Annotated in this window: 105 protein-coding genes and 5 pseudogenes (2 of these 110 cut by a window edge); 45 read left to right on the top strand and 65 right to left on the bottom strand. The window is 61.1% G+C overall.

The annotated features are described in order from the left end of the window. The 6 genes in view from V6093_RS26560 to V6093_RS26535 are tightly spaced (each overlapping or abutting the next) and all read left to right on the top strand, a layout consistent with a single transcriptional unit that may run on beyond the window. A protein-coding gene (locus V6093_RS26560; RefSeq protein WP_003250131.1) for a monovalent cation/H+ antiporter subunit A crosses the window boundary here: on the top strand, positions 1 to 2,655 show its 3' portion. It extends 261 nt beyond the left edge of the window; the window shows 2,655 of its 2,916 coding nt (coding positions 262–2,916); the start codon falls outside the window, past its left edge; the stop codon is at positions 2,653 to 2,655. After that, positions 2,655 to 2,999 carry a Na+/H+ antiporter subunit C gene (locus V6093_RS26555; RefSeq protein ID WP_003250128.1) on the top strand — a complete coding sequence of 115 codons (345 nt, stop codon included), beginning with the start codon at positions 2,655 to 2,657 and terminating at the stop codon, positions 2,997 to 2,999. Before V6093_RS26560 ends, V6093_RS26555 begins: the two co-directional genes overlap by 1 nt. Then, on the top strand, positions 2,996 to 4,675 hold the full coding sequence (locus V6093_RS26550; RefSeq protein WP_004577151.1) for a monovalent cation/H+ antiporter subunit D: 1,680 nt from the start codon (positions 2,996 to 2,998) through the stop codon (positions 4,673 to 4,675). Before V6093_RS26555 ends, V6093_RS26550 begins: the two co-directional genes overlap by 4 nt. Further along, the gene (locus tag V6093_RS26545) at positions 4,672 to 5,160 is read left to right on the top strand and encodes a Na+/H+ antiporter subunit E (protein WP_003250117.1); all 489 of its coding nucleotides are present in this window, start codon (positions 4,672 to 4,674) and stop codon (positions 5,158 to 5,160) included. Before V6093_RS26550 ends, V6093_RS26545 begins: the two co-directional genes overlap by 4 nt. Further along, on the top strand, positions 5,157 to 5,435 hold the full coding sequence (locus tag V6093_RS26540) for a K+/H+ antiporter subunit F (RefSeq protein ID WP_003250109.1): 279 nt from the start codon (positions 5,157 to 5,159) through the stop codon (positions 5,433 to 5,435). The genes V6093_RS26545 and V6093_RS26540 overlap by 4 nt, the downstream gene beginning before the upstream one ends. Then, positions 5,432 to 5,797: a Na+/H+ antiporter subunit G gene (locus V6093_RS26535; RefSeq protein WP_003250107.1), complete on the top strand. Its 366-nt coding sequence runs from the start codon at positions 5,432 to 5,434 to the stop codon at positions 5,795 to 5,797. The genes V6093_RS26540 and V6093_RS26535 overlap by 4 nt, the downstream gene beginning before the upstream one ends. 12 nt (positions 5,798 to 5,809) lie before the next feature. On the opposite strand, the gene V6093_RS26530 is transcribed toward V6093_RS26535, so the two are convergent. The 4 genes from V6093_RS26530 to V6093_RS26515 form a co-directional block, all read right to left on the bottom strand. After that, positions 5,810 to 6,022 carry a hypothetical protein gene (locus tag V6093_RS26530; protein ID WP_003250102.1) on the bottom strand — a complete coding sequence of 71 codons (213 nt, stop codon included), beginning with the start codon at positions 6,020 to 6,022 and terminating at the stop codon, positions 5,810 to 5,812. Beyond that, on the bottom strand, positions 6,019 to 6,489 hold the full coding sequence (locus V6093_RS26525) for a hypothetical protein (RefSeq protein ID WP_014591718.1): 471 nt from the start codon (positions 6,487 to 6,489) through the stop codon (positions 6,019 to 6,021). The genes V6093_RS26530 and V6093_RS26525 overlap by 4 nt, the downstream gene beginning before the upstream one ends. Before the next feature lie 345 nt (positions 6,490 to 6,834). Further along, a complete protein-coding gene (locus tag V6093_RS26520; RefSeq protein ID WP_003250100.1) occupies positions 6,835 to 7,029 on the bottom strand; it encodes a hypothetical protein in 195 nt (64 codons plus the stop codon). 176 nt (positions 7,030 to 7,205) lie between these two features. Beyond that, on the bottom strand, positions 7,206 to 7,610 hold the full coding sequence (locus V6093_RS26515; RefSeq protein ID WP_003250099.1) for a TraR/DksA family transcriptional regulator: 405 nt from the start codon (positions 7,608 to 7,610) through the stop codon (positions 7,206 to 7,208). A 235-nt stretch (positions 7,611 to 7,845) separates the two neighbouring features. Here V6093_RS26515 and V6093_RS26510 point away from each other — a divergent pair, with 235 nt between their 5' ends. Next, positions 7,846 to 8,109, top strand: coding sequence for a hypothetical protein (locus V6093_RS26510; protein ID WP_406669663.1), 264 nt, complete (start codon positions 7,846 to 7,848; stop codon positions 8,107 to 8,109). 587 nt (positions 8,110 to 8,696) lie between these two features. Here the strand turns inward: V6093_RS26510 and V6093_RS26505 are convergent. The 8 genes from V6093_RS26505 to V6093_RS26470 form a co-directional block, all read right to left on the bottom strand. After that, positions 8,697 to 9,470, bottom strand: coding sequence for an enoyl-CoA hydratase (locus tag V6093_RS26505; RefSeq protein WP_003250095.1), 774 nt, complete (start codon positions 9,468 to 9,470; stop codon positions 8,697 to 8,699). A 13-nt stretch (positions 9,471 to 9,483) separates the two neighbouring features. Next, complete coding sequence (locus V6093_RS26500; RefSeq protein WP_014859317.1) at positions 9,484 to 10,611, bottom strand: acyl-CoA dehydrogenase; 1,128 nt, start codon at positions 10,609 to 10,611, stop codon at positions 9,484 to 9,486. An 8-nt stretch (positions 10,612 to 10,619) separates the two neighbouring features. Continuing rightward, positions 10,620 to 11,813: an acetyl-CoA C-acyltransferase gene (locus V6093_RS26495; protein WP_143999831.1), complete on the bottom strand. Its 1,194-nt coding sequence runs from the start codon at positions 11,811 to 11,813 to the stop codon at positions 10,620 to 10,622. 11 nt (positions 11,814 to 11,824) lie between these two features. Further along, positions 11,825 to 12,592 carry an SDR family NAD(P)-dependent oxidoreductase gene (locus V6093_RS26490; RefSeq protein WP_003250091.1) on the bottom strand — a complete coding sequence of 256 codons (768 nt, stop codon included), beginning with the start codon at positions 12,590 to 12,592 and terminating at the stop codon, positions 11,825 to 11,827. 13 nt (positions 12,593 to 12,605) lie between these two features. Beyond that, complete coding sequence (locus V6093_RS26485) at positions 12,606 to 14,252, bottom strand: acyl-CoA synthetase (protein WP_003250089.1); 1,647 nt, start codon at positions 14,250 to 14,252, stop codon at positions 12,606 to 12,608. Between the two features lie 122 nt (positions 14,253 to 14,374). Next, entirely contained in the window at positions 14,375 to 18,820 is a 4,446-nt protein-coding gene (locus tag V6093_RS26480; protein ID WP_179052286.1) for an NEL-type E3 ubiquitin ligase domain-containing protein, read from the bottom strand. Between the two features lie 145 nt (positions 18,821 to 18,965). After that, positions 18,966 to 19,988: an AraC family transcriptional regulator gene (locus tag V6093_RS26475; RefSeq protein WP_003250084.1), complete on the bottom strand. Its 1,023-nt coding sequence runs from the start codon at positions 19,986 to 19,988 to the stop codon at positions 18,966 to 18,968. A gap of 200 nt (positions 19,989 to 20,188) precedes the next feature. After that, positions 20,189 to 21,052 (bottom strand): LysR substrate-binding domain-containing protein, encoded by an 864-nt coding sequence (locus V6093_RS26470; protein WP_003250081.1) that lies wholly within the window; start codon positions 21,050 to 21,052, stop codon positions 20,189 to 20,191. A 112-nt stretch (positions 21,053 to 21,164) separates the two neighbouring features. On the opposite strand from V6093_RS26470, the gene V6093_RS26465 reads away from it, so the two are divergent. Further along, positions 21,165 to 22,271, top strand: a complete 1,107-nt coding sequence (locus tag V6093_RS26465; protein WP_003250079.1) for a 2-aminoethylphosphonate--pyruvate transaminase — start codon at positions 21,165 to 21,167, stop codon at positions 22,269 to 22,271. Between the two features lie 34 nt (positions 22,272 to 22,305). Next, positions 22,306 to 23,133: a phosphonoacetaldehyde hydrolase gene (phnX, locus tag V6093_RS26460; RefSeq protein ID WP_003250077.1), complete on the top strand. Its 828-nt coding sequence runs from the start codon at positions 22,306 to 22,308 to the stop codon at positions 23,131 to 23,133. 681 nt (positions 23,134 to 23,814) lie between these two features. Here the strand turns inward: phnX and V6093_RS26455 are convergent. Further along, the gene (locus V6093_RS26455) at positions 23,815 to 24,879 is read right to left on the bottom strand and encodes an AI-2E family transporter (protein WP_004576775.1); all 1,065 of its coding nucleotides are present in this window, start codon (positions 24,877 to 24,879) and stop codon (positions 23,815 to 23,817) included. Between the two features lie 133 nt (positions 24,880 to 25,012). Between V6093_RS26455 and yegQ the strand changes: the two genes are divergently transcribed. From yegQ to V6093_RS26430, 5 genes and pseudogenes are all read left to right on the top strand, one after another. After that, a complete protein-coding gene (gene yegQ / locus V6093_RS26450) occupies positions 25,013 to 26,347 on the top strand; it encodes a tRNA 5-hydroxyuridine modification protein YegQ (protein ID WP_047604607.1) in 1,335 nt (444 codons plus the stop codon). Positions 26,348 to 26,478: 131 nt separating this feature from the next. Next, a pseudogene (locus V6093_RS26445) lies at positions 26,479 to 26,829 on the top strand (copper resistance protein B); the annotation flags it as partial. Beyond that, a complete protein-coding gene (locus tag V6093_RS26440; RefSeq protein ID WP_003248913.1) occupies positions 26,808 to 27,236 on the top strand; it encodes a DUF411 domain-containing protein in 429 nt (142 codons plus the stop codon). The pseudogene V6093_RS26445 and the gene V6093_RS26440, both read left to right, overlap by 22 nt. After that, positions 27,236 to 27,673, top strand: a complete 438-nt coding sequence (locus tag V6093_RS26435; RefSeq protein WP_003248912.1) for a YqaA family protein — start codon at positions 27,236 to 27,238, stop codon at positions 27,671 to 27,673. Before V6093_RS26440 ends, V6093_RS26435 begins: the two co-directional genes overlap by 1 nt. Before the next feature lie 75 nt (positions 27,674 to 27,748). Continuing rightward, entirely contained in the window at positions 27,749 to 28,747 is a 999-nt protein-coding gene (locus tag V6093_RS26430; RefSeq protein WP_012053114.1) for an alpha/beta fold hydrolase, read from the top strand. Positions 28,748 to 28,819: 72 nt separating this feature from the next. On the opposite strand, the gene V6093_RS26425 is transcribed toward V6093_RS26430, so the two are convergent. From V6093_RS26425 to V6093_RS26400, 6 genes are all read right to left on the bottom strand, one after another. Beyond that, positions 28,820 to 29,401 carry a DinB family protein gene (locus V6093_RS26425; RefSeq protein ID WP_047604606.1) on the bottom strand — a complete coding sequence of 194 codons (582 nt, stop codon included), beginning with the start codon at positions 29,399 to 29,401 and terminating at the stop codon, positions 28,820 to 28,822. A 13-nt stretch (positions 29,402 to 29,414) separates the two neighbouring features. Then, positions 29,415 to 30,521 carry a cell division protein ZapE gene (zapE, locus tag V6093_RS26420; protein WP_265980188.1) on the bottom strand — a complete coding sequence of 369 codons (1,107 nt, stop codon included), beginning with the start codon at positions 30,519 to 30,521 and terminating at the stop codon, positions 29,415 to 29,417. Between the two features lie 42 nt (positions 30,522 to 30,563). Beyond that, positions 30,564 to 31,709, bottom strand: a complete 1,146-nt coding sequence (locus V6093_RS26415) for a PQQ-dependent sugar dehydrogenase (protein ID WP_047604604.1) — start codon at positions 31,707 to 31,709, stop codon at positions 30,564 to 30,566. Between the two features lie 22 nt (positions 31,710 to 31,731). Further along, positions 31,732 to 32,049: a hypothetical protein gene (locus tag V6093_RS26410; RefSeq protein ID WP_014861516.1), complete on the bottom strand. Its 318-nt coding sequence runs from the start codon at positions 32,047 to 32,049 to the stop codon at positions 31,732 to 31,734. Between the two features lie 155 nt (positions 32,050 to 32,204). Then, the gene (gene speB / locus V6093_RS26405; RefSeq protein WP_004576768.1) at positions 32,205 to 33,170 is read right to left on the bottom strand and encodes an agmatinase; all 966 of its coding nucleotides are present in this window, start codon (positions 33,168 to 33,170) and stop codon (positions 32,205 to 32,207) included. Between the two features lie 25 nt (positions 33,171 to 33,195). Beyond that, positions 33,196 to 34,275 (bottom strand): extracellular solute-binding protein, encoded by a 1,080-nt coding sequence (locus V6093_RS26400; RefSeq protein ID WP_004576767.1) that lies wholly within the window; start codon positions 34,273 to 34,275, stop codon positions 33,196 to 33,198. 102 nt (positions 34,276 to 34,377) lie between these two features. On the opposite strand from V6093_RS26400, the gene V6093_RS26395 reads away from it, so the two are divergent. Next, on the top strand, positions 34,378 to 35,268 hold the full coding sequence (locus tag V6093_RS26395; protein WP_019752083.1) for a LysR family transcriptional regulator: 891 nt from the start codon (positions 34,378 to 34,380) through the stop codon (positions 35,266 to 35,268). 206 nt (positions 35,269 to 35,474) lie between these two features. Here the strand turns inward: V6093_RS26395 and V6093_RS26390 are convergent, their stop codons facing one another. After that, a complete protein-coding gene (locus V6093_RS26390) occupies positions 35,475 to 37,901 on the bottom strand; it encodes a TonB-dependent receptor (RefSeq protein ID WP_019752084.1) in 2,427 nt (808 codons plus the stop codon). 227 nt (positions 37,902 to 38,128) lie between these two features. After that, positions 38,129 to 39,253 (bottom strand): sigma-70 family RNA polymerase sigma factor, encoded by a 1,125-nt coding sequence (locus tag V6093_RS26385; RefSeq protein WP_014753891.1) that lies wholly within the window; start codon positions 39,251 to 39,253, stop codon positions 38,129 to 38,131. Between the two features lie 131 nt (positions 39,254 to 39,384). On the opposite strand from V6093_RS26385, the gene V6093_RS26380 reads away from it, so the two are divergent. After that, the gene (locus V6093_RS26380; protein ID WP_047604602.1) at positions 39,385 to 39,864 is read left to right on the top strand and encodes an LEA type 2 family protein; all 480 of its coding nucleotides are present in this window, start codon (positions 39,385 to 39,387) and stop codon (positions 39,862 to 39,864) included. Positions 39,865 to 39,884: 20 nt separating this feature from the next. On the opposite strand, the gene V6093_RS26375 is transcribed toward V6093_RS26380, so the two are convergent. Continuing rightward, complete coding sequence (locus tag V6093_RS26375) at positions 39,885 to 40,148, bottom strand: hypothetical protein (protein WP_003248880.1); 264 nt, start codon at positions 40,146 to 40,148, stop codon at positions 39,885 to 39,887. Positions 40,149 to 40,278: 130 nt separating this feature from the next. Between V6093_RS26375 and V6093_RS26370 the strand changes: the two genes are divergently transcribed. After that, entirely contained in the window at positions 40,279 to 40,599 is a 321-nt protein-coding gene (locus V6093_RS26370) for a YqjD family protein (protein WP_003248878.1), read from the top strand. Positions 40,600 to 40,621: 22 nt separating this feature from the next. Here V6093_RS26370 and V6093_RS26365 read toward each other — a convergent pair whose 3' ends face one another. Then, positions 40,622 to 41,239, bottom strand: coding sequence for a tRNA-(ms[2]io[6]A)-hydroxylase (locus V6093_RS26365; protein WP_003248869.1), 618 nt, complete (start codon positions 41,237 to 41,239; stop codon positions 40,622 to 40,624). 154 nt (positions 41,240 to 41,393) lie between these two features. Here V6093_RS26365 and V6093_RS26360 point away from each other — a divergent pair, with 154 nt between their 5' ends. Continuing rightward, a complete protein-coding gene (locus tag V6093_RS26360; RefSeq protein WP_012053126.1) occupies positions 41,394 to 42,257 on the top strand; it encodes a universal stress protein in 864 nt (287 codons plus the stop codon). A gap of 113 nt (positions 42,258 to 42,370) precedes the next feature. Here V6093_RS26360 and V6093_RS26355 read toward each other — a convergent pair whose 3' ends face one another. The 10 genes from V6093_RS26355 to V6093_RS26310 form a co-directional block, all read right to left on the bottom strand. After that, positions 42,371 to 42,574, bottom strand: a complete 204-nt coding sequence (locus tag V6093_RS26355) for a formate dehydrogenase subunit delta (protein WP_012053127.1) — start codon at positions 42,572 to 42,574, stop codon at positions 42,371 to 42,373. After that, entirely contained in the window at positions 42,571 to 45,453 is a 2,883-nt protein-coding gene (gene fdhF, locus V6093_RS26350; RefSeq protein ID WP_047604600.1) for a formate dehydrogenase subunit alpha, read from the bottom strand. Before fdhF ends, V6093_RS26355 begins: the two co-directional genes overlap by 4 nt. Further along, positions 45,450 to 47,009, bottom strand: a complete 1,560-nt coding sequence (locus V6093_RS26345) for an NADH-quinone oxidoreductase subunit NuoF (protein ID WP_014753897.1) — start codon at positions 47,007 to 47,009, stop codon at positions 45,450 to 45,452. Before V6093_RS26345 ends, fdhF begins: the two co-directional genes overlap by 4 nt. Next, positions 47,003 to 47,485 carry a formate dehydrogenase subunit gamma gene (locus V6093_RS26340; protein WP_003248859.1) on the bottom strand — a complete coding sequence of 161 codons (483 nt, stop codon included), beginning with the start codon at positions 47,483 to 47,485 and terminating at the stop codon, positions 47,003 to 47,005. Before V6093_RS26340 ends, V6093_RS26345 begins: the two co-directional genes overlap by 7 nt. A gap of 402 nt (positions 47,486 to 47,887) precedes the next feature. Continuing rightward, positions 47,888 to 48,409 carry a ProQ/FinO family protein gene (locus V6093_RS26335; RefSeq protein ID WP_108079308.1) on the bottom strand — a complete coding sequence of 174 codons (522 nt, stop codon included), beginning with the start codon at positions 48,407 to 48,409 and terminating at the stop codon, positions 47,888 to 47,890. 122 nt (positions 48,410 to 48,531) lie between these two features. Then, positions 48,532 to 49,086, bottom strand: a complete 555-nt coding sequence (locus V6093_RS26330) for a helix-turn-helix domain-containing protein (RefSeq protein ID WP_003248854.1) — start codon at positions 49,084 to 49,086, stop codon at positions 48,532 to 48,534. 183 nt (positions 49,087 to 49,269) lie between these two features. Further along, complete coding sequence (locus V6093_RS26325) at positions 49,270 to 50,628, bottom strand: aspartate aminotransferase family protein (RefSeq protein WP_014859680.1); 1,359 nt, start codon at positions 50,626 to 50,628, stop codon at positions 49,270 to 49,272. 69 nt (positions 50,629 to 50,697) lie between these two features. Next, complete coding sequence (locus tag V6093_RS26320) at positions 50,698 to 51,471, bottom strand: gamma-glutamyl-gamma-aminobutyrate hydrolase family protein (protein ID WP_265980201.1); 774 nt, start codon at positions 51,469 to 51,471, stop codon at positions 50,698 to 50,700. 84 nt (positions 51,472 to 51,555) lie between these two features. Continuing rightward, entirely contained in the window at positions 51,556 to 52,902 is a 1,347-nt protein-coding gene (locus tag V6093_RS26315; protein ID WP_054889143.1) for a glutamine synthetase family protein, read from the bottom strand. Positions 52,903 to 52,929: 27 nt separating this feature from the next. Then, positions 52,930 to 53,484, bottom strand: a complete 555-nt coding sequence (locus V6093_RS26310) for a helix-turn-helix domain-containing protein (protein ID WP_003248847.1) — start codon at positions 53,482 to 53,484, stop codon at positions 52,930 to 52,932. A gap of 213 nt (positions 53,485 to 53,697) precedes the next feature. Here V6093_RS26310 and V6093_RS26305 point away from each other — a divergent pair, with 213 nt between their 5' ends. Both V6093_RS26305 and V6093_RS26300 read left to right on the top strand, forming a co-directional pair. Next, positions 53,698 to 54,591: a LysR substrate-binding domain-containing protein gene (locus V6093_RS26305; protein ID WP_003248845.1), complete on the top strand. Its 894-nt coding sequence runs from the start codon at positions 53,698 to 53,700 to the stop codon at positions 54,589 to 54,591. A 99-nt stretch (positions 54,592 to 54,690) separates the two neighbouring features. Further along, positions 54,691 to 55,395, top strand: coding sequence for an SDR family oxidoreductase (locus V6093_RS26300; RefSeq protein WP_014859677.1), 705 nt, complete (start codon positions 54,691 to 54,693; stop codon positions 55,393 to 55,395). Between the two features lie 94 nt (positions 55,396 to 55,489). Here the strand turns inward: V6093_RS26300 and V6093_RS26295 are convergent, their stop codons facing one another. Then, complete coding sequence (locus tag V6093_RS26295) at positions 55,490 to 55,975, bottom strand: hypothetical protein (protein ID WP_014859676.1); 486 nt, start codon at positions 55,973 to 55,975, stop codon at positions 55,490 to 55,492. 376 nt (positions 55,976 to 56,351) lie between these two features. After that, complete coding sequence (locus V6093_RS26290) at positions 56,352 to 57,278, bottom strand: LysR substrate-binding domain-containing protein (protein ID WP_004576754.1); 927 nt, start codon at positions 57,276 to 57,278, stop codon at positions 56,352 to 56,354. A gap of 186 nt (positions 57,279 to 57,464) precedes the next feature. On the opposite strand from V6093_RS26290, the gene V6093_RS26285 reads away from it, so the two are divergent. The 4 genes from V6093_RS26285 to V6093_RS26270 all read left to right on the top strand — a co-directional run bounded on the left by V6093_RS26285 (position 57,465) and on the right by V6093_RS26270 (position 61,334). Then, positions 57,465 to 58,811 (top strand): dicarboxylate/amino acid:cation symporter, encoded by a 1,347-nt coding sequence (locus V6093_RS26285; RefSeq protein ID WP_143999825.1) that lies wholly within the window; start codon positions 57,465 to 57,467, stop codon positions 58,809 to 58,811. Between the two features lie 10 nt (positions 58,812 to 58,821). Then, positions 58,822 to 59,730 carry a L(+)-tartrate dehydratase subunit alpha gene (gene ttdA / locus V6093_RS26280; RefSeq protein ID WP_004576752.1) on the top strand — a complete coding sequence of 303 codons (909 nt, stop codon included), beginning with the start codon at positions 58,822 to 58,824 and terminating at the stop codon, positions 59,728 to 59,730. Next, the gene (gene ttdB, locus V6093_RS26275; RefSeq protein WP_004576751.1) at positions 59,727 to 60,335 is read left to right on the top strand and encodes a L(+)-tartrate dehydratase subunit beta; all 609 of its coding nucleotides are present in this window, start codon (positions 59,727 to 59,729) and stop codon (positions 60,333 to 60,335) included. The genes ttdA and ttdB overlap by 4 nt, the downstream gene beginning before the upstream one ends. 132 nt (positions 60,336 to 60,467) lie before the next feature. Next, on the top strand, positions 60,468 to 61,334 hold the full coding sequence (locus tag V6093_RS26270; RefSeq protein WP_108079311.1) for an oxaloacetate decarboxylase: 867 nt from the start codon (positions 60,468 to 60,470) through the stop codon (positions 61,332 to 61,334). A gap of 75 nt (positions 61,335 to 61,409) precedes the next feature. Here V6093_RS26270 and V6093_RS26265 read toward each other — a convergent pair whose 3' ends face one another. The 4 genes and pseudogenes from V6093_RS26265 to V6093_RS26250 form a co-directional block, all read right to left on the bottom strand. Next, positions 61,410 to 62,387: a DMT family transporter gene (locus V6093_RS26265; protein WP_108079312.1), complete on the bottom strand. Its 978-nt coding sequence runs from the start codon at positions 62,385 to 62,387 to the stop codon at positions 61,410 to 61,412. Next, positions 62,384 to 62,947 (bottom strand): TetR/AcrR family transcriptional regulator, encoded by a 564-nt coding sequence (locus V6093_RS26260; protein ID WP_003248835.1) that lies wholly within the window; start codon positions 62,945 to 62,947, stop codon positions 62,384 to 62,386. The genes V6093_RS26265 and V6093_RS26260 overlap by 4 nt, the downstream gene beginning before the upstream one ends. Before the next feature lie 438 nt (positions 62,948 to 63,385). Beyond that, positions 63,386 to 63,844: a hypothetical protein gene (locus V6093_RS26255; protein ID WP_265980210.1), complete on the bottom strand. Its 459-nt coding sequence runs from the start codon at positions 63,842 to 63,844 to the stop codon at positions 63,386 to 63,388. Between the two features lie 185 nt (positions 63,845 to 64,029). Next, positions 64,030 to 64,146, bottom strand: a pseudogene (locus tag V6093_RS26250) (IS5/IS1182 family transposase); the annotation flags it as partial. Positions 64,147 to 64,320: 174 nt separating this feature from the next. Between V6093_RS26250 and V6093_RS26245 the strand changes: the two are divergent. After that, positions 64,321 to 64,938 carry a LysE family translocator gene (locus tag V6093_RS26245; RefSeq protein ID WP_406669831.1) on the top strand — a complete coding sequence of 206 codons (618 nt, stop codon included), beginning with the start codon at positions 64,321 to 64,323 and terminating at the stop codon, positions 64,936 to 64,938. 45 nt (positions 64,939 to 64,983) lie between these two features. Here the strand turns inward: V6093_RS26245 and V6093_RS26240 are convergent, their stop codons facing one another. Beyond that, the gene (locus V6093_RS26240) at positions 64,984 to 65,292 is read right to left on the bottom strand and encodes a chorismate mutase (RefSeq protein WP_012053142.1); all 309 of its coding nucleotides are present in this window, start codon (positions 65,290 to 65,292) and stop codon (positions 64,984 to 64,986) included. 83 nt (positions 65,293 to 65,375) lie between these two features. Then, a pseudogene (locus V6093_RS26235) lies at positions 65,376 to 65,529 on the bottom strand (site-specific integrase); the annotation flags it as partial. A 424-nt stretch (positions 65,530 to 65,953) separates the two neighbouring features. Between V6093_RS26235 and V6093_RS26230 the strand changes: the two are divergent. Together V6093_RS26230 and V6093_RS26225 are read left to right on the top strand one after the other, a co-directional pair. After that, positions 65,954 to 66,810, top strand: a pseudogene (locus V6093_RS26230) (DNA-processing protein DprA). Positions 66,811 to 67,800: 990 nt separating this feature from the next. Then, positions 67,801 to 68,115, top strand: a complete 315-nt coding sequence (locus V6093_RS26225) for a hypothetical protein (protein WP_406669662.1) — start codon at positions 67,801 to 67,803, stop codon at positions 68,113 to 68,115. Positions 68,116 to 68,264: 149 nt separating this feature from the next. Here the strand turns inward: V6093_RS26225 and V6093_RS26220 are convergent, their stop codons facing one another. The 4 genes and pseudogenes from V6093_RS26220 to V6093_RS26205 all read right to left on the bottom strand — a co-directional run. Next, complete coding sequence (locus V6093_RS26220) at positions 68,265 to 69,158, bottom strand: hypothetical protein (RefSeq protein WP_265980344.1); 894 nt, start codon at positions 69,156 to 69,158, stop codon at positions 68,265 to 68,267. A gap of 751 nt (positions 69,159 to 69,909) precedes the next feature. Then, positions 69,910 to 70,857, bottom strand: a complete 948-nt coding sequence (locus tag V6093_RS26215) for a collagen-like protein (RefSeq protein ID WP_265980346.1) — start codon at positions 70,855 to 70,857, stop codon at positions 69,910 to 69,912. A gap of 73 nt (positions 70,858 to 70,930) precedes the next feature. Continuing rightward, a complete protein-coding gene (locus V6093_RS26210) occupies positions 70,931 to 71,596 on the bottom strand; it encodes a hypothetical protein (RefSeq protein ID WP_265980348.1) in 666 nt (221 codons plus the stop codon). Positions 71,597 to 71,962: 366 nt separating this feature from the next. Then, a pseudogene (locus V6093_RS26205) lies at positions 71,963 to 72,211 on the bottom strand (lysis protein); the annotation flags it as partial. 517 nt (positions 72,212 to 72,728) lie between these two features. On the opposite strand from V6093_RS26205, the gene V6093_RS26200 reads away from it, so the two are divergent. The 3 genes from V6093_RS26200 to V6093_RS26190 are packed head-to-tail and all read left to right on the top strand — an operon-like array spanning position 72,729 to position 73,767. Then, a complete protein-coding gene (locus V6093_RS26200) occupies positions 72,729 to 72,914 on the top strand; it encodes a hypothetical protein (protein WP_265980352.1) in 186 nt (61 codons plus the stop codon). Further along, a complete protein-coding gene (locus V6093_RS26195) occupies positions 72,911 to 73,495 on the top strand; it encodes a hypothetical protein (RefSeq protein WP_406669661.1) in 585 nt (194 codons plus the stop codon). The genes V6093_RS26200 and V6093_RS26195 overlap by 4 nt, the downstream gene beginning before the upstream one ends. After that, entirely contained in the window at positions 73,492 to 73,767 is a 276-nt protein-coding gene (locus V6093_RS26190; RefSeq protein ID WP_265980355.1) for a pyocin activator PrtN family protein, read from the top strand. The genes V6093_RS26195 and V6093_RS26190 overlap by 4 nt, the downstream gene beginning before the upstream one ends. A gap of 187 nt (positions 73,768 to 73,954) precedes the next feature. Here V6093_RS26190 and V6093_RS26185 read toward each other — a convergent pair whose 3' ends face one another. Together V6093_RS26185 and V6093_RS26180 are read right to left on the bottom strand one after the other, a co-directional pair. Beyond that, positions 73,955 to 74,713: a DUF6602 domain-containing protein gene (locus V6093_RS26185; protein ID WP_265980357.1), complete on the bottom strand. Its 759-nt coding sequence runs from the start codon at positions 74,711 to 74,713 to the stop codon at positions 73,955 to 73,957. A 1,129-nt stretch (positions 74,714 to 75,842) separates the two neighbouring features. After that, the gene (locus tag V6093_RS26180; RefSeq protein WP_265980360.1) at positions 75,843 to 76,964 is read right to left on the bottom strand and encodes a site-specific integrase; all 1,122 of its coding nucleotides are present in this window, start codon (positions 76,962 to 76,964) and stop codon (positions 75,843 to 75,845) included. 134 nt (positions 76,965 to 77,098) lie between these two features. Between V6093_RS26180 and dusA the strand changes: the two genes are divergently transcribed. The 3 genes from dusA (at position 77,099) to V6093_RS26165 (ending at position 81,189) form a co-directional block, all read left to right on the top strand. Then, positions 77,099 to 78,076 carry a tRNA dihydrouridine(20/20a) synthase DusA gene (dusA, locus tag V6093_RS26175; RefSeq protein WP_265980362.1) on the top strand — a complete coding sequence of 326 codons (978 nt, stop codon included), beginning with the start codon at positions 77,099 to 77,101 and terminating at the stop codon, positions 78,074 to 78,076. Between the two features lie 156 nt (positions 78,077 to 78,232). Further along, positions 78,233 to 79,159: a transaldolase gene (tal, locus tag V6093_RS26170; RefSeq protein ID WP_088513656.1), complete on the top strand. Its 927-nt coding sequence runs from the start codon at positions 78,233 to 78,235 to the stop codon at positions 79,157 to 79,159. Positions 79,160 to 79,338: 179 nt separating this feature from the next. After that, on the top strand, positions 79,339 to 81,189 hold the full coding sequence (locus tag V6093_RS26165; RefSeq protein ID WP_406669660.1) for an alkaline phosphatase D family protein: 1,851 nt from the start codon (positions 79,339 to 79,341) through the stop codon (positions 81,187 to 81,189). Positions 81,190 to 81,337: 148 nt separating this feature from the next. Here V6093_RS26165 and rssC read toward each other — a convergent pair whose 3' ends face one another. Both rssC and rssB read right to left on the bottom strand, forming a co-directional pair. Then, complete coding sequence (gene rssC, locus V6093_RS26160) at positions 81,338 to 81,820, bottom strand: anti-sigma factor antagonist RssC (RefSeq protein ID WP_003248823.1); 483 nt, start codon at positions 81,818 to 81,820, stop codon at positions 81,338 to 81,340. Then, complete coding sequence (rssB, locus tag V6093_RS26155) at positions 81,817 to 82,998, bottom strand: two-component system response regulator RssB (protein ID WP_108079321.1); 1,182 nt, start codon at positions 82,996 to 82,998, stop codon at positions 81,817 to 81,819. The genes rssC and rssB overlap by 4 nt, the downstream gene beginning before the upstream one ends. A 270-nt stretch (positions 82,999 to 83,268) precedes the next feature. Here rssB and V6093_RS26150 point away from each other — a divergent pair, with 270 nt between their 5' ends. Further along, the gene (locus tag V6093_RS26150; protein WP_014859666.1) at positions 83,269 to 83,568 is read left to right on the top strand and encodes a PilZ domain-containing protein; all 300 of its coding nucleotides are present in this window, start codon (positions 83,269 to 83,271) and stop codon (positions 83,566 to 83,568) included. A 34-nt stretch (positions 83,569 to 83,602) separates the two neighbouring features. Here V6093_RS26150 and V6093_RS26145 read toward each other — a convergent pair whose 3' ends face one another. Beyond that, positions 83,603 to 84,310, bottom strand: coding sequence for a VacJ family lipoprotein (locus tag V6093_RS26145; RefSeq protein ID WP_012053148.1), 708 nt, complete (start codon positions 84,308 to 84,310; stop codon positions 83,603 to 83,605). 201 nt (positions 84,311 to 84,511) lie between these two features. Here V6093_RS26145 and V6093_RS26140 point away from each other — a divergent pair, with 201 nt between their 5' ends. Both V6093_RS26140 and V6093_RS26135 read left to right on the top strand, forming a co-directional pair. Then, complete coding sequence (locus V6093_RS26140) at positions 84,512 to 85,075, top strand: hypothetical protein (protein ID WP_014859665.1); 564 nt, start codon at positions 84,512 to 84,514, stop codon at positions 85,073 to 85,075. Between the two features lie 122 nt (positions 85,076 to 85,197). Then, positions 85,198 to 85,461 (top strand): DUF4404 family protein, encoded by a 264-nt coding sequence (locus tag V6093_RS26135; protein WP_003248815.1) that lies wholly within the window; start codon positions 85,198 to 85,200, stop codon positions 85,459 to 85,461. Between the two features lie 33 nt (positions 85,462 to 85,494). Here the strand turns inward: V6093_RS26135 and queF are convergent, their stop codons facing one another. Together queF and V6093_RS26125 are read right to left on the bottom strand one after the other, a co-directional pair. Next, on the bottom strand, positions 85,495 to 86,325 hold the full coding sequence (gene queF, locus V6093_RS26130; RefSeq protein ID WP_012053150.1) for an NADPH-dependent 7-cyano-7-deazaguanine reductase QueF: 831 nt from the start codon (positions 86,323 to 86,325) through the stop codon (positions 85,495 to 85,497). A 68-nt stretch (positions 86,326 to 86,393) separates the two neighbouring features. Beyond that, on the bottom strand, positions 86,394 to 86,921 hold the full coding sequence (locus V6093_RS26125) for a plastocyanin/azurin family copper-binding protein (RefSeq protein WP_014859663.1): 528 nt from the start codon (positions 86,919 to 86,921) through the stop codon (positions 86,394 to 86,396). A gap of 199 nt (positions 86,922 to 87,120) precedes the next feature. Between V6093_RS26125 and cinR the strand changes: the two genes are divergently transcribed. Together cinR and cinS are read left to right on the top strand one after the other, a co-directional pair. Next, positions 87,121 to 87,801 carry a two-component system response regulator CinR gene (gene cinR, locus V6093_RS26120; RefSeq protein ID WP_014753919.1) on the top strand — a complete coding sequence of 227 codons (681 nt, stop codon included), beginning with the start codon at positions 87,121 to 87,123 and terminating at the stop codon, positions 87,799 to 87,801. Next, positions 87,798 to 89,150 carry a two-component system sensor histidine kinase CinS gene (cinS, locus tag V6093_RS26115; protein ID WP_143999820.1) on the top strand — a complete coding sequence of 451 codons (1,353 nt, stop codon included), beginning with the start codon at positions 87,798 to 87,800 and terminating at the stop codon, positions 89,148 to 89,150. The genes cinR and cinS overlap by 4 nt, the downstream gene beginning before the upstream one ends. Before the next feature lie 39 nt (positions 89,151 to 89,189). Here the strand turns inward: cinS and V6093_RS26110 are convergent, their stop codons facing one another. The 3 genes from V6093_RS26110 to V6093_RS26100 are packed head-to-tail and all read right to left on the bottom strand — an operon-like array spanning position 89,190 to position 92,433. Then, a complete protein-coding gene (locus tag V6093_RS26110; protein WP_012053153.1) occupies positions 89,190 to 90,431 on the bottom strand; it encodes a lipoprotein-releasing ABC transporter permease subunit in 1,242 nt (413 codons plus the stop codon). A 60-nt stretch (positions 90,432 to 90,491) separates the two neighbouring features. After that, the gene (gene lolD, locus V6093_RS26105; protein WP_014753922.1) at positions 90,492 to 91,175 is read right to left on the bottom strand and encodes a lipoprotein-releasing ABC transporter ATP-binding protein LolD; all 684 of its coding nucleotides are present in this window, start codon (positions 91,173 to 91,175) and stop codon (positions 90,492 to 90,494) included. A 7-nt stretch (positions 91,176 to 91,182) separates the two neighbouring features. Then, positions 91,183 to 92,433, bottom strand: a complete 1,251-nt coding sequence (locus tag V6093_RS26100; RefSeq protein WP_003248802.1) for a lipoprotein-releasing ABC transporter permease subunit — start codon at positions 92,431 to 92,433, stop codon at positions 91,183 to 91,185. A gap of 93 nt (positions 92,434 to 92,526) precedes the next feature. Here V6093_RS26100 and V6093_RS26095 point away from each other — a divergent pair, with 93 nt between their 5' ends. Next, positions 92,527 to 93,111 carry a PilZ domain-containing protein gene (locus tag V6093_RS26095; protein ID WP_003248801.1) on the top strand — a complete coding sequence of 195 codons (585 nt, stop codon included), beginning with the start codon at positions 92,527 to 92,529 and terminating at the stop codon, positions 93,109 to 93,111. A 31-nt stretch (positions 93,112 to 93,142) separates the two neighbouring features. Next, entirely contained in the window at positions 93,143 to 93,859 is a 717-nt protein-coding gene (locus V6093_RS26090) for a glycerophosphodiester phosphodiesterase (protein ID WP_004576988.1), read from the top strand. Between the two features lie 48 nt (positions 93,860 to 93,907). On the opposite strand, the gene sthA is transcribed toward V6093_RS26090, so the two are convergent. From sthA to V6093_RS26075, 3 genes are all read right to left on the bottom strand, one after another. Continuing rightward, positions 93,908 to 95,302, bottom strand: coding sequence for a Si-specific NAD(P)(+) transhydrogenase (sthA, locus tag V6093_RS26085; protein WP_003248797.1), 1,395 nt, complete (start codon positions 95,300 to 95,302; stop codon positions 93,908 to 93,910). Positions 95,303 to 95,506: 204 nt separating this feature from the next. Further along, positions 95,507 to 96,505 carry an FAD:protein FMN transferase gene (locus tag V6093_RS26080; protein WP_143999819.1) on the bottom strand — a complete coding sequence of 333 codons (999 nt, stop codon included), beginning with the start codon at positions 96,503 to 96,505 and terminating at the stop codon, positions 95,507 to 95,509. Positions 96,506 to 96,685: 180 nt separating this feature from the next. Then, positions 96,686 to 98,149, bottom strand: coding sequence for a glyceraldehyde-3-phosphate dehydrogenase (locus V6093_RS26075; protein ID WP_010953137.1), 1,464 nt, complete (start codon positions 98,147 to 98,149; stop codon positions 96,686 to 96,688). A 167-nt stretch (positions 98,150 to 98,316) separates the two neighbouring features. Here V6093_RS26075 and mfd point away from each other — a divergent pair, with 167 nt between their 5' ends. From mfd to V6093_RS26060, 3 genes are read left to right on the top strand one after another with little or no spacing between them, the layout of a single operon-like run. Further along, positions 98,317 to 101,766 (top strand): transcription-repair coupling factor, encoded by a 3,450-nt coding sequence (gene mfd, locus V6093_RS26070; RefSeq protein WP_265980378.1) that lies wholly within the window; start codon positions 98,317 to 98,319, stop codon positions 101,764 to 101,766. A gap of 9 nt (positions 101,767 to 101,775) precedes the next feature. Next, complete coding sequence (locus V6093_RS26065) at positions 101,776 to 102,348, top strand: CsiV family protein (protein WP_003248789.1); 573 nt, start codon at positions 101,776 to 101,778, stop codon at positions 102,346 to 102,348. A 4-nt stretch (positions 102,349 to 102,352) separates the two neighbouring features. Continuing rightward, positions 102,353 to 105,670 (top strand): DEAD/DEAH box helicase, encoded by a 3,318-nt coding sequence (locus V6093_RS26060; protein ID WP_019752113.1) that lies wholly within the window; start codon positions 102,353 to 102,355, stop codon positions 105,668 to 105,670. Between the two features lie 368 nt (positions 105,671 to 106,038). On the opposite strand, the gene nagZ is transcribed toward V6093_RS26060, so the two are convergent. Together nagZ and V6093_RS26050 are read right to left on the bottom strand one after the other, a co-directional pair. Next, positions 106,039 to 107,037, bottom strand: coding sequence for a beta-N-acetylhexosaminidase (gene nagZ / locus V6093_RS26055; protein WP_172402813.1), 999 nt, complete (start codon positions 107,035 to 107,037; stop codon positions 106,039 to 106,041). A 189-nt stretch (positions 107,038 to 107,226) separates the two neighbouring features. After that, positions 107,227 to 107,934, bottom strand: coding sequence for a TetR/AcrR family transcriptional regulator (locus V6093_RS26050; RefSeq protein ID WP_003248784.1), 708 nt, complete (start codon positions 107,932 to 107,934; stop codon positions 107,227 to 107,229). A 215-nt stretch (positions 107,935 to 108,149) separates the two neighbouring features. Here V6093_RS26050 and lexA point away from each other — a divergent pair, with 215 nt between their 5' ends. Further along, positions 108,150 to 108,758 (top strand): transcriptional repressor LexA, encoded by a 609-nt coding sequence (lexA, locus tag V6093_RS26045; RefSeq protein WP_003248781.1) that lies wholly within the window; start codon positions 108,150 to 108,152, stop codon positions 108,756 to 108,758. A 13-nt stretch (positions 108,759 to 108,771) separates the two neighbouring features. Beyond that, positions 108,772 to 109,248, top strand: a complete 477-nt coding sequence (gene sulA, locus V6093_RS26040; RefSeq protein WP_003248779.1) for an SOS-induced cell division inhibitor SulA — start codon at positions 108,772 to 108,774, stop codon at positions 109,246 to 109,248. A gap of 50 nt (positions 109,249 to 109,298) precedes the next feature. Here sulA and V6093_RS26035 read toward each other — a convergent pair whose 3' ends face one another. The 5 genes from V6093_RS26035 to fadA all read right to left on the bottom strand — a co-directional run. After that, positions 109,299 to 109,532 carry a hypothetical protein gene (locus V6093_RS26035; RefSeq protein WP_003248777.1) on the bottom strand — a complete coding sequence of 78 codons (234 nt, stop codon included), beginning with the start codon at positions 109,530 to 109,532 and terminating at the stop codon, positions 109,299 to 109,301. 50 nt (positions 109,533 to 109,582) lie between these two features. Then, on the bottom strand, positions 109,583 to 110,098 hold the full coding sequence (locus V6093_RS26030) for a DUF6586 family protein (RefSeq protein ID WP_003248773.1): 516 nt from the start codon (positions 110,096 to 110,098) through the stop codon (positions 109,583 to 109,585). Between the two features lie 189 nt (positions 110,099 to 110,287). Further along, complete coding sequence (gene topA, locus V6093_RS26025; RefSeq protein WP_003248770.1) at positions 110,288 to 112,897, bottom strand: type I DNA topoisomerase; 2,610 nt, start codon at positions 112,895 to 112,897, stop codon at positions 110,288 to 110,290. 100 nt (positions 112,898 to 112,997) lie between these two features. After that, positions 112,998 to 113,249 (bottom strand): DUF1653 domain-containing protein, encoded by a 252-nt coding sequence (locus tag V6093_RS26020; RefSeq protein WP_003248769.1) that lies wholly within the window; start codon positions 113,247 to 113,249, stop codon positions 112,998 to 113,000. 75 nt (positions 113,250 to 113,324) lie between these two features. After that, positions 113,325 to 113,728: the final stretch of an acetyl-CoA C-acyltransferase FadA gene (gene fadA, locus V6093_RS26015; RefSeq protein ID WP_003248768.1), read on the bottom strand. 772 nt of this gene lie beyond the right edge of the window; the window shows 404 of its 1,176 coding nt (coding positions 773–1,176); the start codon falls outside the window, past its right edge; the stop codon is at positions 113,325 to 113,327.

Genomic DNA, 113,728 nt, shown 5'->3' with positions numbered 1-113,728 from the left:
ATTGGCACGCTGGTATCGCTGTATGCGCGCTACTACATGTCACCGCAAGACCCGGTCCCACGCTTCTTCGCGTTCTTCCTGGCCTTCATGGGCGCCATGCTCGGCCTGGTCATCTCCGGCAACCTGATCCAACTGGTGTTCTTCTGGGAACTGACCAGCCTGTTCTCCTTCCTGCTGATCGGCTACTGGCACCACCGCGCCGACGCCCGTCGCGGCGCCTACATGGCGCTGATGGTAACCGGTGCAGGCGGCTTGTGCCTGTTGGTAGGGGCCCTGCTGCTCGGCCATGTGGTCGGCAGCTATGACCTGGACAAGGTCCTGGCTGCCGGGCATACCATCCGCCAGCATGCGCTTTACCCGGTGCTGCTGCCCCTGATACTCATCGGCGCCCTGACCAAGAGCGCACAGTTTCCCTTCCAGTTCTGGCTGCCCCACGCCATGGCAGCGCCCACACCGGTGTCGGCCTATTTGCACTCGGCCACCATGGTCAAGGCCGGGGTGTTCCTGCTGGCACGCCTGTGGCCGGTACTCTCCGGTAGCGAGGAGTGGTTCTGGATCGTCGGCGGTGCCGGCGCCCTCACCCTGCTGCTTGGCGCTTTCGCCGCCATGTTCCAAAATGACCTCAAGGGCCTGCTGGCCTATTCGACCATCAGCCACCTGGGCCTGATTACCCTGCTGCTGGGCCTTAACAGCCCGCTGGCTGCCGTCGCCGCGGTATTCCACATTCTCAACCATGCCACCTTCAAGGCCTCGCTGTTCATGGCCGCCGGCATCATCGACCACGAGAGCGGCACCCGCGACATTCGCCGCCTCAGCGGCCTGATCCGCCTGGTGCCCTACACCGCGACACTGGCCATGGTCGCCAGCGCCTCGATGGCCGGCGTGCCGCTGATGAACGGCTTCCTGTCGAAGGAAATGTTCTTTGCCGAAACGGTATTCATCAGTTCCACCGCCTGGGTCGAGGCCACGCTGCCGGTGATCGCCACCCTGGCCGGCACCTTCAGCGTGGCGTACGCCCTGCGTTTTACCGTCGATGTGTTCTTCGGGCCGACGGCCCAGGACCTGCCCCATACCCCGCACGAGCCGCCACGCTGGATGCGTGCTCCGGTTGAGCTGCTGGTGCTCACGTGCCTGGTCGTGGGCATCTTCCCCACCCAGTCGGTCGGCCCCCTGTTGGCCGCTGCGGCCCTGCCGGTGGTTGGCGGCACCCTGCCAGAATACAGCCTGGCCATCTGGCATGGCTGGAACGCGCCGATGATCATGAGCCTGGTCGCCATGAGCGGCGGCATCGTTCTGTACCTGTTGCTGCGCAAACAACTGCGCCTGGGTCGCTTCCCCTACCCGCCCGTGATCGAGCGCTTCAATGGCAAGCGGTTGTTCGAGCACGGCCAGGTTCACCTGATGTTGCTGGCGCGTCGCATCGAACGCCTGTTCACCACCCGGCGGCTGCAGTCGCAGCTGTTCATGCTGGTATTCGCCGCGTTCCTCGCGGGCCTCACGCCGATGCTCCATAGCGGCCTGAGCTGGGGTGATCGCCCGAAGATTCCGGGTTCCGGGGTATTCGTCGCCCTGTGGCTGATCGCCATTGCCTGCGCCATCGGCGCCGCCTATCAGGCCAAGTACCACCGCCTGGCGGCACTGATCATGGTCAGCGTCTGCGGCCTGATGACCTGCATCACCTTCGTCTGGTTCTCTGCGCCCGACCTGGCACTGACCCAGTTGGTGGTGGAAGTGGTCACCACCGTGCTGATCCTGCTCGGCCTGCGCTGGCTGCCACGGCGTATCGAAGGCGTGTCACCGCTGCCGGGTAGCCTGGAGCGCGCGCGCATGCGCCGCCTGCGCGACTTGCTGCTGGCCGTGCTGGTGGGTGGCGGCATGGCCGTGCTGTCGTACGCCATGCTGACCCGACCCACGCCCAACGACATTTCCTCGTTCTATCTGAGCCGTGCGTTGCCTCAGGGCGGCGGCACCAATGTGGTCAATGTCATGCTGGTCGACTTCCGCGGCTTCGATACCCTCGGTGAAATCACCGTGTTGGTGGCTGTGGCACTGACGGTGTTCGCCCTGCTACGGCGCTTCCGTCCTCCAAAAGAGAGCATGCAGCTGCCGGCGCAACAACGCCAATTGGCGCCGGACGTAGTCACCGACCTGATCAACCCGCGGCATGCCACCGATACCGCGCTGGGCTTCATGATGGTGCCGGCAGCGCTGGTGCGCCTGCTGCTGCCGATCGCCTTGCTGGTGTCGATGTACCTGTTCATGCGCGGGCACAACCAGCCCGGTGGCGGCTTTGTCGCTGGCTTGGTCATGTCGGTGGCGTTCATCCTCCAGTACATGGTGGCCGGCACCCAGTGGGTCGAAGCGCAGATGAGCCTACGGCCGCTGCGCTGGATGGGTACCGGGCTGCTGTGCGCGACCCTGACCGGGGTCGGCGCCATGCTGCTGGGTTACCCGTTCCTCACCACCCATACCGCCCACTTGCACCTGCCATTGCTGGGTGATGTGCACGTGGCCAGCGCGCTGTTCTTCGATATTGGTGTATTCACCGTCGTGGTCGGCTCGACCCTGCTGATCCTCACAGCCCTGGCGCACCAGTCGGTGCGCGCCTACCGCCCGGGCAACCCGGCAAAAACCAGCCAAGCAGGAGCCGCCTGATGGAAGAAGTGATTGCAGTCGCCATCGGCGTACTGGCTGCCTCCGGAGTGTGGCTGATCCTGCGCCCGCGTACCTACCAGGTGATCATGGGCCTGTGCCTGCTTTCTTACGGGGTCAACCTGTTCATCTTCAGCATGGGCAGCCTGTTCATCGGCAAGGAGCCAATCATCAAGGATGGCGTTACCCAGGACCTGTTGCATTACACCGACCCGCTGCCACAGGCACTGGTGCTCACCGCCATCGTCATCAGTTTCGCCATGACCGCGCTGTTCCTGGTAGTGCTGCTGGCCTCGCGAGGGCTGACCGGTACCGACCACGTGGATGGCCGGGAGCGTGACGAATGAGTGATATCAGTCAACTGATTGTCGCCCCCATCCTGCTGCCGCTGATCACGGCGGCGATGATGTTGCTGCTGGGTGAAAAGCACAGGCACATCAAAGCCAGGCTGAACCTGCTGTCCACCTTCTCCGGCCTGGTGATCGCGGTCTGTCTGCTGCTGTGGGTGCGCACCCAGGGCCAGGCAGCGTCGATCGGCGTGTACCTGCCGGGCAACTGGCCGGCGCCATTCGGCATCGTGCTGGTGGTGGACCACCTGTCCGCGCTCTTGTTGACCCTGACCGGGGTCATCGGTTTCAGCGCGCTGCTATTTGCCCGTGCCCGCTGGGACGGTGCAGGGGCCAGCTTCCATGCGCTGTTCCAGATCCAGCTGATGGGGCTGTACGGCGCCTTCCTCACCGCCGACCTGTTCAACCTGTTCGTCTTCTTCGAAGTGCTGCTGGCCGCCTCCTATGGCCTGCTGCTGCATGGTTCGGGGCGTGCGCGGGTGCGCGCCGGCCTGCACTACATCGCTATCAACCTGTTCGCCTCGTCGCTGTTCCTGATCGGCGCAGCGATGCTGTATGGCGTGACCGGTACCCTGAACATGGCGGACCTGGCGCTGAAGATTCCACTGGTACCTGAGGCCGACCGTGGCCTGCTGCATGCCGGCGCGGCAATCCTGGCCATGGCCTTCCTGGTCAAGGCCGGTATCTGGCCGCTGAACTTCTGGCTGGTGCCAGCTTACGCGTCTGCCAGCGCGCCGGTGGCTGCACTGTTCGCCATCATGACCAAAGTCGGCCTGTACGCCGTGCTGCGCCTTTGGACATTACTGTTCTCCGGGCAGGCCGGGGCCTCGGCGCATTTCGGCGGCGAATGGCTGGTTTACGGCGGCCTGGTTACCCTGGCGGTGGCAGCGGTATCAATCCTGGCGGCACAGCGCCTGGAGCGTATGGCGGCACTCAGTATCCTGGTCTCGGCCGGCACGCTGCTGGGTGCGGTGGGTTTTGCCCAGGCGGCTCTGACCGGCGCGGCGCTGTTCTATCTGGTCAACTCGACCCTTGCGCTGTGCGCACTGTTCCTGCTCGCCGAACTGGTCGAACGCTCGCGCTCGGCCAATGAAGCGCCGCTGGACGACGAAGAAGACGCCATGCCGCCGCCACTGGAATCGCTGCACCCGCCCAAGGGCATCAACCTCGACGATGAACAGCAGGTGGTAATCGGCCAGATCATCCCGTGGACCATGGCCTTCCTCGGCCTCAGCTTCATCGCCTGTGCGCTACTGATCATCGGCATGCCGCCGCTGTCGGGCTTTGTCGGCAAGCTCAACCTGATCAGTGCGCTGTTCAATCCACTGGGCCTCGGCGTACCGGTCGAGCAGCCCCTGAGTGCCGCCGGCTGGGGCCTGGTGGCGTTGCTGATCCTGTCCGGCATGGCCTCGCTGATCGCCTTCGGCCGCGTCGGCATCCAGCGTTTCTGGAAGCCCGAAGAGCGTCCGTCCCCGGTCCTGCGGCGCTATGAATGCCTGCCCATTGTCATCTTGCTCGGCCTGTGCCTCATCCTCAGCTTCAAGGCCGAGCCGTTGCTGCGCTACACCCAGGACACTGCCGCCAGCCTGCAGGCCCCCGATGCCTATATCGACGCCGTGATGGCCGCCCGGCCGATTCCTGGCCCCACCTCGCGCGACGTACAGGTGCAGCCATGAACCGACTGTTCCCCGCCCCACTGCTATCGGTCTCGCTGTTCGGCCTGTGGCTGCTGCTGAACCTCTCGGTCAGCCCTGGCAACCTGCTGCTGGGCGCCGCACTTGGCATACTGGCGCCACTGTTGATGGCGCCCCTGCGTCCGCAGCATGCACACGTACGGCGCCCCCTGGTCATCGCCCGCCTGATCGTCCGGGTCGGCATCGATGTGATCGCCTCCAACCTGCTGGTAGCCCGTGGTGTGCTGCGGGCCGGCAAGCAGCCGCCACGCTCTGCGTTCGTTCACATACCACTGGCATTGCGTGACCCCCACGGCCTGGCAGCGCTGTCGATGATCACCACGGTGGTGCCTGGCACAGTCTGGTCCGAACTGGCACTGGACCGCAGTGTGCTGTTGCTGCATGTGTTTGAGCTGGACGATGAAGCGGCCTTCATACAGCACTTCAAGGACACTTACGAACGCCCGCTTATGGAGATTTTCCAATGACAGGCCTGCTCGCCAATGCCGTCCTCGCCAGCCTGTTCATCTTCGCCCTGGCCATGGGCCTGGCGCTGATCCGGCTGTTCCGTGGCCCGTCCGCCCAAGACCGCGTGCTGGCCCTGGACTACCTGTACATCCTGGCCATGCTCACCATGTTGGTGCTGGGTATCCGTTATGCCAGTGACACCTACTTCGAAGGGGCCCTGCTGATTGCACTGTTTGGTTTCGTCGGCTCGTTTGCCTTGGCCAAGTTTCTGCTGCGCGGTGAGGTGATCGAATGACTGAAGCCCTGGTACTGCCATTCTGGCTGGAGCTGGTCACCGCCGCGCTACTACTTACCGGCAGCCTGTTCGCCCTGGTCGGTGCTATAGGCCTGGTACGCCTGAAAGACTACTTCCAGCGCATGCACCCGCCAGCGCTGGCCTCGACCCTTGGTGCCTGGTGCGTTGCACTGGCCTCGATCATCTACTTTTCGTGGCTCAAGGGCACCCCTGTGCTACACGCGTGGCTGATTCCGATCCTGCTGTCGATCACCGTGCCGATTACCACGCTGTTGCTGGCGCGGGCGGCGCTGTTTCGCAAACGCATGTCCAAAGAGCCGGTGCCTGAAGAGGTCAGCAGCGGCCGCGACCGTGGCAATTGAAGGTTTGCCGTCTCAACCTTGGCTGAGGCGCTGCAACTCGCGCCGGACCATGGCGGCATATGGCGGCGGGCTGAGGCGATAGAGCTCAGCCGCCACCCAAGTCAACCAGGCGCCTTGCAGCTTTTCACGTCCGGCCAGCAAACGTTCTGCCTCAGCCACGGCATCTGCCTGGTGCTGCCGATGAAACTCGGCCCGCGAGGCTGGTGCGTCGTCACTGTCGGTCATTCACTGGCCTTGAAGGTGGTCAGTTCACCCTTGCGCCATTTGGCGACCTTGCCAGTCACTGCTTTAAGCAACTTGCCCAGGCCTTCCTGCACTTGCTGCTGCGCGGCGAATACCAGCATCACGCCATGGCCTTCACGAAATACGATGCCCTCGCCTTCCGGCACAGAAACGAAGGCGTAATCACCCACGCCATACACATTCAACTTGATGTCGCGAAAGCGCATTTCCAGCTTGCCACCTTCGCGGCTGGGCAATACGGCAGCACGAAAGTGGTCGCCGACTTTCAGTTCAAGGCGCTGCTTGTCATCGACCACCAGTGCACTCTCGGTGTCGATTTCGGCCATGTACAGGCCTTCGGGACTCTGTTCGGTGACATAGATGAAGCGGCCCTGAAACAGTTGGGCCAATTTACCGCGCAAGTCGCCCAGAGCGAACAACGCATGTGTATCAAGTGTGCTGACTGCCAATGAAGTAATCCTCAACCGGTTACAACCCGCCCTCACCCAAGCTCGGGGAGGCACGGCCATTTCTTATCGATAGGCAAAAAGAGTAATAAAGCGATATGCGAAATGTCTGTGCTCGCTGACGATGCAGCGCGCAGGAATCTTTACTCTGGTTTGCCAGAATCGCCCTCAACCGAAGGCGTTTGGCTCATTCCCGGCTTGGGAAGCGTGATGCCTGAAATCACTCGCCAGAAAACGCAACCAATGGCGTGAGCCTGCAAGAAGACAAGCCCTGGCATCCATGTGCGCATTACTGTAGGACAAATATGCCCGAAAACACCGAAACCCGTCGAGAGGCAATAAACATTTTCAGGCAGCCAGCCCTTTCTTCAGTTGCAGTTGCCAGGCAGCCTGACACTCAAGCGCTTCTTCGCGCGTGGCGAAGGCGGTGCCGCGGCGCTCGCCATTGACCAGCACGACCCAGCAAATGCGCTTGCCCAGCGCCTGCAAGGTGGCCGGCACACCCGACCCTATCATCACAGCCACATCGACTCGGCTATTCATCATTCCCTCCGGAATTTAATTAGCACCCTAACGATAAAGCCATGATACGCCTGACAGTGACGCGGAAACAGTGCATCCCGGTACATCAGTGTTTCGTAAGGCGTAACAAAAACGGATCGACGAGAAACGCAAAAAGCCCCAGGAATTGCTTCGAGGGGCTTGCACCACGCGCGGGTTTATACCTGACGCTGGTGGCGGTCGAGCTGCTCGTGGCGCTCCTGGGCTTCGATGCAGTACTTGGTGGTCGGGCTGATCAGCAAGCGCTTCAGGCCGATAGGCTCACCACTGTCATCGCACCAGCCGAAGCTTTCGTCGGCAATACGGTCCAGGGCCATTTCCAGCTGTGGCAGCAGGCGCTGGTCGCGGTCGATGGCATTTACCAGCCAGCTACGTTCTTCTTCGACCGAAGCCACGTCGGCGGGGTCTGACGGGGTGTCCAGGCCTTCGATGGTGGTGCGGCTGAGTTCGATGCGTTCATGGGTTTCGACTTTCATCGCCTGCAGCAGCTCAGTAAAGAAGGCAAGCTGGTCGGCGTTCATGTAGTCATCGGCCGACATGGCCAGCAACTGTTCCTTGGTCATCGATTTCTCTATGAAAAAATGTGCATTTGGGCGATTCATGTGCCGTCGATGCCTATGCATCGCCAGCGGAATTCTTCAAGCGCCAACCGGCACTCTTTTACAGGGGGCGGCAGTCTAAGGCGCCACGCCGCGTGGAGCAACTGCAAATGGGTGCGAATTTGCTTCCACTGCTCACAATCCGCCGGTCGGCACCCCAGCTCAGCTGCTGGGCCAGCAGTAAACTGAGATTCTGGCAGTGCCCATCCGCCTGCTGTTGCTGTTGCTGTTGCTGTTGCTGTTGCTGTTGCTGTTGCTGTTGCTGTTGCCGTTGATCTTGATCTTGATCTTGATCTTGATCTTGATCTTGATCTTGATCTTGATCTTGATTTTGATCTTCGCGACTTCAGGAGGCCGAACGCAGGCCTTGCGGAGGCAGGTGACGGGCATGGATGCCCGTCAAGCGCTGAGGCCCCAGGATGGGGCCTTCGGCGCGGTCCTGCCGGGAGCAAGGCCGGAGTGAGGGGACCCCGGAGCGCAGCGCAGGGGCCGGATGATGGGAGCGCAGCGTTTTTTGGTTACTTTTTGTCGCGTTTGACAAAAAGTGACTCGCCGTAAGGGCGAAAAGGTGAGTCAACGTCGCCATCGCGAATGGACTGTTCGCTGAGTCAAAACAGACGAATTTGCTTCTTGCTTCTTGCTTCTTGCTTCTTGCTTCTTGCTTCTTGGATGTGGGCATTCACATCGAGTAGGTATTCATTCACGCAGGTGGCGCACAGTCACCTTTCCGCCCTTACGGCGGGTCACTTTTTGTCAAACGCGACAAAAAGTAACCAAAAAACGCTGGCTCCTATCATCCGGCCCCTGCGCTACGCTCCGGGGTTCCCTCGCTACGGTCTTGCTCCCGGGAGTACGCGCTGCAGGCCCCATCCATGGGGCCTCAGCGCTTGACGGGCATCCATGCCCGTCACCTCCCTTCGCAAGCCCTACGCTCGGCCTCCTGAAGTCGCAATCTGCGTCGCCTGAACTATCGCGCACTTAGAAGCCACAGCCACAGCCACGGCAACGGCAACGGCAACGGCAACGGCAACGGCAACGAACCGAGTCTGATCAACGGTCCTTGAACTGTGCCTCACGCTTGGCGATGAATGCGGCCATGCCTTCTTTCTGGTCTTCGGTGGAGAACGCCGCATGGAAGACCCGACGCTCAAAGCGAACCCCCTCGCTGAGGGTGACTTCAAATGCTCGGTTGACGCTCTCCTTGACCATCATGCTCACCGGAATCGACTTGCTGGCAATGGTCGCCGCCACCTTAAGCGCCTCTTCCACCAGCTCTGCCTGCGGCACGATCCGCGCCACCAGGCCTGCACGCTCGGCTTCTTCCGCCCCCATCAGGCGGCCGGTCAGGCAAAGCTCCATGGCCTTCGCCTTGCCCACCGCACGCGTCAGGCGCTGGGTACCGCCCATGCCCGGCAGCACGCCCAGGTTGATTTCCGGTTGACCAAATTTGGCATTGTCCGCCGCGAGGATAAAGTCGCACATCATCGCCAACTCACAGCCGCCGCCCAGGGCAAATCCAGACACGGCAGCAATGATCGGCTTACGGCGATTGGCAATGCGGTCGGCGTCGCTGAACAGGTCGTCGACGTAGATCTGCGGGTATTGCAGCTCAGCCATTTCCTTGATGTCGGCGCCAGCGGCAAAGGCTTTGGCCGAGCCTGTCAGCACCACGCAGCCGATGTTCGGGTCGCGCTCAAGCTGGTCCAAGGCCTGGTTGATCTCACCGACAATCTGCGCGTTCAGCGCATTGAGCGCCTGCGGCCGGTTGAGGGTGATCAGGCCGACCTTGCCGTGGATGTCCAACAGGATGGTTTCGAATGCCATGCAGTCTGCTCCTTCAAAGATTGCGCGCAATGACCATGCGCTGAATGTCGCTGGTGCCTTCGTAGATCTGGCAAACCCGAACGTCGCGGTAGATCCGCTCCAGCGGGAAGTCACTCAGATAGCCATAACCACCCAGGGTCTGCAAGGCATCCGAACAGACCTTTTCGGCCATTTCCGAGGCGAACAGCTTGGCCATCGACGCTTCCACCAGTGCCGGACGCCCCGCATCACGAAGGGCAGCGGCGTGCAATACCATCTGCCGGGCAACGGAAATTTTCGTTGCCATGTCAGCCAGGCGAAACGCCACGGCCTGGTGCTCGATCAGCGGTTTGCCAAAGCTTTGGCGCTCGTTGGCATAGTCGCGCGCCACTTCGAACGCCGCGCGGGCCATACCCACCGCTTGCGAGGCGATGCCGATACGGCCGCCTTCAAGATTGGCCAGGGCGATCTTGTAGCCTTCACCCTCCGCACCCAGCCGGTTGGCCACTGGCACGTGCACATTGTCGAAAACGATCTGGCAGGTGTCGGAGGCGTGCTGGCCGAGTTTGTCCTCGACCCGCGCTACCTGGTAGCCCGGCGAATCGGTCGGCACGATGAAGGCGCTGATGCCACGCTTGCCAGCCTCCGGGTCGGTGACTGCAAACACGATCACGACGCCGGCGTTCTGCCCCGAGGTAATGAACTGCTTGCTGCCATTGAGCACGTAATGGTCGCCCTCCAGGCGTGCACGGGTCTTCAGGCTGCTGGCATCAGAGCCAGCCTGCGGCTCGGTCAGGGCGAAAGCACCGAGCATCGCACCTGTCGCCAGCGGGGTGAGGAATTGCTGTTTCTGCTGCTCGTTGCCGAAGCGCAGGATCGGCACGCAACCCACCGAGTTGTGCACGCTCATGATGGTCGAGCAGGCGCCATCACCCGCAGCGATTTCCTCCAGCGCCATGGCATAGGCCACATAACCCGTGTCGCTGCCGCCCCACTGCTCCGGCACCAGCATGCCGAACAGGCCCAGTTCGGCCATTTCGTCGATGGCCTCTTTCGGAAAGCGATGGTCCTTGTCCCATTGCTCGGCAAACGGCTTCAGGCGTTCCTGGGCGAAAGCACGTACCGCGTCGGCGATCTGTTGTTGCTCGTCATTTACCAGCATGGTTCACCTCAGTACAGGCATTCAACAGCCATGGCCGTGGCCTCGCCACCGCCGATGCAGATGGCCGCCACACCCCGACGCAGATTGTTCTGGCGCAAGGCCGACAACAGGGTGACCAGAATACGTGCGCCAGAAGCGCCGATCGGGTGACCGAGGGCGCAGGCGCCGCCGTGGATATTGACCTTGTCGTGTGGCAGGTCGAGGTGTTTCATGGCCGCCAGGGTGACCACGGCGAAGGCCTCGTTGATCTCGAACAGGTCGACTTCGGCCAGGTTCCAGCCGGTGCGTTTCATCAGTTTGTCGATCGCGCCGATCGGGGCGGTCGGGAACAGCGCCGGGGTGTCGGCAAAGGCGGCGTGGCCGTGGATGACGGCCAATGGCTTGAGGCCACGTTTGTCGGCCTCGGAGCGGCGCATCAGCACCAGCGCCGCAGCACCGTCGGAAATTGAACTGGCGTTGGCCGCCGTCACGGTGCCGCCTTCACGAAACGCCGGTTTAAGCTGCGCAATCTTGTCCAGGCGTGCCTTGGGCGGCTGCTCGTCATCCTTGATGACGCGCTTTTCCTTGCCCTCGGTGACTTCCACCGACACGATCTCGGCGGCAAAACGGCCGCTGCTGATGGCTTCCTGCGCTCGGGTCAGCGAGGCGATGGCGAACTGGTCCTGGGCCTCGCGGCTGAAAGAATTGGCCTGGGCACAGTCCTCGGCAAAGGTGCCCATCAGGCGGCCTTTGTCGTAGGCGTCTTCGAGGCCGTCCATGAACATGTGGTCGATGATCTTGCCGTGGCCCATGCGGTAGCCGCCACGGGCTTTGTCCAGCAGGTACGGCGCGTTGGTCATGCTTTCCATGCCACCCGCCACTACCACGTCTGCGGTGCCGGCCAGCAGCAGGTCATGGGCCATGATCGCGGCTTGCATACCCGAGCCGCACATCTTGTTCAGGGTGGTGCAGGTGGTGTGCTTGTCCAGCCCGGCGCCTAACGCGGCCTGGCGTGCCGGCGCCTGGCCCTGGCCGGCCGGCAGCACGCAGCCGAACAGTACCTGCTCGACACAGGCGGCATCGATGCCGGCACGTTCCACGGCACCACGAATGGCGGCGCTGCCCAGTTGCGGCGCAGTCAGGCTCTTGAGGTCGCCCTGCAACCCGCCCATGGGCGTGCGCACGGCGCTGACGATAACGATGGGGTCATTGGCGAGGGTCATGTTCGCTCTCCTTACTTGGCAGCCATGCGCAGCGCACCGTCGAGGCGGATGACCTCACCGTTGAGCATGCTGTTCTCGATGATGTGGCGGGCCAGCGCGGCGTATTCCTGCGGGCGGCCCAAGCGGGGCGGGAACGGCACGCCGGCAGCCAGTGAAGCACGCACCTCATCGCTCATGCCGGCCATCATAGGTGTTTCAAAGATGCCCGGCGCGATGGTCATCACGCGGATGCCGAAGCGTGCCAGTTCGCGCGCAGCCGGCAAGGTCAGGCTGGCAATGGCCCCCTTGGAGGCAGCGTAGGCGGCTTGGCCAATCTGGCCGTCATAGGCGGCAATGGAGGCCGTGTTGATGATGACCCCTCGCTCGCCGCTCTCATCGGCAGCCCCTTCGGCCATGGCCGCCGCCGCCAGACGCAACAGGTTGAAGCTGCCGATCAGGTTGACGTTGATGACCTTGGCGAAGCTGGCCAGGCCATGCGGGCCCTGCTTGCCCAGCACCTTCTCGGCACCGACGATGCCGGCACAATTGACCAACCCATGCAAGCTGCCAAAGGCGCTGACAGCTGCATCGACAGCCGACTGGGCCGCTTGCTCGTCACTGATATCAGCCACGGCGAAACGGGCGTTGTCGCCCAGCTCGCGGGCCTTGGCTTCGACAGCCTGGGCATTGAGGTCGACCAGCATGACCTTGGCGCCAGCCTCGACCAGCATCTGTGCAGTCGCGGCACCCAGCCCGGAAGCGGCGCCGCTGACGATGAAATGTTTATTGGCGATGTGCATGAGTACTTTCCTTTCAGACGCTGACAGGGGTGGCCTGTTGCGCTTGTTGTTTGGCGACTTCCTGGTTGCGCAGGATGAAGCGTTGCAGCTTGCCGCTCGGGGTCTTGGGCAGCTCGCTGACGAATTCGATTTCCCTGGGGTAGGCATGCGCGTAGAGGCGCTGGCGCACGTGCTGGCGCAAGGTTTCTTCCAGCTCGACGCTGCCGGCGTAGCCGCTGGCCAATACCACGAACGCCTTGATCAGCTCGGTGCGCTCCGGGTCGGGCTTGCCGATCACCGCGGCCTCGATCACCGCCGGGTGCTCGATCAACGCGCTTTCCACATCGAACGGCCCCACCCGGTAACCGGAGGTGGTGATCACGTCGTCGCTACGGCCAACGAAGCTGATGCTGCCATCCGGGTTCAGCTCGACAGTGTCGCCGCTGAGGTAGTACTTGCCGACGAAGGCTTTGGTCGGCAGGCCGTGGTAACCGCCGAACCAGCACAGCGGCGACTGCTCGCGGTCAACGGCGAGGATGCCTGGCTGGCCGGCTGGCCGCTCGTTGCCCTGCTCGTCCAGCACCACGATGCGGTGACCGGGGATGGCATAGCCGGCAGAGCCCAGGTGCACCGGGTGCTGCAGACCATGGTGATTGCACAGCACCATGCCCAGTTCGGTCTGGCCGTAGTGATCGTGAATGGTCACGCCCAGCTCGTCGGCGAACCAGCGGATCACCTCGGGGTTAAGCGGTTCGCCGGCACTGCTGACCACCCGCAGACGACCCTTGATCGGTGCCGAGAAATCTTTGCCCGCCGCAATCAGCAAGCGATACGCGGTGGGCGAGCCGGCCAGGTTGGTGATGCCCAGCTTGTCGATCACCCGGGCGCAGCTCTCGACACTGAACGGGCCATCGTAGAACGTGGTGGCATGCCCCAGCGACAATGGGCCGGTAACGGCGTAATACAAGCCGTACGCCCAACCCGGGTCGGCCAGGTTCCAGAAGTTGTCCTCGGGCAGCAGCTCGATGGCATCACGCATGTAGCCCTGAAACGCGACGATCGCACGCAGTGGCACTTCCAGGGGTTTTGCCGGGCCAGTGGTTCCAGAAGTGAACATCAGCAGGAATGGATCGTTGCCTGAGCGCATCACCGGCTCACATACGTCCGCTGCGCGCTCCAGGCATTGCTGGAAGTCCAGCTCACCACTGCGGGCCTTGACAGTGATGATGGTCGGGCAGACGTGCACATCGTCCAGCTTGGCGCGGTTGTGGCTATCGGTGACTATCACTCGGGCATGGGATTGCTCAAGCCGGTGCTCGATGGCCTTGGGGCCGAACGCGGTGAACAAGGGCTGGTAAACCGCCCCGAGGCGCCAGGTAGCGAGGATGGTCACCAACAGTTCGGGGGTGCGCGGCATCAAGCCGGCAACCCGGTCGCCTGCGCCTACCCCCTGCGCCTTTAGCACATTGGCGAACCGGGCAGCCTGCACCTGAAGCTGATCGAAGCTATAGCGCGCGCTGTTACCATCGCGGTCTTCATGAATCAGTGCCAGCTTGCCGTCACCGGCATGGCGGTCACAGCATTCGACACAGGCATTAAGGGCTTCAAGGTTGCCGTGCAATGCCGCCACAACGGCCTGGTCATGGTCAAACGTGCGAGCGGCCTCGGCGTAATCGCGCATCATCGGACTCCTGGTTTCTTGTTTTTGGAGTTGAAGCATCGGTCCGACGATGTTCGCGCCGCTCATGCGCGGCGGCAATGGCCAAAGCTGTCAATCTGGATGACTGGTTTGGCCGCCGCCAGTCACCCCTCTGCGCGCTCGGCTGCACGCAGGTAGGACTGGGTGAGCCCTGCGACCAGGCGCTCGATGTCGAGATCCTGCTGTGCCTGCAGCCGGTGTAGTTGCTGCTCGAAGGCCGCCGGCGCCAAGACAGGACGTTGAGCCTGCAGCTCAAGCGTGCGCCGCGTGTAATCCGCACTGAGGGCATCGAACATTTGGTCATGTTGCTGGCGCAGGTAACGTCGCCAGAACGCGCGCTGGCTCAGGCTATCGGTCAGGCCCTCGATGGTCTGCGCGCGCGTAACCCGCAGGAACGCATCCTCTATCTGGGCCTGTGTCAGCGCGACAGCTTCGGGATAGCGCATGGCATATGGCTGGTTGGGCAGCTGCAACCGGCTACGAAGTTGCACCCTGTAAGCCAGCCCCAATGCCAACTGGTCAATATGTTCACTGGCAGCCAGACGCTGCCGGCCATCCTGGTAGGCAATCCCTTCCAGTTGATCCAGCCGGAATAGTTGCCTGCCCAGTTCGAGCAACTCACCCCTGCTTTCAAGGTTGGCTGCGGCGGCTTCTGCCTGCGCCTGCCTCACCGATACTTGCAGTGCACTGAAGTGACTGGCAACGGCGTCCGAACATGACAGCGGCCGGCCGGCCTGCTCAAAGATCCGCCGGCACAGCACCGGGTCGCCGTCCAGCGTAGCCAGCAGTGTCCATACGCCCTCAACCAGCGCATCCCGCCCTTCACCCGCTTCGCTGTAGTCCGCTGTCATCTCCAGGCGAGCCAACAACCTGAACAACCCGCTGCTACCCGCTTGCTCCAGCAACCGCAGCCACACGCCCTCCCGCTCGGCCTGAACCGTCGCATCCGTATGGCCTACCCAACGCGTACGGGCCCTGACCAGGTCAACTGAACCCAACTGCTCAGGGGAGTGCCGGTGCTCTTCGATCACATCGAGTGCATACAACCCTCTTTGCTGCATGACCGACAAGGGGTTGTTTTCTATCAGAATGGCGCGTCGAAATGCATAAGGCATCAGCTGGATCTCGGTGGGCACTTCGCGGAGTTGATTGTTGCGCAGGTCAGCACACTCGAGTAGACCACAGAGCTCCAGGCGACGCGGCCAACTGCCCAGGCGACAATGACGCAGGTTCAGGCTAGTCAGCCGAGAAAGTTGATGAAAGCTCATGTCCAGCGCTTCCAGCCGGTTATGGCTGAGATCAAGATGCGCAAGGTTGGACAAACCATGCAAAACGCCGATCGCCTGGGCATCGAGGCGTATCTCGTTATGCGCCAACCGAAGCGATTGAAGATTCGGTAAATGGGCAATGCCTGTTGGTAGACGCATCAACGCGTTGTTGTTGAGGTTCAGGTGCGTCAGGGCAGTGAAGGGGCGAAGGAAGTCGACCGGTATGTCAGTAATCCGGGTGTCGTTCACGCTCAGCAGGGTAATGCGATGGAAATCGATGTTCGGCGGCAGTGCCGGCAGTGTGCGCAAACTCAAACCGCTCATCGACAAGCGCTGCCCTTGTGTTTGCCCCTCGCCGGCCGAACCAGGCTCGCCCTGCAGTCGCCAGGCTCGCAGGATGCTATCGGCCGTCAACCTGCGGGCGGCGCGTCGACCCTCCTGCAACTCGGCACCGACCCAGCGATTCAGGTACAGCACCAGCTGGTCATGGGCTTCCTGCAGTTCTACCAGGCGCTCGAAGACTGGCTGCGGGCCTTGTTGCACACGCGCCAGCTCCACATCGAGCGCGGCCTCGTCCAGGCCAGGATAAAGCGACCGTAGCTGGTCACGAATGATCGCCCGCTCATCCCTGGGTGCAGCGCCAGGGCGGCCACTGAGCGGGTATCCCACGCGCCCATCGTCCATGCGACGCCCTGGATTGAGCCAGGCCTGCTCCTCTGGCCAGCCGAGCATGCGCGCGATATCCCAATGGGAAGCGGGTAACCGCGCCAGAAGTTTCTCACGCAATTGGCTCGCCGCAGCACTGCCCACCAGTTGCATCGCTGCCCGCTGCTCTGATGTCAGTGCGGCAAAAAGCGCCTCGAAGATACATCCCGGCTCGTCAGCAATAAGCACGTGTGGCACACCTGACCCGTTGTAGATCAGAAACCTGCCTTCATGCCGGACCACTATTCTTCTTGCCTCGGTTCGCCCGCCGCTACCGAGGCGCCTGATAGACCGCCCATCCAGCCCGCTGTCACGCAAGTCAAGGTCAAGGTGCTCGAGTTCGAAGCTATCCAGCAACGCAAGGGCCAACTCGCCGGTGACATCACTGTACGCTGTGCTCAGATACAATCCCGCCAGCCCCCGGCTCAGGCGAGCCAGACGCAAGAGCGAACGGGCGTTCTTCGCGCACGGCAATGGCAGCCGCCGCTCGACCCGCGCCATTTGGTGCTCAAGCTCATGTGCTTGGCCGGTTACTTCATTTATGTAGGCCGAAGGCAAACCCGGGAAGTCCCGCTTGACCAACATGCTCAGCGGGTCTGCTGCAAGTGACTGCTCTGTCAGGTGGGCAAACAATTGCGGCCGCAACCCGGCCTCATGCACCCGGATCTGCTCCAGTCCGGCGCCCACGTCTGGCCTTGCTTCACACCAGGCCAGCAGTTCACTGTCCGATGGCACCAACGCCTTCAGCCGAACACGCTCGAAAAACGTTTGAATGCGTGCATGCGCCTGGAAGGCGCGCAAGGTTTGGCCAAGGCTCACCGGCGCCGGGCGATTTTCCACGAGAACGCCGCGCAACAAATCTGCATCGATACCTGCCACCCGCATGATCTGCTCGGCCTGATGCGCGTCGACAGGGGAATGCTGTGGCCATAATGCATCCAGCATGCGAGCAGGCGCCTGCCAGCTGAGTGGTTGCTCACGCATCAGTTGCCAGCCACGCTCACCATTGTGCAACACGACCGGCCCGTAGCCGCCCTCACTCGCTACATGGCGCAGGCGATAGGGGCCATCGGCGATAGGCTGATGCACTTCGAAGTTGCGCCCATCGATACGGACCCAGCGGCGGCCCACCTCGCCATAGCGTCCCTCTTCAAACAGGTCGATAGCGCCCGGCAGTGATCGATAATTCCTGGCGTTGAACTGCCACAGGCGACCGCGCCCATTCCCAAGGCTTACCGGCTCCAGGCCCGCGACAAACGCACTGCGCACAAAACTGACACCCGCCACCGTCGCAGCGGTAGCCGCCAAGGTTTCGGCAACCCCCAGCAGATGCTGCAGCGCTTCGTGTTGGTGCCCTCTCGACCAATCCCGTGTCCCTTCGAACACTTCAGCGCACGTCTGGGCAACCACCTGACCCAGCAGCACGCCGCCCACAGCCGGGATGAACAAGCCGGCGAGGTTTACCAGGTCCAGACCTGCCGCTTTCCACTCAGCGTGTCTGGCGCTTACCGCCAGGCTATCAGCGTCGGCAGTCGGTACCAGCAGCAACCGGGCATCTTCCTTGGCCCGTTGCACTTGCCGAGTCGCCAGTTGCGTGAAGATCCCTCCTTCAGGAGTTTCACCCTCAAGCTCCAGGTCCGGCAGCTTGTCTTTCAAGCGCTTGCCGAGGGTACTGACAAAACCTGCACGGTGCTCAAGGCTGATGAGCTGTGTGAAGTACTGCCAGTAACCGGGATCTGGCAACAACATCGCCACGGTACTGTTCATGGAGGCGGCATTATCGAAGAACCGCAATGCCTGCCGGGGATCACCAGGCAGGTAAAGTACGATGCCCCGTTCATTTCCCGTCTTGTCTTGCAGGTGGATCAGCAAGCCATCGACCACAGGTTTCCCTAGTGCCCTCAGCAGCATGGGTTTGCCTTCAAGCCCTTGTTGTCGCTGCTCCTGACCGTGGTCCACCAGCTCGCGCAGTGCAAGCTGCACATCGACGCTTATGTTTCCCTGCAAAGCCGCAAGCTCGGTCGCCAGCTTCAGCCCCGAACGTTTGTCTTCAGCCAGCACCGCCTGGGTAGCTGGCTGGAAGATCCTTTGCAACGCGTCCTGATAGCACTGACCAACGTCCAGATTGCGACAGGCCGTAATCAATGCTTCCAGCGATGCATTCAATGGTTTATCGCTGCCTGGCAAAACCAGCCCCGTGCCCTCGTAGTAGCGGGTATTCGCAGCAAAGTTGCGCATCAGCCGCAGTAACCCGTTTTCACGCGTCTGGCTGTACCCGTATGTCTGTTGCAAGGTACCTGGCAGTGTGCCGAAGCGCGGCGCTACCCGCAGCCATTCGAGCTGGGCAAATACCTGCCCGTCCGGCAACGGTGCATCCAGCAAAGCCGCCAGGTGCTTCTCGGCAAACTGCTGGAGCGGCAGTAACTCAAGCGTCAGGCCACTCAAGCGTGCCTGGCTGGCGTGGTGCGCGTTCAGGCTGGTGCGCAGGGTGTTGATCTGGCCCCGTGACGCGCGTTTGAGCCACTCAGGTAATCGGGCACCGATGAATGGGTCATGGTCAGTCGCATTGATAATCATGGTGGGTTCCACAGCTATTTGACGAAGCCAACCATGTTGTTCAAATGCCGGACCAGGATGCAGAGGGAACGGGTTCGATCGGCGCCTGCTCGGTAAGCCTTCTGGGCCCGCGCGGTAATGCACTACGGCAGGAAGCGTTCGCCCTTCAGTGCCCTGCCCCTCGCGCCTGGATCAATGCCCGATAATGCCCTGGGTTGCAGCCGAACCACTTGCGAAATGCCTTATAGAACGAGCTGCTGTCGGCGAACCCCAAACGCTCGGCAAGCTCGCCCATGGCCACGTCTTCCTGGCTGAGCCAGGCGATCGCCAGCTCCCGTCGTACGCTGTCCTTCAAGCCCTGGTAGTTCTGCCCCTCTTCTGCCAGGCGCCGCCGCAGGGTCGATGGCGACAGGCACAGCTGCCGGGCCAGGCGGTCAGCATCGGGCCATTGCGCAGGGGCCAGGCGCAGCAGGTCGGTGCGGATACGCCGCCCGAGGCTGGCCGGGTCACGGTATTTGACCAGGATATTGCCCGGCGCTTCGGCCAGAAAACGCTGCAGTTCCTCTTCACTGCGCCGCAGGGGCAAGTCGAGGCATTGCGAAGCGATGATCATGCGTGTGCGTGGACGCTCAAAATGCAGGTTTTCCGAAAACATGACCCGGTAGTCGTCGCAAAAGGGTGGTTCGGTACAACGCAGATCAATGCTCAGAATCGGGATACGCCGCCCGGCCAGCCAGCAGGTCACGCCATGCACGATCATCCAGAACGTGAAATAGGTGAACGCGCGGCGCGGTTCGTCACGCGGCTCATTGATGACAATTTCGGCCAGGCCTTGCTGGCGCACCAGGCTGGGCTGCATGTCTTGAAGCATCAGCGACAGAAATGCCAGCGAGGTGTCCAGGCCTGCACCCAGGGTTGGTTGGCCCATGCTGGCACGGCACATGAATGCCAGGCTGCCACTGCGCAGACCGCGCGGGTCCATCGCGAAAAATTCGTCGTTGCAGCGCCGGGCCAGCAAGCGCCACAGGCGGGCATAGGACTCGGCACTGACCCTTGCCTCTGGCAGGTGCAATTGTTCAACGGCGATGCCCGCCCTGGCCAGCAAGCCGCTGTCAGGCTCACCGGCAGGGCAGGTCTGCAACAGCGCTTCGCGCACCAGCTGCATGGAAATGGTGTCTTTGTCGCTCATCGACGGTCCTGTCGGCTGATTGCCGGCCATATTAGGGTCTGTATGAAAAGCCTTGAGACGAAGGTCAGGCAAGGCGAAAACAGCCGAGGAAGCGGAGTTTACGGGTTGTAAATGAGCATTCCGAGGCTGTTTTCAACGCAGCATCACCGAGTATCAAGGCTTTTCATACAGAGCCTAGGGTGCCCCGCAGCAAACAGCCATCATAGCCCCGCTGCCAGGCTCAGGAATGCCTGAATCAGGCGCAGTTCGCGACGGCGCTCCAGGCAGCCGATCACGTGTTGGTTGACAAGGCCCTCGCCGGCCAAGGGTCGTGCCACCACACGGGGATCATTGGCCACTTCAGTGGAAGAAACAACGCCAATACCCAGCTGCGAGGCCACTGCCTCGGTTACCGCCTCCCGGCTGTCCAGCTCCAGCAATACACGCGGTTGCACGCCCGCCTTGATGCAGGCCTTGTCGAAGGTGCGCCGGGTGGTGGAGCTGGGTTCGCGCAGCACCATGATCTGCTGGTGCAGCTCGGCCAACGGCAAGTCCTCCCGCTCGCTGGCCCAGGCGTGCCCCACGGGTAACAACGCACACAGGCGCGACTCACAGAGATTTTGCAGGTGCAGCCCTTTGCGCGGCTCGATTTCGGTCAGCACTGCCACGTCGGCATGCTCGCCGAGCAGCGCAGCCAACGTCTCCTGTGCATTGCCCAGACGCAAGTTGACGGTGACGCCAGGGTACCGCTCACGCAGCAGCGCCAGCATCGGCATGACCCGGTGCGGGCCGTCGGCGGCTACCTCCAGGCGCCCGGTCAGCAACTGGCGGTTGGCCTCGAGCATGGCCTGCGCTTCTTCAGCCAGGCCGAACATGGCGCGCGTGATGGCCGCCAGGCGCGTGCCCTCTTCGGTCAGTTCCACGCGCCGTGCAGTACGCCGCAGCAAGGTGATCTGGTAGTGCTCCTCCAGGGCCTTGACGTGCCCGGTCACCGCCGGCTGGCTGATGAACAGGCGCTCGGCAGCGCGGGTAAAGCTGCCCTCACGGGCCACGGCGTCGAAGGCGCGTAGCTGGAACAGGTTCATATTTATCGGCCTGACTTATAGCTGGGATAACAACAAACAATTTGATTGATGACAGTGCGAATTGCAACCTAGGCCCCGTAGTTTCAGCCCACCGCTTGTGAGGAATAACGGAATGAGCAACGCCCCGATTCTGCTGACCCCAGGTCCCCTGACCACATCAATCCGCACCCGCCAAGCCATGCTGGTGGACTGGGGCTCCTGGGACCGTGACTTCAACCAATTGACTGCCAGCGTCTGCGAACAACTGCTGGCCATCATCGACGGCGCCAGCAGCCACCACTGCGTACCCCTGCAAGGCAGCGGCACCTTCGCCGTGGAAGCGGCCATCGGCACCTTGGTGCCACGCGATGGCAAGGTTCTGGTACTGATCAACGGCGCGTACGGCCAGCGCCTGGCGAAGATCTGCAAAGTGCTGGGTCGCACTTACAGCACCTTCGAAACGGCAGAAGACCAGCCGACCACCGCCGCCGACGTCGACCGGCTGCTGGCCGAAGACTCGGCCATCACCCATGTGGCGCTGATCCACTGTGAAACCAGCACCGGCATCCTGAACCCGCTGCCCGAAATCGCCCAGGTGATCAAACACCATGGCAAGCGCCTGATCATCGATGCCATGAGCTCGTTCGGTGCGCTGCCGATCGATGCCCGCGAAATCCCCTTCGAAGCGCTGATCGCAGCCTCCGGCAAGTGCCTGGAAGGCGTACCCGGCATGGGCTTCGTCTTCGCCGAAAAAAACGCCCTGGTGGCCGCCGAAGGCAATGCCCACTCGCTGGCCATGGACCTGCACGACCAGCACGCCTACATGGCCAAGACCGGGCAATGGCGCTTCACCCCGCCTACCCACGTGGTCGCGGCCCTGCACGAAGCACTGCAGCAATACAACGAGGAAGGTGGCCTTCCGGCCCGCCACCAGCGCTACGCAGACAACTGCAAGACGCTGCTCGACGGCATGGCAGCCATCGGCCTGCGCAGTTTCCTGCCTGCCGAGATCCAGGCGCCAATCATCGTCACCTTCCACGCCCCCACCGATGCCCGCTACCAGTTCAAGGACTTCTACGAGCGGGTCAAGGCCAAGGGTTTCATTCTCTACCCGGGCAAGTTGACCCAGGTCGAAACCTTCCGCGTCGGCTGCATCGGCGTGGTCGGGGCGGACGGCATGCAGGCCGCCGTGAATGCCGTGGCCGAGGTGCTGCGGGAAATGGAAGTGCTGGACATCTGACGCTTTGCCCACCCGAATTCAGGAGTTAGCGCACATGAACTACAACAACCCCACCCAACTGCAAGCCGCCATCCTCGACTGGGCTGGCACCGTGGTCGATTTCGGCTCATTCGCCCCCACCCAGATCTTTGTCGAGGCCTTTGCCGAGTTCGACGTGCAGGTGTCCATCGAAGAAGCCCGAGGCCCGATGGGCATGGGCAAATGGGACCATATCCGCACCCTGTGCGACGTACCGGAAATTGCCGAGCGCTACCGCAAGGTGTTCGGCCGTACCCCGACCGATGATGACGTCACCGCCATCTACAACCGCTTCATGCCGCTGCAGATCGAGAAGATCGCCGTGCACTCGGCACTGATCCCCGGTGCGCTGGACACCCTCACCGGTCTACGCCAGGACGGCCTGAAGATCGGCTCGTGCTCGGGTTACCCGAAAGTGGTGATGGACAAGGTGGTGGAACTGGCGGCGCAGAACGGCTACGTAGCCGACCATGTCGTGGCCACCGACGAAACCCCGAACGGCCGACCATGGCCGGCCCAGGCCTTGGCCAACGTGATTGCGCTGGGGATTGACGATGTAGCGGCCTGCGTGAAGGTGGACGACACCGTGCCAGGCATTCTTGAAGGCCGCCGTGCCGGCATGTGGACCGTGGCGCTGGTCTGCTCGGGTAATGCCTTGGGCCTGACCTGGGAAGGCTTCCGGGCGTTGAGTGCCGAGAAACTGGAAAGCGAGCGCCAGCGCATCCATGCACTGTTTGCCGGCTCCCGCCCGCACTACCTGATCGACACCATCAACGACCTGCCCGAAGTGATTGCCGATATCAACCGGCGCCTGGCCAAGGGCGAGATGCCGCAAGCCTTCTGACCCTTGCGTTTTCGCAGTGGTAGCGGCCCTTGCGCGACACAAGGCCGCGCCTACGGCGGCCTGCGCCCAATCACCGACCTGTGTCCACCCTCGATCAGGCGTAGGAGCGGGTTTACCCGCGAATACGGTGGCGGCAACAACGGTGAACGCCTGGTGGAAATTGGCCAGCAGGCCCGGCCCTTTCGCGGGTGAACCCGCTCCTACACGCGGCCTGCGCCCAACCACCGACCTGTGTCCACCCCCGATCCGGTGTAGGCGCGGGTTTACCCGCGAATACGCTAGCGGCGGCAACGGTGAACGGCGGGTGGAGATTGGCCAGCAGGCCCGGCCCTTTCGCGGGTGAACCCGCTCCTACACGCGGCCTGCGCCCAACCACCGACCTGTGTCCACCCCCGATCCGGCGTAGGAGCGGGTTTACCCGCGAATACGGTAGCGGCGACAACGGTGAACGGCGGGTGGTAAATGGCCAGCAGGGCCGGCCTCTTCGCGGGTGAACCCGCTCCTACACGCGGCCTGCGCCCAACCACCGACCTGTGTCCACCCCCGATCCGGCGTAGGCGCGGGTTTACCCGCGAATACGCTAGCGGCGGCAACGGTGAACGGCGGGTGGAGATTGGCCAGCAGGCCCGGCCCTTTCGCGGGTAAACCCGCTCCTACGGCCGACAAACCTGAGCTAGAACGTTATTGTGGCAATTGCACCCGCGGTTTGGTCGCGGCAAAGATCGCCCAGCTGGAGACGAACAGCGCCGCGATCAACGGACCGATCACGAAGCCGTTTAGGCCGAACACCGCCAGCCCGCCAAGGGTCGACACCAGGATCAGGTAATCCGGCATGCGCGTATCCTTGCCCACCAGGATTGGCCGCAACACATTATCCACCAGGCCGATCACCAGCACCCCGAACGCGGTAAGCACCACCCCTGGCAGTATCGCCCCGGTCAGCAGGAAATACGCCGCTACCGGCGCCCAGATAATGCCCGCGCCCACCGCCGGCAGCAGCGACAGAAACGCCATCAGCACCGCCCACACCAACGCACTCGGGATATCCAGCACCCAGAAAATAAAGCCTCCCAACGCACCTTGGGTAATGGCCACCAGCACGTTGCCCTTCACCGTCGCCCTCACCACACGATTGAACTTCAACTGCAAACGACGCTTCTGGTGCTCGGGCAGCGGGACGGCCATCCGCACCCGGCGCGCGACTTCCGGACCATCACGCAGGAAAAAGAACAGCAAGTACATCATGATGCCAAAACTGATCAGGAACTCGAATGTGCCCTGCCCAAAGCTGAACGCCTGGCTGGCCAATACCTGGCTACCCTGGGTTGCCCACTTGGCGATCTTGTCACGCAGCCCGTCGAGGTTACCCATGCCCATGTTGTCCAGGCCACGCTGGGCGAATGCCGGGAGCATGTCCTTGCCGCGCTCGACGTAACCGGCGATGTCCAGTTGCCCGCTTTCGATGCGCTGGTACAGCGTGGCGCCCTCTTGAACCAGCAGGGCGCTGGTGATGATCACCGGCAGGATCGCCACAAGCAGGCACACCAGCGTGGACGTGGCCGCGGCAAGGTTACGCCGCCGACCGCAGCGGATCAGCAAGTGACGCTGCAGCGGGGCGAACAAAATGCCGAGAATCACCGCCCAGAAGATTGCGCCGTAATACGGCAGAAGAATCCAGAAGAAGGCAATGGTCACCAACGCCAAGAGTACTGCCAGGGCTTTGTTCTGTAGCGCGGTTTCGTTCATCGCAGTTCCTCAAATGGCTTATGAGTGATTAGTGCACCGCACCTGGACAAAAGTGCCGTGCTCACTTGACGCAAATCAATACGCGCCTTGTCCATCGCCCCTAGCATCCCGGCCTTTTTGCCCCGGTGCGCACATGAACCCTACTGCCAAGCCCGAACTGCTGGCCCCCGCCGGCACCCTCAAGACCATGCGCTACGCGTTTGCCTACGGCGCCGATGCGGTCTACGCCGGCCAGCCGCGTTACAGCTTGCGGGTGCGCAACAACGCGTTCGATCACGCCAACCTGGCGCTGGGGATCGAGGAGGCGCACGCCTTGGGCAAGCGCTTCTACGTGGTGGTCAACATCGCCCCGCACAATGCCAAGCTCAAAACCTTCCTCAAGGACCTGGCACCCGTGATCGAGATGGCGCCGGACGCGCTGATCATGTCCGACCCCGGGCTGATCATGCTGGTGCGCCAGCACTTCCCACAGATGCCGGTGCACCTGTCGGTGCAGGCCAACACTGTCAACTGGGCCAGCGTGCAGTTCTGGCAGCAACTTGGCCTGACCCGGGTGATCCTGTCACGGGAGCTGTCGCTGGACGAAATCGAGGAAATCCGCCAGCAGGTGCCGGGCATGGAACTGGAAGTGTTCGTGCACGGCGCCCTGTGCATGGCCTATTCCGGCCGTTGCCTGCTGTCGGGCTACCTCAACAAGCGTGACGCCAACCAGGGTAGCTGCACCAATGCCTGCCGCTGGAAGTACGACGCCACGCCGGCCACCGAGAACGCCACCGGTGACATCGTGCGCCAAGTGCAGCCCACCCTGGGCCTGGGTGCGCCCACCGACCAAGTGTTCCTGCTGCAGGAAAGCAACCGCCCCGGCACTGAAATGCCGGCGTTCGAGGATGAGCACGGCACCTACATCATGAACGCCAAGGACCTGCGCGCCATTCAGCACGTCGAGCGCCTGGCCTTGATGGGCGTGCATTCGCTGAAGATCGAAGGCCGCACCAAATCGCACTTCTACTGTGCCCGCGCGGTACAGTCGTATCGCCAGGCGATCGACGACGCGGTGGCCGGGCGACCATTCGACCGCGCCCTGATGGGCAACCTCGAATCCCTGGCGCAACGCGGTTACACCGAAGGTTTCCTGCGCCGCCACGTGCACGACGAGTACCAGAACTACCAGCGCGGCAACTCGGTGTCCGAGCGCCAACAATTCGTTGGCGAGCTGACCGGCGTGCGCGTCGACGGCCTGGCCGAGGTCAAGGTGAAGAACCGCTTCGCCGTGGGCGACCATCTGGAGCTGATGACCCCGCGTGGTAACTACCACTTCGACCTGCACCGCCTGTGCAACCGCCAGCAGCACGCCATCGAGGTAGCACCGGGCGATGGCCACGTGGTGTATCTGCCGATCCCGGAACAGGTTGCCCTCGACTACGGCCTGCTGATGCGCGACCTCCGCATCGACGAAGCAGCAAGCTGACAACACTGTAATGTGCACATCAGCTACCTGACAGCCGGCGGCAGCGAACATCGTGGCGCTTCTGCATGAGGCCACGCCATGTTGCGCAACCCCTCGCGCCGTACGTTTGTCAAAGGCCTGGGCGCCGCCAGCACGCAGGCGGGCGGCAACAAACCGCGCTGCGCCTGGAAGCCGCTTACGCTATGCTGCTGACCAACCGCTGGATACTGGAGCCGACCCTGGAGGCCAACCTCTACGGGCGCAACGACGCCGGGCGCGAGCAAGGCGCGGGGTTGGCCGACAGCGTGGTGGGCCTGCGCCTGCGCGACGAGATCACGCACGGCTTCGCCCCCTACGTCGGGCTCAGTTTCAACCGCCTGCGCGGCTCACGTGCCAACCAGGCCCTGGAAGACGGCGAAGAGCTGGGCCGGACCCGCCTTGTCGCCGGTATCCGCCTGCGTTTTTTAAGGAGTGCTTCACCATGCTGCGCAAACACCTGCTGACCCTGAGCCTGCTGGCCGTCACTGGCCTGGCCCAGGCCGCCGAGACCATCGACGTCTACCGCGACCCCAACTGCGGCTGCTGCAAGGCCTGGATCAGCCACCTGCGTGACAACGGCTTTACCGTCAACGACCACGTCGAGCCAAACATGAGCGCCGTCAAGCAACGCCTCGGCGTGGCGCCACGCCTAGCGTCTTGCCACACCGGGGTGATCGACGGCAAGTTCGTCGAAGGCCACGTGCCGGCCGAGCAGGTGCGCCTGCTGGCCAAGCGCAACGACCTCAAGGGCCTGGCGGTGCCGGGCATGCCCATGGGCTCGCCCGGCATGGAGATGGGTGACCACAAGGATGCCTACCAGGTCATCGGGGTGACCCAGGATGGCCAGGACACCGTGGTCGCCAACTACTGATGCTCAGCCTGGGGGCGCTGTTTCTCAGCGCCTTTGGTGCCGCCACCCTGCTGCCGCTGCAATCAGAGGCCGTGCTGGTCGGTCTGTTGCTGCGCCAGCCCGAGGCATGGGCGATCCTGCTGCTGGTAGCCACCCTGGGCAACGTGCTCGGCTCGGTGGTCAACTGGCTGCTGGGCCGGGCCATCGAGCACCTGCGCGACAAACGCTGGTTCCCTTTCAGCGCTGCCCAGCTGGCGCGTGCGCAGCAGCGCTACCAACGCTGGGGGCAATGGTCGCTGCTGCTCAGCTGGATGCCGGTGATCGGTGACCCGCTTACGCTGATCGCCGGGATCATGCGTGAGCCGTTCTGGCGCTTCCTGTTGCTGGTGACCCTGGCCAAGGCTGGCCGCTATGCAGTGCTTGCCATGATCACCCTGGGCTGGTTTCACGCCTGGTAACACCTTTCAGGTTTCGCGTGGTCCACTGCCTGTTAGAGTCGCCCCATTCAACCTGGCCCTACACGGAGTGCCCCCATGCTGCGCGCAACCGCCCTCGCCCTGGCCTGCCTTGCCAGCAGTTCGGCCATCGCTGCCGAGTCGCCTACCTACGGCCCCCAGCTTGAAGGCTTCAGCTACCCGCACCCCCTCAAGCATTTCGACTTCAAGTCCCAGGGCCAGGCCCTGCAGATGGGCTACATGGACGTGCCCGCCCAGGGCCAGGCCAACGGCCACAACGTGGTGCTGATGCACGGCAAGAACTTCTGCGCCGCCACCTGGGAAACCACCATCGACGCCCTGAGCAAGGCCGGCTACCGGGTCATCGCGCCCGACCAGGTCGGCTTCTGTACGTCGAGCAAACCGGCGCATTACCAGTACAGCTTTCAACAACTGGCCGACAACACCCATGCCCTGCTCGAACAGCTGGGTGTGAAGCAAACCATTGTGCTCGGCCACTCCACCGGCGGCATGCTCGCCACCCGCTATGCGCTGATGTACCCCCAGCAGGTGGAACGCCTGGCAATGGTCAACCCGATCGGTCTGGAAGACTGGAAAGCGCTGGGGGTGCCCTACCGCACCGTGGACCAGTGGTATGCCCGCGAACTCAAGCTGGATGCCGAAGGCGTACGTGCATATGAACGCAAGACCTATTACGCCGGGCGCTGGAAGCCTGAGTACGAACGCTGGGTGCAGATGCTGGTGGGCTTGAACAAAGGGCCGGGGCATGAAGCGGTGGCGTGGAACTCGGCGCTGATCTACGACATGATCTTCACCCAGCCGGTGTACCACGAGTTCAAGCACCTGCAGATGCCGACCCTGCTGCTGATCGGCGACCAGGACACCACGGCCATCGGCAGCGATATCGCGCCGCCGGAGGTAAAGGCCAAGCTGGGCAACTATGCAGAGCTGGGGCCGCAGGTAGCCAAGCTGATACCCAAAGGTGAGCTGATCACGTTCGAAGGCATGGGGCACGCGCCGCAAATCGAGGAACCGGTGCGGTTCAATCGCACCCTGGTCGAATGGCTGGGCAAGTGAGCCAATGATTGGCCCCTGTGGCAGCGTACGCTTTTGTACTTTGCACAAGACCGCTGCTGCCACAGGGTGCCATTACACTTTCCAGACCTGCTCTTCTGTCCAGCCCAGCTCGGCAAAGTCGCCCGCCCGCAACTCGGCCTCTTCCTCGCAGAAAAACTCATCCAGCTGTGGTGGCCTGACCGCTGTATCACTGAGCATTGCGTGCACCTGCCCACGGTGATGCACCTGATGTTCGAACAGATGCGCCAGCAACCGCAGCCGCTGCTCGCGCTGCACCCGATCGGGCCGAACGACGCTCACATAGCGGCCCAGGTCGCCATCACTCAGCCCCCGGCAGTAGGCGATCAAACGGTGGTCAGCCTGGGCCTGCTCGGCATGCAGATCGGTGCAGGTGGCAAACGGCTGTTCCGGGTCGAAAAAGCGTTCGCCGTCGGCATCGGGCTGCTCGCCGCGCTGCTCGCACTCGAGCATATGCAGGTAAAACCAATCCACCGTCAGCAAGTGGTTGAGGGTGGCCTTGATCGACGGGAAGTAGCTGCAACGCGGGGCGACGAACTCGTCCTGGGTCAGTTGCAGGCAGGCCTTGTACAGGCGGTGGTTGGCCCAGCCATTGTTATAGGCCTGGGTCAGCAGATGATGCGATAGCGGCTGCATGGTCGGCTCCTTTTCAGGCGAAGCGTTGCAGTTGCATCTCCCGTAGCCGGCTGAGGGTGCGCTGGTACGGGAACGCCAGATACCCTTGAGTGTAGAGGGCATCGAGCGGCACCTGTGCCTCCAGGTACAACGCCACCCGACGGTCATAGCATTCGTCGACCAGGGCAATGAAGCGGCGAACCGCATCGTCCTTGGGCGACAGCGCCGGCAGTTCACGGTCACCCGCCACGACCCTCGCCGCGCCATCTTCGGTGCCTCGGGCAATACGCCCCGCCCGCTGTTCCCCGCCCAGCGCCGGAATGCCGGAGACCAGAATCGAGGGAAAACGGTCGCACAAGGCCATGAACTCCATGGCCGCCAAGGGTTGATCGCACAGATCCGTGAAACAACACCAGATAGCCTGCTCACTGCGCCGCACGACGTGAATGTGCCTTGAGCCAATAATCAAGGGCTGATCCGTGCCGGCGTCTTTGGGGCTGAGCTGGCGAAACACCTCGGCCAACGGGCTGGCCTGCCCTGCCTCGGCTACCCAATAGCGCTGCCGCGCTTCACCGGGGTGCAGGCGGTGATCCTGCTCGCCCGCTACCGGCAGGACCTGCATGTGACGACCAATGGCGGCGATGGCCGGCAGGAACCGCTCGCGGTTGAAACCATCGCGGTAGAGCTGCTCGGGTGGCTGGTTGGAAGTGGCAACAATCACCACGCCGTGATCGAACAATACCTGGAACAGGCGGCCGAGGATGATCGCATCACCGATGTCGTTGACGAACAGTTCATCAAAGCACAGCACACGGATTTGCCGCGCCAGCTCCGCCGCCAGGGCCAATAGCGGGTCGGCGGTGCCGTTGAGCTGAAACAGGCGTTGATGCACCCAGGCCATGAAGTGATGAAAGTGCTGGCGCCGGCTCGGTATGCGCAGACACTGGTGGAACTGGTCCATCAACCAGGTCTTGCCGCGCCCGACCGGGCCCCAGAGGTAGAGGCCCTGGGTGGGGCGGCCCTGCTCGAGGGACTGGAAGCAGGCTTGCAAAGCCTCGACGACGCGGGCCTGGGCGGGGTCAGCGACGTAGCCCCGAGTGCTCAGGGCTTGCTGGTAGAGGGTTTGGGGGTCGATGGCCATGGCCGCATTCTACCCGACTGTCACCCTCGGTGCAGGCGCGCGTCAGTCGGCCAGGCCGACCTTGAGTAGCGCGCCGTCCTTGTCATCGGTCAGTACATACAGGTAACCATCTGGCCCCATCCGCACATCACGGATACGTGCCTTCAGGTCACCGAGCAACCGCTCTTCGTGCACCACCTTGTCACCCTCCAGTTGCAAGCGGATCAATTCCTGCGTGGCCAGCGCCCCTATGAACAGATTGTGGTCCCAGGCCTTGAACGTTGGGCTGTCGTAGAACGCCATACCGCTGATACCCGGTGACTTTTCCCATACATGGTGCGGGTCGACCATGCCGTCCACATGCTCGCCCTTGGCCTCGGGGATGGGCAGCAGCGAGTAGTTGATGCCGTGGGTCGCAATCGGCCAACCATAGTTCTTGCCAGGCTTTGGAATGTTGATTTCATCCCCTCCGCGCGGGCCGTGTTCGTGGGTCCACAGCTGGCCGGTCCAGGGGTTGAGCGCGGCGCCTTGCTGATTACGGTGGCCGTACGACCAGATCTCCGGGCGCACGTTGTCCTTGCCGACGAAGGGGTTGTCTTTGGGCACTTCGCCGTCCGGCAGAATACGCACGACCTTGCCTTGCAACTTGTCCAGGTCCTGGGCAGTGGGACGTTGGTTGTTCTCGCCCAGGGCGATGAACAGGTAGCCATTGCGGTCGAACACCAGCCGCGAGCCGAAGTGGTTACCCACCGACAGCTTGGGCAGCTGGCGGAAGATCACGGTGAAATGCTCCAGCCGGGCGCGGTCCTCGGACAGCTGCCCGCGGCCGACCGCAGTACCGGCCTTGCCGTCACTGCCCTCCTCGGCGTAGGACAGGTAAACGGTGCGGTCCTTGCCGAACTCCGGTGACAGTGCCACATCCAGCAAGCCGCCCTGGCCTTCGGCCCAGACCTTGGGTACACCGCTGATCGGCGGGCCGACCTTGCCTTCGGCATTGACCAGCCGCAGGTTGCCGGCGCGCTCGGTCACCAGCATGTCCTTGCCACCGGGCAGGAAGGCCAGGGCCCAGGGGTTGCGCAGGCCATCGGCAAGCGTGTCGACGATCAAGGTGCCTTCTTCGCTGGGGAACCGCTGTTCGGCCGCCGCATGCGCCCACAGTGGCAGCAGCGCGGCGGCGGTCAGGGTGACTAGCCAGGGTGCTCGAAGCATGCCGGATTCCTTTCAAGTGGGCTTAAGGCGCACGAGGGTTGTCGCGCGGTGGCCGGGTGGGTTCCAGGTTCGGGGTTTGCTGCTGACGGCGCAGGTTGTCGCCATTGCCGATGCCGCGGTTGTCCAGGGTGGGTGGGCGCTGGTACGGGTCGGTGGACGGGCCACGTACCGGAGGCGTAGCTGGCATGCTGCCTTGACGACTGTTGGGGTTGGCCCGCTGGATCGGGCTGTTGTAAGGGTTGCTGTTGCCGGCAGCATGTTGCACGGGCTGCTGCGCAGCTGCGTGCGCGGGCAGGCACAGCGCCAGGCTGAGGGCCAGGATGGGCAATGTCGGGGTCATGCTTCACCTCCTGTACGAAAATGCCGCGCCTGGTGGGTTTGATAGCCTAAGGCGCGAGGGGTTCGCGGCAAAAGTGTGAATGCGGGTGGAGTTGATTCCTGATGTTTCAGTATGGGCCGCGGAGGGCTGCTTCGCCCTCCAATGGCCGCAACCTTCTACTGGCCGTTATCCACCTTGTGCCGCGCCGCATACAGGCACAGCATCTCCATGGCCAGGGTTGCCCCGGCCAATGCGGTGATATCGGCATGGTCATAGGCTGGCGCCACTTCCACCAAGTCCATGCCTACCAGGTTGATGCCACGCAGCCCACCCAAAATCTCCAGCGCCTGCACCGTGCTCAGCCCGCCACACACTGGCGTTCCGGTACCGGGCGCGTAAGCCGGGTCGAGGCAGTCGATGTCGAAGGTCAGGTACACCGGCCGCTCGCCCACCCGCTGGCGAATCGCTGCAATCACCGCCTCTGTGCCCTGGCGGTGCACCTGCCTGGCGTCGAGAATGGCAAAGCCCTGGCTGTCGTCATTGGTCGTGCGCAGGCCAATCTGCACCGAGTGGGCCGGGTCAACCAGGCCTTCGCGGGCGGCATGCCAGAACATGGTGCCGTGGTCTATGCGCTTACCCGCCTCGTCCGGCCAGGTGTCACTGTGCGCATCGAAATGGATCAGCGCCAGCGGGCCATGGCGGCGGGCGTGAGCCTTGAGCAGCGGGTAGCTGATGAAGTGGTCGCCACCAAGGGTCAGCATGGCGCAACCCGCCTGCAGAATGTGCTCGGCATGGGCCTCGATGCTGTCCGGTACCGACTGCGGCGTGCCGCTGTCGAAGGGGCAGTCGCCATAGTCGATGACCGCCAGGTGGTCGAACGGGTCGAACGCCCACGGCCAGTGGCGGGCCCAGGCCTGCTGGACCGAGGCAGCACGGATTGCCCGCGGGCCGAAGCGCGCGCCGGGGCGGTTACTGGTGGCCGTGTCGAACGGCACACCGCTGACCACCACATCCACACCGCGCAAGTCGCGGCTGTAGCGGCGGCGGGAAAAACTGACAACACCGGCGTAGGTGCTTTCTGCGGCGGTACCATACAGGCTATCGCGGGTCATGGCCTGGTCATTGCTTGCGGCTTGGTCCACGGTCGGGCTCCTTGATTGTCATGGGCTACTGCCGGCTGCGGAAGGCGGTCCACAGACGGTTGCGTTGTCGCAGGTCGGCCAAGGCCATGCTGCGGTCGGCATACAGGCGCTGACGCACCTCGGCCGACGGATAGATATCCGGGTCGTTGCGCACCGCTTCGTCCACCAGCGGCGTGGCAGCCTGGTTGGCATTGGCGAAGAACAGCGTGTTGGTCAGCGCTGCCACCGACTCTGGCTTGAGCATGAAGGCGATGAACGCCCGTGCGGCCTCGGGGTGCGGGGCGTCCTTGGGGATGACCAGGTTGTCCTGCCATACCAGCGTGCCTTCGCGGGGGATGCGGTAGATCACCTCGAACGGCTTGCCGGCACGACGGGCCTGGTCGGCGGCCATCGCGGCATCACCGTTGTAGGTCAACGCCAGGCACACGCTGCCATTGGCCAGGTCGTTGATCTGCCGGCCGTTGGCAACGTAGCTGACCGACGGCTGCAACTGGCTGAGCAGGTTCTGCGCGGCAGCCAGGTCATCCTTGTTCTGGCTGTAAGGGTCCTTGCCCAGGTAATTGAGGGCTACGCCGATCACCTCCTGGGGCGAGTCAGGCAAAGCGATGCCGCAACCCTTCAGGCGGGTGGCGTACTCGGGCTTGAACAACAGGTCGAGGCTGTCCAGCGGTACATCGCCAAGGCGCTGGCGTACTGCCTCCACATTTACCCCCAGGCCCAGCGTGCCCCAGGTGTACGGCACAGCATGGCGGTTGCCGGGGTCAACCTCGGCCAGTTTGCCCAGCAGGTCCTTGTCGAGGTTGCCATAGCCAGGCATGGCCTGAGCGTTCAGCGGTTGCAGGGCATTGGCCTTGAGCGCTCGGGCCAGCACGGTGGACGACGGCACCACCACGTCGTAGCCGCTACCACCGGTCAACAGCTTGGTTTCCAGCACCTCGGGGGTGTCAAAGGTGTCGTAACGCACCTTGTAGCCCGTTTCCTGTTCGAAGCGCTGCAGGGTTTGCGGGGCGACGTAATCGGCCCAACTGTAGAGATTGACGACCTTTTCTTCGGCCTGCAGCGGCAGGGCCAGAACCAGAGACAAAAGGCACAACGATCGACGCATGGCGGACACCTCGGTAAATGGGTGGATGCCGCGAGCATGCCAGCCGGGTTACATTGCACAAATGGCAAGTTTGCAAAGCTGACATTCATCAGGAGCAATGTAATGCTCGGACAAGTGCACGACCCCGACCTGCACCTGCTGCGGCTGTTCGTCACTGTAGTCGAGGCAGGTGGCTTCAGCGCCGCTCAAGGCGTGCTGGGCCTGAGCCAGCCCACCATCAGCCAGCGCATGGCGCAACTGGAGGCACGCTTGGGTTACCGCCTGTGCAGCCGCGGCAAGGGTGGTTTTCGCCTGACGGAAAAAGGTGAATTGCTATTGGAGGCGGCGCGTGGGCTGCTGCTGAACATCGAGCAGTTTCGCCAGCAGGCCAACGGCGTTGCCGGGCGGCTGCTGGGAACTGTGCGCATAGGCATGGCGGAAAATCAGGACAAGGCGGTGAGCCTGAAACTGGCGGCGGCCATTGCGGCATTTCGCAGGCGAGAAGAATCGGTGCAACTGGAGCTTGTCAGTGCACCGCCGGCGGAGCTGGAACGGCTGTTGCTGGAGCAGCGACTGGACTATGCCATCAGCTACTTTTCCGGCAACCAGGCGGCCTTTGATTACCAGCCCTTGTTCGCGGAGCGCCAGCGGCTGTATTGCGGCAAGGGGCATGTGCTGTATGGCGAGACGGATGTTGGGCTTGAGCGGTTGCTGGACATGGACCAGGTGCGCCATCCGTACCGTTTTCTCAAAGGGGGCGAGCCATTCCAGAGCAGACGCAGCACGGCAGTGGCGGAGCAGATCGAAAGCGTGCTGACGTTCATTCTGTCTGGGCGGCATATTGGCTACTTGCCATGCCACTGTGCACAGGCCTGGGAGGCCGAGGGGCTGTTATGGGCGCTGGACCCTGAGCTTGATTTTGGGGTGCCGTTCACCTTGGCCCGGCACCGGGCACAGGGGGTTGGAGAGGCAGCCCATGTATTTGCGCAGGATTTGCTGGCGGCGTTTGCCTGAACCGGCCCCTTCGCGGGTTTACCCGCGAAGGGGCCGGGCCTGCTGGCCAATTTACACCCGCCGTTCACCGTTGCCGCCGCTACCGTATTCGCGGGTAAACCCGCTCCTACATCGGATCGGTGGTGGACACCTGTCGGTGGCTGGGCACAGGCACCGTCGTGTAGGAGCGGGTTCACCCGCGAAAGGGCCGGTTCAGGCAACCACAATCAGTAAGCCATGCTCCAGGTCAGGGTGTAGGTCCGCCCGCGCCCCTGGTAGTCATACAGATACGCCGGCCCGTAGGTCGGCGAATAGAACAACGTCGCACGCTGTCCCCATACCGTGCTGTACTGTTTGTCCAGCACGTTCTGGATACCGGCACTGACGGTGCCGAAACCGGTGTCTTGGCTGCCCAGCAGGTCAAAGGTGGTGTAACCGTCAATCTCGTGATCGGCATCGTCCTTCAGGCTGAAGGCATGGTTGGCCTGCAACCGTACACTGCGGCCATCGCCCTTCCAGCCGACAAATGCGGTGGCCTTGGACAACGAGGCATAACGGGCATCGCGCTTGATCCAGCCGCCATCCTCGGCCTCTTCCTCGGAGCGTGTCATGTGCAATGTGCCGCCAGTTTCCCAGCCGGTCTGGAAGTGCCGGGTCAGTGCACCTTCAAAGCCAAAGTCGCGGCTTTTCTGCTCTTCCACGTCGATGGTCAGCGTTTGCGAATCGACGTTGATGATCTTGTCCGACCAGATGTAGTACAGCGCTGCCTGTGCATCCCAATCCAGGTCGGCATAGCGCCAGCCCACTTCCACCTGGCGGCTCTTGATACCGGCCAACGGGTTATCGGCCACGCTCAGGCCCGGCTTGCCGTAGTACTTGGCCGGGTCAGGCAGGTCGAAGCCTTCGCCATAGTTGCTCCACACCTGGTGGCCGTTCTTGAAGTCGTAGATGGCACCGACGTTGAACAGGTTGACCTGATAGTCGTTACTGCCGCCCGGCACGCCCTTGAAGTCGCTGACATCCACGTCCATCTGCTGGCGCCGGGCGCCACCGGACAACGTCAGGTTGTCGGTGGCATGCCAGTCCAGCTGGGCATACACCGACACACCATCCACCCGGTAGCTGGGGTAGCGTGCGGCCTTGCTGTCTTTTTCCAGCTCAAGGCCACCCGACTCGGACGAGGTCTGGGCGTTGAAGGTGGTCTGCTCGGCGTTGAAGCGCTCGCGGTCCAGGTCAACGCCGTAGGTCAGCTTCAGCGTATCCCACTGTTTGGCAAACAGGCCCTTGAGGCTGGTAACTTCGAAGTTTTGCTGCGAGGCGGCAAAGTACACCCCGCGCGAGCCGGTGGGCGTGGCACGGTTGTAGTACGGGAACGGGTAGAAGTTGTCGTCTTCCTTGCGGTACGAGGCCTGCAGGTAGAAGTCCTGGCCCAGCACGTCGGTGTGGTGGTAATTGGCGTTGAGCAGCAAGCGCCGCGTACGCGGCTCCAGGTCCGATGAATAACCGCTGCGCAGCTCGGCGTCTTCCAGGTCGGATGGCGCGTTGTAGTTCAGGTTGGGGAAGTAGATACCCGTGCTGCCGTGGTTGCCCGAGTCGTAGTACTGGGCCAACAGGTCGAGGCTCTGCTGGTCGTTCAGCTGCAGGCCCAAGGTACCGAGTACGTCGATGGTGCGGTTGTACTGCAGGTCGGTCTGGGTGTTGTCGATGAAGATCTGGTCGCCAGCACCATCGTAGAAGGCTTCGTTCTGCTCACCGGAAACGCCCAACCGGGCATTGACCCGTTCGTTGCCGCCGCTGACCGACTGGGCGAAGCGGGTGGCCAGGTCGTCGCTGTTGTTGAAACCGCTGCTGGCCCCCAACTGGGTCTCGAAGCGCGCCGGGCCAGGCTCGCCCTTTTTGGTCACGATGTTGATGATGCCGCCAGTGGCGCCACCGCCGTAGATGGCGCTGGCGCCAGACAGCACTTCGACGCGCTCGACGTTGAACGGCGAAATGCTGTCGAACTGGCGCGACAGGCCGCGGGAGCTGTTCTGGCTGACCCCGTCGATCATCACCAGCACGTTGCGCCCACGCATGTTCTGGCCGTAATTGGTGCGCCCTTCCGGCGCCAGGTCAAGGCCCGGTACCAGCTTGCCGATGGCTTCCTTCAGGCTGACGCCGCTGTCGATCTGCTCGCGCAATTGCTGTTGGTCGACCACCCAGACGGTCCCAGGGATTTCGCTGATGGCGGTGCTGGTGCGCGAGGCTACGCTGACTTCGATCGGCTTGAGGTTGACCGCCTGCGGCGCGGCTTCGGCCTTGCGCAGGGTGACGGTGCGAGCCTCGCTGAACTGCCAGCTCATGCCGCTGCCGGCCAACAACTGCTGCAGGGCCTGCTCGACACTGTAGTTGCCCTGCAACGCCGGGCTGACCTGGCCGGCGACATCGCCTGTGGTGTACAGCAGGTGCAGGCCGGCTTGGTCGGCGAAGGTGGTCAGCGCCTGGTCCAGCGGCTGGGCTGGCAGGTCGAGCTGGACCTGGCGAGCTTGCATCTGGGTCTGTTCGGCAGTCGTCGCGGCCCCTGCGTGCAGGGGGCCGAGCAACAGGGCCATGGCACTGCAAGACATCAAGGCATGGTGAAAAGGACCGCGACGGCGGTGCAAGGGCTTGAGCATCAGAGGCACGAATGAGCTTCCTGACAAGTCGTAAATGAGAATGGGTTGCTGATCAGTCTCACTACGACGATCTGGCTTGCAGGAACTTGCAGTGCCAAATGGAAAATATTTTTATTTCTGTCCGGCCTCTTCGCGGGCAAGCCCGCTCCTACAACGACTGCGCCCGCCTGAAGATTGTGCGATCTGTGCAGGAACGGGCTTGCCGCTAAGAGGCCGGCACAGGCTGATCAATGCACCACGGCCAACCACGGCAGGTAAGTCACCTTCAGGCCATACCGCTGCTCCAACGTGCGCAACAGGGCCTCAGGTTCATCCAGGTCAAACACCCCGCTCACTTCCATCGCAGCCAGCTTGCTGTCGGACAACACAATGCGCCCATGCCGGTATCGCTCAAGCTCCGTCAGCACCTGCCCCAGCGGTTTGCCGTTGAAGATCAGCTTGCCACGCTGCCAGGCCATCTGCGTGCCGGCATCGGCCGCCACCGCCAGTTCATGTTCACCCACCTTGGCTTCACCGCGTGCCAACACGACGTGGCCATCGCGCTGCACGCTGAAGGTGGCGGCATTGCCCTGCACCCGCGCACCGGCCGTTTCGACCACGAACGGACGTGAATCATCGGCGGTCTCGAACAGCGCCTCACCCGCATCGAGTACCACACGCCGCTCATGCTCGCTGAACGCCACGCTCAAGGCACTGGCGCTGTTCAGCGTGACCCGTGTGCCATCTGCCAGGGTAATGACCTGCCGCTCGCCCACGGCGGTGTGGTAATCGGCCAGCAGCATCGGGGCTTGCTGCCAACCCGCCACGGCGGCGACCAGCAACACCACCGATGCCGCCACACCCGCCTGCTTCAGCCGGCCGCGGCAATGGCGCAAGGCCTGGCCGATATACTTTGCCACCATGCTCTCGGAAACCCCCAGGCGTTGAGCGACCTGCTTCTGGGTCAGGCCCTCGACACGGTTGAGCAACAGCGCCTGGCGGGCATTGTCGGGCAACTGCAACAGGGCCTGGTCAAGAATCTGCAAGCGCTCGCGGGCCAGCAACGCCGCCTCGGGTGCCGGCGCCGGACAGGCCACCTCACAGGCTCCGTCGCTGTCGTCGTGGCTGGCGGCGATGCGTTGCTCACGGCGCAAGGCGTCAATCGCCAGGTTGCCGGCCACACGGAAGATGAAACTGCGCGCGTGCACCACCGGCACCGCCTGCTCGTCGATGTTCACCAGCTTCAGGTAGGTTTCCTGCGCCACATCGGCCGCGCGCTGACGGTCGCTCATGCGCCGCGTCAGAAACTGCAGCAGGTCGTCGTAGTGCTCCTGGAAGCTTGCCAGCAGGCCCGACATGGGTGAAGTCAGCATGATTGTGGAACAGCCAGTAAGAGAGGTTATCGGGCGTTAATGAGAAACAGTATCTTTCATATGAACCGATACTTTCAACGTCGACGCACATTTGCCACACTGCCAGCTCCACTCCGGCAAGGTCACAGCCCATGACTGCCCGTCTGTACCGATACACCCGCCTGTTTCTGGTCCTGCTGATGGCCTTTGGCCTCGCGGCCTGTGCGCTGTTCCAGCCACGCGACCCGGTGAACATCAGCGTGATCGGCATCGAACCACTGCCCGGGCAGGAGCTGGAACTGCGCATGGCGGTGAAAATGCGGGTGCAAAACCCCAATGAGGCACCGATCGATTACAACGGCATCGCCTTGAACCTGGAAGTGAACGGCCAGCCGCTGGCCGCTGGTGTCAGTGACCAGCAGGGGCACATTGGCCGCTACGACGAAGCGGTGATCGTGGTGCCGGTAAGCATCACGGCGTTTTCCTTCCTGCGCCAGGCCTATGGGCTGGGCAAGGTAGATTCGCTGCAGGGTCTACCCTACAAGCTGCGCGGCAAACTGGCCGGCGGGCCGCTGGGGACCGTGCGTTTTACCGATGAAGGCAAGCTGGACCTGCCCAAGGGCACCTACTGATAAGCGCCGGGCGGGTGTGCTCAGCGGTTGGCGCTGGCTGCGGCCATCAGCTTGTTGACTTCGCTGCGCACCATGCTGGCGTATTCAGGCGGCGTCATGCCGTCCAGTTCGGCGCGCACCCACTCGGCCCATTTGCCCTTGCGCCGTGGCTTTTCGGCAATCAGCCGGGCGGCTTCGCCCTTGGCTTTGCCCAGGTTGTTCTGCCACATCTCGAACAACCGGGCCTTCTCTGCCTCGATCTGCGCCCGTTCCTCGAAGCTCATGTTGGCCAGATTGAAACTCATGAAGGTACCTGCAGGTTTGAAAATGGCCGCTATCTTACACCCAGGCACAGCATCACCGGAAAGTCGCCGCAACTTTCCCGACGTGGCGGCATCCATTGTTCACATCACCCCCATTGACGAGGACGAGTTCATGGCCCGGAAAAACGCCACGCTGGCGGACAGCGATCAGATCAAGGACCAGGTATTCAGCGAACTGCAATCGCTGATAGAAGAATCGGAAAAACTGCTGAACGACAGTGCCGCACTGGTCGGCGAAGAAGCAGAGACGCTGCGCGCCCAGGTGAGCCTGAAGCTGCGCCAGGCACGCCAGGCGGCGAGCAACGTGCGCAGCAAGGCGCAACCGGTGGTGGACGCCACTCAGGACTACATCGGCGGCCACCCCTGGCAGACCGTGGCCATTTCCGCCGGCCTCGGGTTGGCGGTAGGCCTGCTACTGGGTCGGCGCAGTTAAGGCCTGCGCCGCCTGGTGCACATCAGGCGGCCAAAGCCTGCGGGATGCCGCTGTGGAAGCGCAGTTCCTGGTCTGGCGACTGGATCAGCTCCATTTCCGCAGCGCGTACCAGCTCGACACGGCGGGCGATGTCCGCCTCATCACCGTAGTTGTGCGCCAGTTTCAGGTAGCCCTGGTAGTGGCGCGCTTCGCTTTTCAGCAACCCGTGGTAGAAGCGGCCCAGCTCTTCATCCAGATGTGGCACCAGCGCGGCAAAACGTTCGCAACTGCGCGCCTCGATGAACGCCCCCACCACCAGTGTATCCACCAGCTTGACCGGCTCGTGGGCGCGCACCAGTCGGCGCAACCCCGACGCGTAACGCCCCGCCGATACCGGGCGCAACGGCACCCCACGACGCTTCATGAGGCGTAACACCTGTTCGTGATGCACCAGCTCCTCGCGGGCCAGGCGCGACATCATGTTGATCAGATCAAGGTGAGTGTTGTACTTGGCGATCAGGCTCAAGGCCGTGCTGGCGGCCTTGAACTCGCAGTTCTTGTGGTCGATCAGCAGGGTTTCCTGGTCGGCGAGCGCCGCTTCGATCCAGGCGTCTGGCGTCGGGCAGCCAAGAAAGGCGTCGATTTCGGGGATCAGGGACATAAGCGTGCAACCACACAGAACAGGCAGGGCCGGCGATTATACCGGCGGCGGCTGGCGATGCCAGTGACTATGCTTGATGTACATCAAGCGCTGGAGGGGGAAGCGCCGACTATAGTCAGGCATTGGTCGCCATCATCGAAGGGAGTTAACGCCCATGCAAGCCGTCCGCAGCATTCTCGTCGTCCTCGACCCCGCGCACGCTCACAGCCGGGCGCTTACGCGCGCCAAGCTGATTGCAGGCGTCACGGGCGCACGCCTGCACTTGCTGATGTGTGACAAGCGGCATGATCACAGTGCGCTGCTCAGCCTGCTGAGCAGCCAGTTGCATGATGACGGCTACGCCAATGTCACCCATGAAGAGGGCTGGCGCGACAGCCTGCACGACACCATCATCCATGTACAGCAGGCCGAAGGCTGCGAACTGGTGATCAAGGAACACCGCCCGGACAACCCGCTGAAAAAGGCCCTGCTCACCCCCAGCGACTGGAAGCTGCTGCGCCAATGCCCGGGTACCGTGCTGATGGTCAAGAGCGAACGGCCGTGGACCGGGGGCAAGATTTTGGCGGCGGTGGACGTGGGTAACCAGGACGAAGACCACCGCCGCCTGCATGCCAGCATCATCGACCACGGCTTCGAGATTGCCAAACTGGCCAAGGGAGAACTGCATGTCATCAGCGCCCACCCGTCGCCGATGCTGTCAGCGTCGGACCCGGCCTACCAGCTGAGCGATACGATCGAAAAACGCTACCGTGAAGCATGCAAGGCGTTCCAGGCCGAATACGGCATCAGCGATGAGTGCCTGCACGTGGCCGAAGGGCCAGCGGATGTGTTGATTCCACATACCGAAAAGAAGCTCAATGCAGTGGTGACCGTGATAGGCACGGTGTGCCGCACGGGGATTTCCGGGGCGTTGATTGGCAATACCTCGGAAGTGGTGCTGGATGCGCTGGAGGGCGATGTGCTGGTGCTCAAGAGCGAAGAAGCCATCGCCCACCTGGCGGAGCTGGCCCGCGGCTGAGTAGGCAATATGCAGGCCCCTTGTAGGAGCGGGTTCACCCGCGAATGCGTCATTGATTTCAACGCCACATTCGCAGGCAAACCCGCCCCAAGGTTCCGTTGCCGCCCGGGAATCTAGACCAACGCCTCCCGCACCTTCGGGTCAAGCCCCTCCCCCGCATGGGCCTCGCTCCACTCCGCCAGCTGCCGGCGCATGGCCGGCGTCCAGAAGCTCTGCAAATGCTGCCGCACCCCTTGCACCGCCAGCGCCGGATCAGGCTCGCTGTCGAAGTAATGGGCAATCTGGTTGGCCATCTTGACCAGGTTTTCACTGCTCATCGGCGAACCTCGGCTTTCTCCGCAGCACGGCGCTCTTTCAGCAGCCGCTGCTGTTCATCACTGAAGTCCTGATAGCGCTTCTGCCATTGCGATGGCTGGAATACTTTCACCACTTCCACTGCCGTCACCTTGTACTCGGGGCAGTTGGTTGCCCAGTCGGAGTTGTCGGTGGTGATCACGTTGGCACCCGACTCCGGGAAGTGGAAGGTGGTGTACACCACGCCCGGCGCCACCCGCGCACTGACCTTGGCACGCAGCACAGTCTGCCCGGCGCGGCTGCCGATGCCGACCCAGTCACCGTCGTGGATGCCACGGCTTTCCGCGTCGGTCGGGTGGATCTCCAGGCGGTCGGCATCATGCCAGGCAACGTTGGCAGTGCGCCGGGTCTGGGCGCCGACGTTGTACTGGCTGAGAATGCGCCCGGTGGTCAGCAGCAACGGGTAGCGGTTGTTGACCTTTTCATCGGTGGGCACGTAGCCGGTGAGCATGAAGCGGCCCTTGCCACGCACGAACTGGTCGATGTGCATGGTCGGCGTGCCGTCTGGCGCAGCGTCGTTGCACGGCCACTGCAGGCTGCCATGGCGGTCGATTTCCGCGTAGCTGACACGACGGAAGGTCGGCGTCAGGCGGGCGATCTCGTCCATGATCTCGGACGGGTGGCGGTAGTTCATCGGGTAGCCCAGGGCGTTGGCCAGGGCCACGGTAGCTTCCCAGTCGGCCTTGCCTGCCAGCGGCTCCATGACCTTGCGCACCCGCGAAATACGCCGCTCGGCGTTGGTGAAGGTGCCGTCCTTTTCCAGGAACGAACTGCCCGGCAGGAACACATGGGCGAACTTGGCAGTTTCGTTGAGGAAAATGTCCTGCACCACCACGCACTCCATGGCGAGCAAGGCCGCCGTGACGTGCTGGGTGTTGGGGTCGCTCTGGGCGATGTCCTCACCCTGGCAGTACAGCGCCTTGAAGCTGCCATCCAGCGCCGCCTCGAACATATTGGGAATGCGCAGACCCGGGTCGGGCTGCAAGGTCACGCCCCAGGCCCGTTCGAACTCGGCGCGCACGCCCTCGTTGGAGACATGCCGGTAGCCGGGCAGCTCGTGGGGGAACGAGCCCATGTCGCACGAGCCCTGCACGTTGTTCTGCCCGCGCAGCGGGTTCACCCCTACCCCTTCACGGCCGATGTTGCCAGTGGCCATGGCCAGGTTGGCAATGCCCATCACTGCGGTGCTGCCTTGGCTGTGCTCGGTCACACCCAGGCCGTAGTAGATGGCCGCGTTGCCGCCGGTGGCATACAGCCGTGCCGCAGCGCGGATCTGCTCAGGTGGCACGCCACAAACCGGGCCGAGCACCTCGGGAGCGTTGTCTGGCAGGCTGACGAAGTCGCGCCAACGGGCAAAGTCTTCGGTTTCGCAGCGGGCATCGATGAAGCGCTGGGCCAGCAGGCCCTCGGTGACGATCACGTGGGCCAGGGCGTTGAGCATGGCCACGTTGGTGCCCGGGCGCAGTTGCAGGTGCAGGTCGGCGCGGGCGTGCGGCGAGTCGACCAGGTCGATGCGCCGTGGGTCGATCACGATCAGCCGCGCCCCCTGGCGCAGGCGGCGCTTGAGTTGCGAGCCGAACACCGGGTGGGCGTCGGTGGGGTTGGCGCCAATCACCAGCACAACGTCGGCCTGCATCACCGAGTCGAAGCTTTGCGTGCCGGCTGACTCACCCAGGGTCTGCTTCAGGCCATAACCGGTGGGCGAATGGCACACCCGTGCGCAGGTGTCGACGTTGTTGTTACCAAACGCCGTGCGCACCAGTTTTTGCACCAGGTAGGCTTCTTCGTTGGTACAGCGGCTGGAGGTGATGCCGCCGATGGAGTCGCGCCCGTATTTGAGCTGGATGCGGCGGAACTCGCTGGCGGCATAGGTCACGGCCTCGTCCCAGCTGACTTCCTGCCACGGGTCTTCCAGGCGCTTGCGGATCATCGGTTTGGTGATGCGGTCCGGGTGGGTGGCGTAGCCCCAGGCAAAGCGGCCCTTGACGCAGGCGTGGCCGTGGTTGGCGCCACCGTTCTTGTCCGGGACCATGCGCACCAGCTGGTCACCCTTGATTTCGGCGCGGAACGAGCAGCCAACGCCGCAGTAGGCGCAGGTGGTAATGACCGAACGCTCAGGCTGGCCAAGCTGCACCAGGCTCTTTTCCGTGAGGGTCGCGGTCGGGCAGGCCTGCACGCAGGCGCCGCACGACACGCATTCGGAAGCCAGGAAGTTTTCGCCACCCGCTGCCGCCACCCGCGATTCGAAACCGCGCCCGGTAATGGTCAGGGCGAACGTACCCTGGATGTCCTCGCAGGCGCGCACACAGCGGCTGCAGACGATGCACTTGCTCGGCTCGTAGTCGAAATACGGGTTGGAAACGTCTTTTTTCTCGTCCAGGTGGTTGGCGCCGTCATAGCCGTAGCGCACCTCACGCAGGCCCACCTGGCCGGCGACGGTCTGCAGCTCGCAGTTGCCGTTGGCCGAACAGGTCAGGCAGTCCAGCGGGTGGTCGGAAATGTACAGCTCCATCACGTTGCGACGCAGGCCGGCCAGGCGCGGGGTTTCGGTACGCACCACCATGCCTTCGCTGACTGGCGTGGTGCAGGATGCCGGGTAGCCGCGCATGCCTTCGATTTCCACCATGCACATGCGGCAGGAGCCGAAGGCTTCGAGGCTGTCGGTGGCGCACAGTTTGGGGATGCTGGTGCCCAGCATGGCGGCGGCGCGCATGACCGAGGTGCCAGCAGGCACGCTGATGGCGCGGCCGTCGATGCTCAGGCTGATCTGCACGTCGCTTTCGCGGGCCGGGGTGCCGAGGTCGCTGCTTTTATCAGAAGCGGGGTCGAAGAAATTGATCACTGTGCGGCCTCCGTGGTGGTCAGCCCAAAATCGGCGGGGAAGTACTTGAGCGCGCTGGCCACCGGATAGGCAGTCATACCGCCCATGGCGCACAACGAACCGTACTGCAGGGTGTCGCACAGGTCGCGCAGCAACAGCGCCTGGTCATGGCGCTCGGTGATGTCACTGCTGGCGATCAACCGGTCGACCACTTCCATGCCCCGGGTGGAGCCGATGCGGCACGGGGTGCACTTGCCGCAGGACTCTTCGGCACAGAACTGCAGGGCGAAACGCGCCATGCTGGCCATGTTCAACGTATCGTCGGCCACCACCACACCGCCGTGGCCGAGCATCGCGCCCACGGCAGCAAACGCTTCATAGTCCAGTGGGGTGTCGAAATGGCTGGGGGGTACCCAGGCACCAAGCGGGCCACCGACCTGCGCGGCCTTCAGCGGCCGGCCACTGGCCGTGCCACCGCCATAGCCTTCCACCAGCTCGCGCAGGGTCAGGCCGAACGCGCGCTCGACCAGGCCACCCTGGCGAATGTTGCCGGCCAGTTGGAACGGCATGGTGCCCAGCGAGCGGCCCATGCCGAAATCGCGATAGAACGCTGCCCCCTTGGCCAGAATGATGGGCACCGAAGCCAGCGTAAGCACGTTGTGCACCAGCGTCGGCAGGCCGAACAACCCTTGCAGCGCAGGCAGCGGTGGCTTGGCGCGGACAATGCCACGCTTGCCTTCGATGGATTCGAGCAGCGCGGTTTCTTCCCCGCAAATATAGGCGCCGGCGCCCACCCGCACCTCCAGGTCGAACGCCTGGCCGCTGCCGGCTACGTCAGCACCCAGGTAGCCAGCGTCACGCGCGATGGCGAAGGCCTGGTCGAGTACCCGGATGGCATCGGGATACTCCGAGCGCACATAGATATAACCCTTGTCGGCACCCACGGCGAGGCCGGCAATGATCATGCCCTCGATCAGCAGGAAGGGGTCGCCCTCCATCAGCATGCGATCAGCGAACGTGCCCGAGTCACCCTCGTCGGCGTTGCACACCACGTACTTCTGCCCGGCGCCAGCATCACGCACAGTGCGCCACTTGATGCCGGCCGGGAACGCCGCACCACCACGGCCACGCAGGCCGGAATCGAGCACTGCGGCAACCACTTCGGCACCGTCCAGCGCCACGGCGGCCTCGAGGCCTGCGAAACCGCCATGGGCACGATAGTCGTCCAGTGACAATGGGCGGGTGATGCCCGCGCGTGCGAACAGCAAGCGTTGCTGGGTCTTGAGATAGGGTATTTCTTCGACCGGCCCCAGTGCCAGCGAGTGGCCACCGGGTTCGCCCGCCAAGGCATCAAGCAGTGACGGCACATCGTGTGGCGTAATCGGGCCGAAACCCAGGCGCCCTTGCGCACTGTCGCACTCGATCAGCGGCTCCAGCCAGTAAAGCCCGCGCGAGCTGGTGCGCTGGATGTCCAGCGGCAACTGGCGGCGCTCGGCCTCATGCAGCAGGGCCTCGGCAACCTGATCGGCACCCACGGCACGGGCTACCGAATCACAGGGAATATACAGCTTCAGCATGCTGAGTCCTCCCGGCAACCGTTGACCAAGTCCCGCAGGCGCTCAGGGGTGAGGCGCGCGTGCACCTGGCCGTCCAGCTCCAGCGCTGGCGAGCAGGCACAGGCACCCAGGCAATAAACAGGGCGCAGGCTGATGGCGCCGTCGGCGCTGGTGCCGTGATCGTCCAGTGCCAACTGTTCACGCAATTGCGCGGCCAGGGCTTCGGCGCCACGGCTCTGGCACGATTCGGCACGGCACAGGCGCAGGGTGTGGCGAGCGGGCGGCGCGGTGCGGAAGTCGTGATAAAAACTGATAACCCCACGCACTTCAGCCAGGCTGAGGTTGAGGGCATGGGCGATCTCGGGAACAGAAGCGTCGGGGATGTAACCCAGCTCGTGCTGGACGGCATGCAGGATCGGCAACAGGGCACCCGGGGTGTCCTTGTCGCGGGCCAGAATGCGCTGGATTACAGGCAGGTGGAGCAATTCATCAGGCATACAGCGGACCTCGGCATCACGGACCCTGCCTGATTTTTTTTAAGGGGCAGGTTTCCGGCGTGTTCTGCTGCGGCGCACCGCCCACGTCACAGTTGCGTGGTACTGGCGGCCTCCTCGCCCACGGCCGCACGTCTGCGCGCACTGACCCTTGGGCATCCTGCTAGCATGGCACTTGTAGCGCCGAGGGGTTGCATGCGAGCGACCAGGCGCATTCTGAAACCGACGAACGTGGTTACGCCCCGGCATCATCTGCCGCGGCTTGCCGATCAGGTGGGTCTTGAAACCATCGTTGCATGCACCAGGCCCTCGAAACCGAACCTGGTCCATTGCCGGGCCTGCCAGACGGCAGCCCCGGCAATGGGCTGCCATCCAGCATGGCTACGGGGCAGAACGCGACTGAGTTCAGTCGGTAGACTTCACCGTTGCGGTGTCGGCGGCGGGGGCCGGAGCCTGGGCCTGGACCTGGGCCTTTGACTTCGCTCGATTGCGTCGATCCTGGCTGCGTTGCCGCGCAGCCTGCTGCTTGGCATGCAGCGCCTGAGCGGCGGTCACAGTACCCGCGGCCTGACCGTTCAAGTCAAGGCGCGGAGCATTCTCCACCATGCTCGCCCAGTATCGAGCGCCCCGGCACCACGTGGAAATGCCCAGCTTGAGCTGTTCACGGGTTAACCCAAGCAGCTCCAGGTGTTGCTCGGCATCCTTGAAAATGCCCTCCTTGAGCGGCACCTTGGGGGCCGGGTTGACCGGGAAAGCCAAGGGAAAATGCTTCTGCAGTGGCCAGATCGCTGCCACCGCCGGGTCCATCTCACGCGGCTTCGCCTGCGGGGGCGACTTGCGCTTGGGCGGTTTCGCGCTCTCGGCCTTTACCTGCCCTTTTTCCGCCCGCAGGCGGTCTCGTAGCTCAGCTAGTTGTTCAAAACCCATTGTTCATTCACTGCTTCGAAGTTGATTGCGTGGTGCAAGGATACCCCATGCAGCCAGCACATTGCTTGCAGGCCAACTTTCCCGGCCAGCCCAGGCACAAGCGCATGCCTGTGCGACGGCCCTCAGCTGAACACCCAAAGCACGCGTGTGGGCTTGTCTGTCAGGTTGGCATACCGAAAACGGGCGTGGGGTTGCAACTGAAAACTGTCATTGGCGTACAGCGTGACCGGGTCAGCATCGCCCAACCACACCGTCAGTTCGCCTTCGAGCACGAAGCAACCCTGCTCCGAGCTGTCGTCCAGGTACTCCTCGCCACTGCTGGCCCCCGGCTGCAAATGGCTATCGAGCATGGAAAACGCACCCGTTATGGAGGGCGATGCCAGCACATCGGTGATGCCACCCGCCAGGTGCAGCGTGCGACGCTCGTGCGGGCGGGTCACCCAGTCGAGTTCGCGGGGTTTGTCCAGCTTGTAGAAGTAGGCTGTGGATACACCGAGCTCTTCGCTGATGGCTGTGAGATCGGCCACAGTCGGGCGTGACACGCCGCGTTCGACCTGGGACAGAAAGCCCACCGAACGGCCGATGCGCTGTGCCAGCTCGCCCAGTGTCAGGCCCTTGAACTTGCGCAGGTCGCGAATCAGTACTGCCAGGCCTTCGATTTCTTCGTGCACTTTCATGGTTGAATCGCGACTTTCAGACGGGAAATGGATGCCCAGAAAAGTACAGGATTCATTTCACAAAGCAAAATGCTTTGCGGAAGGTGCCTGACGTGAAATGTACGATTGCGGCACCGATCGAGCACCGCGCAGGCGGCGCTCGATCTCACAGGTGCTGAGAACAGCTAACCAGGCCCTCCGTCCTTACCGAACAGCCTCATAGGTCAGGTCCAGGCACTTGCGGGCTTTTTCCACCAGTTCGTCGATCTCTTCGATACTGATCACCAGCGGTGGCGCGATGATCATGGTGTCGCCTACAGCGCGCATGATCAGGCCGTTGTCGAAGCAGTGCTGGCGACAGATCATGCCGACACCTTTGCCTTCATAACGGGCCCGGGTGGCCTTGTCTTTCACCAACTCGATCGCACCGAGCATGCCCAGGCCGCGCACTTCGCCTACCAGCGGGTGGTCGGCCAGTTCGCGCAGGCGTTGTTGCAGATAAGGCGCGGTTGTATCGTGCACCTGCTGGATGATCTGCTCGTCACGCAGGATCCGCAGGTTCTCCAGGCCCACCGCTGCCGCCACCGGGTGGCCGGAATAGGTGAAGCCGTGGTTGAAGTCGCCGCCTTCGCTGATCACCTTGGCCACCTCGTCACGCACGATCACCCCGCCCATGGGGATGTAACCGGAGGTCAGGCCCTTGGCGATGGTCATCAGGTCAGGCTTGAGGTCGTAATAATCGGTGCCGAACCACTCACCGGTACGGCCGAACCCGCAGATCACTTCGTCGGCGACGAAGAGGATGTCGTACCTGGCCAGGATGTCCTTGATCTTCGGCCAATAGGTCTGCGGCGGAATGATCACGCCACCGGCGCCCTGGATCGGCTCGGCGATGAAGGCGGCAACGTTGTCCACGCCAACTTCGAGGATCTTCTTCTCCAGTTGCTCGGCCGCCCACACACCGAAGTCGGCCTCGGTCATGTCGCCGCCTTCGCCAAACCAGTACGGCTGCGGGATGTGCACGACATCCGGGATCACCCCGCCCTGCTGGTGCATGCCACTCATGCCGCCCAAGGCCGCGCCCGCCACGGTAGAGCCGTGGTAGCCGTTGATGCGGCCAATGATGACCTTCTTGTTCTTCTGGCCCTTCAGAGCCCAGTAATGGCGGACCATGCGCAGCACGGTGTCGTTGCCTTCGGAGCCGGAACCGGTGAAGAACACGTGGTTCATGCCTTGCGGGGCCACCTCGGCGATCGCCTTGGCCAGCTCCAGCGCGGGCGGGTGCGCGGTCTGGAAGAACAGGTTGTAGTAAGGCAACTGCTTCATCTGCTGGCTGGCGACATCGGCCAGCTCATCGCGACCATAGCCGACCGCCACGCACCACAGGCCGGCCATGCCATCGAGAATCTTGTTGCCCTCGCTGTCCCACAGGTACACGCCCTTGGCCGAGGTGATGATGCGCGGGCCTTTCTCGGCCAGTTGCCTGACATCGCTGAACGGGGCCAGGTGATGGTCGCGGCTCATGGTTTGCCAGGCAAGGGTCTGCGAATTCTGTTCACTCATTGACTTCACTCCATCAAGTTGCGCAGCCGCGCTGCGAGGGTATTTTTTACAGGTGGGAAAGGCCGCTGCTCAGGCAGACAGCAACAGCCTCTGGCGCAGTACCGAGCGGTGCCGGCAGGCCTTGCCAAAGGACTGGAAGATGGCCAGGTAATGGGGGTTATCCATGACCTGGAACTCGGGGTGCCATTGCACACCCAGGGCAAAACCCTTGCTGTTCTCGACCGAAATCGCTTCCACCAGGCCATCGGGCGCCAGCGCTTCCACCCTCAGCCCGGGGGCCAGTACGTCGATGCCTTGGCCGTGGATGGAATTGACGTCGAATATTGCCGGCAAGCCCATACGGTCGAGCATGCCGCCAGGCTCTACATGCAGGGTGTGGCGCGGCCCATATTGCTTGTCGAGGGGCTCATCCTTGCCTTCGCGGTGGTCCATGAACATGCCGGTCTCGTGAACCTTCTGGTGCAGGGTGCCACCCAGCGCCACGTTCATTTCCTGGAAGCCACGGCAAATGCCGAGTACCGGTACACCGGCGGCGATGGCGGCGCGCATCAGCGGCAACGTGGTGGCATCGCGCAGAGGGTCGTGATGGGTGCCCGCAGCACTGGCCGGGCCGTTGTAGTGGTACGGCTCGATGTTGGACGGCGAACCGGTGAAGATCAGCCCATCCACCACGTCAAGAATATCGGCGCTGTTCATCAACTCACCGAGGCTGGGAATGACGATGGGCAGCCCACACGCCGCCTTGGCTGCCGCGCGCGCGTACTTCTCGCTGATGGTCTGGGTTGCATGCAGCTCAATCATGCTGGTGCATGCGGTAATGCCGATCACGGGCACACGTGGCATATCTTCCTCCGGCAAATCCATATTGCGCGTTGTATTGAAACGGTAGAAAGGGAGGGTGCAGCGTCGCTGTTCCAACCTCGGCACCTACAGGAACCAGCGGTATTCGCGGGCATCGATGTGGTGCATGAAGTCCAGTTGCTCCTGGTATTTGTTTTCGCAATAGACCATCACGAACTCGCTGCCCAGGCCTTCGTTGACCACCGGGTGGTGACGCATGGCGGCCAAGGCGCTGAGGGCATCCTTGGGGAAGTCGATGCCGCTCTGGCGGTTGTCGTTCAGCGGGGCGATGGGCTCCACGCCGCGATCCAGACCATGCTCCATCCCGGTCAAAATGGCCGCCAGTACCAGATACGGGTTGGCGTCGGCGCCAGCGAGGCGGTGCTCGATGCGCAGGTTGCGCGGGTCGGACTCGGGGATGCGGATGCACGCGTCACGGTCTTCGAAACCCCAGCTGGCCTTGCTCGCCGCGTTGACCATGGCGCCATAACGTCGGTAGGCATTGTGGTTGGGGGCAAAGATCGGCATGCAGTGCGGCAGCAGCTCCAGGCAGCCTGCCACCGCATGGCGCAGCTTGCGCTGTTCGCTTCCCGCCAGGATGTTATTGCCGGCTTCGTCGTACAGGCTGACGTGCACATGCATGCCGCTGCCTGGCGCGTCCAGGTAGGGCTTGCTCATGAAGCTGGCACGGTAGCCGTGCTTCATCGCGATACCGCGGGTACTGCGGCAGAACAGTGCCGACCAGTCCGCCGCACTGAGGGCATCGTCGCTGTGCGAGAAGTTGATCTCGAACTGGCCTGGGCCCAGCTCTGCGGTGATGACGTTCGCCGGCACGCCCTGCTCGTTGGCGCCATCGACCATCTCGTGCAGGACCGACGAGAAGCGCGACAACCGCTCGATGTGCATGTTCGGCTGATCGTCTTCATCCTCGGTTGCCGTGTCACGTGGGTACTGTGGCAGGCCGTTATCAAGCTTGCGGTCGAACAGGTAGAACTCCAGTTCGAACGCCACCACCGGGCGGATGCCACGCTTGGCCAGACGCTGAAGCACACGCGCCAGCACTTCACGGGGCTCGAACTCGATCGGCTTTGCGGTGCCGTCGGATGTGATCAGCATCTGGGCGATCACTTCCTTCTCCCAACGCACCGGTTTCAGCGTACCCGGCACCAGGCGCCGGGCGGCATCCGGGTCGCCGTCGGCGAAGCAATAGTCACCAATCGGGTAAAGGCCGCCCTGGGTACCCAGCAGCACGCAGTTCTGCGGCAGCTTCAGTGGCGCACCGGCTGCGACTTTTTCCAGCATGTCCATGGGGTAGCGCTTGCCGTAGAAGTGCCCGGGGATGTCCAGCGCAATCAGGTCGACATAGCGAATTGCCGGGTGTTCTGCTCGGAACGAGCGCACTTCAGCCAGCAGGTCCGGAAAGATGACACTCATCTTCTTATCCTTGTGAGGTGAACGAATTCAATTGAAGACCCAGAGCACACGGGTAGTTCTGTCCGTCAGGTTGGCGTAACGGAACGGCGCATGGGGTTGCAGCTGGAAGCAGTCGTTGGCTTGCAGGGTCACGGCATCGCCCTGGTCCAGCCACACCGTGAGTTCGCCCTCGAGCACGAAACAGCCCTGCTCGGAACGGTCGCTCAAGTACGCCTCCCCACTGGTGGCGCCCGGCTCGAGAAGGCTGTCGAGCATGGAGAAGGCGCCTGCGATGGTCGGCGAAGCCAGCACGTCGGTGATGCCCGACTCCAGGTACAGCGTGCGCCGCTCGTTAGGGCGCGTGACCCAGCCAATGCTGCGGGGCTTGCTCAGGTTGTAGAAGTACGCGGTTGATACGCCGAGCGCTTCGCTGATAGCGGTGAGGTCTGCCACGGTCGGGCGCGAAACGCCGCGTTCGACCTGGGAGAGGAAACCCACCGAGCGGTTGATGCGCTCGGCCAGTTCACCCAAGGTCAGGTTCTTGAATTTGCGCAGGTCGTGAATAAGGATCGCGAGGGCTTCAACCTCTTCGTGTCTCTTCATCGTTTCGGACTGCCGTGAAATTTTTAGACTTATTTTTCATGAAAATTTACATGAAAAATTTCACGCGTCAAGCTGAACAATGAAAATGTGCAGCCGCCAACAGAGGGCTTGCTGCGCAGCGTGGCGGATTGCCTGCGGTGGCGCGGGTTTCTTTACAGGCGCTCGGCGAGTAGCCTCGTGGGTGAATCCTCCAGCCCGACCCTGTCCATCGCCATGCCAAACGGTTTCCCTGATTTGCCCTCACTCAATGCGCTACGTGTGTTCGAAGTGGTTGCCCGCCACCTGAACTTTCGCCTGGCCGCCGACGAGCTGGGGGTGACCCAGGCGGCAGTGGCACAACAGATACGCGGGCTGGAAGCGAGCCTGAACCTTCGTTTGTTCGAGCGCCTGCCCCGGGGCCTGGCACTGACCGATGCGGGGCTGGGCTACAGCGGCAGCATTCGCAACGCCTTGGCGATGATCGATGAGGCAACCCGCCTGCTGCGGCCACAGGCGTCTCACCTGACGGTCAGCGTGACACCGACCTTTGCCTCCAAATGGCTCATTCCCCGGCTGGGCCGCTTTGCGCACAGCCATCCGGACATCGATTTACGTGTACTGGCCACAGATCGGCTGTCCCACTTCAATACCGACGGCGTGGATCTCGCAGTCCGCTATGGCAAGCCCGACATCGGCGCGGGTTTGAACAGCGAACTGTTGATGGAACAGCATATCGTCGCCGTGGCCAGCCCAAGGTTGTTCGAAGCCAGCAAAGTCCCCACCAGCTTCGAGCAGCTTCAAGCGTTCACCCTGCTTCACGATGCCCATGATTTCTGGCCTCGGTTCCTTGCACAACTGTTCCCGCAACACGGGCAAGCGACTGCCAAAAACCTGCGGTTCAACCAGACTTCATTGGCCATCGATGCCGCCATCAGTGGTCAGGGTATTGCGTTGGCAAGCCTGGCGTTCGTCAGTGATGACCTCGTCGCGGGCAGGCTGACCCAGGTCTTCGCTCAGCAACTCAGGCTCGATAAGTCGTTCTATCTGGTATGGCCACGAAAGTTGCAGCAGCCGGAGTCGCTAGGCATTGTCCAGCGCTGGCTCAAGCAACAAGCAGGCAATAGTTAATCTACTGCCTTGGTGAAGTTTAGCTGTCTCCCTCGCGGCCACGACTGCTGCTAATTTTAGTGCACCTAAGCATTCAGCCATTAACGTTCCGGAGGCAGCATGTCAGTAGAAAAAGTTGCGATCATTACAGCAGGTGGCAGTGGTATGGGCGCGGCAGCGGCACGGCGCCTGGCCGCTGACGGGTTCAAGGTCGGCATCCTGTCCTCCTCGGGCAAGGGCGAAGCGCTGGCTGCCGAGCTTGGCGGTGTGGGTATAACAGGTAGCAACCAGTCGGTTGAGGACCTGAAACGCCTGGTCGATGCCGTGGTGGAAAAGTGGGGGCGCATCGACGTGCTGGTCAATAGCGCCGGCCATGGTCCGCGCGCGCCAATCCTGGAAATCAGCGACGAAGACTGGCACAAGGGCATGGACACCTATCTGCTCAATGTCATTCGCCCGACTCGCCTGGTGACGCCCTACATGCAGCGCCAGAAAGGGGGCGTGATCATCAACATTTCCACCGCCTGGGCGTTCGAGCCGAGTGAGCTGTTCCCGACGTCTGCAGTGTTCCGTTCGGGCTTGGCCGCATTCACCAAAATCTTCGCCGACCAATTCGCCGGGGACAACGTGAGGATCAACAACGTCCTCCCCGGCTGGATCGACAGCCTGCCGGCCACCGAACAGCGCCGCGACAGCGTGCCGCTCAAACGCTATGGCACCCGCGAGGAAATCGCCGCCACCATCGCGTTTCTCGCCAGCGAAGGCGCTGCCTACATCACCGGGCAGAACATCAAGGTCGATGGCGGCGTGACACGTAGCGTTTGATTGCCCGTTGGCCGCAGCATACGCAACGGCGACCCCCACCTCCTTCGAAGCTATCGGTCAGCGTCACCCTTGCTGGCCGGTGGCGGGTATTAGGTTAGCGAGACGGCGTGCCCATCTGCTGCTGATGCTGCATCATCTGATCCATCATCATCTGTTGCATTCCCATGTATCTGTCCATCATGTATTGGTGCTGCTTCATCTGCTCAGGCGTCATTCCGGCGTAATGGCTGCTCATCTGCCCCCAGCCCATCATGTGGCCGCTCCCCATCATGCGACCGCCCATCATGCCGCCGCAGCACCCCATCATTCCCTTCATCATGAGCATTCCTTGCTGCATCATGGCCTGGTGATCTTGCATGAGTTTCTGGCGCTGGACTGGATCGGTAGTTTTGTGGATCAGGCTCATTTGATCCTGCATTTTTTTCAGATTTTCTTGAGCCTTCGCCATCTCCTGATCAAATTGCTCAATGTTCATCGACTGTTGAGTCGGCTCGGCGGCGCTGGAGGCCTGCTGGGCAAGGGTTAGAGCAGGAAAAAGAACACCCGCCAAAGCCAGGGCGACGAGTTTGGATGCTGTCATGGTTCAGATCCTTATAGGGAATGGCGGGCAGGGAATGGAACGTTGCTGTTCAGTATAGGTCTCGATTAAGGACGCAAACTGGTGCACGTTGAAAGGTGTCGCTGACACCTAAGCAAGTCGTGAGGGGCGCGCGCAAGCATTCATGGGCTACCGGCGCAAAGTTAAATAATGCGCCATCACCCAAACACTGTGTGTCGACAAGGGTTGTGCCGGCGGCGCCGATGGCAATCCAAACCGCCTCTTCGCGTGGAACGGCCCAACCTTCTGCCGTTCATGCTCGCCCCTGGCTTCATTTTTTAACGCGGGAGGATCGCCAAGAAGACCTCATGCGCATCATCAGGCGTAACTCAACCAAGCCGATGCGGCTTCGCCAGCGTCATTTCCACGCATCAAGACCGCCAGTAGGGTTCTCAGCTTTGCTTTTGAAAAACTCTCGTAAATGATCAACAAAATAAGCGACTTTCGCAGATAAATTCAGGCGTTCTAAATAGACAGCGTAAATGTCTGCCGGCTCGGTCTCATAATCGTTCAAGACTTCCACAAGCTGACCTGTACGTAGATAACCGGCCAGGTTCCATTCCGCTCGCATCAATATCCCATGCCCGTCCAGCGCCCAAGTCAACGCTACCTCTCCATCGTTAGTACTCAAGCTCCCGTGGACCTTGATGGCGTCGAACTGTTTGCCTTTAGACATACGCCATATCCCGAATGCGGATTCATTTTGACGCAACACGATACAGTTGTGCCGGACCAGGTCTTTTGCCGTCTCAGGAGTTCCGTGGGTACGTAAGTACTCAGGGCTTGCACACAAACGTCGGCGATTAACCGCTATTTTCCTGGCAATGAGCCTTGAATCAGGCAGTTCACCAAAACGGATCGCCACGTCAATTGCGTCATCAGGGAGATGGATAGGCCGGTCCGTCAGGTGAAGCTGAACTTCAACCTCTGGATAGCGCTTGGCGAAGAGTGAGATGGCTGGCCCTACATGGGTGCGGCCGAAGCCCAGCGGTGCATTCACGCGCAACAAACCCTTTGGCTCGGCCCTGCTGCTGGATACCTGCCGCTCCATCTCCTCGATCTCGCCGAGAATGCGTTTTGCATTGATCAGGTACGTCTCACCTTCGGCCGTGAGGCTGATGCTGCGCGTCGTTCGGTTCAACAAACGAACGCCGAGACGCTTCTCCAATTGCGCAAGCCGCTTGGTTACAGCGGGGGGAGTGAGGTTCAGCTCACGGGCTGTCGCTGCCAGGCTGCCAGCCGCCACCAACTGGCTGAAAAAAGCAAGTTCCGACACAGGATTCATAATTAACCTCAAGGAAATAATGTCTTAAATCTGAGTCTATTACACCACTCAGAAAAAACCATTACCTTAGGCCTGCCTGATTAACCACAAAAACGCTGGGCTATTTAGCTTTGCCGGTCTTGCCTGTCTGCCGCTTAGCCCAGTCGCCACATAAATCCGACTCACAACAATAATTCGGAGACGGCAATGGCCAAACGATGGATAAGTAAGCTGTATGTGCAGGTACTGATTGGCGTCTCAATTGGGGTACTGCTAGGCGTGCTCTGGCCGGAGGTCGGCGCAGACATGAAGCCACTGGGTGATGCCTTCATCAAACTGATCAAGATGGTTTTTGCACCGATCATCTTTGCAACCGTGGTTCTCGGCATCGCCAAAATGGAAAACATGAAGGAGCTCGGCCGTGTCGGTGCCCGGGCCCTGATCTACTTCGAGGTTCTCTCCTCTTTCGCATTGTTGCTGGGCCTGATCGTTGTGAACCTGGTGCAACCTGGCCAAGGCATGAACATCGACCCTGCCACCCTGGATAGCAATGCCATCTCTACCTACACCGCTGCTGCCGTTAGCGGATCGGGCGGCTTCACCGACTTCTTGTTGCATGTAATCCCCGGCAGCGTAGTGGATGCCTTTGCCAAGAACGAAATCCTGCAGATTCTGCTGTTCTCGACCTTACTCGGCATTGCGCTGGCCAATCTAGGAGAACGCGGCAAGCCCGTAGTCGATGTGCTCGAGTCGTTTTCTCACGGCATGTTCTACATCGTCGGCATGGTGATGCGCATTGCTCCGCTGGCAGCCTGTGGCGCCATGGCTTTCACCGTCGGCAAATATGGCCTGGGCTCCATCGTTTCGCTGGGCAAGCTGATGGCAACTATGTACGTGACCTGCTTCCTGTTCGTGGTGATCGTTCTCGGCTCAATCGCTCGGATGTCTGGGTTCAGCTTGTGGAAGTTCCTCAAGTACCTGCGGGAGGAGCTGTTCACCGTATTGGGCACCAGCTCATCGGAGTCTGTTGTGCCACAAATGATGAACAAACTGGAGAAGGTCGGCGTCTCGAAACCGGTAGTAGGCCTGGTCATTCCTTCGGGGCTGACTTTCAACCCTGACGGCCAATGCATCTACTACACAATGGCGGCGATATTCATCGCGCAGGCAACCAATACCCCACTGACCCTCATGGACCAGCTGATCGTCCTGGGCGTGCTCCTGCTCACATCCAAAGGCTCTGCAGGCGTCACGGGTTCGGGCTTCATCACCCTGGCCGCAACCCTGGCCACCATGGACAACATCCCTGTAGCCGGCATGGTTCTGCTTCTTGGCGTAGACCGCTTCATGTCTGAGGCTCGCGCCATTACCAACACCATCGGCAACGCCGTGGGCACCATGGCCATCGCCAAATGGGTCGGCGCCCTCGATAGCACCAGGATGAATCAGGTCTTGGATGGCCAAGTGGTGGGCGAGCCAGAAAAAAGCGAATCACTGCCTTCGGCTGCCAAGCCTGCCATTGACTCTGACCCAAAAAACCTTGTGATGCACTGAGGAAGTAAACATGGAAACCGTAGACAAAGAAGCCGCTGTGGAATCGCTGACCGACGTCTTGGCGAAGTTCACCGCCTACATCGGCAAGCGCCTGCCCAAGGATGTAAAAGAAAAGACCGCCAAGCTGCGCGCAGCGGAAACCAACCCGCTGGCCATCGCCGTCTACGACTCGATGGCCGACAACCAGGATTACGCTGACAAGCTGAACCGCCCCAGCTGTCAGGATACCGGTGTGATCCAGTATTTCATTTCCGCCGGTGCACGCTTCCCGCTGCTGGGCGAAATGGAGGGCATCCTCGAGAACGCCACCAAGGAGGCGACCATCAAGGGCCCGCTACGCCACAACGCAGTTGAAACCTTCATCGAAAAGAACACCGGCACCAACACCGGCTCGAAGATCCCGTGGCTGGACTGGGAAATCATCCCCGATGCCGACTACGCCATTGTCGATGTGTACATGGCGGGTGGTGGCTGTACGTTGCCGGGCTCGGCCAAGGTGCTGATGCCAGGGCAAGGCTACGAAGGGGTCACAGAGTTCGTCTTCGATGTCATTACCTCCCGCGGTGTCAACGCTTGCCCGCCTTTGCTGGTAGGCGTGGGTGTATCGACCTCGGTCGAGACCGCGGCACGCCTTTCGAAAAAGGCCATCCTGCGCGAAGTGGATTCCAGCCATCCCAACGAAAGTGCAGCGATGATGGAGAAGCTGCTGGAGGAAGGCCTGAACGAAATCGGCATTGGCCCCCAGGGTTTGACGGGCAACAGCAGCGTGATGGGCGTGAACATCGAATCGTCGGCCCGACACCCCTCAACCATCGGCGTCGCGGTATCGACAGGTTGCTGGGCGCACCGCCGCGGCAAGATCCGCATCAATGCCGACCTCACTTATGACATCCTCTCCCATGAAGGCGTAGTACTGTGAAAAAGATCCTGACCACTCCAATAAGTGACGAAGATTTGGCAAGCCTGAACGTTGGCGACGTGGTTTACCTCACTGGCCAGTTGGTGACTTGCCGAGACGTTGCACATCGCCGGCTTATCGAGTTAGGCCGGGAGCTTCCTGTAAATCTTCGCGGCGGCGCGATCTTTCACGCAGGCCCCATCGTCAAGAGAAAGGACGATGGCAGCTTTGAAATGGTGTCGATCGGCCCGACGACTAGCATGCGCATGGAAAAGTTCGAGAAACAGTTCATTGAGCAAACTGGGGTAAAGCTGATCGTCGGCAAAGGCGGCATGGGCCCGGAGACCACCACGGGCTGCCTTGAAAACAAGGCGGTGCATGCAGTGTTTCCAGGCGGCTGTGCAGTCTTGGCAGCGACCCAGGTGGAAGAGATCGAACGCGCCGAATGGCAGGACTTGGGCATGCCGGAAACGCTATGGGTCAACCGTGTACGAGAGTTCGGCCCGCTGATCATTTCTATCGACACCAAGGGCAATAACCTGTTCGAGCAGAACAAAGCCCGGTTCAATGAACGCAAAGGCGCGGTGATCGAGAAGATCAATAGCCAAGTACGGTTCATCAAATAAGCGAATGGGCGGTGAAGGTGATCAACTCCACCGCCCAACACCGCCATCCCCTGCCCTCTCAACGTACTCGCTGAACGTCCAAAGTAGTGGAACGCGACGCGTCATACATCCCAAATACGCCCAGAGACAGCCATGCACAACCGCAGTCATCATCAATTGCGAAATGACTTCCGTGTTCTTCTCAACGGTCACGCTTGCCTGAGTACCGCTTCGGTTTTTGACCCTTTATCCGCACGCATCGCTTCGGATCTCGGCTTCGAAGTTGGCATACTGGGCGGCTCTGTTGCCTCCCTGCAAGTGTTGGGTGCTCCTGACATCGCTTTAATCACCCTTAGTGAATTCGCCGAACAGGCCACCCGAATTGGCCGCGTGGCTAGCCTTCCGATAATTGCTGACGCTGATCATGGATATGGCAACGCCCTTAACGCCATGAGGACTGTTGTCGAGCTAGAACGGGCTGGGGTTGCAGCACTCACCATCGAAGATACCCTCCTGCCTGCCCGTTTTGGCAGCGGTGCCCTGGAGCTGATCAGCACCGAAGAAGCCACCGGTAAACTGCGCGCGGCGCAAGAAGCAAGGATTGATAGCTCACTCGCCATCATCGCCAGAACCCACGCTGGTGTGCAGCCGCTACAGGACGTTATCCGTAGAACCAGGGAATTCGAGCGATCGGGTGCCGATGCGGTGTGCCTCGTTGGTGTGAAGGATGTTCATGAACTCGCCGCCATCGCCGATGGATTGACCCTTCCAGTGATGCTAATCACCTATGGCAACAGCGAGCTTCGGGATGCACCTGGCCTGGCAGAACTCGGCGTGCGCATCGTGGTGGATGGCCATCAAGCATACTTTGCCTCGGTTCAGGCCACCTATGAAAGCCTGCGCATACAGCGCCGTCGCCAGGTTAACGCTGACAAATCGGCCTCAACGCTCGTTGCTGGCTATTGCTTGCAAAACGAATATAAAGACTGGGCAGCAAAGTTCATGCTTTTCTCAAAGTAACAACTCAGCACTGTTGATCGCCCCTTTCCGATCCAGGCGACGAATCAATCAAGGGATGATCGCAAACCAGTCCCATCAGTGTCGGCTAAGGTCGGTTATCCCGCCATGTGTCTGGAGGCGTGTTTGCTTGCGGTAAAAGGCGTGAATAGCCCACACCACCCCTACGAACAACAAGCCTGTTCCAAGCGCTTCCATAGGAGACGGCCAGCGTTGGTTGATGAGCAGGCCCATCGTAGTTGCATAAATGGATCCGCTGGCGATCAATTGCCCGCTCAGCGCCAGCGGTAGACGCCGCGTTGCGATTGACCATGCCCAGGCACCTGCAAGGGTGGCCCCTAACCCCTGAATCAGCCCACAGACGATCAGCGCCTGAGTACCTGCCACTCCGCTCGGATGGCTAGCGAAATGAGACAGTTTCAAGTACAGCCCAACCGGGATGAACGCCAGCATTTCGACGCTGCACATGAAGATCAACATGGCTGACCACAACATGGGAGACATGCTTGGGCGTCGAGCCAAAGCACTTTCATTCAACAGACCAAAACCGGTCCAGAATGCGATTGCCAACAACGATGCAAGCAACCCAAGCAGTAACGACCCGGTCGGGAGCACTACCGCCGCACGGCTTGCATCAAAGACGCTCAGATTGACCAGGCTGATGCCCAGACCCGCCACCAGCAGTGGCCCGGCAATGGCGCGCCAGGGCACGCTGGCACTGCGCATGTTGCCGGCAATCGCAAGCACGATCGGTACTGACCCCATCATCACCGGAGGGATCACCGGCCCGGCTGCCAAGACCGCAGTGGTGATCAGGAAGAAGTAGCCAATGTATCCCAAGAAGCCCAGCAGTGCGGCACAGGCCCAGTCAATCAGTCGCAATTGCCGCACTGCGCTACGGTAAACGAACAGCACCAGCAGGCTACCTAACCCGGCAAAGGCATAGCTCACCACCGCCAGGTCAAAAAGGCTGTAGTCACCGACCAGCCCCGGAAAGATGTAGAGCAGTGACCAGGAAAAGGTGGCGGCAATGGCCGCTAACAAGCCCAGGGTCATACGCCCTGCTCCTGCCTCTGGATCCAGCAATGAGCTATTTGTCGGGCAGTGTCGAATACCCGCATGTCCTGGCCCATCGCGCCGCTGACAAAACTGCCCTCCAGCAAGATAAACAGCCCTTGGGCAACTGCGTCGGGGTCGTTTATACCGGCGCTCATGGCCAAGGCAGCAAGGTTTTCGCGTATCCCTTGCTTATGCCGGCTCACTGCCAAATGCACGGGGTGGCTAAACTGGGGGAATTCAGCCGCACTGTTGACGAACAGGCACCCGCGCTCGCTATCTTTTAAAAGAAAGCGTTCATACAGATCGAAAAAAGCGAGCATGCCACTGACCGGCTCAGGATGCCTGGCCAAGGTGCACGCTACCTCTTCACGCCAGCGTCGGTCACGCTCCTCAAGGCACGCCACTATCAGCGCATCCTTGGAGGGGAAATGGCTGTAGAGCGTCATTTTGGTAACTCCCGCCATCGCGGCAATGGCCGTTACCCCCGTCACGTATACACCTTGCAACAGAAACAGCTTCAGCGCGGCATCAATCAAACGCTCACGGGTATTGTCCAATTCAAGGCACTCCGGCAAAGGGACGGAGCTGACTATACTGACCGGTAAGATTCAGGCCGCATCCAGATACGACCTGAAGCATGGCCGCTACGACACAGAGCGCAGCAGCAAAATGCAGGCCTGACCAATCAGAGACTTGCTACGCCAGCTAAGCGCCCCCTGTACTTGGGATGCGAATCTGGGCTGTGTGGCTGATCGTGCCGTCTACCCGCTTGCGAAACACCGCTTGGCCCAACGTGTCTTGGGCATGCCGGTGGCAACTGTGTTTACCGAGATCGATCCCGACCCGTGCTGACTCGCTCGTGATGATGGCCTCCAAAACAAAACACCCTGCGAAAGCTTAGCCCTCGCAGGGTGTGGGGGTGACCCATTCATTTAGCCCGGCCTACGCTCGGCTTTCGTGCACGCTAAAGCCGGTACGGCATGGATGCGGTCAAATCATCGATCATTTTTTGAAGAAGACCCGACAGCGTTGCTGAGGCCTTTCGAATTATGATCGCCTGGCGTCGTTCGAGAGATGGCCGTGGACTTGGCTAAACCGCGAGTGTCCTTGGAGTGAGCGACACCCGAGGTGGTGGTGCCATGACCGTTGTCGCTGTTGCGCGAGCTTCCGTAATGATTGCCGCTTACCCCATGATCGCGTGTCGCCTTTCCAGCGTGATCACTTCCAAGGCCCTTCCCGCTTCCACTATGCCCTCCCATGCCACCGCCATGTCCGGCGCCGTTTCCACCGCCATGTCCGCCGCCACCGCCATGACCACCGCCGCCGCCGCCACCACCACCACCACCACCACCCTTGGCATAGGCGGAACTGATCGGGGAGATATCGGCGGGCAAGAATGCCGTCATCCCGAGTGCCAATGCACAAGCAAAGACAGCAACCAAAGGTTTTCTCATTTTTGTTCGGCTCCGGAGGCGCGAGTGGGTAGCTAAAGTGCAGATTGGACCTGACACAGACACCAAAGTTCTCGCATTCCGACAGACTGCCAGGGAAACGCTGATCACGTTTTCCCGAGCGCGTAATGAGCAACATCTCGACCGCGCCAGGCCCATTTTTCGGCCGATAGCGCAGCGTTCAACAACTACCGGCGCCCCATCCACAGGTCCGACAGCGCAAACAACGTGGTCCGTTGTGCAGTGTTCTTGACCAAGCCACGAAAGCGAGCCTTCACATAACCGAACTGGCGCTTGAGCGGACGACTGTGTCAGCACAGGTAGTCTGCCCCGTCCTGACGTGTTCGGAGAATCCTCAGCCAACCAAGCAGGGCCGAGCCCGCCAGTGCTAACAGCCCTTGAGGTTCCGCCTTGCTATTGGCGTACCCCGCCGTCAGGATGGATGCTTCATCAGGCTTAAGGAGAGAGCCGTGTTTCCCATGAACGTGTGGTTCGCCTATACCGCCGCCTGCGTGCTGTTGGTGCTGGCACCGGGCCCTGACAACGTGTTGGCCATTGGCCGCGGTCTCAGCCAGGGTAAAGTCGCAGCGGCCGTATCCGGCATGGCGTCAGGCGCAGGCATTCTATTTCACGTTGCAGCCGCTTCGTTAGGGTTGACCCTACTGATGCAAACCTCGGTGCTCGCATTTTGGGTGATCAAGCTCATGGGTGCCGGCTATCTGCTCTGGCTAGGGATCAAGGTTCTGCGCGCTCGTAGCCTGATAAGCTTTCAGCCGGCCTCCAGGAAATCGCTGCCCAGCATTTTTCTGACCGGTCTGCTTTCGGCTGCGCTCAATCCCAAGCCAGGTTTGTTCGTGCTGGCGTTCATTCCCCAGTTCGTCGACCCCGCACGCGGGTCGGTCAGTGTGCAGATGATGGTTTACGGCGTGTGGTTCGCTGCACTCACTGCATTGGGGTTTGCCTTGATGGGCATTTTCGCCACGGGACTGTCTCGCTACCTGTACCGGCGGCCACGGCTGGTGAATGGGCTGAACGTGGGCGCAGGCCTCACCTTCGTCGCGTCTGGCGTCTCGATTGCGGCGTTGAGCCAGAGATAGCAAGCAGGAGAAAGCGGCGGGGCTGCGTATGAGCCCCGTGTTTCATCACGATGCTGAAGCCTCATCGGCCAGCTTCGCATGGGTGTTGAGTTCCTCGGCGATAAAGGCCGAAATCATCGCCCGATAGACCTGTTCCACCACCTCAGCCGAGGCACCGGTTTCGTCAGCCATCTCACGAACCTTCTTGATCACTTGCTCGACCCGAGCGGGCGCACGCACATCATCGGTGGTTTTCTTGAAGCCCGCTGCTTGCGTTACAAGCCTTCCACGTTTGGCGAGAAGCGAAACGAGGCTGCGGTCGATTTCATCGATCCGTTGACGGACTTCGTCCAGAGAGGTGCAAGGTACATCCATTTGCTTGACTTCCTTTTCATGAACCTGCGATGGATTGGAGCAGGCTGTCGTGGGTGATCGGGGCGTGCAGTGTAGCTTCTATGCTAGGTCCGCTTCACGCTCCTCAGAGGGGTGTAACGCCGCAGCGAGTGGCCCGTCACGATGACCGGAAACACTGGATGCACGCGGGATATCTCACTCCTTATCGAACAAACAGCTCACGCCTGCGTGGCGCATGTCGTGAAAATGCAGATCCTCCACGCCAACCATCTTTCGCCCTGGCTTGAGCAGCCTGCTGGCGGGGGAATGTCTGGGACCTTTGGTAGACTAGGACACCCTTTTTCTTGAGGCGGATCTGGACGGTATAGCTAACCGTCGAATCAGCCTTTTTCCTTGCTCTGATCGTTGCCATGATCTCCGGTGGTACGAGCGTGAATGGCGGTGATACATCTCACCACCGTCAAACGCAACACGCCCATCGGAAATGGTACATAAATGCGTAGACCAAAATGTCCCTAGAAACCGCTTCAACGCCCCAGACCACGCGCCCTGAGCCGTCACGCCGCTTCAGCGTTGCACCCATGATGGATTGGGCAGGTACTAATTAAAACCCAAGACTGGCGGTGGATACAGAGAACAACGGTTTCACTTGTACCAATTTTGTACCCGCTCTAGGCCCGTCGTGCCTTCTGAGGAGATCGCTGCATATGAAGCTCTCTGGCTTAACCAAGGAGCATCGTTTGCCAACCTCGCGAAGCTGTTCAGTGAAAATCCTGGAGCAGCCCCTTCCGAACTTGTGGACAACCGACTAACTCAGGAAATCGCTGAGAAGCTATCAAATTCGATTGGTGCCGAATTCTTGGCTCAAGTAGGCATTCGGCTTCACGGTGCAGGTGAGTATCCCCAGAAGCTTAGAGATGCGGACCACCCTGTCGAACTCCTATATTACATGGGAAATTGGGAGCTTGTGGATACGCCTTGTCTCGCAATAGTTGGAACAAGATCGCCTTCTGATGAAGGTGCATTCAACGCAGGCCTGATCGCCCACAAACTGGTTAAACAGGGTTATACAATAGTATCCGGTCTGGCTAAAGGGATAGACTCATGCGCACATCGCGCTGCTCTGAATGCAGGCGGCAATACAATAGCCGTTATAGGTACGCCCTTGAACTCCTACTACCCGAAGGAGAACAAAGAGCTCCAAGATCATATGCGAAAAAACACCTTTTAATATCACAAGTCCCTTTCCTGAGGTATGACGCCCAAAACTATAAAACCAATAGGCTATTTTTCCCGGCTCGAAACGTGACAATGTCAGCACTAACGAGCGCCACAATCATTGTCGAGGCGGGAAACACCTCAGGAACTCTTGTACAAGCACGCGCAGCCCTTGCACAAAAAAGAAAGCTCTTCATTCTTGACAGCCGCTTTAGAAAACCAGAGCTAACTTGGCCGGCAAAGTACGAAAAGCTGGGTGCTATACGAGTAAAAAATGTAAGCGCCCTTGTTGAGATGCTCACGGATGACAAAGCTTATTAAGTTGGACCCGGACAACTACCTCTACCTTTCTGACGACGACGAGTGCTATCACTACGGCGAATACACTTCCGGAGGTGGGTTCAGCAAGAGCACTACCAATCAACAGATTCAGAACCTCAAAAAAAGCCTACTTGCTCTGACCGTGAACTGTATTACAAACGGCTGGCGGTAGAATATTGGGGCAAACTAATGGCTACATCCATCAATGTAACCGCTGACGCAACTGTAACGTTTATCCCTATACCTTGCTCAAAACCCTCCGGCCATCCGGACTTTGATGATCGCATGTTGAAGGTGCTGCAATTTATGGCGAGAAGCAAACCTCCTCTAGATATTAGACCAATATTGATGCAAACAGCGCTGCGATCGAGCCAGCATGAAGGGGGGGGGGGGGGGGGGGGGGGGGGGGGGGCTGTCACCGGCCCAACTCATGCAAACCCTTGCTGTAGATACAACCCAGACACTATACCCAGCCCGTTCGACCGTTATTATTGTTGACGACGTTATCACCAGAGGCTCTTCATTTAATGCTGCTAAAACTCTTTTACGACAGGTTCCAGGCGTGCAGCATGTCGCTGGCGTATTCCTAGCCAAGACAATTTGACCACCTTCAGAACTAGATGACTTCCTCGCCCTATAATTAACGCAACCCTCACCAACCAAACTTATGGATCGGCTTACTATTGACACGTGACGAATTCCCACACTACAACTTGACGCTTACAATTCGTCACCAATCTACCAGATTCAGGCTTGAACTAGGAATCTCATGAGGCGAAAACCTTATATTCGCAAGCATAATCGCAATACCATCTTGGCCAACTTAGCAACCCCCGCACTAGTATGCTTACTTAGCGGGCTTGGCTCTTGGGCAGGGATAATGCTAACAGCATGGTATACCTCAACCGCCACCACCCACCAAACAACATTTGAATGGGAGTCAAAAGTCTTAGACAGGCGCGTTGAAATTATCGAAAAATGACACGTCTCGTGGGAAGACAACCGGGCATTCAGGATGAGTGGAAGCGTTATCTTCAACCTGAAGATAAAGACCAGCCACCTCCAAGGGATTCTTCAGAGCGACTGGCCGATTATAACGCGGACTACGTGAGTACAATTTTACTCGTCAAACTTTATTTCGGAAATAAAACGATAGCCGCAATCAATGCACTCTCGAAGACCAACTCGCCTTGGTGGATGAAATCAGAAAACGAACAATTTGCTGTATTGACTGCAATGACTGAGGAACTCAAATTCGGACTTCCAACTTCCACATCGACGCTCACAAACTCCCCCAGCCGTTAGTAATTCTTTCACCCATCTAAAATTTGCATAATTACACACTGAACTATACTGCAAGCAGCCAGGGAAAAGTGTCCCAAGCTCCGGAATGCAGGAACTTGAGCAGTAAGCTTCGGCTAAAGATATTTCGCAGAACCCTCTAAATACCGACTCTATTCTGCACCAGTCTTCCCCTGACTACGGACAGAATTTTTCAACTTATCCACCAAGCTTACCACCGTACCCATTGACTCCATCATATAATTAAAATCATTACTAGAAACATCCTTATGAGTAGGCCACTTAATTTCCTCACTCAGCATATCCACCAGAACCTTTAAAGCCTCAGGATTACCACTAAATTGATTAACAGTATAATACATCAAAAGATATCTATTAAACGCAGAGCGAACACTTAAATAGACTATCGATGAGTCAACATAACTTCTATATTGCTTAAGAAACCAAGCAGCAAGAAATTCGACAACGACAAAAGTAACGGAGGTTGAGATCATGCCCAGGAGAAGGAAATGACTGTAGCCCCACAAATGTTCAGCAACTTGCCACAGAACAATCGCTATCGCGTAACAGGCAATCCCCCAAAAAAGGTAGGCCTTACCACTACTCAAAAGCTCTTTAGCTTTATTTTCAGAAAGGTTGATCCGCGCATCGAGCGCGAAGACCACCTTGCTAACGTAGTCTTCAAATGGAGTATCTAAATGGGGAATAGCTTGCAAATCCCCTCGAGCACTAGCGTCTGCGGCTTTACTAAAAGCCTCGATCTCGTCAGCAATAGTCTTGGCCGGGCTGACATAAACATCTTCTGACTCCCTCAGCCGTTTCAGATTTCTTCTGAAAGCCAAGCTGTATAGAACCCAGAAATAGCCTAAAACACCAATTAAAATCAACACTGGCCCCGAGGGATTATCCAGCTGCGACGACAGCCATCCAGGGTATTTAATTGTTGTAGCCCCCGCTACTAAACCCAAGGCACAAATGCAAAACCCTATCAATGGTTTGAATGATTGCCATGTCTGGTCCCGGGCAATCTTCTCATCGACTGGCACAGCTCTATTCCATAAACTATGTAAAATACTCATTCCTGAACGTATCCCCTACAAAATCCCACGTGTTTTTTTCAATTCTGAACCTAGGTAATCTTGTACATATCTTGAGCAGATGGCTGAATAATGTCAAATCGGCATCACGCAATACAGATTGTGGTGAACCTCAGCAGCGGAGCGCGGGCCTATCCAATGATAGGCATTTGAACCGGCCCGATAGAGCGCGTAAGCGGGAATGGGCTGATTAAGACGCCTAAAGACTTAAACTGGCGCACAGCTCCCAGCAGCTGCGTAGACTTGGATGCTGCAGGCGCCCGAGATTTGGCGTCTGCGAATGAGTGATACGGATGCATACCCAATCCAGCAGAGCTGAAGCGTAAACTGCCGTAGACATCATCAGGACCGCTGGCCATCTCTTGATTCGCAGTGCTTGCCGGAGTGCAATAGCTCTTTGAGGCCGCCGACATCGGATGATTCGGGTGATCAAGTTGACCGGCGATGAAGGCATTGTCGACATTCAAGACCGTAACCCGAGTGGGGTCGGAATGTTCCAAATCAAGGCGCCACACTTGAGAGGTCTAAACCAGATCCCACCTTGATCTAGGGCTGAGCAAGCTAAATCGCACCCTAAAAATCACGTGCACACAACAACCTCCTTTATGATCTGTTTAAGTATGCTGTAACTTACAAAATGGTGAAGCCTCAGCCGTCAATCAATTGATGACTGAGGCTAATTTTCAGGAAATATAGTAGATCAAATTATTTTTCCTAAGTCTTCAATACTCAACCCACCAAAATAATAAGCGCCTGGCTGTCCAATCGCCCCTGGTATGCCAGCTGATCCGTTTGGACCCTTAGCCCCTCCCGGTCCTTGGTCACCATTACCCACGCAATAAGGTTTTGACTCTTGTCCACCTGGACCACCAGGCCCTCCGGAACCACCCTCGCCCCCTTGCCCAGCCGCGCCTCCAACCCCTCCGCTCAAATCAACAACAAGGAGCCGTGAGATAGCATCAACAGCATCCAATTCGGATATCAGGGTGAGTGTCCCACCGTTTCCGCCATTACCTCCGGCTCCACCTGCTCCACCAACACCTCCAGAGCCGCCTGTTCCGCCATCCCCCGCCCCAGCCATACAATTGAAAAGATTCTGCGATGCAGGGGAACCACGTCCGCCTTGGCCTCCCGCTCCCCCTATTCCTCCAACACCGCCAGCTCCCCCGTCCTCGCCTTTTAAATTAACCTTCAAACCGCCAGTAAGCTTTTTTAGCATGATTGTAAGAGAGGGCGCGTTATAGCCAGGCTCACCCACAATCCCGGCGGGTCCTACTCCACCCTGCCCGCCCGTAGCTCCAGTATGAATTGCCATATCTTGTCCAGACGAACCATAGCCGGGAGAAGGAGGCACTGACTGTGTTAGATCCGCCCATCTAATCTCCCCCAGTGATTCCTGGTCCTTTGAAACAATTTCCTCTGCAACAATTAAAATATTCTGATATTTCCTCGTAACGCTCACATCGAATACGAGAACAGCACCGGCTTCAAATACCAGCTTACCAACCGTTAAAAATGGAGATGACCATTTCTTTTCACCTGAAACGGTATATTCCCCGACGGTCATAGGCTTTGAACCGATAAGGGATAATGCTTCCACGGTCCGCTGAGACGTTTCAGGCAATGACAATTTATTAGGCTCCGACATGTCGCACCTCATATTGATAGGCTAAAACTAATATTTTGTACACCTCACACACTTCAACAGCCTACTGCAGAGCCTAGCCACTTGTTGATTGAAACTTCTTAGCAGCCACGCTCAACTCTTTTAGATTTCGGACTTTATCTAATTTATCATGCCAGTATGAGCTTCCTGCAGAAGCGGCCAAACCGCCGACAATTACGTTTAAAGTTGGAGACCTCCAAACCTCAGAGTATCCAACACCTTCAAATCCATATTTACTCAACGAACCTAGAACCAATTCAAAAATGTAAAAATCAGAACACAACACCACAACACATCCTATGACGCCAGATATAGCCCGCAAGATGAATACTCTATTCCTTTCTTCGCGATTAACGATATCTCGCACATCCGATGCTATACCTTGAATTTTTTCAACCACAGGCGAATAAGCTTCCGCCGCAACACCACCCCCCAATAAAGCCTCTATATTTTTTATATCTTCAATTTGAGCTTCAGCCCTTTTCTTAAATTGAGATGTTACCACTTTTAACGCATGCACTTGAGAAGTGACAGGATTGGCCTGAGGCATAAATTCATTTGTAAATGTCAATGCCTCTTCCAACGTTAACTTCCCTTTTGCGAAATTCACACCAACGAATTCAAGCCCACCCCTAAATACCTCCAAAATCATTTCGACAGCCGTTGACAAAACCAATAGGAGAAACACTATGGTCCCTAGCGAACCTATCAGATTATCCATGATAATCCCCTCAAGACACGCACCCTAAACCACTAGCCTCAAATATAGATCGATTAAAACAAATCGCAAACTATCACGCCACTGATCATCACGGACAACTTATTCCAAAAAGCAATCATCCTTATACCGTTAATGAGTAAGTCGAACAGCCGTCACGTCACACTCCCAACCACTTAATGGGTAGACTTACCTAGATACCGTACTGCACTTCTCAGAAATATAGCGAACAGTGCCGCCGTCGCCCCACACTTCTCGCCCTGTACTGAGGACGAGAAATGTCTTTGAAACAGCGATGTATTAGCCACTGCCTTTTTGAAACATGGAATGGTTGGCCCGGCTGTACGCACTCGTTAATGATCGTCCTTTCTATCGTGTGACTTCGCGCACGTAGGCCTGGCAGGCCTGCAGCGCGATCAGCCCCCGGTCACCTTCGTCGGTGATGGTGACAATTCGTTGAGCATGCGCTCAGTCAAGTTGGGCGCGTATGGCTCCATGTACCACGCCTCCGGCGCTGGCGGCTTCTCGCACCCCACCGTCACAACCCTGGCCGGCAAGGGCTCCGGCATCGACAAGGACTGACAGCCGCAGATCAGCGGTAGCAAAACGGTCACGCATGCATATCACCCATCAACAGGAAGGCCGCATGAGGACACACCGTCATGATTGGTACATGAGCGAGGGTGACGACGGCGGCACATATCACTGCAGGAAGTGCGGGCGAGATCACCAAGGCACTGTCCCAGAAGCTCACGACTGCTCAGTATCAAACGCCGAGCACCACGCCGTCGCTTGGCTCGGCCAGGCCGGGCTGTACCGCACTCGGTTTGACGCCGTGCGCAACTGCGAGCAGTCCGTCACGCCAGTATCCGCTAACGAGCTGTTCGAACTAGCCAGCAAACAGGTGCACAGCCAGCTCAACGAGGGACGTCAACATGCCTGACTCGACACGCACCTGGCAGCTGATCAGCCTTGCGCTCACCGTGGCGCTGATCGCCACTTTGTTCAAGCTGTATCGCAGAAGCGCCGCCCACCCCACTGCTACAGGCACGCTACCGAGTGCAAACAGCGCCACAAACCTTGAGCATCTGGCCCTGAGCCCGAACGCCCGCCGAGTCCATGAGAGGTACTCGCTGTGATCGACACATCGACCTACACACCGACCACCCGCACGCCCAAGGGCATGCAGCCGATGCTTCGGCCCGCAATGTCGTTCATCTGCGACATCTGCGGGAAAGCTCGCGTGAAGGGCAATCACGACCAGTGCTCGAAGACCCGTCAAGCCGCTGGCTTCATCATCATGCGAGGGCGCAAATCATGAACACCGATCCAAGAGACCTGTTCGTCAGCCTCAACCCTCTTGGCCTGGACGAGCGGGAACTGGAGAAGGACAAGACCGGTTTCGCCGACACGCGCACGCATAACGACTACCTGGTGTTTCTGGCTGGCTACAAAGCAGGCACGGTGGACGGCGAGGAGCGCGAGTACCAGTGCCACCGCCCGATGAACGCCGAGGGCTACAAGCCCGAGAACAGCATCATGCTCTCCGGTATGCCATGCGTCGGTGCAGCGGGTGGTCGCGACCTCAACAAGCCGGAGGGCGCCACGCCCGACAGCAACATCCACCCCAGCAGTACCCCCACCTCGGAGGGCCTCTGCGAAGTACGGGCGGCAGATAACGAATTGCTGATGGCACAGGTCGAATTGCTGGCCGCTGTAAGACGGATCTATCCAACCGGCAGCCGGCTAATGATCAAAGCCGGCGGGAACAAGACTGAAGTTGAGGTGACAGGCCACTGCGCAGCCTGGTGGTCTCGCCCCGGCTTTATCTATGGGAAGAATCTGAAGACCAATAAGCCCCGCACCTTCCATCACAGCGCTGTCATGGAGGTACGTCCATGAACACAGCATTCATGCTGATGGCACAATACAACGGACTCGCCATCATCCCAATCGACCAGGTGTGCACCGACTACTTCACCCACCTCACCCCTGATATGTTTCAGCGGAAGGTTCTTGCCGGACAGATCAAGCTTCCTATCACCAGGCTCGAGACAAGCCAGAAGAGCGCACGAGGCATTCATATTGCCGATCTGGCGCAATATCTGGATCAGCAGCGGGAGGCTGCCCGTAAGGAGTGTGCGCAATTGAACAAGACGCTTCGGGCCGGCTAACCGGGAGATTGCACCTCGCCTGGCCAGGCGCCGGTGGCCGTCGACATCGTCGACGATCAACCCGGACCGGCTTTTGGTGAGGGCAGCTAACGACCCATCGCAGACAATAGCGTTTGAACTACGCCGCTCCAGAGTGCGGCAGAGGGAGACCCCAAACACAGCTACTGGGCTTGAACTTAAGCAAGGGTTAAGCGTTACCGCTGAGTACTGCTCCATATCGCTCCCAATCAACCGCGGGAACGGTGCCGAGCGCCTGGAGGCGGCCAAGTAGCAAAAAGAGAAAGGCAGCGAGCGAGCCCTCCTTCTCGGTGAAGTGCAGGCCATCTTCTTTGACTTGAAAGGCGCAGTCAGAGAGCGCTATCCCGAGATTAATCCGACGCTCGGCGGTCAGCGCTCCGAGCGTTTCAATGAGACTCGCACTGGCACACCCATCAGCCCACCCAACATCAACCGCAACAATGCCGGCGATGATGGGAAAGAGGGCCTTCGCAGGGTGTTCTCCGCCCGCATGCCGAATCGGAACGCTCGTCCTCTCGAGACGGCGGACCGATGCAGCCTTATTGGCAGCATAGTCGAGATACTGCTTGTTGATGCTGGGCTTTGCTTCCAGGACGGCGTATACAGCTTCGGCGGGAACGAATCGATGTGACTGCTGGTCGAGCAGGGTTGGCGTGTACTGCGGGTCAAAAATAATGATATCAATCTGATCGCTAGTGGCCCCGTTGCAGTCGACAACAATTCCCTGCGCTACAGCGTAGCGATTGGGCAAGTACTTTCTGAGCACCTCAATAAAATGATTTTCATTGACCTCACCCATAACACCGTTATGCGTGATCGACTTGCTCGATAGCGCAAGCTGAAGTCGAAGAACTTCCTGTTCCGCTACAAACGCGTCACGCAAGAAGGCCCGCCCGTCGATCTTCGAAGCTTCTTTTGCTTTGTTCACCTCACCAGACTACCTCGCCCCATGTCTTCTTGCTCAGGGACACGCGAGCCTGGGAAGCAATGCTTGATTTCTCGGCTGCTGTGCAATCATCAGAAACAGTGTTGTTGGTGTTCGCAGGGTCATAAAGTCTGACACTCATAATATTGTCCCTCAGGTATTGCAGAACATTCCACGTGTTCGTCGCCAAGTCGCCTAGACGCGCGTAGCGCAGGGCATCAAGACAAGCTAGCTCTAGATAGAATGAGGGGAAGTGGAGGCCGTGTCGAGTTCGCCAGAGCTTGATCAGTCTGATCTCGTCAATGCGACCACTGCCAGACACAGTGGTGATGTGATTCTGGACATCCGTCTTGGTCCAGCTGTCAGTTCGATTCCGGTAGAGGCTGTGCTCGTTTCCGAACTGGGACTGCCGCCGACCAGGCACCAAGTCGATTGAATATCCATTCACCGTCGTCCCGATAGAAACGTCCTGCTTACGAACTGGATAACCACCAGCTCGAACGGCATTTTCGAGCGTTGCGTACATGTTCGCAAGTGTACCCGGAGTAGATGAACTCAAGGAAAGGAAGATGTCTGCATCAGTGGACAAAGAGATACCCGTGCCCTTGGCGAGAGAGCCTGAGAACTCAGCTCTGAGCAAGTATCCATTGCCCCATTTTTCGAGCAATGGGTATATCTGGTTTCCAGCAGCCCTAGCCCCGTCAGAATTTACCGTATATTTCTGAATGAGACCCCGTAAGTAGCTGTCACAGGTCACGCTTCCTCCCCGATTTCTTCTGTTTTCCAACCCTAAAAGCGCCACATGGAGTAGGGTGTTACGCTACATGCACCATATCCCCCCTTGTCCGCCTGCGCCCTTGAACCATTTTAGTTGATAGCACAAAACGTGACCTGGGAATGGGGAAAAAATAGATTAGAGCACGCTGGAGATCACGAAGCCCCCAGCAAAGTGTCTATGACAGTTTTTTGTGAAAGCGACACCGTCACTTGAGTTTCTGCTTCTTGCCGATAGCGGCCCTCGCGACAGGCCGCTATGAGTCGAAAGCAGCCAGTCGCAACTGACCGCAATCGCCCCAAAGCGGATGCCTACCGCGAGTAAGCGCTGATAGAGGTAGCATCGTTACCCATCCGCCTATTCAGCCCGGGCGCCGAGTTTAACCGGTGCCTGAATAATCTGATCCAACCACTTCCAGCCTTTATACCCATCCCCTCGCCCACGCAAATGGGTATACCGCCGCAGCGAGTTCCAATCGCGGTGCCCGGATACACTCGAAACCCTCGGTATATCCCAGTCCATTTCAAACAGTCGACTCACCCCTTCATGACGCAAGTCATGGAAGTGCAGATCCTCTATCCCTTTCATCTTGCATGCCTTCGACCAGGCTGTGCCGATTGAATCCGTGTTGTACGGGAAGATCTCGCGACACTCTCGGGGCATGCTCTGCACGATGATCCACGCCTCATCCGGCAAATAACACCAGACATCATTGCCAATCTTCTGACCGGGGTTTTTCATGTCCCGCACCTTCACTGCCTGCCGGTGCTCATCCAGATCTTCCCACAGGATGCGGGTGATCTCGTCCATTCGGCGGGTCGAAAAGATCGCGAAGGCCACAACCTTGGGCATGTGGATGACGCTTGGACGCCGCTGCAACGCCTCGAAGAAGTGCTCCATCACCTTATCTATCTCATCCAGCGTAGGACGCCGATCCCGCTCTCGACTCCTCAGGTTGTAGCCAAACTTCTTCAGCACGAGGCGCGCATCTGGCATTGCTTGCGCATCAATCTCATAACCCCACGCCGCCCTGGCAAGGGACAGCACCGACCCCTGGTGCGCCAGGTCATTGCCGGCCGTCTGCGGTTTGATGCATCCACCTTCAGGACTCATGCGCCATAGCGCGTAGTCCACCAGCACCTGCTGGGTGAGGTCGGAATCCACCTTCTCACCCAGGTAGCTGTTCTTGATGGCATTCAACGTGCGCCTCTTCGTCTCACCCAGCGGCCGGGCTTTCTCGGCCTCGACCAGGTAGCGATCTATCATCTGCTTGACCGTGTGCCCTACCCGGCTGGCCCGCTCGATTGCACCAGGTTCCGCCAACTCGGTTTCCCGTCGCTTCGCCCAGGCCACCACCGCCTGTTTGCGGGCGAACGTCTGGCTCTCTTGGTAGACTGTTACCTTGTCGCGGTTGATGCGGATCTGAGCTGTGTAGCTGATGGTGCCGTCGGCCTTCTTGCGGGGTCTGATCGTTGCCATGAGAATTGGTACACGTCCTGATTCGATTGGTACATTGCACCAAGCGCTTGGTAAAAACGCCCCAAAACCCCCGAAAATCGGTAAGAAACACGTTGAACGAAAACACCGCAAAATCAGACGCTAAGCCAGAAACCATGCGCCCAGAGCCGTCCCGCCGCTTCAGCGTTGCCCCCATGATGGACTGGACCGACAGGCACTGCAGGTTCTTCCTGCGCCTGCTCTCCCGGCAAACCCTGCTCTACACCGAAATGGTCACCACCGGTGCCCTGCTGCACAACGACGCCCACCGTTTCCTGCGCCACGATGCTTCTGAGCACCCGTTGGCCCTGCAACTGGGCGGCAGTGTGCCGGCCGACCTGGCCGCGTGTGCGCGCCTGGCTGAAGAAGCGGGCTACGATGAGGTCAACCTCAACGTTGGCTGCCCGAGCGACCGGGTGCAGAACAACATGATCGGCGCGTGCCTGATGGCTCACCCGGCGCTGGTGGCCGACTGCGTGAAGGCCATGCGTGATGCCGTATCGACGCCTGTCACGGTGAAGCACCGCATTGGTATCAACGGCCGTGACAGCTACGCCGAACTGAGCGACTTCGTCGGCCAGGTGCGTGAGGCCGGCTGCCGGAGTTTTACCGTGCATGCACGCATCGCGATTCTGGAAGGGCTGTCGCCGAAAGAGAACCGCGAGATCCCGCCGCTGCGCTATGACATCGCAGCGCAGTTGAAGAGGGACTTCCCGGACCTGGAGATCGTGCTCAACGGCGGGATCAAGACCCTGGACGAATGCCAGGCACACCTTGAAACCTTCGATGGCGTGATGCTGGGGCGCGAGGCGTATCACAACCCTTATCTGCTGGCCGAGGTGGACCAGCAACTGTTTGGCAGCGATGCGCCGGTGGTCAGCCGTAGCGAGGCATTGGCGCAACTGCGGCCTTACATCGTGGCGCATATGGAAAGTGGCGGTGCGATGCACCACGTTACCCGGCATATTCTGGGGCTGGCCCAAGGATTCAAAGGGGCGCGGCGCTTCCGCCAGTTGCTGTCGGCAGACATTCACAAGGCGGCTGAACCCTTGGCGGTGTTTGACCAGGCCGTGGAGTTGTTGCAGGGGCGATGACCTCAGAGGGAGGGAACCTCGGGCTTGCTTGCGACTCGAATCTTCACCTTTCGTACAGCCCTGTGCGGGCCAGCGGGTCCGCAGGGTTTCGGCGGCCCTTGAGCGGCTGTCGGGGCTCGGGTAATGTCGAGTAAATGCACAGGACAGAGCACGCCCATGACCTCCAAGCTGGAACAACTCAAGCAGTTCACCACCGTGGTCGCCGACACCGGGGACCTGGACGCCATCACCCGCCTGAAGCCGGTCGATGCCACCACCAACCCGTCGCTGCTGCTCAAGGCTGCTGCCATCCCGGGCTACGCCGACCTGCTCAAGCAGGTGAAGGCCGACGCCATGGGTAATGTCGACCTGGCCTGCGACAAGTTTGCGGTGGCGGTAGGCTCAGGCATTCTCAAGGTCATCCCGGGGCGTATCTCCACCGAGGTGGATGCACGCCTGTCGTTCGATGAGCCAGCCCTGCTGAACAAGGCCCGTCAGCTGATCGCCCTGTACGAGGCGGCCGGAGTGGCAAAAGAGCGTGTGCTGATCAAGCTGGCCTCCACCTGGGAAGGCATTCGCGCCGCCGAAAAGCTGGAGAAGGAAGGCATTCAGACCAACCTGACCCTGCTGTTCTCCTTCGCCCAGGCCCAGGCTTGCGCCGATGCCGGGGTGTTTTTGATTTCGCCGTTCGTGGGCCGTATCTACGACTGGTACAAGAAGAGCACCGGCCAGGAATACGTGGGCGCCGAGGACCCAGGCGTGCAGTCGGTCACGCGCATCTACAACTACTACAAGGCCAATGGTTACAACACTGTGGTCATGGGCGCCAGCTTCCGCAATATCGGCCAGATCGAACAACTGGCCGGCTGTGACCGCCTCACCATCAGCCCCGAGCTGCTGCAGCAGCTGAGTGATGACCAGGGTGAATTGCCGCAGGTGCTGAAACCGGGCAACGCCGGTGAAGCCAAGCAGCACCTGAACGAAAGCCAGTTCCGCTGGGCGATGAACGAAGACGCCATGGGCACCGAGAAACTGGCCGAAGGTATTCGCCAGTTTGCGCGGGACCAGGAAAAGCTAGAGAAGTTGATGGCTGAAAAGGCCTGATACAGTTCGGGTTTGCCTGACGGGCGGGAAATGTTCAGTATTTTCCGCCCGTTTTGCTTGCCACGCCTTAGTTGTGTATTGAATTCTCGGGCCTGTTCGCGGGCAAGCCCGCTCCTACACCGATCGATGTAAGGGCGGGCTTGCCCGCGAACAGGCCGCCATAGCCACCCGAGCTGTCGATGACCTCCCCTAACCCGTTGCCCCTCGTTCTCGCCGGCCCGGTACTGCGCCGCCTGGAACCCCAGCGTCTGGCCGCCTGGCTGGTCACTACCCAACCGCTGCAGCCCGCGTTCGTCTGCCTGGCAAGCGAGGTCCACGTCGATTGCCAGGTGGTGCCGATTGGCCGGCATGCCTACGTTCACCTGTTGGACATCCAATTCGCCAGCCCCCTGCCCTGCAACCAGTTGCTCGACTATGACCTGCTGATCAATGGCCAGGGTATCGCCGACTGGGCGCCGCACCTGCTCTACCCGGGCGCCCAGCGCCCAAACCTGGTGCTGCGTGAGCGCCTCGACCAGTTGCTGCACGGCTCCTGCCGCAAGCCGCACCACCCTGCTGCCGACGGCCTGCTGTGCGCCGACCGGCTGCTGCAGGGGTGCAAGAAGCCCGAAGACCGCCCCGCCGTGCTAGTGATGACGGGCGACCAGGTTTACGCAGACGATGTCGCTGGCCCCATGCTGCGCGCCATCCATAGCCTGATCTCGCGCCTGGGCTTGTTCGACGAGCAACTGGAGGGTGCGGTGGTAGCCGACAGCCAGGCGCTGTACCAGCACCCGGCCAGCTACTACCACCGCGCCGACCTGCTGCCGGCGCTGGAACGCAACGACACCCTGCGCGAGCGTTTTTTCGGCGGAAAGCGCAAGCCGATCTTCTCGTCCAGCAACGCCGACAACCACCTGGTGACCTTCGCCGAAGTCATGGCCATGTACCTGTTGGTGTGGTCGCCGGTGCCCTGGCAGCTGGTGGACCTGGGCATCCCCAGCGGGCTCAGCGACGAGCATCAAGCCCGATACCAGCAAGAGCTGCCGCTGATCCAGGGGTTTGCCGACAATCTCGGTCAGGTGGCGCGAGTGATGGCCCACCTGCCCTGCCTGATGATCTTCGACGACCACGACATCACCGACGACTGGAACCTCTCGGCGCAGTGGGAGGAAACTGCCTACGGCCACCCATTCTCGCGAAGGATCATCGGCAACGCCTTGCTCGGCTACCTGCTCTGCCAGGCCTGGGGCAACAACCCGGACGATTGCAATCCGCTGATCGAACAGTGCCAGGTGCTGACCCGCCATAACCAGGATGAGCTGATCGGCGAGCTGCTGCGCTTCCAGGGCTGGCAGTTCAGCCTGCCTACAGAACCACCTCTGCTGGTACTGGACACCCGCACCCGCCGCTGGCGCAGCGAAAGCAACCTGGCCAAGCCGTCCGGCCTGCTGGACTGGGAAGCGCTGAGTGAATTGCAGCAGGCACTGCTCGATCATCCTTCGGCGGTCATCGTGTCACCTGCGCCGATTTTCGGGGTGAAGCTGATCGAGACGGTGCAGAAGGTGTTCAGCTGGCTGGGCTACCCGCTGCTGGTGGATGCCGAGAACTGGATGGCCCACCGCGGTGCGGCGCAGGTCATCCTCAATATCTTCCGCCACTCGCGCACGCCGGGGCACTACGTGGTGCTGTCGGGGGATGTGCATTACTCGTTCGTGTATGAGGTGCTGATTCGCCACCGCCAGCGCAGCCCGCACTTGTGGCAGGTGACCAGCAGCGGAATCAAGAACGAGTTCCCCCGGCGTTTGCTGGATGTGCTCGACCGGCTCAACCGCTGGTTGTATGCGCCGCGCTCGCCGCTCAACTGGTTTACCAAGCGGCGGGAGATGGAAGTGGTGCCGCGCACGCCGAACCATAGCAAGGCGAGGGAACGGTTGTGGAATGGTGCCGGGCTGGGACAGGTGTTTTTTGATGAACAGGGGCGGCCGGCGCGGGTGTACCAGCTGGATGCGGGCGGGGGTGAGGCTACAGAGTTTAAAAACCGGGCGTAGTAGGATTCAGAGTTTTTACAGCCTGTGCCGGCCTCTTCGCGGGTAAACCCGCTCCTACACCTGATTGGGGGTGGACACACATTGGTGTTTGGGCGCAGGCCGTCGTAGGGGCGGGTTTACCCGCGAAGAGGCCGGCACAGGCCAGAGATCAGCCCCGCTCCAGCGCATTGACCAGATCATGGAAGGCTTCGCGGTTGGAGTCATTCAGGCCCATGAGGATCTTGTGCGCCTCCAGCACCTTGGAGCGCACCACCTCTTCATTCTGGTCCTGCGACGGCAAGTCAGTCAGGCAATCGGTGCAGGGTATCGGCCGATCGACAATGTTGAACACCTGATCGAAGCCCATCGACTGCAATAGCCGTGAAATGTCCGGATTGGTAGTCACCACCGTCGGCAGCAGGCCCACCTTCTGCCGCGACAGGATCGACAGCTTCGCCAGCAGGCCCAGCGTGGTGCTGTCGATACTCTCGGTTTCAGTCAGGTCGATGACAATCGCCGAGAAGTTCAGCGCAGTGAAAATCTTCTCGATCGTCGCATCCAGCGCCGAACACAGGGTCAGGCGCACTTCACCAACGAATTTCAGTACGAAGGTACCGCTCTGCTCGGCGAACTGAATTCTACCGGTACTCATTGAAGGTTCCTGCTCAACACCAATAGGGCGATATCATCCGGCATCTCCCCAAGCGTAGCCAATCCAAATCGTTGACGCAGCCCATCCAGACTGCCACCTGCTGCCTTGACGATCTCCGGCAAGGCGGCTTCTTTATCTTTGAGCGTATCACCCGGCAAAAGGTCCAGAATGCCATCGGACATCAGGCTGAGGCTGAACTGCGGGGGCAGCTCCACCACCAGGTCCTGGTAGGTGGCCTCATCGAACAACCCCACCGGCAGGCCGCGGCCTTCCAGGTAGCGGCAATGCTCGGGGGTGTACAGTACCGGCAACGGCAAATGGCCGCCGACAGCGTAGGTCAGTAGGCCGGACTCTTCGTCGATCACCCCGCCGACCATGGTGACGTGCTTGCCCAGCTTGCTGTTGATCAGGCCGCGGTTGATGTGGCTGAGCACTTCAGACGGCTTGAACTCACGCATCCTGCTGCGTTTGAGCTCGAACATGAGGCGCGTGGTCATGAATTTCAACAGCACGGTGACAAAGGCCGACGACGCCCCATGCCCGGATACATCGGCGAGGTAGAAAGCAATGCGCCGCTCGTCCACGCGGAAATAATCGACAAAATCACCCGAAAGGTACAACGACGGGATGATCTGGTGCTCGAAGGCGAACTCGTCGGCCACCCAGGGGCTTTCCGGCAACATGTTCATCTGCACCTGGCGACCGGCGGTCTGGTCCTCCTGCAACAGGTGCAGGCTGGCCTCCAGTTCGCGGTTGGCGGCTTCGAGCTTGTCGCGGTAGCGCTGGTTTTCCAGCACAAGGCGCGAGCGGTCGAGGGCGCGGCGCACCGAATGCTCGAGTACGGCCAGGTCTTCCAGCGGCTTGATGAGGTAGTCGGCGGCGCCCAGGCGCAACGCTTCCACCGCATCACTCATGACGCCGGCACCGGACACTACGATCACCGGCAACTGCGGCGCACGCTCGCTCACCTGACGGATCAGTTCGAGGCCGCCCATCTGCGGCATGCGCAGATCGCAGATCACGAGGTCGGGCTGGTGTTCTTCGAAGACCTGAAGCCCCTGCTGGCCATTACCGGCCTGGAGGACGCTGAAACCACTGTCTTCAAGGTAGGCGGCGAGGCTGGCACGGACCACGTCGTCGTCATCGATGATCAGCAGCGTTGCACTGGTTTTCTGCATGTGGGCGAACGGCGCCGATTTAGGTTGGTGCAGCGGTGTCGGCAAGGCAGACGGCCAGCTACGGGAATTCTTTATGGTCACACTCTACTTGAGTTGTAGGACAAGAACACCTGCCCGGCAACTGTCAGAGGTACCTTGTAAGGCGCAGACGGTACTCCCATCCGGCAGGGGTTTCAAGCATGCTGGGGTCGACCTCGCCGCTCTTTACAGGGCAAATCACCGGGAGTTATAAGAAAGTCGACCAGCGCAACCCGACGGGAAGGATGCAGCATGCCCCACACGCCCTCCAGCCATAGCGAGAAACGCGACTTCATTCGCATGCGCATCGACACCGAGGTCAGCCTTTTGCACGAAGGCCAGGTGATTGCGGCAGTGTGCCTGGACCTGTCCAGCGGTGGCATGCAAGTGCAGGCGCCACAGCGCTTTCTGGTGGGTGATCAGATCGAGGTACGGATCGACTCCGACCATCCGGCGCTGAAGGGGCTGCATGCCAGCACCGAAGTGGTATGGATTGCCGACCAGCCGGGCGGGCAGCAGAAGTTCGGGCTGCGGATTCTGGCCATGCATTGAACCCGAGGCCGCTTTGCGGCCCCAGGTTCACAGATCAGAAGTCGTCTTCGACCTCGCCATCCTTCACCTTGAACTCGCGGTTTTGCAGGTAGGCATTGCGAATGAAGATGTACTTGTCACCCTGAATCAGCTTTTCGGCCGAGAGCAGGCTGGCGCGGGTGTCGATCAGGTCCAGCGCGAAGATCGAATTGCGCGTAGGCACGTGGTCGATGTAGCGATAGGGTTTGGTATAGGTGTCCGGGTACTTGGCCACACCGTCACGCACGGTGCTTGGGCCCAGCAGCGGGATGACCACATACGGCCCGCTCGGCACCCCCCAGTAGCCCAGGGTCTGGCCAAAGTCCTCGTCGTTGCGCTGCAGGCCCATCTTGGTACCCACATCGAAGAAGCCACCCAGGCCGAAGGTGGTGTTGACGATCAACCGCGCCGTATCCACGCCCGCCGCATGCGGCTTGAGCTGCAGCACGTCGTTGGCGAGGTTGGTCACGTCCCCCAGGTTGCGAAAGATGTTGTGGATGCCATCTTCGAGGAACTGTGGAGTGACCGCTTGGTAGCCCTTGGCCAATGGTTTGAGGGCATAGGTGTCGAGGGTATCGTTGAAGCGGAAGATCGGGCGGTTGACCGCTTCCCAGGGATCTTCCTCGGTGGCGGCCTGGGTGGCTGCCACGGGCGCCAGCAGCATGCTGGCGCAGACACAGGCCTGGGTGACTCGTTCGATCACACTGGCACCGATCCTACGCATAGATGTTTCTCCATCGAATTTCTCGGCCGCAAGCGCAACAGGTCGCGCTGCTGTTAAGGCGGCAGTATAGAGACTTGCGTGCTGATAAACAGCCTTACACATTTTTGCTGAATATTTTGTGAACAACTGTTGCGCAGCGGCCGATGTCACAAGACGGTAACAATCAACGCATAGCCTTCGAACCATTTGGGGGAAGTTGCCATGGACACTGCGCCCGCCTTCACTGCTGTGCTGTTCGGCTTGCGCGGCTGCCTGGTGCAGGCTACCCATGGCGCGCCATCACCCGCCCCCGGCGCCCTGGCCACCCTTGCCAGCCTGCGTCAGCGCCAAGTGCCGTGCATTTGGCTGGATGACCTCAATACCGCGCAAAGCGAACGCCTGGCCCATGTACTGCCCGACTGGCTGCCAGGGCATGCGGTCAATGGCGTGCGCTGGCCAGCGCCGAACGCTTGCTGGCAGGCACTGATGGCGCTGGACAGCGAGCGCCTGGATGGCTGCGTATTGGTCAGCGGCGACCCGCGCCTGCTGCAGTCTGGCCTTAACGCCGGCTTGTGGACAGTAGGCCTGGCCGCCTGCAGCCCGTTATGCGACCGCACTTCTGCGCAATGGCAAGCCATGAGCCCGCAAGAGCAGGATCTGGCGCGCAGCAAGGCGACGCTGGCGCTGTTCAACCTGGGCGTGCACTCGGTGATCGACCATCTGGAAGCGCTGGACACCTGCCTGGTGGACATCGCCCAGCGCCGGCGCAAGGGTGAAAAACCCTGATACAGCAGCCTTGACGCGGATCATGCAAATCGCCAGCAGGTAGATTACCCTGAAGACAGGCCAGAACCTTTGCCACGCCGCCGAGGTCCATGGCTTGCCAAGCCATTGATGGAGAATAGCCAATGCCTGCCCGCGAATTGCAAGAGCGCCTGAACAGCTTGCGCGAGCAACTGGACCGCAACGTACCGCTTTCGGAAGAAGAGCTGGCCGCCCTGCACGAAGAGGCGCGCCAGATCGAGGCGCAACTGAAACTTGAGGAAGCCACGCCAGACAACAACCTGGTGGACGGCGTGAACCTGGCGATCGAACGCTTCGAGGCCGACCACCCCGACCTCACTGCCACCCTGCGCAGCATTGCCAACTCACTGCACAGCATGGGGATCTGAAATAGCGGGGGCCGCTAAGCGGCCCCCCCTGTATTACTGCCGAACCAGGCGTTTGTTATCCGGGCTGATCGCCCCGGTGCTGCGATACGGGTTGATGTCCAGCCCACCGCGGCGCACATAACGTGCATAGACCGTCAGGTGCTCCGGCTGCAGCAGATTCTTCAAGTCCAGGTAAATCCGTTCCACACACTGCTCATGGAAGTCGGCATGCTGGCGGAAGCTGATCAGGTAGGTCAGCAGGCTGGCATGGTCCAGCGCCCTGCCCTTGTACTCAACCACCACGCTACCCCAATCCGGCTGGCCGGTGACCGGGCAGTTGGACTTCAGCAGATGGCTGTGCAAGGTTTCTTCCACCACCCGCGCCGGGTCGCAGCGCAACAGCTCTGGTTGCGGCTGCTCGTAGTTGCTGATGGCCACATCCAGTGCATCGATGCACTGCCCCGGTAACGCCACCACACCCTGGGCTTCAACCTCGGCCAAAGTGCGCACCTTCACCCCCACCGGCTTGCCGGCAGCGGCGGACAGGTCTTTTTCCAGGCATGCCTGCAACGCGTCCAGCGAGGCGAACACCGTCTGGTTCAGCGAGTTGAGGTACAGCTTGAATGACTTGGACTCGATGATGTTTGGCGAGTCCGCCGGGATGGCGAACTCGCCGATCGCCACCACCGGCTTGCCCGAAGGCAGCAGCCAGCTCAGCTCGAAGCAGTTCCAGTAATCCACCCCCTGCCAGGGCAAGGTCTGTGCAGTGACGCCCAGCTCGGCCCACTTGGCAGTACGCGGGATCGGGAACAACTGCTCCGGGGAGTAGGTGGCGATGTATTCGCTGGACTTGCCCAGCGGGGAATGTTCGGCAGCGGGATGCATGGAAACTGACCTAGAGGTTCGAAAATGCCCCTAGTCTACCGGTTTTGCACCCCGCCTTGCAGGGCCAGTCACTCAATGGTCAATGCCCCCACCATACCCGCCTGGTAATGCCCCGGCACGTTGCAGGCAAACTCGATGGGCACCGTTTGGCGGAAGGTCCAGGTCAGCTCGGCGCGTTGGCCGGGCATAACCATCACAGTATTGCCACCCCCGTGACCATGGCCATCGCCGTGGTCCATCATTTGGCCGTGGCTCATCATCTTGCCGTGATCCATGCCTTCGTGGTTCATCGCCTGGGTGAACATCTTGCCTTGCATGGCAACCATTTCCTTCTGGTGTTCGGCATGCATGGCCTTGTCGCCCAGGTTGAATTCGTGCGGCAGGTTGCCCTCGTTGACCAGCACGAAGCGCACCGTCTCGCCGGCTTTTACCTGCAGGCTTTTGGGCTCGAAGGCAATGTCCTTGAGCACCACGTTGACCGTGCGGGTGGCCTTGGCCGCCGGGGCAGGCTCGCCAAAGGCGAAGCTCTGCGCCTGGCTAGCGACAGCCGGCAGGCTGCCCAGGGCAAGGGTGGCGGCAATGAACAGGTGTTTCATGATGACTCCGGGAATACACAGCAGGATGAAGCCACATTAGCCGGGGCGACTGGCAGTTACCTGACAGGCACATTACAACTTCGTCAGTTTGGGCGAGCGGGCACATCGTCACGTATCATTTCACCCACCCCATTATCCCTGTGCTAGCGGTAAAGCGACGCCATAGGCTACGCACAATCTTTCAGAATATGGACAGTGCATGAAACTGCTGATCGTCGAAGACCAGGCCCGCACCGGCCAGTACCTGAGCCAAGGCCTGAGCGAGGCCGGCTTTGCCACCGAGTTGGCTACCGATGGCGAGACCGGCCAGTTCCTCGCCCTGACCGGCGACCACGACCTGCTGATCCTCGACGTGATGCTGCCTGGCCGCGACGGCTGGCAGATTCTTCAGGCCGTGCGCCAGGCAGGCCTGGATACGCCAGTGCTGTTCCTGACCGCCCGCGACGCCGTCGAGGATCGCGTGCATGGCCTGGAACTGGGCGCCGACGACTACCTGGTCAAGCCGTTCGCCTTTTCCGAACTGCTGGCCCGGGTACGCAGCCTGCTGCGCCGTGGCACCAGCCCGAGCCAGGACACGACCCTGAGCCTGGCCGACCTGCGCCTGGACCTGATCCGCCGCCGCGCCGAGCGCGCCGGGCAGCGCATCGACCTGACCGCCAAGGAATTCTCACTCCTTGAGCTGCTGCTGCGCCGCCAGGGTGAGGTGCTGCCAAAATCGCTGATCGCCTCGCAGGTGTGGGACATGAACTTCGACAGCGACACCAATGTGATCGAAGTGGCCATCCGCCGCCTGCGCCTGAAGATCGACGACCCGCACCCCAACAAGCTGATCCACACCGTACGCGGCATGGGTTACGTACTCGAAGAGCGCACCGAGTGATGCGCCGGGTTTCCCTCGGTAACCGCCTGGCCCTGCTGTTCGCCGCCTGCACCGCCACTGTCTCGCTGGGCGCCGGCCTGCTATTCAGCCGGGCCAGCGAGCAGCACTTCGTCGAACTTGACCAACAACTGCTGGACTCGCGCCTGTCCTTGTTTCGTACGCAACTGGCTGATGTCAGCACGGCTGATGAGCTCCAGGCCCGCCTGCCTGCCCTGCGCGATGAACTGAGTCACCAGGCCGACCTGGCCTTGCGTATCAGCGCCAGCAATGGCGCCACCTGGTTCGAAAGCCGCAGCGGGCTGCCGCAAGCAGCGCTGGCCACCGGGCTGGCCACCCTGCATGCGCAAGGCATCGACTACCGCAGCCTGTCCGTGCCCTTGAAACAGGGCACCATGCAGTCGCCGCGACTGACCCTGTACCTCGACATCACCCACCACCAGCACTTCCTGCAGGGCATGCAACGGCTGATCTGGCTGACGGTCGGCCTGTCGGCGCTAACCACCGCACTACTGGGTGCCTGGGCCGCCCGCAGCGGCCTGCGCCCATTGCGGCAGATGGGCCAGGTGGCCGCCAGCGTGTCAGCGCGTTCGCTCACCACCCGTCTGCCGGTGGCGCAGATGCCCGAAGAGTTGGCCGAGCTGGCCAGCAGCATGAACGCGATGCTGCAGCGCCTGGACGATGCCTTCCAGCGCCTGTCAGCGTTCTCGGCCGATATCGCCCACGAGTTGCGTACGCCGCTGTCCAACCTGCTGACCCACACCCAGGTCACCCTCACCCGCCCACGTAGCCTCGAAGAATACCGAGAGGCGCTGCATGGCAACCTGGAAGAACTGCAATGGATGGCGCAGATGATCAACGACATGCTGTTTCTCGCCAAGGCCGACCACGGCCTTCTGGTACCGGGGCACGCGCCTTTGGCGCTGCATGACGAGGTGGATGCACTGCTGGAGTACTACGCGCCTCTGGCAGAAGACAACGACGTGCAGATGCTGCGCGAGGGTGAAGCAGTGCTGCACGGCGACCAGCATATGCTGCGCCGGGCGCTGTCCAACCTGCTGGACAACGCCATGCGTTTTACCCCGGCAGGAGGACAGATCAAGGTAACCCTGGGGCCGGGGCCGACGATCAACGTGGCCAATACCGGGCTGGCTATCGACCCGGCCGCTCTACCGCGGCTTTTCGACCGCTTCTACCGGGTGGACCCGGCGCGGCGGGAAGGCAGCAGCGAGCATGCGGGGTTGGGCTTGGCAATTACCCGGTCGATCGTGCAGGCCCATGGCGGGTGCATACGGGCGGAGTGCGAGGGTGGGTGGACCCGATTCGTGATCGAGTTCGCTCAAGATCGGTAACCCTGGGGCGCTTTACGCCCCCAGGATCTCAGGCAAACATCAAACCGCCAGGCCAATCGCCGGCTGCACCTGCGACGCCCGGTAGGCCGGGTAAATGGTCGCCAGGAAACTCATCACCAGGCCGGCGGTGCAGATGATCGCCACATCCCCCCACTGCAACTGCGACGGCAAGCTGCTGACGAAGTACACATCCGACGTAAAGATGTGCTGCCCGCTCACCCGCTCCAGCCAGCCGACGATCTGGCTCACATTGAACGCCGCAATCACGCCCAGTACGCCACCAATCAGCGTGCCGACAATGCCGATCAGGCTGCCCTGGACCATGAACGTGCCCATGATCTGCGCCGGCGTGGCGCCCAAGGTACGCAGGATGGCAATGTCCGGCCCCTTGTCGTTCACCACCATCACCAGGGTGGCGATGATATTGAACGCCGCTACCGCGATGATCATCATCAGCAACAGGCCGATCATGGTCTTTTCCATCTTCATGGCGCTGAACAGGCTGCCCTGGGTATGCGACCAGTCATCGGCCCGGTAGGCGTCCCCAAGCCCGGCAGCAATCGCCTTGGCCACCTGCGGAGCGGCATACAGGTCGTGCAGCTTAAGGCGCACACCTTGCACCTGGCCCGGCGCCCAGCGCTGCATCTCAGCTGCATCAGCAACATGGATATAGGCCTGCGACCCATCCAGCTCGGCGCCGACCTTGAAGATGCCGACCACGGTGAGGCGCTGCATGCGCGGGGTGATGCCACCCGGTTCCTTGCTGATTTCCGGCACGATCAAGGTCAGCTTGTCGCCGGTGTTCAGGCGGAAGCGGCGTGCGGTCAGCTCACCGATAACCACACCAAACTCACCGGGCTGCAAGCCCTGCAGACGGCCCTGGACGATGTGCTGGCCAACGATGGAAACCTTGCCCTCCTCGGCCGGGTCGATACCACCCACCTGGATCGGCTGCATGGCGCCCTTGTACGACAGCATGCCTTCCATCTCGGTAATCGGCGCCACAGCCATCACCGCCGGATTCTTCATGGCGGCGTCGGCCACCTTGTGCCAATCGTCCAGCGGCTGCACGCCCAGGATGGCGGCATGCGGCACCAGGCCGAGAATGCGCGAGCTCATTTCGCGCTGGAAGCCGTTCATCACCGACAGCACCACGATCATCGCCAGCACGCCCAGCGACAGGCCGATCATCGAAGTCATCGAAATGAACGAGATGAAATGGTTGCGACGCTTGGCTCGGGTGTAGCGCGCGCCGATAAAGATGGGCAAGGGTCTGAACATGTACGAAATCACCCAATGGAAACAGGAAAACGGGGCAGCACCTGCCACCCCGGCAGTCGATCAGATGGCCACCAGGTGGCCATCGTCGAGCTTCAGCACACGGTCCATCTGCCGCGCCAGGTTGAGGTCGTGGGTGACCACCAGGAATGCCGTGCGCGAAGCGCTGGACAGCTCCTGCATCAGTTCCTGGATGCCTTGGGCGGTATGGTGGTCGAGGTTACCGGTCGGCTCGTCGAGCATCACCAGGCCGGGGCGGTTGACCAGCGCCCGGGCAATCGCCACACGCTGGCGTTCGCCGCCGGAAAGCTCGGCCGGCTTGTGGTTCAGGCGGTGGCCCAGGCCTACCCGCTTGAGCAGCGCCTCGGCACGCTCCCGGGCCTCGGGGATGGGCGTTCGGCCGATCAGCAGCGGCATGCACACGTTCTCGATGGCGGTGAATTCCGGCAGCAGGTGGTGGAACTGGTAGACAAAGCCCAACTCGCGGTTGCGTAGCAGGCCACGGGCACGCTCGCCCAGTGCCGACAGCTCTTCGCCAGCCAGCCACACGCTACCCTGGGTCGGCCGGTCGAGGCCGCCCAGCAGGTTGAGCAAGGTACTCTTGCCCGAGCCGGAACTGCCAACGATGGCCACCCGCTCACCGGCCTGCAGTTCCAGGTTGAGCCCGGACAGCACCTGCACCGACTCCGGGCCCTCGTCGTAGGACTTGCCCAGGTTGCGGCAACTCAGAACGGCTTTATCACTCATGCGCGACTCACTCATAACGTAGCGCCTCTGCAGGCTGGGTGCGGGCCGCACGCCAGGCCGGATACAGGGTGGCGAAGAAACTCAGGACCAGTGCCGCACCGCAGACCATGTACACGTCCTGGGCCAGGATCTGCGACGGCAGGTAATCGATGAAGTACACGTCGGCGTTGAGGAACTTGTGGCCGATCAGTGTCTCGATGCCGGCGATCGCCGCGCTCACGTTCAGGGCCGCGAAGATCCCGACGACGGCGCCGATCAGGGTACCGATCACCCCGATCACCGTACCCTGGACCATGAAGATGAGCATGATCTGCCCGGGCGTGGCGCCCAGGGTGCGCAGGATGGCGATGTCGCCGCGCTTGTCGTTGACCACCATCACCAGGGTGGAAATGATGTTGAACGCCGCCACCGCCACGATCAGCAGCAACAGCAGGCCGATCATGGCCTTTTCCATACGGATCGCCTGGTACAGGTTGCCGTGGGTACGGGTCCAGTCACGGCTATAGAACTCCTGTTCGCCCAGCTGCTGGGCGATGCTCCAGGCTACACGCGGCGCCTGGAACAGGTCGTCGAACTTCAGGCGCAGGCCCTGGACCTGGTCGGGCTTCCAGCGGTGCAGGCGGGACAGGTCGCTGATGTTGGTCAGGCCCAGGTAGCCGTCGATCTCCCCCGCGCCAACGTGGAAGGTGCCGACCACGGTGAAGCGCTTCATGCGCGGGAACATGCCAGCGGGGGTCACGCTGACCTCGGGGGCAACGAAGGTGAGCTTGTCGCCGATGGCAACGCCCAGCTTGGCCGCCGCCTTGTCGCCGATCATGATGCCCCACTCGCCCGGCGCCAACTGGTCCAGGCGGCCTTGCAGGACGAAGTTGTCGATGATCGACACCTCGCGCTCGCGAGCAGGGTCGATGCCGTTGAGCAGCACCTTCTGCACCTTGCCATCATGGGTCAGCAGGCCCTGCATCTGGGTGAACGGTGCAACCGCCACCACCTGCGGATTCTGCTTTACTTGTTGGGCAAGGGCCTGCCAGTCGGCAATGGGCTGGCCGCTCTCCAGCGTGGCATGGGGAATCATCCCCAACACGCGGGTGCGCATCTCGTGGTCGAAACCGTTCATCACCGACAGCACCACGATCATTACCACCACGCCCAGGGCGAGGCCGATCATCGAGGTCAGAGAAATGAACGAGACGAAGTGATTGCGACGTTTGGCACGGGTATAACGCGTGCCGATGAATGCGAAAAGAGGTCTGAACATGTCGGGGCTTGTTCGGATGAAAGGGAACGTCCTTGTGGCGAGGCGCCTACGGCGGCTTTACACTCGGACCACCGCCGCTACCTTGGGTTCGCCATGACGACATTAGACGAAGAAGATCGCCGCGAATACTACCGCATCGAAGATCGGATCGCACTTCAAATAAGCCCCCTTAGCGCGGCCGAAGCCCTTGAACCAGATGTGTTGCAAGATGATTCGCCGTTGTTCAACCTGCTCAGCGAGCTGCACCTGTCCGACTTCGAGTCGCAACACCTGTTGCGCCAGCTAAGCGACAAGGACCGCACCCTCGCCGCGTTCCTGCGGGCACAGAACAAGCGCCTCGACTTGCTCAGCGCGGTGGTTGCACAAACCCTGCTTGGCGAGGTCGGCGAGCCGCTGCCGGTGGTCATTTCCGAAGGCGGCATCGAATCCGCCCAAGCCACACAGATTGCCCCCGGCACCCGGGTGAAAGTGAAAATGGTGCTGATGCCGCGCGCCCATGGCCTGCTGCTGCGCGGCAAGATCACCCATTGCGACCCTCGCCCGGAGGGCGGCTTCGAAGTCGGCACCGAGTTCATCGACATGACCGATGCCCAACGACAACTGCTGGCGCGTTACATCCTGCAGCGCCAGCAACAGCAACGGCGCCAGCAGCTGGAACTGAACGACCCCGCCTCCTGAGCCAATTTCTCCCTGATTTGAAGGAACGAACGTGACCCTGATCTACGGCCATCGCGGCGCCAAGGGCGAAGCACCCGAGAACACCCTGAAGAGCTTTCAGCAATGCCTGTCCCATGGCGTGACCCGCTGCGAGCTGGACCTGCACTTGTCATCCGACAACGAACTGATGGTCATCCACGACCCCACCCTCAAGCGCACCACGGGCCGGCGCGGCAAAGTGGTCGAGCACCCGGCCGCCGAACTGGTCAAGATCGATGCCCGCAAAGGCGGCCCGGGCCATGTGCAGCCCTGCCCGATCCCGAAACTGGAAGAGCTGTTCGAAAAATGCCCGTTCGAACACTGGCAACTGGAGGTGAAAAGCGCCTCGCGCACCCGCGCGGCCACCACCGTCCTGGCGATCCGTGAACTGGCCCAGCAATATGGCCTGCTGGACAAGGTGACCATCACCTCCAGCTCACGCGAAGTACTGGGCGCCGCCCAGGAACTGGTGCCAGATGTGAAGCGCGGGCTGGTGGCCGAATACGCCTGGCTCGACCCGCTGAAGGTGGCACAGAACTACGGCTGCGAACTGCTGGCATTGAACTGGACGCTGTGCACCCCCGAGCGCCTGCTCAAAGCACAGGGCCAGGGTTTGCATGTGTCGGTGTGGACGGTCAACGAGCCGGCACTGATGCGCCGGCTTGCTGACTTTGGTGTGGACAGCCTGATTACAGACTTTCCCGGTTTGGCCAAGACCACCCTCGGGTAGGGTTGAAATCGGTCTCTCCGACCGGCTCAGGCCACCGGTCGGAGCCGCTCAAAAAAGCCGGTTCAGGCCGTCATAGGCAGCTACCCGATAGGCTTCGGCCATGGTCGGGTAGTTGAACGTGGTGTTGACGAAGTACTTCAGGTTGTTCTGCTCACCCGGCTGGTTCATGATCGCCTGGCCAATGTGGACGATCTCCGAAGCCTGGTAGCCGAAGCAATGCACGCCGAGGATTTCCAGGGTTTCGCGGTGGAACAGGATCTTCAGCATGCCCTGCGGCTCGCCGGCGATCTGCGCACGCGCCATGCTCTTGAAGAAGGCCTTGCCCACTTCGTACGGCACCTTGGCCTGGGTCAGCTCCTGCTCGTTCTTGCCGATCGAGCTGATTTCGGGAATGGTGTAGATACCCGTCGGCACGTCGTTGACGAAGCGCCAGCTGCCGTTATCGACAATGCTGCCAGCGGCCGACCGGCCCTGGTCATGGGCGGCACTGGCCAGGCTTGGCCAGCCGATCACGTCGCCGGCACCGTAGATGTTCGGCACGGTGGTGCGGTAGGCCTCGTCGACCTCGATCTGGCCGCGGCTGTTCACCTTGATGCCGATGTTTTCCAGGCCCAGCTTGTCGGTGTTGCCGGTACGGCCGTTGCACCACAGCAAGGCGTCGGCCTTGATCTTCTTGCCCGACTTGAGGTGCAGGATCACCCCGTTGTCCAGGCCTTCGACGCGCTCGTACTCTTCGTTGTGGCGCACAGTGATGTTGTTGTTGCTGAAGTGGTAGCTCAGCGCCTGGGAAATTTCCGAGTCGAGGAAGCTCAGCAACTGGCCACGGTTGTCGACCAGCTCGACCAATACGCCCAGGCCACTGAAGATCGAAGCGTATTCGCAACCGATCACGCCGGCACCGTACACGATCAGCTTGCGCGGGGTATGGCTGAGGCTGAGGATGGTGTCGCTGTCGTACACGCGCGGGTGGTGGAAGTCGATGTCGGCCGGGCGGTAGGGGCGCGAGCCGGTCGCGATGATGATGTGCTTGGCGTTGAGCTTCTCGACCACGCCGTTCGGGCACACCACTTCCACGGTTTGCTCGTCGGCAAAGCTGCCGGTGCCGAAGAACACGTCGACGCGGTTACGGGCATAGTAGCCGGTGCGCGATGCCACCTGCTTGGCGATGACCTTCTCGGCGCTTTTCAGCACGTCCGGGAACGAGAACCAGCGCGGCTCGCCGATGGCACGAAACATCGGGTTGGTGTTGAACTGCATGATCTGCCGCACCGAGTGACGCAGTGCCTTGGACGGAATGGTACCCAAGTGGGTGCAGTTGCCACCGACCTGGCGACGGTCATCGACCATCGCTACCTTGCGCCCTGCTTTGGCGGCATTCATTGCCGCGCCTTCACCGGCCGGGCCGGAACCCAGCACCACTACGTCGTAGTTGTAGACAGCCATGCGTACTCCTTCAGAACTGGCCCGCAAGCCACGGTCGCTCGCGGGGCACGATCATGCCGCCGGGGCGCCATGAGAAAATTCGGGTGCAGTCTAATCAACCCTGAACGCCGCGCACATTAACCCTTGGTCGCGTCGTAGGCCAATTTTGCCCGCACTACATATGCTTCACCCATTCCGTGGCGGCAATCATCCCTGCTTGTGCTTTCACTGGCCTTTCACTGCCCGTTCGAACGCGGGCGTAGCTCGGGAGACGAAGCCTCCCTCTGCTCGAGTCACCAAAACCGCAGCCAAGTCATGCGCCACGGCAAAATCCCAGCCTTGCTGTGGGCCCAGGATGAGTAGCAGCGTCGAATAGCCATCGGCCAGCAGTGCTGAGGCGTCCAGCACCGTAACGGCAGCCAGGTCATGTTCGACCGGGCGCCCGAGGCGGGCATCGAAGGTGTGCGAATAGCGCCGGCCATTCTGCTCGAAATAGTGCCGATAGTCACCCGAGGTTGATACTGAAAGGCTATTGACCGGGATGATCTGGCGGGCGATCTGACGGTCTTCGCGAGGCAGTTCCAGGGCAATACGCCAAGGGCTGCCGTCAGGCTTGCGGCCAACCGCCTTCAGCTCGCCAGTGGCCTCGGCGACAAAACTGCTGACACCCATGGCCTGCAGGCGCGCAGCGATCAAGTCGACAGCATGGCCGGCGACGATGCTGTTGAAGTCGAGCTGCACCGGGGCATCCTTGCACAGGGCTCGACCTTTGACGCGCAGGTGCTGGTAGCCCACACGCTGGCGTACCTGGGCCAGTGCCTGTGGTTCGGGCACCTGCTGGTGACGGGCCTGAGGGCCGAAGCCCCACAGGTCGAGCAAAGGCTCTACCGTGAGGTCGAAGGCGCCATCACTCTGCTCGGCAAGGTGCTGGCCCAGGCTGACCAACTCGAGCATGTCAGACGGCAGGGCCAGGCACTGGCCGGCAGGTAAGCGGTTGAACTGGCTTACGATGGAATCGCCGCGGTAGGTCGAGTAGTGGTGGTCGATGTCGTGCAGAATGGTTTCCACCGCCCTCTGCACCAGGGCCGGCTCCGGGCCACCAGGCTCGCGGACATACTGGATGCTGTAGCTGCTGCCCATGGTCGGGCCACCCAGGCGCTCCAGGGTGGGGCCCTGGTTGCAGGCGGTGAGTAGCAGCAGAATGAACAGTAGGGCTGTGCGCACAGTAGGGTTTCTCGGTTGCCGGTGCTGGCCTCTTCGCGGGTAAACCCGCGCCTACAGGGGCAGCGATAATCCTGTAGGCGCGGGTTTACCCGCGAAAGGGCCAGCACTGACAACACACATTCAGAATAAAAAAAAACGGGAACCCGAAGGTTCCCGTTTTTTCATTGCCTTACAAGCGAATCAGCGTGGAAACGCTGGCGGGTTCACACCAGCCATGTCTTCCATCACACGAACCACCTGGCAGCTATAACCGAATTCGTTGTCGTACCAGACGTACAGAACAACGCGGTTGTCGTTGGCGATGGTCGCCTCTGCGTCAACCACACCGGCATGGCGCGAGCCGACGAAGTCGGTCGAAACCACTTCCTGCGAAGCCACGTAGTCGATCTGCTTGTGCAGCTCCGAGTGCATGGCGGTCTGGCGCAGGTACTCGTTGATCTCGTCGCGGGTGGTGGCCTTTTCCAGATTCAGGTTCAGGATGGCCATCGAAACGTTCGGCGTCGGAACACGAATCGCGTTGCCGGTCAGCTTGCCCTTCAGCACTGGCAGTGCCTTGGCAGCAGCGGTGGCGGCGCCGGTTTCGGTGATTACCATGTTCAGCGGCGCGGCACGGCCACGGCGGCTGCCCTTGTGGAAGTTGTCGATCAGGTTCTGGTCGTTGGTGAACGAGTGAACGGTTTCGACGTGGCCGTTGACGATGCCGTACTGGTCGTTGATGGCCTTGAGCACCGGCACGATGGCGTTGGTGGTGCAGGAGGCCGCCGAGATGATCTTGTCATCGGCAGTGATGTCACCGTGGTTGATACCGTGCACGATGTTCTTCAGCGCGCCCTTGCCAGGTGCGGTGAGGATCACGCGGGCAGCACCCGGGCAGGCCAGGTGCTGGCCCAGGCCGTCGGCGTCACGCCATACGCCGGTGTTGTCGACGATGAGCGCATTGTCGATGCCGTACTGGGTGTAGTCGACTTCGCTCGGGCTCTTGGCGTAGATAACCTGGATCAGGTTGCCATTGGCGGTGATGGTGTTGTTGGCTTCGTCGATGGTGATGGTGCCATCGAACGGGCCGTGCACCGAGTCACGGCGCAGCAGGCTGGCACGCTTGACCAGGTCGTTTTCGGCGCCTTTGCGCACGACGATGGCACGCAGACGCAGGCCGTCACCACCACCGGTCTTCTCGATCAGGATGCGCGCCAGCAGGCGGCCGATGCGACCGAAGCCGTACAGGACAACGTCGGTGCCTTTGCGCGCCGAAGCGTTCTGCTGACCGACCACGTCGGCCAGCTCTTCACGGACGAACTGCTCGGCAGTGCGGCCATTGCCTTCCTGCTTGAACTTGTTGGCCAGCTTGCCCAGGTCGACCGATGCGGCGCCCAGTTTCAGCTCGCTCATGGCCTTGAGCAGGGGGAATGTCTCGTGGACGGACAGTTCGGTTTCGTCGGTTTGGCGGTGGCGCGCAAAGCGGTGCGCCTTGAGGATCGAGATAACCGAACGGTTGATCAGGCTGCGGCCATAAATCGAGCTCACCACATTGTTATTGCGGTAGAGCTGACCGATAAGCGGGATCATCGCTTCAGCCAGGGCTTCACGATCAATCCACTCACCAAGACACTGGTCGGGCTTCTGAGTCACGGGAACCTTCCACATGTAGGGACAGAAAAAAGGGGCTACATTATGACGCCCCAACGCGGAACCGGCAATGAGTGCCTGTCACAGTGACGCAAGCCAGCGTTCATGCCCTTTCGAGCCTGACAGCCGGCACTGTCACCGGTACAATCGGTCTCTTTGCCGCAACGCTTGGAGTGCAATCTCCCGTGTCAGTTCTGCGCCTACCGCAAATGTCGGCCACGGCCGGCAAACAAACCTGGGGCAACCTGCCCGGTGCCGCCCTCAGCCTTGCCATCGCCGAAGCCGCCAGCAGCGCTGGCCGCTTCACCCTGCTGCTGACGGCCGACAGCCAGGCCGCCGACCGTCTGGAGCAGGAGCTGCGCTTCTTTGCCCCAGACTTGCCAGTGCTGCCGTTCCCCGATTGGGAAACCCTGCCCTACGACCTGTTCTCGCCGCACCAGGACATCATCTCCCAGCGCATCGCCAGCCTGTACCGCCTGCCGGAGCTGAGCCACGGCATCCTCGTGGTGCCGATCACCACCGCCCTGCACCGCCTGGCACCCACGCGTTTTCTGCTGGGCAGCAGCCTGGTGCTGGATGTGGGCCAGACCATCGACGTGGAACAGATGCGCCTGCGCCTGGAGGCCAGCGGTTACCGTTGTGTCGACACCGTCTACGAGCATGGCGAGTTCGCCGTGCGCGGCGCGCTGATCGACCTGTTCCCGATGGGCAGCAAACTGCCCTACCGTATCGACCTGTTCGATAACGAGATCGAGACGCTGCGCACCTTCGACCCCGAGACCCAGCGCTCGATCGACAAGGTGGATTCGGTGCGCCTGCTGCCGGCACGCGAATTCCCGATGCAGAAGGAAGAAGTGACCCGCTTCAAGGCACGCTTTCGCGAGCGCTTCGACGTCGACTTCCGCCGCAGTGCAATCTTCCAGGACCTGGCCAGCGGCATCATCCCCGCCGGTATCGAGTACTACCTGCCGCTGTTCTTCGAAGAAACCTCGACCCTGTTCGACTACCTGCCGACCGACACCCAGGTGTTCTCGCTACCCGGTGTGGAACAGGCCGCCGAGCACTTCTGGAACGACGTGCGCGGGCGCTATGAAGACCGCCGCGGCGACCTCAGCCGGCCGCTGTTGCCGCCGGCCGAGCTGTTCCTGCCGGTGGAAGATTGCTTCGCCCGGCTCAAGCAGTGGCCCCGGGTGGTGGTCAGCAGCGAAGCGCTGGAGCCTGGCGTGGGCCGCGAGCGCTTCCCGGCGCGCGCCCTGCCCAACCTGGCCATCGAGGCCAAGGCCAACCAGCCGCTGGCCGAGCTGGCCAACTTCCTCGACCAGTTCCCCGGCCGCGTGCTCTTCACCGCCGAATCAGCGGGCCGCCGGGAAGTGCTGCTGGAACTGCTCGAACGGCTGAAGCTGCGCCCGCATACCGTCGAAGGCTGGGACGATTTCATTACCGGTGCCGAGCGCCTGGCGATCACCATCGCCCCGCTGGACGACGGCCTGCTGCTGGACGATCCAGGGCTGGCCCTGATTGCCGAAAGCCCACTGTTCGGCCAGCGAGTGATGCAGCGCCGGCGCCGTGACAAGCGCGGCGAAACCGCCAACGACGCGGTCATCAAGAACCTCACCGAGCTGCGCGAAGGTGCGCCGGTGGTGCACATCGACCATGGCGTCGGGCGCTACCTGGGCCTGGCCACCCTGGAAATCGACGGCCAGGCTGCCGAATTCCTGACACTGGAATACGCCGAGAACGCCAAGCTGTATGTGCCGGTGGCCAACCTGCACCTGATCGCCCGCTACACCGGCAGCGACGACACCCTGGCTCCGTTGCACCGGCTGGGTTCGGAGGCCTGGCAGAAAGCCAAGCGCAAGGCCGCCGAACAGGTCCGCGACGTGGCCGCCGAACTGCTCGACATCTATGCCCGCCGCGCCGCGCGCAAGGGCTACGCGTTTGCCGACCCGTCCGCCGACTACGCCACCTTCAGCGCCGGCTTCCCGTTCGAGGAAACCCCGGACCAGCAGGCCGCCATCGAGGCCGTGCGCGCCGACATGCTGGCACCCAAGCCAATGGACCGCCTGGTCTGCGGCGACGTGGGCTTCGGCAAGACCGAAGTGGCCATGCGCGCGGCGTTCATCGCCGTGCACAGTGGCCGCCAGGTGGCCGTACTGGTGCCCACCACCCTGCTTGCCCAGCAGCATTACAACAGCTTCCGCGACCGCTTTGCCGACTGGCCCGTGACCGTGGAAGTGATGAGCCGCTTCAAATCGGCCAAAGAAGTGGCCGCCGCCGCCGCGGACCTTGCCGAAGGCAAGATCGACATTCTCATCGGCACCCACAAGCTGCTGCAGGACGACGTGCGCTTCAAAGACCTGGGCCTGGCCATCATCGATGAAGAACACCGCTTTGGCGTGCGCCAGAAAGAACAGCTGAAGGCGCTGCGCAGCGAGGTCGATATCCTCACCCTGACCGCCACGCCGATTCCGCGCACGCTGAACATGGCGGTGGCGGGCATGCGCGACCTGTCGATCATCGCCACGCCGCCAGCACGCCGCCTGTCGGTGCGCACCTTCGTCATGGAACAGAACAAGAGCACGGTCAAGGAGGCGCTGCTGCGCGAACTGTTGCGCGGTGGCCAGGTGTATTACCTGCACAACGATGTGAAAACCATCGAAAAATGCGCCGCCGACCTTGCCGAGCTGGTGCCCGAGGCACGCATCGGCATCGGCCACGGGCAAATGCGCGAACGCGAGCTGGAACAGGTGATGAGCGATTTCTACCACAAGCGTTTCAACGTGCTGGTGGCCTCGACCATTATCGAAACCGGTATCGACGTGCCCAGCGCCAACACGATCGTCATCGAGCGCGCCGACAAGTTCGGCCTGGCCCAGCTGCACCAGCTGCGTGGCCGGGTTGGCCGTAGTCACCACCAGGCCTACGCCTACCTGCTCACACCTACCCGTCAGAAGGTGAGCGCCGACGCCGAAAAGCGCCTGGAGGCGATCGCCAACACGCAAGACCTTGGCGCAGGCTTTGTGCTGGCCACCAACGACCTGGAAATCCGCGGTGCCGGCGAGCTGCTGGGCGAAGGCCAGAGCGGGCAGATCCAGGCAGTGGGCTTCACCCTGTACATGGAAATGCTCGAACGTGCGGTCAAGGCAATCCGAAAAGGTACCCAGCCGAACCTTGAGCAACCCCTGGGTGGCGGCCCGGAGATCAACCTGCGCCTGCCGGCACTGATCCCCGAGGACTACCTGCCTGACGTGCATGCGCGCCTGATCCTGTACAAACGCATTGCCTCGGCTGCCGACGAAGAGGGCCTCAAGGACTTGCAGGTCGAGATGATCGACCGCTTCGGCTTGTTGCCAGAGCCGACCAAGAACCTGATGCGCCTGACGTCACTCAAGCTGCACGCGGAAAAGCTCGGCATCAAGAAAGTCGATGCGGGGCCCAACGGTGGCAAGCTCGAGTTCGAAGCCGAAACACCGGTCGACCCACTGACCCTGATCAAGCTGATCCAGGGTCAACCCAAACGCTACAAGTTCGAAGGCGCCACCCAGTTCCGCTTCCTGGTACCGATGGAACGCCCCGACGAACGTTTCAATACCCTGGAGGCGCTGTTCGAGCGCCTGACCCCACAGCCTGCCTAAGGAAGACTCATGCGTGCCATCCGTTGCCTGACCCTGCTGCTGGCGCTGTTCGCCCCAGCGGCCTTCGCCGAAGGCCTGTATCAGGTAGAAATGATTCTGGTGCGGCAGAACAGCGTGCCCGCCTTCACCAGCCCGTTCGCCCCCGAAGACTGGAGCGCTGGCGCCCCACGCCTGGCGAAAGAGGCCGAGCGCCCCCCAGCACTTGAAGATGAAGCCACCCGCCTGGAAGCCACCGCCGACTACACGGTGCTGATGCACAAGGCCTGGCAACAGCAGGTGGGCAGCGAACCCAGCCGCATCGCCCTGGGCGAAGGCACCGAACAGTTCGGGCACTTCCCTATCGAAGGCAACCTGAGCATCGCTGAAGGCCGCTTCATCACCGTCGAGGCCAACTTCTGGGTCAACCAGCTGGATGGCAACGGCAACGTGCTGCAAAGCGAGCAGTTCAGGCAAAGCAACAGCAACGTCAAGGGCGGCCAGCTGACCTTTCTCGACGGCGGGCACCTGGCGGTGCTGCTGAAGGTGACCCCACCAGGCACGCCGAAAATGCCGGTGATGGACCCGGAGATGATGGAGCAGTAAGCCCATGAAGGACGATGCCGCCGAAATGGTGAACGCCTATCCGAACTGGATTCAATCGTTCAGCAAAGCTGCCCTGCAGCGCGGTGAGCGCTATGCCGAGGAAGGCAGGGCCGAACTGGAAGGCATTCATGGGCCAACCATAACGGCCAGTTGCCAGGGGAGCGGCAACAACCACTACCGGCAACACATCAAGTTGCACGTAGCGGGCGGCCGGTGCCATGTGCGCGGTGACTGCGATTGCCCGGTACGGCAAAACTGCAAGCATTGCGCCGCTGTCCTTTTCTGCGTCAGCGAGCGCTTTTCCAGCAGTAAGGACACGCAAGCCAACCCGGGCGCCTTGTCCGCCGAACTGCAGCACTGGTTGAGCGGCCTGGAGCAGGCCCCACCCAAGACCGACGCGACCGAAGACAAACGCGGGCGCATGGTGTGCTATCAGCTGCAGCTCACCGACGATGCGGGCTGCGCCCTGCTTGTGCGCAAGGGCACGCGAACGGAGGACGGCATCCGCTTCAGCCGCGTCCAGTCCCTTTACGATTTCCTCTACGAGCCACCGCGCTTCGTAACAGACGAAGACATCCGCATTCTGCGCCTGCTCTCGGCCCTGAATCAGGGCGGCGGCCAGGATCGCGGCTACCGACTGAAGGGCCATGAAGGTGGCGAGCTGTTCCAGCGCGCCCTCGAAACCGGGCGGATGTTCTTCGACACCGACCTCCCCCTGCTTCATGAAGGCCCGGTGCGCCACGCCGAGTTTCGCTGGGTACGCCTGGACAACGGAAATTACCGGGGGCGGTGGTACAGCGGCGAAGCGATGCTGCGCTGCGTCATCCCGCTGCTGCCGCTTTACTACCTGGACCTGCCGACCCGTGAAGTGGGCAAGGTCGAGCACAGCCTGGATCCCCACGTCGCCGTACAGCTGACTATTGCACCCGACGTGCCGGAACACCTGGTCGTACCCCTGAGCCACAAGCTCAATGCCCTCAGCCATAAGGTGCCGACCCCGACGCAAGTGCAGGAGCAGTTGCTCGATAACATCCAGCCAAAGCCCCTTCTTGCTCTCGGCAGCCTTGAATACACCGCCTACATGCCGAAAACCGGTCGCATGCAACGGCAAATGCAACACCGCGCCGCATTGGCGTTCGATTATGACGGCTTGCAGGCCAGCGGCACCGACGAAAAGCCGCTGACCCGCCTGGCAGGCAGCACCAGCCAGCGCATTCGCCGCCAGACTCAAGCCGAGCAGGCGCTGCGCAAGGTACTGCGCGATTTCGGCTTCAAGCCCGCCACACGGCAGAGCAAGGCCCTACCCGACAGCGCCGGCGAAATGCACCAGTTGCCTGACGACGAAGCCTGGCTGCGCTTTGCCCGCGAAGGCCTGCCGCGCCTGCGCGAAGCCGGCTGGGACATCGATATTCACCGCGACTTCGCCTTCAACCTGCAGGAGGTGGACGACTGGTATGCAACCATCGACGAAGCGCCTGGCCATGAATGGTTCGACCTGGAACTCGGCATCGTGGTCGATGGCCAGCGCCACAGCCTGCTGCCGATCGTGTTGCACCTGCTGCGCAGCAGCCCGGAGCTGCTACGCCCTAGCGAACTGGCCCGGCGCAGCGATGATGAACACCTGCTGATCGACCTCAATCGCGGCCGTCTCGATGCCCCGGCTTTGCGCGTCGCCCTGCCCTATGGCCGCATCAAGGCAGTCATGGGCACCCTGGGCGAGCTTTACTTGCACGAGGACACTGCAGGCCCGTCCCTGCGCATGGAGCGCGCCGACGCCGCGCGCCTGAACGAAATAGAAGGCCTGCCCCTGCACTGGGAAGGTGGCGAGCACGTACGCGATCTGGGCCGGCGCCTGCGCGATGCCCGGGACCTGCAGGTAGAACCGCCCACAGGGCTGCAGGCCAGCTTGCGCCCCTATCAGCAGCAAGGCTTGAACTGGCTGCAGGCCCTGCGCGAGATGGGTACCGGCGGTATCCTCGGCGACGACATGGGCCTGGGCAAGACCCTGCAGGCCTTGGCCCATCTGCTGCTGGAGAAACAGTCCGGGCGCCTGAATGCACCGGCCCTGGCAGTCATGCCGACCAGCCTCATACCCAACTGGCTGGACGAAGCCCAGCGCTTCGCCCCCGACCTGCGCGTCCTGGCACTGCATGGGCCGGGGCGCAGCAAGCACTTCACCAAACTCCATGAGTACGATCTGGTCCTGACCACTTACGCCTTGATGCCACGCGACCTGGAACAGCTGCGCCCCCAGGCCTGGCACGTGCTGATACTGGACGAGGCGCAAAACATCAAGAGCAGCAGCAGCAAGGCTGCCCTCGCCGTCTGCGAGCTACAGGCCGGGCAGCGCCTGTGCCTGACCGGCACGCCAATGGAAAACAACCTGGGCGAACTGTGGTCGATCTTCCACTTCCTGATGCCCGGCTGGCTGGGCGACCTGAAGCGCTTCAACCAGGATTACCGCAACCCGATCGAGCGCCACGGTGACAGCGAGCGCATGGCCCACCTGGCCAGCCGCATCCGGCCGTTCCTGCTGCGCCGCACCAAGGAGCAGGTAGCCACAGAACTGCCGGCCAAGACCGAGATGGTGCACTGGGTCGAGCTCAGTGATGCCCAGCGCGATACGTACGAAGCCGTGCGAGTGGCCATGGACCAGAAAGTCCGCGACGAAATCGCCCGCAATGGCGCCGCACGCAGCCAGATCGTGATCCTCGATGCGTTGCTCAAGCTGCGCCAGGTGTGCTGTGACCTGCGCCTGGTCAAGGGGGTAGAAAGCAAAGGCAACCAGGCCGACAAGGGCAAGCTGGGTGCGCTGCTGGAGATGCTCGAAGAACTGCTCAGCGAAGGGCGCCGGGTGTTGTTGTTCTCACAGTTCACCTCGATGCTGGCGCTGATCGAGCAGGAGCTTGAGAAGCGCAAAATCCGTTACAGCTTGCTGACCGGTGATACTCGCGACCGTCGCGCGCCAGTGCAGCAGTTCCAGCAAGGTGAAAGCGAAGTGTTCCTGATCAGCCTCAAGGCAGGGGGCGTAGGCTTGAACCTGACGGCGGCGGACACCGTGATCCACTTCGACCCCTGGTGGAACCCGGCCAGCGAAAACCAAGCTACCGACCGTGCCTACCGCATCGGCCAGGACAAGCCGGTGTTCGTGTTCAAGCTGATTACCCGGGGTACGGTGGAAGAGAAGATCCAGTTGTTGCAGCAGGAAAAGGCAGCACTGGCAGCCAGCCTGCTGGACGGCGGGCAGGCTGGGCAATGGCGGCTTGGCGATGAAGAAATCGAGGCCCTGTTTGCGCCATTGCCCGGAAAGCGCGGGCGGTAGACCAAAAGCGGATACAGCCTGTGCGGACCTCTTCGCGGGCAAGCCCGCGCCTACACACGCATCGGTGGTTCGGCACAGGCCGCTGTAGGAGCGGGTTTACCCGCGAAGAGGCCGGACCTGCCGGCCAATTACCACCCGCCGTTCACCGTTGCCGCCGCCACCGTATCCGCGGGTAAACCCGCGCCTACAGGCACGCATCGGTGGTTCGGCACAGGTCGTCGTAGGAGCGGGTTTACCCGCGAAGAGGCCGGACCTGCTGGCCAATTACCACCCGCCGTTCACCGTTGCCGCCGCCACCAAATTCGCGGGTAAACCCGCGCCTACAAGCATGAGATGCGATACCTGTGAGCGCGAACAGGCCAGCGCAGTCAATCGACCAGCTGAGCTTCCTTCAACGCCCCCAACGCCTCCAGCCAGCGCGGCTGCTGGCGATAATCGGTCCGCGCAAACCCTTGCCCACGCATCCGGGCAATCCGCGGCGATGGCTTGACCTTCATGCGCTGCGCCGCACTCAGCGCCAGCTCCGCCGCCGCCCGGTCATTGCACACCAGGCCCATATCACAACCGGCGCTCAGCGCCGCCTCGATACGGCTGGCCGCGTCGCCCACCACATGCGCACCGGCCATCGACAGGTCATCACTGAAGATCACCCCATCAAAGCCCAGCTCGCCACGCAGGATGTCCTGCAACCAACGCCGCGAGAAGCCAGCGGGCTGGTTGTCAACCTGCGGGTAGATGACATGCGCCGGCATCACTGCCGCCAGCTGCCCACTCAGGCGGGTAAACGGCACCAGGTCGGCCTGGCGCAGTTGTTCCAGGCTGCGCTCATCGGTGGGGATGGCCACGTGCGAATCGGCTTCGGCCCAGCCATGCCCCGGGAAATGCTTGCCACACGCGGCCATACCTGCCGCATTCATGCCTCGGATGAACGCGCCGGCCAGTCGCGTTGCACGCAGCGGGTCACCCTCGAAGGCGCGGCTGCCCACCACGGCGCTACGCTGGTGGTCCAGGTCGAGCACCGGAGCGAAGCTGAGGTCCAGGCCAACTGCCAGTACCTCGGTCGCCATCAGCCAGCCGCACTGTTCAGCCAGGTATTCAGCATTGTCGTTATCGGCCAGCGCACGCATGGCCGGCAGGCGCACAAAGCCCTGGCGCAGACGCTGTACGCGACCACCTTCCTGATCCACTGCCAGGATCAGCTCGGGGCGAATGGCGCGGATGGACGCGCACAGTTCGCGCACCTGGCGCGGGCTGTCGATATTGCGGGCGAAGATGATCAGGCCAGCCACTTCCGGCTGGCGAAGCAGTTGACGGTCTTCGGCGGTCAGCCATTTACCGGCGATATCCACCATCAGGGAGCCTTGCAGGCTGACAGTCATGGGTAATCCTTCATTGAAGACAGAGAGAAGCCCACCGGGGGGCAGCAGACACCGACAGACACGCGCTGTTGGCCACAGGCGAAGCCATAAAGGCGCTGGTCAGCAAGGGAAATGTGAAGTAGATCGAGATAGGGCATGGGCGCTAGCTTAGCGGAAGCGCCCCGCCACGCCCAGCCTTCAGGCCTTGGCGGTAGCCGAACTGGTCTTGGTTCGCGGACGCAGCTGCGCAGTGGCCATCGCCTCGTCGGTCACACCGCTGTCAGCGCGCATGCCTGCCGCCAGGAACGGCACCATCAGGCGCATCACCTGCTCGATCGAGGTATTGATGCCGAAGTCAGTCTCGGCAATCGCCCGCAAGGCCTTGATACCGGACATGCTGAAGGCCGCAGCACCCAGCATGAAGTGCACACGCCAGAACAGTTCCAGTGGCGGAATGCGTGGCGCAGCCTCGTTCACCAGCAGCATGTAGCGGCGGAACACCTTGCCGTACATGTCTTCCAGATAGCGCCGCAGGTGACCCTGGCTCTGGCTGAACGCCAGACCCAGCAGGCGCATGAAGATCGACAGGTCGTTGTTGCTACGCGGCTGCACGGCCAGCGCCTGCTCTACGAGCATTTCCAGCAGTTCTTCAAGGCTGGGCTTTTGCTCCGGCTTGGCCTGGCGGCGCTCCAGCTCACGCTCGAGACTGGCGCAGAATGGGCCGAGGAAACGCGAAAAAACAGCCTGGATCAGCGCCTTCTTGGAGCCGAAATGATAGTTGACTGCCGCCAGGTTGACCCCGGCCTTGCTGGTAATCAGCCGCAACGAGGTTTCGGCGAACCCCCTTTCCGCGAACAGCTGCTCGGCAGCATCGAGAATGCGTTCAACGGTTTCCGATTGGGCCATGACTACTCCGACTACTCCGCCAGACAAACAGGTGTTTGAAACATACGTTTCAGCCCTGCTTCTGTCAAGGCTCGGTGACTGGGCGGTCGCCATTTAAAAGCGCCAGCCGGCCCACTGCAAGCGCCACCTCTTCTGTTTATTGCGGCTTTTGGCTTGCAGCGCACTCAGTACTGTATATAATCCCAGTCACTGTACAAAAAGACAGAGCGCTTACCATGTTGAAACTGACGCCACGCCAAGCCGAAATTCTCGCGTTCATCAAGCGCTGCCTGGAAGACAACGGCTTCCCGCCTACCCGCGCCGAGATTGCTCAGGAGCTGGGCTTCAAGTCGCCCAATGCCGCCGAGGAGCACCTCAAGGCCCTTGCCCGCAAGGGCGCGATCGAAATGACGCCGGGCGCTTCCCGCGGCATCCGCATCCCTGGCCTGGAAGCCAAGGCCGAAGAAACCGGCCTGCCCATCATCGGCCGGGTCGCTGCCGGTGCGCCGATTCTTGCCGAACAGCACATCGAGCAATCCTGCAACATCAACCCTGCCTTCTTCCACCCCCAAGCCGACTATTTGCTGCGCGTACACGGCATGAGCATGAAGGACGTCGGCATCTTCGACGGTGACCTGCTGGCGGTGCACACCTGCCGTGAAGCCCGTAACGGCCAGATCGTGGTGGCGCGCATCGGCGACGAAGTTACCGTCAAGCGCTTCAAGCGTGAAGGCAGCAAAGTCTGGCTGCTTGCCGAAAACCCCGAATTCGCCCCCATCGAAGTCGACCTGAAAGAACAGGAGCTGGTGATCGAGGGCTTGAGCGTCGGCGTCATTCGCCGCTGATCCAGGAGGCGTCATGCAGCAGTTCATTCACGCACCCGAGCAAGTCCAGTTGCCCCTGTTCGAAGCATTCCTCGCCCAGCCCGTGCTGCCAGGCCTGAAAGCCAGGGAACCGGCACGCAAGAGCAGCCAGCCCGAGCTGTTCAGCGAACTGTCGCTGCGCGGCGCCCCTGGCCACTGCCAAAGCCTGCTGGCGCCCGTGCTGCGCGAGCTGAGCGAAGAGGACGAGGCCCGCTGGCTGACCCTGATCGCCCCACCGCCAAGCCTGACCCAGGCCTGGCTGCGCGATGCCGGGCTCAACCGTGAACGTATTCTGCTGCTGCAACCCCGCAGCAATCAAAGCGCGCTGCAGCTGGCCTGTGAGGCTTTGCGCCTGGGCCTCAGCCACACCGTGGTGAGCTGGCTGGGCAACGTCAATGCCACTGCACGCCAGCAACTGCTACGTGCAGCCAGTGCCGGAAACGCACAAAGCCTGAACATCCGCCTCGGCTGATGTTCAGGCTTTGCCTGTCACTTCAAATAGCCTGATACGCTGCCGCACACTCAGTGCAGCACACGCGGCCCTTCATCACGCTCGAGCTCGCCATCCATCAGGCGACCGGCCATCTGCACGCCCACACTGAGCATGGCCTTGGCCACTTCCACATGCTGACCCTGCAGGAACACCTTGGCGTCTTCCGAGAAATCCAGGGTTACCAGAGAGCCCTCATCCTCGGCGCGACGAAGTTCGATGCGGCCATCAGGCAACTCGACAATTTCCAGAAAAGACGTAGACATAAATGGCAGTTCTCCGCGAAAGGCGATTATTGTACCAGCCGTTGCGGCTATCAGCACTCACTCAACGCGTCGCGGAAACGTCTCACCAAACTTTTGAGGTCGTTGCGCCAGCTTTCCAGCTCGGCACGCGACAGCGCTGGATGCTCAGGCTCATCAAGATTGACGGCTTGAATCAGAGGCTGGGTAACGTCGGTTTTCGGCGCTTTTCTGGCGACCGGTGGTCGGAACAAATCGGCATAAGCACCGAGCATTTGCGCCAGCCAGGTTTCGCGTTGGCGAGCCAGCTCCAGCAACTCGGCCACTTCCGGGATGGCGATACCGTTCAGGGCATCGTCGGCCAGGGCTTGCTCCACCGTTGCGACGACCGGCAGGCGATAGAAGCCCCCGATTTCATGGCACAGCCCCAACAGAGCGCCATACAGGTGGAACAGCGCCGACTCGCGCTCAGCCTGGACCAGGCCTTGGGCATTCATGGCCTGGCTTTGTTCAGCCTTGGCCATGGACTCGAGGGCGAGGCCGGCGAAGAACAGTTTCTGGTTGGTGCGGGTGTAGAGTTCCTGGGCCATTTCAGTGCCCTCCCATAAGGCTACAAGGCGGATATCTGCATCATAAATGATTGGGGCCGCTTTGCGCCCCTTCGCGGGCTTGCCCGCTCCCACCAGTACAGCGCCACATTCAAGGGCGGCGCGATACCTGTGGGAGCGGGCAAGCCCGCGAAGGGGCGCAAAGCGGCCCCAAATCACAGCACCGATGGATCAGCGCTTGTCTTCAACCTTCCAGGCATTGCCGTCGTAAAACGCCTTCCAACCGGTCGGCTTGCCATCGACCTCGGACTGCACGTACTGCTCCTTGGTCTTGCGGCTGTAACGAATCACCGCCGGGCGGCCATCCGGGTCTTTCTGCGGCGCATCGCACAGGAAGTGGTACTTCGGGTCAATCTCATGCTTGTGCGGCACAATCTCCAGCACCAGCGGCGCACGGGTTTCGCGGTTCTTGGGGAACTGGCTGGCAGCCAGGAACAACCCAGAAGCACCGTCGCGCAGCACGTAGGTATCATCGACCTTCTCGCACTTGAGCTCCGGCATGTCCACCTTGTCCATCTTCGGTGGCGCCGCCTCGCCGCTCTTGAGCAGCTTGCGGGTGTTCTTGCATGCCGGGTTGGTGCAGCCGAAGAACTTGCCGAAACGGCCGGTCTTCAATTGCATCTCGCTACCGCACTTGTCGCACTCCAGGCTCGGCCCTTCGTAACCCTTGATGCGGTAGTTGCCTTCTTCGATCTCGTAACCGACACAATCCGGGTTGTTACCGCAGATATGCAGCTTGTGCTTCTCGTCCAGCAGGTAGGCGTCCATCGCGGTGGCGCAGATCGGGCACCGGTGCTTGCCCAGCAGCACGCGCGACTCCGACTCGCCCTCGTCGTCAGCGGCAATCTCGTCGCCCGGCACCAGGTTGACGGTAGCCTTGCAGCGCTCTTTCGGCGGCAGGCTGTAGCCAGAGCAGCCCAGGAACACACCCGTAGAAGCGGTGCGAATCATCATCGGCCGACCACATTCCTTGCATGGAATGTTGGTCATGGTCGGCTGGTTGGCGCGCATGCCGTCTTCGCTGGACTCGGCAGTCTGCAGCTTTTTGCTGAAATCGCCGTAGAACTCGTCGAGCACGTTCTTCCAGTCACGCTCGCCCTGGGCCACGTCGTCGAGGTTCTCTTCCATGTCGGCGGTAAAGCCGTAGTCCATCAGGTTGGAGAAGCTCTCCGACAAGCGCTCGGTGACGATGTCGCCCATCTTCTCGGAGTAGAAGCGGCGGTTGTGCAGCGTCACATAGCCACGGTCCTGGATGGTGGAAATGATCGCCGCGTAGGTCGATGGGCGGCCAATGCCGCGCTTTTCCATTTCCTTGACCAGGCTGGCTTCGGTAAAGCGTGCAGGCGGCTTGGTAAAGTGCTGGCTCGGGTCGATCTGGATCAGTTTCAGCGCTTCACCCTGAACCATCTCTGGCAGCACGTCGTCTTCGCCCGGCTTGCTCTGCTGTGGCAGCACACGGGTGTAGCCGTCGAACTTGAGGATGCGGCCCTTGGCACGCAGCTCGAAATCGCCGGCAGCGACGGTAACGCTGGTGGACAGGTACTGCGCTGGCGGCATCTGGCACGCCAGGAACTGGCGCCAGATCAGCTCGTACAGGCGCTCGGCGTCACGCTCCATGCCGCTGAGCTTGGTCGGGTGGGTATTCACGTCAGAAGGCCGAATCGCTTCGTGCGCCTCCTGGGCGCCCTCCTTGCTGCCGTAAACCAGTGGCGCCTCCGGCAGGTACTGCTTGCCGAACTCCCGTTCGATGTAGCTGCGTGCCATATCCAGGGCGTCAGCCGACAGGTTGGTCGAGTCGGTACGCATGTAGGTGATGTAACCGGCTTCGTACAAGCGCTGGGCCATCATCATGGTTTTCTTCACGCCAAAGCCCAGGCGGTTACTGGCCGCTTGCTGCAAGGTGGACGTAATGAACGGTGCCGATGGCTTGCTGCTGGTCGGGCGGTCTTCGCGCTTGACCACGCTGTAACTGGAAGCCTTGAGCTTTTCCAGTGCAGCCATGGCCTGAGCTTCGTTCAGCGGCTTGAAGGCCTCGCCCTTCTCGCGCGCCACCTCGAAACGCACCTTGGCGTTCTTGGCGGTGCCGAGGTCGGCGTGAATCTCCCAGTACTCTTCCGGGATGAAGGCGCGGATCTCACGCTCACGCTCAACCACCAGCTTCACCGCCACCGACTGTACACGGCCAGCGGACAGACCACGGGCAATCTTGGCCCACAGCAGTGGCGAAACCATGTAACCGACCACGCGGTCGAGGAAACGCCGCGCCTGCTGGGCGTTGACCCGGTCGATGTCCAGCTCGCCTGGCTGCGAGAAGGCTTCCTGAATGGCCTTCTTGGTAATTTCGTTGAACACCACGCGCTTGTAGCGGGTGTCGTCACCCCCGATGGCCTCGCGCAGGTGCCAGGCAATGGCTTCCCCTTCGCGGTCCAAGTCGGTTGCGAGATAGATGGTGTCGGCATCCTTGGCCAGGCGGCGCAGCTCTTCGATCACCTTTTCCTTGCCAGGCAGGATCTCGTACTTGGCCTTCCAGCCATGGTCGGGGTCGACGCCCATGCGTGCCACCAGCTGGCGGCGGGCCTTCTCTTTCGGCGAAAGCGCCGGCGCCTCACCCGCAGCCTTGCCACGCTTGGCGGCCGGCTCTTTGCTCGCGCTGGCCGAACCGCTGGTGGGGAGGTCTCGGATATGGCCGATACTCGACTTCACCACGTACTGGTTGCCCAGGTACTTGTTGATGGTCTTGGCCTTGGCCGGGGATTCCACAATGACCAGCGATTTGCCCATGGATCGGAGTATTCCTGAATCTGAAGATAAAAAACGCGCCAAGTGCCAGACGCGGCACCGCTATATATAGTGGCAAAAGTGTGAGGTCAAGCTCGGACGATCACGCGTGCGACTTACCCAGCAACCCGGGCAGCCCCTCTTCGGCCTTGACCAAAGCAAAGCGTGGCACCTGCTCGCCGTCAAATTCGACGGACTCCTGGAACATCGAAAGGGGACGTACCCAGAAGCTGTAATCACCATACAGGCATTGGTAGAACACCATCCACTCTTCGGTTTCGGAGTGCCGCGCAACACTGAAGACACGGTACTCAGGCCCTTTGTAATGCCGGTATACGCCTGGTTGTATCTGCATGTTGCTCACCTCCTGAATAAAACCTGAAAAAACAAAACCGGGGCACTAGGCCCCGGCTGCTGTCCCGCTACGCGATCAGACGCGTTCGAAGACAGTGGTGATACCTTGGCCCAGGCCGACGCACATGGTCGCAACACCCAGCGTACCGCCATTTTGCTTCATGACGTTCAGCAGGGTGCCGGAAATCCGCGCCCCGGAGCAACCAAACGGGTGGCCCAAAGCAATGGCGCCGCCGTGCAGGTTAACCTTCTCATCCATCTTGTCGAGCACTTTCAAGTCTTTCAGCACGGGCAGGGCCTGTGCAGCGAAGGCTTCGTTGAGCTCGATGAAGTCGATATCGGCCATGGTCAAGCCCGCACGCTTGAGGGCTTTCTGGGTCGATGGCACCGGGCCGTAGCCCATGATTGCCGGGTCGACACCGGCCACTGCCATCGAACGGATCACCGCCAATGGCTGGATACCGAGGTCCATGGCACGCT

Source organism: Pseudomonas putida group bacterium ESBL64 (assembly GCF_045277175.1).
Lineage (GTDB): Bacteria > Pseudomonadota > Gammaproteobacteria > Pseudomonadales > Pseudomonadaceae > Aquipseudomonas > Aquipseudomonas alloputida.
This window is presented reverse-complemented; position numbering and strand designations above follow the sequence as displayed.

Excerpts from the sequence above, each read along its gene's own strand:
- V6093_RS26555 (WP_003250128.1), top strand. The coding sequence starts at position 2,655 with ATGGAAGAAGTGATTGCAGTCGCCATCGGCGTACTGGCTGCCTCCGGA.
- V6093_RS26550 (WP_004577151.1), top strand. The coding sequence starts at position 2,996 with ATGAGTGATATCAGTCAACTGATTGTCGCCCCCATCCTGCTGCCGCTG.
- V6093_RS26545 (WP_003250117.1), top strand. The coding sequence starts at position 4,672 with ATGAACCGACTGTTCCCCGCCCCACTGCTATCGGTCTCGCTGTTCGGC.
- V6093_RS26540 (WP_003250109.1), top strand. The coding sequence starts at position 5,157 with ATGACAGGCCTGCTCGCCAATGCCGTCCTCGCCAGCCTGTTCATCTTC.
- V6093_RS26535 (WP_003250107.1), top strand. The coding sequence starts at position 5,432 with ATGACTGAAGCCCTGGTACTGCCATTCTGGCTGGAGCTGGTCACCGCC.
- V6093_RS26530 (WP_003250102.1), bottom strand. The coding sequence starts at position 6,022 with ATGACCGACAGTGACGACGCACCAGCCTCGCGGGCCGAGTTTCATCGG.
- V6093_RS26520 (WP_003250100.1), bottom strand. The coding sequence starts at position 7,029 with ATGAATAGCCGAGTCGATGTGGCTGTGATGATAGGGTCGGGTGTGCCG.
- V6093_RS26515 (WP_003250099.1), bottom strand. The coding sequence starts at position 7,610 with ATGACCAAGGAACAGTTGCTGGCCATGTCGGCCGATGACTACATGAAC.
- V6093_RS26505 (WP_003250095.1), bottom strand. The coding sequence starts at position 9,470 with ATGGCATTCGAAACCATCCTGTTGGACATCCACGGCAAGGTCGGCCTG.
- V6093_RS26500 (WP_014859317.1), bottom strand. The coding sequence starts at position 10,611 with ATGCTGGTAAATGACGAGCAACAACAGATCGCCGACGCGGTACGTGCT.
- V6093_RS26495 (WP_143999831.1), bottom strand. The coding sequence starts at position 11,813 with ATGACCCTCGCCAATGACCCCATCGTTATCGTCAGCGCCGTGCGCACG.
- V6093_RS26490 (WP_003250091.1), bottom strand. The coding sequence starts at position 12,592 with ATGCACATCGCCAATAAACATTTCATCGTCAGCGGCGCCGCTTCCGGG.
- V6093_RS26485 (WP_003250089.1), bottom strand. The coding sequence starts at position 14,252 with ATGCGCGATTACGCCGAGGCCGCTCGCACGTTTGACCATGACCAGGCC.
- V6093_RS26480 (WP_179052286.1), bottom strand. The coding sequence starts at position 18,820 with ATGATTATCAATGCGACTGACCATGACCCATTCATCGGTGCCCGATTA.
- V6093_RS26475 (WP_003250084.1), bottom strand. The coding sequence starts at position 19,988 with ATGAGCGACAAAGACACCATTTCCATGCAGCTGGTGCGCGAAGCGCTG.
- V6093_RS26470 (WP_003250081.1), bottom strand. The coding sequence starts at position 21,052 with ATGAACCTGTTCCAGCTACGCGCCTTCGACGCCGTGGCCCGTGAGGGC.
- V6093_RS26465 (WP_003250079.1), top strand. The coding sequence starts at position 21,165 with ATGAGCAACGCCCCGATTCTGCTGACCCCAGGTCCCCTGACCACATCA.
- phnX (WP_003250077.1), top strand. The coding sequence starts at position 22,306 with ATGAACTACAACAACCCCACCCAACTGCAAGCCGCCATCCTCGACTGG.
- V6093_RS26455 (WP_004576775.1), bottom strand. The coding sequence starts at position 24,879 with ATGAACGAAACCGCGCTACAGAACAAAGCCCTGGCAGTACTCTTGGCG.
- yegQ (WP_047604607.1), top strand. The coding sequence starts at position 25,013 with ATGAACCCTACTGCCAAGCCCGAACTGCTGGCCCCCGCCGGCACCCTC.
- V6093_RS26440 (WP_003248913.1), top strand. The coding sequence starts at position 26,808 with ATGCTGCGCAAACACCTGCTGACCCTGAGCCTGCTGGCCGTCACTGGC.
- V6093_RS26435 (WP_003248912.1), top strand. The coding sequence starts at position 27,236 with ATGCTCAGCCTGGGGGCGCTGTTTCTCAGCGCCTTTGGTGCCGCCACC.
- V6093_RS26430 (WP_012053114.1), top strand. The coding sequence starts at position 27,749 with ATGCTGCGCGCAACCGCCCTCGCCCTGGCCTGCCTTGCCAGCAGTTCG.
- V6093_RS26425 (WP_047604606.1), bottom strand. The coding sequence starts at position 29,401 with ATGCAGCCGCTATCGCATCATCTGCTGACCCAGGCCTATAACAATGGC.
- zapE (WP_265980188.1), bottom strand. The coding sequence starts at position 30,521 with ATGGCCATCGACCCCCAAACCCTCTACCAGCAAGCCCTGAGCACTCGG.
- V6093_RS26415 (WP_047604604.1), bottom strand. The coding sequence starts at position 31,709 with ATGCTTCGAGCACCCTGGCTAGTCACCCTGACCGCCGCCGCGCTGCTG.
- V6093_RS26410 (WP_014861516.1), bottom strand. The coding sequence starts at position 32,049 with ATGACCCCGACATTGCCCATCCTGGCCCTCAGCCTGGCGCTGTGCCTG.
- V6093_RS26400 (WP_004576767.1), bottom strand. The coding sequence starts at position 34,275 with ATGCGTCGATCGTTGTGCCTTTTGTCTCTGGTTCTGGCCCTGCCGCTG.
- V6093_RS26395 (WP_019752083.1), top strand. The coding sequence starts at position 34,378 with ATGCTCGGACAAGTGCACGACCCCGACCTGCACCTGCTGCGGCTGTTC.
- V6093_RS26390 (WP_019752084.1), bottom strand. The coding sequence starts at position 37,901 with ATGCTCAAGCCCTTGCACCGCCGTCGCGGTCCTTTTCACCATGCCTTG.
- V6093_RS26385 (WP_014753891.1), bottom strand. The coding sequence starts at position 39,253 with ATGCTGACTTCACCCATGTCGGGCCTGCTGGCAAGCTTCCAGGAGCAC.
- V6093_RS26380 (WP_047604602.1), top strand. The coding sequence starts at position 39,385 with ATGACTGCCCGTCTGTACCGATACACCCGCCTGTTTCTGGTCCTGCTG.
- V6093_RS26375 (WP_003248880.1), bottom strand. The coding sequence starts at position 40,148 with ATGAGTTTCAATCTGGCCAACATGAGCTTCGAGGAACGGGCGCAGATC.
- V6093_RS26370 (WP_003248878.1), top strand. The coding sequence starts at position 40,279 with ATGGCCCGGAAAAACGCCACGCTGGCGGACAGCGATCAGATCAAGGAC.
- V6093_RS26365 (WP_003248869.1), bottom strand. The coding sequence starts at position 41,239 with ATGTCCCTGATCCCCGAAATCGACGCCTTTCTTGGCTGCCCGACGCCA.
- V6093_RS26360 (WP_012053126.1), top strand. The coding sequence starts at position 41,394 with ATGCAAGCCGTCCGCAGCATTCTCGTCGTCCTCGACCCCGCGCACGCT.
- V6093_RS26355 (WP_012053127.1), bottom strand. The coding sequence starts at position 42,574 with ATGAGCAGTGAAAACCTGGTCAAGATGGCCAACCAGATTGCCCATTAC.
- V6093_RS26345 (WP_014753897.1), bottom strand. The coding sequence starts at position 47,009 with ATGCTGAAGCTGTATATTCCCTGTGATTCGGTAGCCCGTGCCGTGGGT.
- V6093_RS26340 (WP_003248859.1), bottom strand. The coding sequence starts at position 47,485 with ATGCCTGATGAATTGCTCCACCTGCCTGTAATCCAGCGCATTCTGGCC.
- V6093_RS26335 (WP_108079308.1), bottom strand. The coding sequence starts at position 48,409 with ATGGGTTTTGAACAACTAGCTGAGCTACGAGACCGCCTGCGGGCGGAA.
- V6093_RS26330 (WP_003248854.1), bottom strand. The coding sequence starts at position 49,086 with ATGAAAGTGCACGAAGAAATCGAAGGCCTGGCAGTACTGATTCGCGAC.
- V6093_RS26325 (WP_014859680.1), bottom strand. The coding sequence starts at position 50,628 with ATGAGTGAACAGAATTCGCAGACCCTTGCCTGGCAAACCATGAGCCGC.
- V6093_RS26320 (WP_265980201.1), bottom strand. The coding sequence starts at position 51,471 with ATGCCACGTGTGCCCGTGATCGGCATTACCGCATGCACCAGCATGATT.
- V6093_RS26315 (WP_054889143.1), bottom strand. The coding sequence starts at position 52,902 with ATGAGTGTCATCTTTCCGGACCTGCTGGCTGAAGTGCGCTCGTTCCGA.
- V6093_RS26310 (WP_003248847.1), bottom strand. The coding sequence starts at position 53,484 with ATGAAGAGACACGAAGAGGTTGAAGCCCTCGCGATCCTTATTCACGAC.
- V6093_RS26305 (WP_003248845.1), top strand. The coding sequence starts at position 53,698 with ATGCCAAACGGTTTCCCTGATTTGCCCTCACTCAATGCGCTACGTGTG.
- V6093_RS26300 (WP_014859677.1), top strand. The coding sequence starts at position 54,691 with ATGTCAGTAGAAAAAGTTGCGATCATTACAGCAGGTGGCAGTGGTATG.
- V6093_RS26295 (WP_014859676.1), bottom strand. The coding sequence starts at position 55,975 with ATGACAGCATCCAAACTCGTCGCCCTGGCTTTGGCGGGTGTTCTTTTT.
- V6093_RS26290 (WP_004576754.1), bottom strand. The coding sequence starts at position 57,278 with ATGAATCCTGTGTCGGAACTTGCTTTTTTCAGCCAGTTGGTGGCGGCT.
- V6093_RS26285 (WP_143999825.1), top strand. The coding sequence starts at position 57,465 with ATGGCCAAACGATGGATAAGTAAGCTGTATGTGCAGGTACTGATTGGC.
- ttdA (WP_004576752.1), top strand. The coding sequence starts at position 58,822 with ATGGAAACCGTAGACAAAGAAGCCGCTGTGGAATCGCTGACCGACGTC.
- V6093_RS26270 (WP_108079311.1), top strand. The coding sequence starts at position 60,468 with ATGCACAACCGCAGTCATCATCAATTGCGAAATGACTTCCGTGTTCTT.
- V6093_RS26265 (WP_108079312.1), bottom strand. The coding sequence starts at position 62,387 with ATGACCCTGGGCTTGTTAGCGGCCATTGCCGCCACCTTTTCCTGGTCA.
- V6093_RS26255 (WP_265980210.1), bottom strand. The coding sequence starts at position 63,844 with ATGAGAAAACCTTTGGTTGCTGTCTTTGCTTGTGCATTGGCACTCGGG.
- V6093_RS26245 (WP_406669831.1), top strand. The coding sequence starts at position 64,321 with ATGAACGTGTGGTTCGCCTATACCGCCGCCTGCGTGCTGTTGGTGCTG.
- V6093_RS26240 (WP_012053142.1), bottom strand. The coding sequence starts at position 65,292 with ATGGATGTACCTTGCACCTCTCTGGACGAAGTCCGTCAACGGATCGAT.
- V6093_RS26215 (WP_265980346.1), bottom strand. The coding sequence starts at position 70,857 with ATGTCGGAGCCTAATAAATTGTCATTGCCTGAAACGTCTCAGCGGACC.
- V6093_RS26210 (WP_265980348.1), bottom strand. The coding sequence starts at position 71,596 with ATGGATAATCTGATAGGTTCGCTAGGGACCATAGTGTTTCTCCTATTG.
- V6093_RS26195 (WP_406669661.1), top strand. The coding sequence starts at position 72,911 with ATGAACACCGATCCAAGAGACCTGTTCGTCAGCCTCAACCCTCTTGGC.
- V6093_RS26190 (WP_265980355.1), top strand. The coding sequence starts at position 73,492 with ATGAACACAGCATTCATGCTGATGGCACAATACAACGGACTCGCCATC.
- V6093_RS26180 (WP_265980360.1), bottom strand. The coding sequence starts at position 76,964 with ATGGCAACGATCAGACCCCGCAAGAAGGCCGACGGCACCATCAGCTAC.
- dusA (WP_265980362.1), top strand. The coding sequence starts at position 77,099 with ATGCGCCCAGAGCCGTCCCGCCGCTTCAGCGTTGCCCCCATGATGGAC.
- tal (WP_088513656.1), top strand. The coding sequence starts at position 78,233 with ATGACCTCCAAGCTGGAACAACTCAAGCAGTTCACCACCGTGGTCGCC.
- V6093_RS26165 (WP_406669660.1), top strand. The coding sequence starts at position 79,339 with ATGACCTCCCCTAACCCGTTGCCCCTCGTTCTCGCCGGCCCGGTACTG.
- rssC (WP_003248823.1), bottom strand. The coding sequence starts at position 81,820 with ATGAGTACCGGTAGAATTCAGTTCGCCGAGCAGAGCGGTACCTTCGTA.
- rssB (WP_108079321.1), bottom strand. The coding sequence starts at position 82,998 with ATGCAGAAAACCAGTGCAACGCTGCTGATCATCGATGACGACGACGTG.
- V6093_RS26150 (WP_014859666.1), top strand. The coding sequence starts at position 83,269 with ATGCCCCACACGCCCTCCAGCCATAGCGAGAAACGCGACTTCATTCGC.
- V6093_RS26145 (WP_012053148.1), bottom strand. The coding sequence starts at position 84,310 with ATGCGTAGGATCGGTGCCAGTGTGATCGAACGAGTCACCCAGGCCTGT.
- V6093_RS26140 (WP_014859665.1), top strand. The coding sequence starts at position 84,512 with ATGGACACTGCGCCCGCCTTCACTGCTGTGCTGTTCGGCTTGCGCGGC.
- V6093_RS26135 (WP_003248815.1), top strand. The coding sequence starts at position 85,198 with ATGCCTGCCCGCGAATTGCAAGAGCGCCTGAACAGCTTGCGCGAGCAA.
- queF (WP_012053150.1), bottom strand. The coding sequence starts at position 86,325 with ATGCATCCCGCTGCCGAACATTCCCCGCTGGGCAAGTCCAGCGAATAC.
- V6093_RS26125 (WP_014859663.1), bottom strand. The coding sequence starts at position 86,921 with ATGAAACACCTGTTCATTGCCGCCACCCTTGCCCTGGGCAGCCTGCCG.
- cinR (WP_014753919.1), top strand. The coding sequence starts at position 87,121 with ATGAAACTGCTGATCGTCGAAGACCAGGCCCGCACCGGCCAGTACCTG.
- V6093_RS26110 (WP_012053153.1), bottom strand. The coding sequence starts at position 90,431 with ATGTTCAGACCCTTGCCCATCTTTATCGGCGCGCGCTACACCCGAGCC.
- lolD (WP_014753922.1), bottom strand. The coding sequence starts at position 91,175 with ATGAGTGATAAAGCCGTTCTGAGTTGCCGCAACCTGGGCAAGTCCTAC.
- V6093_RS26100 (WP_003248802.1), bottom strand. The coding sequence starts at position 92,433 with ATGTTCAGACCTCTTTTCGCATTCATCGGCACGCGTTATACCCGTGCC.
- V6093_RS26095 (WP_003248801.1), top strand. The coding sequence starts at position 92,527 with ATGACGACATTAGACGAAGAAGATCGCCGCGAATACTACCGCATCGAA.
- sthA (WP_003248797.1), bottom strand. The coding sequence starts at position 95,302 with ATGGCTGTCTACAACTACGACGTAGTGGTGCTGGGTTCCGGCCCGGCC.
- V6093_RS26075 (WP_010953137.1), bottom strand. The coding sequence starts at position 98,149 with ATGTGGAAGGTTCCCGTGACTCAGAAGCCCGACCAGTGTCTTGGTGAG.
- V6093_RS26065 (WP_003248789.1), top strand. The coding sequence starts at position 101,776 with ATGCGTGCCATCCGTTGCCTGACCCTGCTGCTGGCGCTGTTCGCCCCA.
- V6093_RS26060 (WP_019752113.1), top strand. The coding sequence starts at position 102,353 with ATGAAGGACGATGCCGCCGAAATGGTGAACGCCTATCCGAACTGGATT.
- V6093_RS26050 (WP_003248784.1), bottom strand. The coding sequence starts at position 107,934 with ATGGCCCAATCGGAAACCGTTGAACGCATTCTCGATGCTGCCGAGCAG.
- lexA (WP_003248781.1), top strand. The coding sequence starts at position 108,150 with ATGTTGAAACTGACGCCACGCCAAGCCGAAATTCTCGCGTTCATCAAG.
- sulA (WP_003248779.1), top strand. The coding sequence starts at position 108,772 with ATGCAGCAGTTCATTCACGCACCCGAGCAAGTCCAGTTGCCCCTGTTC.
- V6093_RS26035 (WP_003248777.1), bottom strand. The coding sequence starts at position 109,532 with ATGTCTACGTCTTTTCTGGAAATTGTCGAGTTGCCTGATGGCCGCATC.
- V6093_RS26030 (WP_003248773.1), bottom strand. The coding sequence starts at position 110,098 with ATGGCCCAGGAACTCTACACCCGCACCAACCAGAAACTGTTCTTCGCC.
- topA (WP_003248770.1), bottom strand. The coding sequence starts at position 112,897 with ATGGGCAAATCGCTGGTCATTGTGGAATCCCCGGCCAAGGCCAAGACC.
- V6093_RS26020 (WP_003248769.1), bottom strand. The coding sequence starts at position 113,249 with ATGCAGATACAACCAGGCGTATACCGGCATTACAAAGGGCCTGAGTAC.